Below are 115,343 nucleotides of genomic sequence, written 5' to 3'. Positions count from 1 at the left end.
CGGCCCAAATAGAAAGCAATTGTTGCCGGATTTTTGCCTGGGCTCGCCGTTTGTGGTACTTATTCATGATGAGATGGGTTGCTTGCTCCAAGTAATCTTCCCACATACAATCACCTCCTATGCGTATCATATGGATTCGTCCAGTGTTTATAACTTGGTGATTATAGCACCGGGGAAGCTCTCCTCGCAAGACTGCCAGAAATTTCCCGTCCGGTGACATGCTTCGTTAAAACAGCATATAGACGCAGTCGCCGTGGTCTTGGGGAAAGATGAGTGAGAAGTTTTTCTCTCGTTCCCGATTCCCCGCAACCTAGGTGGAGCGCGGGCTGACCGTCAGTCTCATGCCGGGGGGAGGAAGTAAACTGAGTCGGGGCACTGGGCGCCATGATGTCCCAGAAATTGGGTGAAGGGTTAGCGCCTGGACGAAGGATGCAATGACGAGCTGCATTTCAAGTAGCGCAAAATCACGTCCGATGCAACTACGCGGCCCCTTCCCAAAAGGAAGAAATGCCAACGCATAAGCCTCTTGGTCCCCCTGAAGCCACCTTTCGGGGTCAAAATCGTTCGGATTGGGAAATTCAGAAGACAAATGATGGGTCACATAGGGACTCACGAGAAAAAACGTCCGAGGAGCAAATGTTTCGCCCTCTAAAGTCAATGGGTGCGGATTTGAACGACTTAATAGCCAAACGGGCGGGAACAAGCGCAAAGACTCCAAGATTACCGCCTTTAGATAGGGCAAACGGTCAAGCGATGATATTTGCGGGCATTGACCCCGAAGCTGGTCATCCACTTCCTGCTGCAACCGCGCTTGCACCGCGGGATTAGCGGCTAGCAACAGCAAAGTCCAAAACAGCGCATGACCGGTGGTTTCATGGCCCGCCATAATTAGGGTTAACGCCGTCTGCAAGACCGCATCGGGATCGTCCCGCAAGGCCTGATGTAATCGCTCCGCTACCAAACTCTTTCTCGGCCCTTGAAGAAATTCAGCCATCCACGGTTGCAAACGGTCTGCAGCTCGGTGATAGGGCAAGGTGCCAGGAACTCGCCACGTATATGGCCAGCGCAACACACTGCGTGAGCGTTGATAGAAGTAGGTCATCACCGTTTGCACCGCTTGCGCCATTTCCTGCAAGGCGGAAACAGAAGCGTCTCCCTCAAACAGCGTACCTAGGACAACGCGCATGGTCAACACGAGCATGTCGTGGTCGCTCGTCGTGGCCTTAGTGCGGATAACCTGATGACAGTAGTCTCGCGTCGCCTGCGTGATCCATGTGCCATAGTCCGCAAAACGTCCATGGTCAAAAGCCGGCTGTATCGCCAGCCGCTCCATTTTCCAAAGATCCCCTTCCGCGACCAACGGTCCTCGTCCAATCAGCGGATTGTTTGCATCCATCCCCGGTCCCTTGATAAGGTGTTTGCCGTGGGTATTCAATAAGGTGTGAACTTGAGCTCCCCCACTGACCAAAACAAAAGCCCAAGGGCCCATATGAAAGGACGCAAGAGGCCCTTGGGCTCGCGCAATTTGGCTTAACGTCTTCAGTGGATCCCGATGAAATGACCATAACCGACGAAAATCTTGGCCCAAGTGTTGGTGTACCATGCTGTGTTCCGCCCCTTTCCTCTATGGTAGCATGTCGAGATACCAGGTAACGCTAAGAAACACCCCGCCATATTTCTTTACAATTTTTCCAGCAAAAAAAGGAATTTCATGAAACTTTTTGCTCCGCACGGCGTTTACATCATAAAATGGAGTTGTGAGATGGTGCATGGAGGGATCCACGGAATGCATGTGAGACTGGGGTTGATACTCGGCAGCGCAATCATAAGCGCTTCTTTAAGCGGTTGCGGCACAGTCGCGACCAGTACCCCCGCGGCGTCTCTTCCGCAACAATCCGCCCAGCACGGTCCTGCCACATTTCAAGGATTAGCCCCGTTGCGTCCGGGCTTTAAGCCCGTAAACATCTTCTCCACCGTCGTTGCAATCCCCAAAACCTGGACGACCGAACGCATCACGGCTGACAGCATCACTTTAGGAGGACAAACCGGATCCTGCTCGGTGACAAATTTAACGCCCAGCTTGTCTTTGGCTACACGGTGGTTGCCGCTCTCCACCTCACCGACAGCCCCTTATAAAGACGTCATTCCCGTATCGCCCTCGACAGGCAGTGGCAGTACGACAATTCTTACCCAAACAGGGCAATTACTGGAGCTCAGCGTTCATGTTCCACCGTCTCATCAACGTCTTGGCACCACCATCTTGCACACATGGCAGCATCCACTCATCGCCACAACAACGCAAGCGGTAACACACCTTGAACAGGCTCAAAACGCCGTTTTGGCCAACGCTGGCTCTAGGGAATGGGTCCTCGCAGCAGGCAACGCCGCCACAGCGCAAGAAAGCTTCTATCTATTTCAGTCCCAAAACGGTGGTAAACAATGGACATTGGAAAATGCATCGCAATGGAGTGCCAATGCGCCAGTGTTTCCCAACGCCTCGGGGCAGGCCACCATCAATTTCCCAACAACATCGGAAGGGTTCATTGCGGAGCTTAGTGCCATGCAACCGATCTTGCTGATTTATCGCACAGAAAGCAGTGGAAAAACATGGGCCAAGCAAATCATCCATTTACCGTCATCATTTTGGCCAGGCAACAAAGCGCCCGTGATTCATTTTTCCTCTCCTACCGACGGTCAAATTCTCGCGCCGCTATCCCAAACTAATCTCGATGCGCTCTACAACACTAATAATGGAGGCGCGACGTGGCACTTTGTGCAAATGGAAACGGTGAGCGCGTGCCAACCGTCTCACACAATTATTAAGGAAGCTCTGCACCATGACGCGACCCAAATCGCTTTGCCGTTATTTGGGCCCACACGCATTCCCCATGCGCGTAATCAAAGCCTATCGGCCACCGCCAGTGCGAGTCCCTCGCTCAACCAATACAGTGTACGGATCTGGAAAACGCAGCAATGCTACCCCGTGAATAGCCCAGAAATAACGCACGACCTTAGCGATCTGGCACCCTTTGCATCATGGCGGGTGACAGCGGTCAGCCCTCAAGCACCTACTACCGCGTTGCTGGAATCCGGTAATCTTTACTGGCGCGCACCGTCTGGTCATCCACACACGGTCACTTTAGCCACAGGCCTCATCGGCCAAGCCTATCCAGCCAGTACCCTCTTTTCAAGTCAGGCACTGTCCCATGGCCCCGTGCTCATTTGGCATGAAGGTGAATGGACCATGGAGATAAAAGGCGGCACCGCCGTGTCAGAACAAACCGTATCTTCGCCTCTTATCCGTTATTTACACACGCATTTCCTACCCGGGTACCAAGGCTTATTAGTCGTTAACATTACGGGTACGAACCGCATGCAAACACGCCTCGATTGGGATCAAGGACCGCTGTTCATGCAGGTAGCGAGTGACGAACCGTCTGCAGACAATCCCGTGACAACCGCGCGGTTGGCCGTCTTGTGGCAGCAATATTCTTAACTGACGTTGGGAAAATTAATGATCTCGATGCCCGCCGCATCTTATACAATATGTAATAATAATGAATTCCAGACGACTCTACGCGGGAGGCACACCGTGGCTGTTTTCTTATCGACAAATACTCATGCAAGTTTTTGGTATGACGAAACCGTTATTGAAACCATCGTCAAACTACGCTTAGCCGACCAATGCTATTTGGAAATCATTACCCCGTTATCCGGCCTGCGTTTGCCTCCTCCTGGCACAGTGATTCAAGTGCGTTGGCAATGGAATCAGACGTTATGGCAACAAAACGCCTACGTCGAACGCACGGATTTATCCGCACAGCCCGTCTTATCTGTCGTACTTGAGGGCGATCCTCAAGCTCAAGAAAACCGGCGCACAAGACGTCACGCCTTGTCCTTGCCGGTCACTTTTTCCACTGGCCCTTTAGGACTCAAAAAAATTTCCTCCGAGACCGAAGATATCTCGGTACAAGGCCTGCGCTGTCAATTAGAGAAACCGTTCCCGGAGCAATCCCCGGTCGCAATGACATTGACCCTGCGTGGCGCACCGCTTCATCTTCAAGGCCGCGTCCTACGTTGTGTGGCCACACAGTCGGGTATGACACAAGTCGCCATTCGCTTTACCCAAACCGATAACGCAGATTTTAAGCTATTAAAGTCCTATCTCGAATCGCTTCCGTGAGCATCAACTATGCCCTTCTTGGCTATTCTCCGCGATCGATCAAAATAGCCACGAATTCGCCGGATTGCAGTACGTTACAAAGGTCTGATATCCCTTGACGGAGCTGGCGATAATAGGTGGGGCGGCTCAAATGTAGCGCCATGGCAATGCGGTCGGCATTGCCAATGTGATCGATAAAGGTCATCCGCAAGACTCTTTGCGTGACATCGGTCAGAGGTGGCACTGGGCTCTCTGAAAGGAGAACCGCCAGAATACGGCGGGCTTCATGCCCCTCACACCCTAACATTTCTGGCAAGCCTGTCCGGTTAAAATCATCGACGCTATGGTACGCCTTGAGAGCCCGACGGAGCGTCTCCTCATCCACGCCGTAGCGATTTTTCACCACCGGGCGGTTGAACGCGCGTATCACCGACCCCACCCAAATAAGAAAGTCCCGGTGCCGCATATCGAGCACGAAGGCTTCCACGCCTTCTTCTAATCCAAGCGGATGCGAGTCGAAGCCTAAAAGTCCCAACAATGCTTTAAGTCTGGGCTCCCCACTTCCCACAACCCCCCGAAGTCCACTGCCTAAAAATGACAGTCCATCCCGAATAATAATGCCGAGGATGTCTCTGGGGTGATATAAAGGATGGTGCGCATCGACACCCACTAAAGTGCCCAAATACGTATCCGCCTGATCGGGATCTTGAGGGAACGTTTCGTCTGGAAAATAGCGCGCTACAGTTCCTGGGGCATATAATTCGATTAACGCCGCCGTGGTATGATGCATCGGCAACGACACGAAAAACCCGATGGGGGCGCCATCAGGAGCCCTAATCACGCGGATGGCCTGAGGAAATTGGGCAAGAACCGCATCGAAAAGAGCGTGTGCTGCCTTCGGTGTCGGCAGGACTAAGCTTTGCCTTCCCCACTCATCAATCATACGATGAATTGCTTGGGCATCTGTGGCGTCAACCTGGCGATCGCGTGAGATCGCTGTAAGCGCCCCGACATCGGCGTAAGAGCTTTCGCGCGGCAAAGACGCGGCACTAATCTCCATAAGCTGGTAGGCCAAGTGACTGCGCTCGCGAAGCGTTGTGGCTTCTCGGTACAAACGACTAAGATAATCGACCGCTTTAATGCGGAGACGTTTTAACCCCGTCGGGTTATATTCCTGCATGAAATTGAAAAGTTGGGCCCGGACGACATCGTGCAATGTGATGCCCCCTTGCACAGTCCGCACAAAAGACAAATGACTGATGCCTTTGAATTGATCTAGCGTAACCTCAACAGGGGCCATCAAACTCTGGAACGCAGCATGATTGGCGACAGGCAACACGGTAAGAATGTCGAGTAACGGATGAAGGGAGGGGTCCGTCACTTCCCGCAGTAATTCGGCGGTTATCTGCTCTAACAAAGAAAGGTCCCATGCTTCCTTTACGTGATTGCGTGTGGCAAAATAATCGCCCACGACGGCAACCCCTAAAGGATATCCGTGCAAACGCTGAATCACTGCTTGAAGTTCATGGCTATCTTCGACGCCCATGCGCAGAAAATATGCTTGCACCTCTTCATAGGGCAACGCGTTTAAAGGGAACGACCTTACACGCTGGTCCCAGCCCAAATGCGTGTACCACACACGATCTAGACCCCGGCGGCTGGATAAGACCACCAGAGCGCCTTGATCAGGCAAACGACTCAGCCAATCTTCACGTAGCCAGCCTTCAAGCACGCCCACTTCATTAAAGTTATCAAATATCCATAGGACACGCTCAGGCCACTGGTTCGCCATGCCTGCAGATTCCAATGCATCTTGAAAATACTGAAGAAACGAGGCGGGCTGTTTGGGACAGGACCGTCCGTCCATCCATAAGACGGCCATGTGCTGTGCTTGCGCCATCCCCATCCATTCCCACAACAAGGACGATTTGCCCATACCGGCAATTCCATGAACGTCCCAAATCTGCGTCCGTGGCTGGTTGTCCGTCAGCCATTGCTGAAAGGCCGCAATCTCTTCTTGTCGACCGACAAAACGGTCTGAACGGTCTTGATGGACGATATCCTGAAGCCAATTCATGCCGTGCCCCCCTAATCGGATAATCATTCGTCATGCATTAAAAGAATTCCTGCCTTGTCACATCCATTAACTGGAATAGGGGGACGCTGCGCTGCTCTGAACATCCCCTTGCTCTCCTTTACTTGTTATTATATAGTATCACAGGGGCTTTAAATTTTTCCCCATTTTCGTCCATCACCGCGAAGATGCCCGACACCCCTGAACAGGAGGATTATACATGGCAAAAATTGCATTCTGGATTACTGCTGGCCCAGGCTTGGAGGAAAAGGTTCTGGCCAACTTAGTGCTAGCCGGTCGCCTCAAGGCCAATCGCAATCAAGATATCGAAGTCTATTTCTTTGGCCCTGGCGTTAAATTGGCTGGTCAGGCCGAAGGCCATCTGGCTGAAGCCTTAAAAACCCTCTCCTCCGGACAAGTCCCCATGGGCGCGTGTCCTTTTAACGCCGACCAATATGGCGTCACGACCACTGTGACTGAACAGGGCATTCATATGGAGCCTGCCGGCGAGGCCCTTGTCCGTCTGACCGAGCAAGGTTACCAAATTGTCGGTGTCTGAGCATTAAGTTCTTCAGCTCACCAATCCTTGGGGCATCCGCGTCTCGCCCCAAGGATTTTTTTGACCTCTTTTAATTAATGATCAGGTCACAACTGCTATTGAAGACGTTCGGGCTTGGCCATAGCCATTACCCACTTTCGGCATAAACCGTCAAACTTTGTGCAGCGCCTGCAAATCCTCGCAACATAAAATGAAAGGCCTGACGAAATTCTTAAGGTTTTGCGATCGATTTTCTAGCGTAAAACCAAAAATTGGAAAGAAAAAACTAGACGCATTGTCTGGGGTGCGCCATAATAAACCGTGGTTTTTGACAAGCCCATTTTCCGATACGACAGTGCCCTTCATAATTCGGGTTTCCTCACCACCATATGGAGCCCCCAATAAAAATGACGATTGGAGAGAAAAAATGTTTAAGCATGTTGTCTATGCCCTTCGGCACCTTATGATCCGCGCCGCTTTAGAATACTGGCGTTGGCGCATGGTGCGCGCTGAACATGACGTTATGCGGCTTACTTATAGTCAGCAGTGCGATCTTTGGATTGTCAGGTATCACCGTCTTTTAAACTCCCGGCCTACTTCTGCAAGACCTTTAGAACGCGTACGCACTGAACGCGTTAGCAACCAGTACTGAATCACCAAGGCAATCATGCCGAGCCGAATGGCAATGTCCCCTAAATTGAAGACAAAAGGGTATCCCGGAACCCGCCAAAAGTCGACGATACCGCCCCATAAAAGACGTTCCGTCCAATTAGCCAACGCACCCGCAAAAATGATGGCCAAGACCGTCTGGTATTCTCGCCACCGCCACCATGCGGCAACCAGGGCCGCCATGGCCAGCGCTGAGACAACGGCTAGGCTCCATGACGGGGCGTAAGCTAACAGGCCAAACGCCATGCCGCGATTAAAAATCACGCCCTGTCTTCCAATGTTTGCACGGTTAACAATCCCGAGGCCCAAGGCCGCAATATAGACGATCAACATGATGAGCCCCGTACTCCATCCTCTTAACTTCTTGTCCACGTCCGTGCCTTTTCCCCCTATGCTACAATCTCTATATAATGTAGGCTTATTAACCACCATAGGAAATGGGTGAGAACCATGCCACTAACAACACGCAACCACCTTCGCAATCAAATTTTGAACATTATTCGTGGGCAAGGCCAAGCCACCGTGAAATCGGTCTATGAAGAAATCTTGAAGAAACGCGCCGTATCCATCAACACCGTGGCCACTGTCATGAACCGTTTAGTCATCCAAGGGCTCCTTGTACGCCAAGGCGGGGTGCGCCATTACTCGTATCAGCTTACCCCTGAAGACGGCGTCGCCAAAGCTCGGGCGCTACAATCTGTGGAAAATCTCTTATCCGAATTCGGTGAAACCGGTCTTGTTCACTTTGTTGACGCCGTAGACGAAATTGAACCCGGCGCTCTAGAAAAACTCGAAGAAATTTTACACAGCCGCAAAAAGGAGAAAGGCCATGACTAAGACCGTCAGTTCCTGGATTTGGCTTGGAGGGTTGGCTTCGGTATTAGCACTTCCTGTGTTGCTATTGGGAGCGCTTGATGCAACCCTCACTCACCATCTCGCTTGGGCCCTCATGAAATCCCCCATGCATCCGGGGCCTATGACGGTCCCCTTATGGCTTGTTGTTTTAGGTCTTCTCGTGTCTGCCTTGTTAGGTGGATATCTTTATCGCCTCATTGCTATCAGCACCCGCCATATCAGAGAACAATCGACCATCGCCGCAAAGCTCGAATCTCGCTTGTCCCCACTACCGGAGGAACTCATTCCCCCTAACTTGGCCCCATCAAACCAGGTGCGTTTCGTCAGTCTAACGGAAAGCACACCCCATGCCTTTACCTACGGCTTTCGTACCCCCACCATCGTCATCGCGCATTCCATGCAACATTTGCTCGACCGCCAAGCTTTAGCTGCCATCATCGCCCATGAATATAGTCATGTCCGTTCGCAAGATTATGCGATTCAACAGCTTTTCATAATATTGATTCACACACTGCCTGGGTTTGGTTTCGGCACACTATATCGCCAATACTTAACCATTCGGGAAATTCAGGCCGACCAATTTGCCACCTCGTGGCAGCAAACTCCCGATCATTTAATTCATGCGATGGTGGCTACCGTGCGTGCCCTGAAAAACCAACCTGCCGCCCCCTTTCCAAGCGAACCCGCTTGGAATAGCGGCTGGCAGGCACGTATTGACGCCCTAGCATCCTCTGATGGAGGGAACTCCCATCATCCCGTTGGCATTCTCTGGCCATTTCTGACCTTTCCCGCCATCAGTTCGAGCCTTTTTGTTGCAGCATGTATCGCGGTGGCGTGTCACTAAAGTCGACCCATCACATACTTATTGAGCCATCAGATCAGCGTTTAGACCACCCGCGATGCGGCCCATACCCTGGGACACCACAATGCGGACGGGTAACGCCGTCATCGATGCCCCCGCTTTTGCGGTATATGAGACTTGCCCTTGACTATTGGTGGTTAGATGCGTGCCACCCGAGGAGCTCATCGAGGATCCCCCCATAGACGAGGAAGCTCCGGGCGTTTTCGGCGTGACACTGACACTCGCTCCAGACACCGGGCCTGAAGGACTCATGACCGTAATCGTAAGCGGCTGAGATGATCGTGCGGCAACCACCCGGGCAAACGGTTGAACCACAACGTAGTCGCCGACTGGAGCCGTCGGATTTGTCGTGGACGTTGTCCACCAAGCATCCATGAGCCCCGCTCCTTTCATGGAAGACGGATTAAACGTACTTAAAGAACCCACTTTGATGCCAATCATCTCCATCGTCTTGGTGGGCTGGCCACGGAGCACAATGGTAGCTTGTCCCATACTGTTCGTTGTTTTCGAATAGCTTGCCACGTAAGGCGAAGCCGTTTGGGCGCTGGTCGAATACCACTGGCTCACCCCGGCACCTAACGGCACCATGGGCCCAATATAGACGATCACGGGTTGATTAGCCGCCGGTTGTCCGCTGGCCGTTGTGGCCGTTACGACGAATGTGGCTTCTTGCCCGGCTTGGACCATTTGAGCCGTTTTATTGGTATTGAGTTCTGCCACCGTCACGGAAGATGCGACGGAACTTTTGCTAGCGGGTGTGCTGCTCATGGTGCTAGAGCCAGACGTCTGAGGCTTGGCGGCTTGCGATGTGGTCCCACATCCGGCCAACACGGCCGTCAAAGACACAGCAACCCCGATCACTCGTTTGGTCATAAACTTGCTAACCTCCCCCAAGAAGCTTCTATAAACTACATTTTGTAGTTTACACTGCATTAGAATCTCCTGGCAAGGCATGACCGTCTATGACATGGGAGCAAACTGGCTTGCAATCAATTCGTTAGAACCCGCTGAAGCCGGAATATAGATGCGAAACAACTGTAAGCGGACGTACGTTCCATCTTGTTGAAAATCTAACCGGTAAGCAGGTCCTCCCACGCCATAAATCAACATCCATTGGGCTGCAACCCCATCAGCCAACATCACATTGGCCACACTGGCCGGTTGATACGCCGGATCGATGGGTGTGTTTGATTCGATAGCCAACATGTTGTTGAATTCCAGGTCTAAGTCCGGTCCATCAACATAACTTTCTTCTAATGCCGTATCCGGATAAGCATGCGTCGGCAATAGAAGATGCAAATGCAGGGAACGGGCCCGTGCTAAGGCGTTAGTCCACACGCTACCCGAATAAGCCATCTTGGCCAACCCGTTAGGTCCTACCGGCGCGCTACCTGGCGATGACGGCAACACGCTTTGGCGATGCACATGGCGTGCATGATGCGCCCGCACGGTCGCAATAGCTTGGGATTGTACCGGATGCGTTACGGGAATAACAGGCGGCAACAACAAAGAAACCCCTCGGTAAAAGACCACCACCGCGGCTAGGCCGCCAACCACGGCCCCGATTCCCTTGACCCATGCCCTCACTCGCCCACCTCCTGATGCTGTATCCCTATCGTTATTGTACTGGACAATGCCGATCTATGGGCGGGCATACGGGATTTTAAGCCATACTGGCCGGAACTCGCATGACGGTTTGCACAAAACGCTCGCCAATTCGCGTCATCGCATCACGATGATAGACCAATGAAAACGTTCGGTATAGACTCAACCCCGCGACTTGCACCGAGGCAAATAAATCGCGCTCTCTTGGCTCAATCGTGAGCGGAGACAAAACACTAACCCCCAGTCCTTTAAGCATCATCTGCTTAATCGCATGTGTTGTCCCTAAAACCAAACGAATATTTAACTGCTTGAGATCAATCCCTTCATAGCCTAAAGCATTTTCTAAAGCCATGCGGGTCCCTGAACCTGGTTCACGTAAAATTAATGGCTCTTCCATGAATTCTTCTAACGTGACTTCCTGGCGTTCAGCCCAAGGATGCGTGCGTGCCACCATCACCACCGGCTGATCATCAAAAAATGGCCGGACCACCACCTGTGCATCGACCATAGGCGCTTCAATAAGACCTATATCCAAGGTATGATTGAGCACTTGCTCGAAAACTGTACGTGAATTGGCCATGGTAACGGACCACCGAGCATTAAGCATATCCCGGCAATACTCAGCCAATATACCTGGCAACAGATATTCGGCAATGGTCAAACTCGCCCCAATAGCGAGTACTTGGGGACGGCTATCCGTTAACTCCTGCACCGCGTCTTGCGATTCATGGATTAGCCGCAGCAAAGCAGTGACATAGCGATATAGCACTTCACCCATTTCCGTCAGGTGAACCCCTTGGCTAGTACGTACAAAAAGGTGTGTCGCATAAGATTGCTCAAGCATTTGAATTTGTTGACTGACAGCTGATTGGGATAAGTTAAGAGCTCGCGCCGCTTGAGAAATCGAGCCCACTTCTGCTACCATCTTAAAAGTCGTCCAGACTTGTTCGTTCACGGCGCTCTCCTTCCCATTTCACGACAGCGGACTTCCCATCCACCGCGAGTTCTTGTATTATTAATAGCAAACAATAAGCTGAATTTTATAGACTATTGTCACTAGTTATTTTACACTATTGTACTGCATTCTTGATAGGTGGGCGAAGGTTCTACGCTGTAAATCCACGGTTTGAAACAGGGTATCCACCGCCACATTTAGATCATAACTTTAAAGAAAGTGAGGAGAAGACGTGATGCGTTCCGATGCCCAGTCACTGACCTTGTCGGCCCTACAAGGCATCTCGACAGGACTCCTAATTCCTGTTGCCATGGCCACGGCTCTGCCCATATCGTCAACAGGCCGCGTGCAGATGTGGCACGCGGAAATTTTGAGCGCAGCCCTAGCACTCGCTAGCCTCTCCATTTGGAGACAACTCGCACGCCAGTCCAGGCGCTCCTCACCGAAATCCGTCGCCAGCAACCTATACGTTCTCGCTCTAGGGATTCTCGGGTGGGCAGATACCTGGGGCGCAGATGGAGGCCAAAGCCTCGTCGCAATTTTAGCATCCGCCTCGGCCACCGGGTTAGTTGCGCATTTTCGCGCAGTCTCTTGGACATTGCGCGTTATTGCTCCCCATTGGCCGAAAAGTGCATCGGCTGCTTTGGCCATGATGAGCCCCAGTCTCATTGCAGGGTTTGTTCTCGGTTTGGCAGCAGTCGGCACCGCCAACCTTCATCACGCGATCTTTGCTGGATTATCCGTCCTGTTTGGTGCCTTCATCGGGGTGTCATTGTTATTTGCATGGCTTCTTCGCCCCGTTTTTAGCCCTGTGGCACGTGCTGTCATTGCCGTAGGCACGTACATTATGCCTGGCGTTGGCGTGATCTACAGTCTCATCACCCAAACCCCATGGGGTACCTTATCTGCAGCCGCTATCGCAGCCGCAACACTAATTTGGTACAACCGGGCGGCCGCCAAAACTCTCCCCTCTAGTCAATTCCCTGATGTCTTGCCGGACCACTCGCATTTTCCTATTACCTAACACGGGGAATTGTGATGATCTCCATAGTCTTCTCACAAGTTCTACGCTATGATATCTGAGATGCGGGCGCAAGGAAGACCAAAATAGGTTATTTAAGGAACTTGTCGTCAGAACCGTTCCGCTTCCGTCGCCGCTTCGCTTTCTCGTTTTTACTGTTGGCAGAATGTCTTTGGCAGAGAGGAGCTACTCCCCATGAGCGACGTCATTACATTGATGGAATTCAAGTGTTTTGACTGTGACCAAGTCTTTTTGCTTCCCCAAGGCAGCCGCGCGACGGTCTGTCCCCGTTGCAGTTCAGACCGCATCCAGCATGCGGGTCAAATGCAAGTTTCCATTGTGGCCTCCGAGAAGAAAAACTGAAAAACATTGCCATGGCACGGCCCAGAGGTCTGAATGGCTCGCGAGACCTCTGGTTTTTTTCGCCCCTGTTGGCAAGCAAGATTCGACGAACCATCTGGTGCCATATTTTGTATGATGGAGAACAGCAGGCAAGTCTGTACTGTTTGCCCAAACCCAGTGCCCTCGCGTTGATGGGGGCTCCACCCGGTCAAGCCAACAGCGTGGTATACCCGTCGTCTTGGTCAACCCGCTGGGCAGGACACAAGACCCTGCGTTTAAGAACGTCCCCCCTTGTCATGCTGGACGATTCGAGCAAGACCTTGCAAACTTTGTGGGCAGACTTGTTGAGACCGTTCACCGAGAGCGGACGACCGGGAGTTCCCATGGTTTCACAAAAAGAACGAGTAGAAGCGAATTGATACAAAACACTAAGGTAGGAGGCCTTGATCTAGCATGTCCTTACATACAGGCGCCGTTTCCAAGCATCGTTCAGCTCCTTGGCCAGTATGGCCCGTCATCATCTTTGTCATCCTCGGCGTAAGTCTCGTCTATATCGCCAAATGGAATCCCTATTACCACAAAGTCTTCAGCGTGGCGGCTCATCACACACTGGGTGCCAGCGTTATCACGGGGTCAGCGCCCTTTGCTCCCGCCCCTTCATGGCATGCGGCATGGGATTATACATGGAGCTATTTTAAAGATATTTGGATCGCGCTCATTGCCGGCCTGGTCATTGGATCAGGAGTTGATGCGTTATTGCCCCCGGATTGGCTAGCCGTTACCTTAGGCCGAATCGGCTGGAAAAGTCGCACCTTAGCAGGACTCGCTGCCATTCCCTCAATGATGTGCACCTGCTGTTCCGCTCCCATTGTGGTCAATTTAAAAAGACAAAAAGTTTCGACCGGGGCTGTCCTGGCCTATTGGATCGGAAACCCCATCCTCAATCCTGCCACCATTATTTTTATGGGGTTTGTCCTGGGCTGGAACTGGGCTCTTTTGCGCATAGGGCTCGGTATCGTCTTAGTGGCGCTTGTTGCAAAGCTGGGCGATATGTGGCAGCCAGCGGGCTTAGATGAAACCACCTTGCCGGTCCCTCCACGCCCTTCTGACAGCCCCGTCCATATTGTTGCCCGCTTTTTTCGCTCCTTGTGGAAACTCATGACACGGCTCTTGCCGGAATATATTGTGCTCGTCATGGCCTTGGGTGCTGCGCGTGCCTGGCTGTTTCCTGCCATGACCGCAAATCTCTCCCACGCCTGGTGGCTATGGATCCTCTATGCCATCGTCGGCACGCTATTTGTCATTCCTACCGCAGGAGAAGTTCCCATTGTCAGTGTGCTCATGCGATATGGTTTAGGCGTCGGCCCCGCTGCGGTATTGATGATGACCTTGCCGGCCATCAGTCTCCCCTCCATGGCCATGGTGAGCACGGCGCTCCCCAAGTCCTTATTGGCGAAACTGGCCGCTACCGTTGCCATATTTGGCCTTATTACCGGTCTTGTTGGCCATTTTCTCCTATAACGGCATGACTTTTGTAAAACATTCTAGGTCAAAAGCCGGCCAAGCCAGCTTTTGACCTTTTGTCATAGACAAATTCCTAGAAATCATACAATGGCTCTAGTCGCAGTCGTGGTGGGTGATTGCATTAGCGTAAAACAAGGGTAAACTTATTACCAAGGAGACAGTTCAGGGTGATATGACACACGAGAAGGAGGGGCTATGCGGCCGTTATATTGGATCGTCGCATTAGGATTTGGCCTTCTGACGATTAATGCCAATCCGGTCATTAGCTGGCCTGGGCTCAGTCCCCAGTCTGATCCTGTCTCGATTCCAGCACCTCAACCCTTCTCGTTGCAACCGCCCTCACAAGGCGAGCCCTTGGAAATGAGCCGGAACTGGGCCGGATATGTCAATTCCAGCGCCACCTACACCGCTGTTCAGGCCACGTGGCGTGTTCCAACCCTTATCTCCAATGGGTCATTAGCCATCTGGGTCGGTGTCGGCGGCGCCCCTCAAAGGCGGTTGCTGCAAGCTGGCACATTGACGAAAAAGACCGCTTACGGTACCAAAACCATATTGTGGATTGAAGGGTTACCGCAACCATTAAAACCCATTGCCCGCAATTTGCCAGACGGCGCGCCAGTGCATATTGCCATTACCCATGTCAAAGCAGCTCGGTGGAATTTGACACTGCAAGCCGGTAACTACCGGCAAATTTTTCATGTCCGCTATCCCCTCACCGCCAAGAGTGCCGAGTGGATCGTCGAAGACCCTCTGATTAATAATAAGTTCGCCCACTTTCCCACCTTCCATCCTATCGAGCTGTTCTACGCTAAAGCCCAAACGAGCACAGGTGTGACCGTCACCGCCAAACAATCCATGCCCATCGATTTGCGCATTCATGGCGCCATTGATGCCGCTCCCATTTTAGTCAGCAACACCACGTTTGCGGTGAGCCTGCCCGCCTTTCGTCCCTAGCCAGGCTCCCTTACCTGCGGCTGCGGCATCCATCTTCACCCCCGTATGTACCGGCTTAAAACCAGCAACCGAACGGTCCCTTACGAGACCGCCCGGCGCCTAAAATAGATGAGACTCTAAGAAATCCTTAGACCGTCAACACGGTATCGACCCCATCAAAATACACCGTGAAAGTTCCCGCATCGGTCGCGGTATAGGGGATGGTAAAGGTTTGACTACCTGTCGAGGCACTGGTCACCGCCGTATACACCGCCCCGGGGGCGAGATTCCCGACCGTATCAAGATCACTAGAAGGCACGATGACCACCGATTGCTCAGAGGATACACCCGTTCCGTCGTTGACTGTCACTACAAGGCTACTACCCGATACCGCTGCAACGACGGTGGGCGATGACGGGGTGACTAGCGTCACAGGTCCAATTTGAGACGGACGCTGGTAGTTGTCGGTGACGGCCGTGGTGATGCCCGCTTGTGTCAATGCATTGACACTCACCGCAATCACATCCCCTGAGGGAAGTTCGGGATTTTGACCCGACAATGTCAACACCACTTGAGACCCGCTTACCTGCGCTGACGCTATCTGATATTGTACGTTGGTGGTCAGATCTGTCACCGTAAACTGGGACCCGTTGGGTAGCACAGAATCTGGATTCAGGGTTCGCGAGAAGCTGACGGTCAATTGGTTAGGCAGATTATCGGCGCTCAAGCTGAGCGATACGGGGGTTAGGGTAGTGGGACCCGGCGGCTGTGTCCAGGTCACATGGCTGATCAGCCACTGGGAACTTCCGACCATTTGTGCCATAACCGTATCGCTTTCTCCAAGACTGCCCGAGGACAATCCGACTTGGGCGAAACCACTGGCGTTTGTCGTCGCTTGGGAGTTCGTTAGGACCGCTGTTTGTTGACCGGATACAGAAAATGCAATCGGAACGTTAGCCTCAGGGCTGCCATTTGGACCCAGCACTTGCACCGTCAGGTCTGCGGTTTGCCCAATGGCCGCCAATGCTAAGGGAGTTGGTGCCCATTTAAGCACCGGTGCATCATTGGACGTTTGCCACTGAACAGGAATGGTCAAGTGCGCATAGGCCGATGTGGGCCCTTGACCCACGTCGGGCCCGCCATCAATCCATATGGCCTCTGGCAATGCGGAATCTACCGCCAGCGTGATGGCTTGCGACCCCGGTTGCGAAGAGGCATCTTCAAAGGTAGCCTGCCCCTGGGCATTTGAGATCACATCCACCTTATTCAGCGTCCCTGTCCCCGTTCCCGTGATGGAGATCTCCATTCCCTCTAATGGCATCTGACCGGCCAATAAAGTCATCCCGAACTGCGTGGAGCCTAGTGTCAACGTCACCAAAGGCGCTTGAGTAAAAGCATTAGACACATCTAAATCCTGGCCTCCTTGGGGTGTATAAAGTAAGCTGACAGGAAGCCACTGCACCATAACGGTAGGGGATGGGGCCATCGCTTGATCACTGACCATGGTCTCAAATCCTTGACTAAACGCCGACACAATGGCTTTGACATTCCCCGCTCCGGTCAATACCACAGACGCCGTGCCGTTAGCACCTGTCTCGCTTTGTTTCGTCAAGACCTGAACGCCGGCCCCACTAATTTGCCATGTCACAGGCGTACCCGCGCCCACCAGATTACCATTGTCATCCGTAACAGTCGCGGTGACTTGCACCGTTTGTCCCGCCAAAGCATTCCCCCACGGTTCACTTGCTGCTTGTGAGGCGGGAACAAATGATACGGCCGTATATAATCCCGGCAAAGGAAAGGCAACGCCAGGAATTTGCGGTACTCCGTAGAGTTCGGCAATTCCTGATTGCCGTGCCCTCACACTCCCCGTAGAGTCCCATGTCAGCTGAGGTGCCGCCAGCGCTTCAGAAGGCGTCACAGGGAGTACGCTTTGACCTGATACCAGGACATTTTGGCCTTGTCCATTGTTTTGCGATGGAATCCAATAGGCCGCGGTAACCGCGCCTCCGCCAAGCGCTTCAACGACGCCGTCTCCCACTTCGGGATATACCGGCACTGCGGCTTGATACGTGGTGCCTTCTTGATATTGCGTTCCTAAATCAGCTGCGGCCTGACTTGCACTTAAAGGGCTAAAAGCGGTGAAACTAACCGGATTCGCCGTCCACGTCACGTCGCTCGCCGGAACCCGAAGACTTGTGACACTTTGGGCAAGGGGATAATAGGTCACAGACTGCACCCCCACCCCTGTAGCTTGTACACTCGTCACGGTCGACGGCGCGGTAAGCGTAAACGTTAATTGGCCGCCATCAGACTGAGCCGGAAGTTGCACACCAAAATTATTGGCGGCTAAGGGCCCCATCAACACCCGCACGTAAGGAGTGGAACCATCTTGAGGTGTGTACGTGACCGTTAAGGCACTACCCGCTGACAACCCTAAACTTGAAATGTTTACGCTAGCGCTCGAAAAAGCTTGCGGTACTACAATAGGCACAGAATGCCATACACTATCGGCTCCATAAGAACCCGATGTTTGGTTCACCGCAATGGTCTGTGGCGCGGTCGAGGTTTGTGGCAGCAAAAATTGCGCAGAAAGCATCGGCTCAAGGGGCGTGCCGGTGTTCTGGCTCACCGCATAGGCTTGCGTTTGCATCGATGTCCCAAGCCGCTGGCTCGTCATGACGGAGCCCGTCGCAGATCCGATGGTGGTTCCAGTCTCATTCAGCGCTACAAAAAGGACTTGCCCTTGAACGGGCTGCAAGGCGGGGGCCGATGGCACTGAGACTTGATAACCGACGGCGGTCACAGCAGAGGCGTCTAAGGCTAGGGCTGAAGAAGAATTGTCGTTGGGATTGGTCACGGTCATTGTTGTAGTGGCAATGCCCTGGGCATTGGTGACAGCATTGCCATTTAATCCTTGGGGAAAGGTCACATGGTCGGCTGGATTCGAATCATTCGTCGCCGTAAACACCACCGGAACATCCGCCAAGGGTTGACCATTAGCTCCTGTCACCACCGCCTGCACTTGGGCGGTTTGCCCCAAGAGCAGGGCATTAGGATTACTTAGCACAGACAATGGATTCATGAGAGACGTCGTTAGGGAATCCGCTGCCACGGTCTTTGGTGCAGCGGTAAACGTATGGGTCTGACTCCACACGGCATCTTGATTGGTATTAGGGGCTGCCGGATCCTTAGCATAAGCAATGATATGATACGTGCCTGCTTCGGGTGGCGTGTACGTAAAAGAACTGCTGCTTTGATATCCGCCACTGGCCGTCCATTGCCCTTGGGGATTTTCCACCCAAAATTGATAAACCGGTGAAATAAGGTTGCGTGCTTGAGCTACGACTGTCATTCCCTGATTCTGCGTAGCGGTCGGTCCCACACTGAGGTGCACAGCACTCCCGACATTCACAATGTCCGTCGCCACCAATGCTTGATTCCATAAGCCCGAATGGACAGAAGAGGCACTAAGCGCGTAGACCGCCACCACATAGCTTCCATCTGCGAGAGCCAATTGAAACCTCGGATTGGGGGAATAATTGCGCGCCATGGACCATCCTTTCTGGGTTTGGACCCAAAATTGATAGTCGGCCGATTCCCCAGTGGCGGCTGCCTGAAATGTCACGGTGTGGCCCGCTTGTGCTATTCCATAGCGGTTCAGCGAGAGCTGTGTGAGATTTTGTGGCGTAGAGGAAGCCTGCACTAAAGGGGTATTGAGAACACAGGCCGCGAGTCCCGCCACTAAGAAACTCCGACCCATACGTTTCATGAACAGAGATAAAACCTCCATTTCTATTTATTCAAACACTGTATTACAATCGACACTATTCGACATAGTTCGACACATTCCTCTATTCCATGAAGGACATTTTAGTGGGGTGTACAACCCTCGTAAGACAAGCTGATACCCCTTAAACTAATCGAGACACTGCTTGAGACAACATTCGCTACTGTCCTCGCACCTATGGACTTCTATAGTAAGGGCGTCATCATGCCCTCTTTATAAACAGAGGCCATGGTGATCGGTAATCGGCACGGGTTTCAATAAGAAGGGAACGATGAAGCAATGACTTCACCACTATGGCGTTTGTCTGGCATCTTGGGCATCGCAGCCACCATGGTTTTGGCACTTGGCAGCATGACCATGGCAGCAAGTAACTCAAACTCTACGCAAGAAGGCTATGTTAGCATTACCAATGTTAAGGGCAACACAGCAACGGCGACATGGTACTGGTCTGGATTAACAGACGGAGAATATGTGGCCGTGGAAGCGATCTACAATGGCACCACCACGCCATTACCAGCGTCTGACGGAACAGTCACAACAGCAGGTACTTACTCGACCACTGTGACGCTCCCTCCAGGTGATACATCGTGGTCGAACACGACCATTGAAATGGCCGAAGCAAACTTTGCCGAGGGGCAACTACCCGAAGTTCCGTGGGCTGCAGGCCTTCCGTTGATTTTAGTGTTGCCATGGGCCGTTTCGGCATGGCGTCGTCGTATTCCGGGGTAACCTTTCGTGATTTTGGCATCTTTGCTCGCCGTCATGCGCAGCTGCGGGCAAAGATGCCAATTTAATCGTTGTAGCAATAAACCCTTTGAGACGGCATCTGCGACCCCCATTAGCACTGTTTTTGGCACGAACTCCCGCTATGCTTACTTAAACAACACGGTAACCTGCGTTGGGCCCGAAAGAGGGCACCATGGTTCTCACGAGATACAAGGAGGCGTGCACCAATGCCCAACCATTCCAACACCGATTCGTATTACGATCAAGCCTTGAAACTGATGGCCCAAGGTGCCTCAATTGACGACATGATTACCGCGTTAAATATTTCACGCGGCGAAATTTATCATACCGTGCGTGTCATTTTTACGGATATGCTGCGCCGCTATGGGGCGATTGCTGCAGCGACCTCATCCGTACCCGAGATTGCGGAATGGGACGCCTTAACCGGGGCGCTGACGCGCCGCACCGGAGAAATTGCGTTGCTGCAGATGTTACAAAAAACCCACGAGGACCAGCCATTTTCGATTATTTTTATCGATCTCGATAACCTAAAACAAATGAATGATGCCTATGGTCACAAGGCTGGTGACCATCTGCTCTGTCAACTCGTCCACACAGTCCTGTCTAATATTCGGCGCTCCGACCAGTTAATTCGCTGGGCCGGGGATGAATTTATCCTGGTATTGCCACATACGCCCAAAGCTATCGCGTGTGAAACGCTCAAACGTTTGCGCCGTGCCGATCCCACGCTTCAATTTTCGGCCGGGGTAGCCCAGTGGGAACCCGGTGACTCCTTGAGCTCCCTTATCGACCGCGCTGACCGTGCCATGTATCAAGACAAGCGTCAGCGCAAGACCCAAACGCCCTCGTCTTCAAAGCAGATCCGTCATTTCGTTCGGGAACACCGGGCCATTAAACCCCCGCTTAAGGTTCGCAGCCTTTCAGATTCCTAAGGGCAGTGTGAGACACGATTTGAGACTTTTATCGGCACTGTCAAAGGCTATTAATTCACGATATTTTTTACACATTGAATGATCCGTCGAGCCTTGTGACAAGACTCTTATATCAGTTCGATAGAAAGGGATGAAAGCCAATGCCTTCACCGACCGTCCTTCGTTTCAGCGCTGCCTTGGGAATGGCTGGTAGTCTTCTTATTGGATTTAGCCACGTCACGATGGCCGCATCCGATGTCGGTACCCTCACCATCACATCGCAAGGCGCAAGCCAGCTAAAGGCCACATGGACAATTCCCCAAGGAACCTCTCTACCGCCAGGCACCCTCACATTATACGGATGGCCCAATCAGACAACGCCCGGTTCATACACGTCGAACTACGTGATAAAGACACAAAATGGCTCATTAATGCCAGATGTGACCACTCAGCCCGGCACACCCCTACCCAGCCAACCACCAACACAGTTAAGCTTGTTTTTTCCCGCACCCCATGGGTGGCCGAATATTCACGAAACCTTTCAAATGACCTATAGTTCCAATGCACAAGGTCCTGCCGCAAATTCGCCGGTTGTATCCTATAATTCGTTGCCATTTAGCCAACTTCCAGAAGTGCCTTGGGCCGCAGCGTTACCGCTATTGATGGTATCGCCTTGGCTCTTTTACGCGGTTAGAAAGCGCCGCGTGGTCCGGCCATGACGAAAAATAGCGCCATATCGAGAACTCCAAGGCATAGCCTGACGGGGTTTTGGATTCTCTGGGTTGGCCTTTGCACAGCTCCTCTGTTAGCCTATGCGTCTCCGTTATGGCAAAACATTTTAGCGGACACTCCTATTGCCGATTTGATTTGGATTCCCATCTTGGCCATAGGATGGGCCTCATGGAATTTGCTGGCCGTCCCTTTTGAAGGACCTGATGATAGTGAACTCGATGCGATTTTAGGCATCAGTCTTGCCGCTATTACAGGGCTGGCTCTCGTCGTTGGACCTGCGCGCTGGCCTACGGCGTTTGTCTTTGATCATGCTGGACTCCTCCTCTGGCCGCTTTGGATCTTAGCGATGACGTGGCTTTTTTGGGGTATTGGCGCGTCTTAATTGGGTTAATGAGGCCTTTCGCAAAGTGCTAGGTCCGCTCGTCTATCTGGCCTGGTGTTCTATTTGCTCACCCCTTTGTTTTCCCTAGCGAAAGGGAGTTTCGGCAAGCCCCAGCCCATCTCCCACAACGCCCTTGCCTGCCAACTACGTGGGAGGACCGAGATCCACGTATGTTGATATTGAGTGGACAGATTCGGTCAAGCAGCCTGATGGCGTGCGGTACTTGCGGTGGTCGCTTGCGGCTTTTCCGGCCAGTGCGCCATCACTTGCGTCATCCAGCCCTATTCGGTTAGAACCGCTCACGGTATCTGAAGCCATGGTTGCACCCCGCACGCACGGAACGTGGACGGGAGCCATCGCGACAACCAAAACCAATCTCATCACCATGGCTGAACGCATTCTTCACCAAAGTTTGCAGCCTAAAGCTTAGTTCACCCCACGCCTTTTGGGAATCTGATAGGTTTCTCAAAGGGGTATCGTAAAAAGAAGCATCGACGGAGCTCTATATCTTTTCACGTTTAGCGGTCTTCATGGAAGGCGGACCTACGCCACAGCTCTTGGTGCTTGCATGCGCAAGGAGGCATCTCATGCATTATTTACGTTTATTATTCGCGAGCGCCCTGGCGTTAACTTTGGCAGGGTGTGGCCAAAAAGCTGCCGTTCAGCCCGTTGCCACACACCCACCCCACAAGGTGCACGTCATCGCCAAGCCTTTATTAGCTCCCCCTTGGCCCACAGTTCAATCAGGCATCAATGTCGAGGTATGGAATACCCCGACCCCTTCTCAAATTGATGGCGTGATAAATGCTGTGGCTGCCTTGCACGTTCGCACCGTTGCCATTGTTATTCCTTTCGGACAAAGCAATTGGCAAGCCAATAATGTTGGCCCTGTGCATTTTACGCCGTCGCCCCGTGTCATTCGCCAGGTCATTTTGCAAGCGTACCACGATCATCTCAGCGTCATGCTTCGTCCCATGTTAGACGAGGGCACGTTAACGCCTTCAGGTCATTGGCGTGGTGATATTGCACCGCAGTCATTGAACAGCTGGTTTAAGCACTATGCCCAGGCTCTCATCCCTTACGCTGCATTAGGACAACAAGAGCATGTCGGGGCTTTTGATATCGGCACAGAGCTCTCGTCAATAGAAAGCGATAACCAAGGCTGGGATACGGTTATACATGCGGTGAAACAGGCATATCAAGGCCCGCTCTTGTACTCGTTTAATTGGAATAGCCCAAGCTTAGCTGCCCTGCCACCATGGACCAAACAATTGACGTGGATTGGTCTTGATGCCTATTATCCACTCAATACGCCTTCCGGTACCGAGTCGGCTTTGGTGCAGGCCTGGCAGCCTTGGATATCACAAACCGCTAAAATCCCTAACCTCGTCATCACGGAACTCGGCGTTATGCCCAAGCCTCGTGCTTGGCAAGCCCCATGGGTCTGGGATCCTCCGGGACCAACGAACTGGTCCGTGCAAGCCCAATATGATGCAGCTGCCATTAAAGCGTGGCAGGGCCATGCCCAGGGTCTCTATTGGTGGGGCGTCATGCTGCCACGCTCAGGCCAAGGCGCCTCATTTGACCCCATCGGGCACCCGAGTGCGGCCGTGATTCAGACGGCATGGTAAAAGGACCACCGCGTCGTGCGGATCTTGTCAGATAACGACACCCATTGGCGGAAAGTCGGGAAGATCATTAATGCATTATCCCCCCACCGTGTTGGGGGGATAATCCGCATAGGCGCTAACCTAAGGCTGCCGAATCGAGTGCGAGGCACCGTTTACGTGGTCGCTCATGGAGTGCTTTGGTCCATGTTCGCGCTGAAGGGCGCCAATCGTCCAGATTGACGAAGCCCCGGACGATGATCTGAAGATCCTGCCAAATCATTTGGGAAATACGCCACACGGCGCTGGATGTCCGTCTGGACGGGAAATCCGTGGGGGAAAAATCCGGACCGTGGGTCCGGAGGGCGTCCACCAGCACGGCGCCCCCCAGCAGTTTCGCTAGCAGATACGTTTGGGCGAGGTCCGGGTCGAAGGCCCGGAGTTCATCAATATGGATTAAACTTTTTAATCGTTTGAAGGCGATTTCGATTTGCCATCGGAGACGATAGAGTTCAAGAATCTCGGCCGCGTCCGCTTCTGCGGCGGACAAGGTCGTTAAAATCAACACATAATCGGCGGCGTCCAAGGTCGCCTGGGAGACCGTATGTCCGTGATTGCGCGCCTCTTTGCGGGCGGTCCGGCGCGCTTTTTCCGCCGCGGATGCTGATTTCCGCATCGCCACAATCCGCACCCGCAGGGCGGGGTGGTCCTTCGTTCCGGCGATTTGCACCGTCCATTCCCCCGGAGTGGCATCAGGGAGCGTGCGGACGGCTTCCAGCACAGACCACGGAGTGCCGTCCAATTCTTGGAGCCGCAAAGCCTTCCACCCGAACCGGACGAGCACCTCCGCGTGCTGACTCTGCACCCACGCCACGGCTGCGGGTTTGGCGTAGTTGCGGTCGGCCAAGACGACGTCGCGGGGCCGCAAGTGCAGCCGCGTCAGGGACTCGCCGCCATGGGCGTCCATGAGTTCCACGTGTTCCCACCGTCCTGTGCCCAGATTCCACTGGGCATGGAGACGCCACGTGGTCCCCGAGCTGCCGGGTCGTTGAATCGTGCTCCCATCTGTCAGCACGAGCCGAAACCGGCTCTTCACGGCGGTGCCGATGCCTTGGGATCGGAACCATTGATCCAGGAGTGCCCCAGCCACGCTGGCGCGTGGCGTAAGCGTTTTAAGACGGCCACATCCGAAAGATCTGCCAACCCGATGCGGCTGGCCCATGCCGCCGTCGTACGCAAGGACCAATCATTCCAGGCATACGCGAAAATGATGCGGAGCAACGCTTCGGCAGATTGAATCACGCGCAAGCGCGCGATGGCTCCACAAGTCCCAGCCTTGGGGGAGAAAGCAATCCTGCCAGCCTTTTTTGGGGGACCGTGTGTGAAAGTGCAATACTTCGCCATGGACCGCTTTCAATATATCTTACAAAGTTAGCGCGTATGGGGAACTACCCATAGCCTCCTCGGTTCGGTTGTTGAAGTTATTGCTAAACGAACCGACATGCGATTTGACCTCGATAGTCGCGACGAGTCGCTTCACTCCAGACGGGTGATGTCTGACCACCACTAAATCCCATTGTTTGGCGGGACGATAAAACCCGGGCAGTTCCAATTTTCCGGACGTAAAAATTTCCGATGCCTTCACACCGTTGGCCAGGCTTCCCGCTATCCTTCACAATATGATTAGCGGCTTTCACATCGGGGATCAACAATTTGGGCTGTCCCCTCAGGACCGGATAGATCCGGTCAATTGTCCGGTACCAGTTTGCTCCAGATTTCTTCGCGATGGCGCGCTGCTTAATGGTATCAGCGTGCTTGTCAAAATACGCGCGGAGTCTCGGCAATTGGTCCAAGTTGATCAACGAGCCGTCCAGTTCGAACGGGTTAATGACATATTTTCCTCCCCAGTGGATGTCGCCCTGCGCAATGTCTCTCGTCATCACCAGAGGGAGCAACACCTGCGTTTCCACGTCAAGTTTTTGACGGACGGGATCAATAATGAATACATGATCAGCCCCTGTGGCGACCCCAATGCCCACGCGAATGCCGTGCACGGGATCGGTTAAGTTCGGATGTTGTTGCTCTAGTTTACGCAAAACGTTGTGGTAATCTGTGGACTCCAAGATCCATGGCGCATCGCCACTGACCCACGTCTCGAATCGGTGCCATTGAACAGCCACGTCACGGGATTCCTCACCATGCAGTAGGGCCTGACGCGCCAAGTTGCATGTGGTTTCGTTGACGCGCTCCATGCGCACCACATGCACGGGGCCCCTGGTTTCTTCGGTATTTTCAATGACAATCACCGCAGGATAGGCCGAAACCTCGTCGGCAAAGGGACTAGTTTTATGCATGTCAATCACATGTTTCAACCGATAACGGGATACGATCAATTCTCTCAAACGTTTCCCGTAACGATTGCGCATAAAACGGTCAGCCACAATAAACCCCAGCGTGCCCCCATGGTTCAGCAGGTCAAGACCATGTTCAATGAAAGGTACATAGAGGTCGGCTCGATCATAAATCGTGGCATACTGTTGGCGATATAACAATATCTTGTCTGGTGCGATCAATTCTTGCCGGACGTAGGGAGGATTCCCCACGACAAAGTCAAAGCGTTCCCTAAGACCGTCGTCCGTAGACGACCGGTCGTGGTTCCACAATAAGAAATCCCCATCAATGAGCCACCGGTCTAATAGAGCATCGGTGGTACGGTGTGAGCGGCCATACGCTACCATGGCGGCATAGAGATTCGCCCGGCAGACTTCTCTGGTGTCCTCATGAATTTCTATCCCCCGAACACTATCAGCCAATTGAGTTGAGGCATATTCCAGCATCCCGCCATGACTCTGGTAGGATCTTAAGAGACGCTTGACGCCCTCGGTGAGAAAAGCCCCTTCTCCCACCGCTGGATCGAGTAGCCGGAACTGATGTAGCCGCTTATCGGGGCTATAGCCCACGAGGTCCAGAATGAGATTGACCACTTCGGGATTAGTATAAATCGCGCCATAAGTCTTTCGCAATGTGCTATCTGAAATATCTATCAATGGCTGATCCTCCTGTGCTCTGCAGCTCCATCAATACATGTCACCACAAGAATCTCGCCAAACCTCTGCCGGCGGCGTCGGACTATCCATTTGCCGCCTGCGATAAGGGGTCAGTCAGGTTGTTGACGGGGTTTTCCCTGCAGGGAAAGAGCGCTCATATACGGAATCTCAACATAGCCTGCGATCATTCGTGTAACTTCTCCCTTAGGCCGATTGCCACTGTTGTATCTCGCGTTGTAATTCGGTGACGACCGCATGGATATCGACGATAAAGGCCCAAGCTCCTTGACCCGGCTGCCGCAAGACCGACATCAATTCGTCTCCTTGCTTTTCGAACACGTCGTGTCCGTTCGTCACCAAAAATCTTTCCTCCAATGGCTGATCTAACCCATGCATGGCGTGCAGAACGGTCACGACTTTACGTAACGATTGAAGGCTAATGCCCGCATCCCGCAGTTGGGCGGCCACCCGCAAGGCGACTAAATCCCGGAAACTATAAATGCGGCGACTCCCTGTTCCATGCGCTTGAACGACGCTCGGCGACAAAAATCCGCTACGATCCCAAAAGTGTAGCGTTTGCGCCCCAATGCGGGTCAGCCGCTCGACTTGTGCGGTGGTAAATCCCTCAAGTTCCACAATAAGATGATCCCCCCTTGCTTCTAAAAAACAAAGTCTTTATAATCTAATTAAGTCACTTATATTATAGTCGACAGCCGACCACGTAGCAAGAAGGGAGCGTGAAATGGCGACAATCAGTTTTAACCGATCACCAAATCTATCTTGACAATCACGGCCATCGACTCAGTGGATGGTTAGGCGAATTACGGGAGTATGTACCCATGACATAATACCGCGGTTAATTCCGCGGGATCAGCATTCTATTGGTTTGCTACTAGGTTTTTGCTGGGATCGCGTGATCCCCTTCGAAGATTCCCGGCTGCGTGCGCTGGATCATGGGGTGTTAGGGTCAGCAACTACCAGCGCTGTCGAGTTTTTTGGCCTAGTTCGCTTCCGCCTGCTTACGTATAGTCTGTATGGATAATCGCCAAGGATAGCATAATAGGATATCTATGGCGGCATCTTAATCCTTGGTAAATAGAAGAGGGAGGAAGAGGTATGGCAAAAAGATATAATTTATTTATAAGCCATTCATGGACATATAGCGATGCCTACGACAAGATGATTGCTCTTCTTAAAAAAGATCCGGCATTTCATTACCACAATTTCTCGGTACCAAAAGATGACCCAGTTCATGACGCGAAAAACGATAAAGAATTATACGAAGCGATCAAAGCTCAGATAAGACCAAGTAGCGTCGTGCTAATTCTCGCCGGTGTATATTCAACTTATAGCAAATGGATTAACAATGAAATTCTTATTTGTCAGACAGAATTTACTATTGAAAAGCCTATTGTCGCAATTCAACCCTGGGGTTCCGAAAAAACATCGACCATTGTCAAAAACGCCGCGGATAAACTCGTCAAATGGCAATCAAAATCGATTATTGACGCCATTAAAGAGCTTTGTGATTGAAAGGAGATGCTATATGAGAAAAGCTCTCATAGTGGGTATTAATGATTACCCTGGGGTCCCGTTGGATGGATGTGTCAACGATGCCGTACAGATGGCCAACACATTGGAACGCGACGGTGATGGGACACTTAACTTTTCTGTGAAACGATTGACCTCCCCGGCAGACACGATTACCAAAGCATCGCTTCGGCACGCCATTCAACAGCTCTTTACGGGGAACAGTGATGTAGCTTTATTATATTTTTCAGGTCATGGATTGATTAATTCAGCTGGCGGATGGATCGTGACTCCGGACTTTCAACGTTACGATGAGGGAATATCCATGGACGAAATTCTGAATACAGCCAACCAGTCCATGGCAAAAGATAAAGTAATTATATTGGATTGCTGTTTCTCTGGGACATTTGGTTCCCCTGCATTACAGGGTGGCACTCTCGCGCAACTATCAGATGGACTAACCGTTTTGACGGCATCGAACAGAGGAACTGGAAAAACGGCATTGCTTTTGGACTTATTGGGAAAAAATCGTCATGACGACACCATTGTTTGCTTCATTGAAGATATTAAGTGAATTTACTTGTTACTCAAGTTTGGCGTTTTACGCACAATTCGACACGGCTCTAACTAGCATGCGTTAAGATGCGCTGCAGATTACCCAGAATTTGGCTCTTCCGCACTTTTGGTGGAAGACTTTCCAGCGTTTGTCAAACCCTGGCGAACTTTGTCACGCGGTGCCCGCCACGTGACGGTGCTCGTCTGTGGTCATCTCGCTGCCGCCGTATTCGGCGGCGGGTCCGACGGCGACCGTAAAAACGGCCAGGCCATACCAGCCCTCCGACATTTGATCCGACGCAGGAGGGGGTGATACGCTATGACGCCGCGTTCGTGTGGAGGATGCGTTTGCGCAAGGGATCGAACCCGCCCCGTCCATACATCAGCCGTTTCAATCGCTTAATTTTGTTGTTAAAGCCTTCGGAGGAGCCTCCGCGTCGCCGGACGGCGACGGCCTTTTCGCAAAAGGGGACAGCCGTCGCAAAAAATGCTCGATACTCTCTCCTAAGTTTTTCAGCAGATGCCACCGATCGGCCACTTGTTCCGCCTGGGGGGCTCCCTCGCGCGCCGCGTTCGCATACCCGATGGCCCGATCGCGGCCCACGACCTCAATAGACGGGTGCTCCCGCAACCACGCGGCGACGGTCTCGGCCGTGCGGTCCGGCAAGATATCGAGGATGCCGTGGTGTTCTAAATCCACCACCACGGTCGCATAGGAGCCTTCTCATTTAATCCAAACCCGCACGTCGCGGGGGTTTTGGGGCTTGATTGGTGCCATTTTCCCACACTAGAATCTACCAAATTCCCCAATTCGGACTAAATTCTTGACAAACAGGATCACCTCCCAAAAATCGTGTGACTGGCATTTGTTGCCAGATCCTACGATGGGGAGGTGATCCCGTGCTTGCTCGGCACGGGCATCATACGACATTTCAGCATCAACTCCAAACCGATGTGGCGCAATGGCCGCCACACTGGGGCGATCCGCGGGCGTGGCAGGACGCCCTCACCTGGAGTCTGGCGGCCGATCTGGATGGGCTCCGGCCCATCTTGGCCGCGGCGTACCACCCGACCCGCGGTCGTCCACCCATTGATCCGGTTACGCTACTACGGGCCATGGGTCTTCAAATCATCTTCGGGGAGTCCTCGATCTCACGGTGGGTTCAGCGGTTACAACAAACCCCGTTCTTGGCGCGGTTGTGCGGCTGGTCGGGTAAGGTTCCCGCCGTCGGCACCTTCTACAACTTTCTGTACCGACTGTATCCCGACCCTGATCGACGCCGAGGGGCGCTGCGGCGCCCCTCGGGGCGGAAGCTGAAGCTCAGACCGGGCGAGAAGATTCCGCCAAAGCGGCCCGGCGTCACCGGTCGGGTGGCGCGGCGGGTCCTGCGGGAAGCCGCGCGGCCGGCCCGGCCGCGGGTCACCGACCGCTGGGATGCGCTCTTGGCGGCGGTCGTGCAGGCCAGCGTCCGCCGAGGCGTGTTGCCGCCCACCTGGGATCTCGCGGTCGATGGCTCGCCGATCGAGAGTGGGGCCCACTCGTTTGGTCGGAAAGTCTGTGACTGTCCGGGCAAGCGCTGCGGTTGTCTGCGCTATTTCGGGGACGCGCACGCCTTGTTGGGATGGGACAGTTATCGCAATCGCTATTACTTTGGCTACAACGTGGTGAGTTTGGCCGTCACCAATGCCGTCCCCGGGCGCCCAGCGCATCCCTTGGTGGTGAGCCTGGGGCTGCACCCGGCCAACCGGTCCGACGGCGTCGCGTACCCGGCCCTCCTGGTCAAAACCCAACGCCGCTTCGCCGGCACGGGGGCGACCATCCGGCGGGTCATTGGGGATTCGGCGTTTGACGTCGATGACCTGTGGACCTTTACCCAAGCCCGCGATGTCACGCCCGTCTTTGCGCCCCATAGCCCCCCGAAGCCGCCGCAGGTGAGTCCCGCCGCGGCCGCGGCGGGCATCCGGCTCAATGGTCAGCATCAACCCGTGTGTGCAGCCGAGCGTCCTTTGGTCCCCCGCGGGTGGGCGCGTCGTGGCGTGCGTCACTGGGCCTGTCCCCTGGTCAACAAAACAGCCCCGGCTTGCCCAACCCCGTGTGCAAAAGCGCATAAACTGGTAAGCATCAACTTTCGCGGCACCCGCTATGACCAGCTGGGGTTGCCCTATCGGTCCCCCGAATGGGATGCGGTCTATGCACAACGGACGAGTGTCGAGCGGGCCCACAGTCTCTGGGAAACCGGCGGCGTCAAGGCCGCGCGCCATCGCCGGCGCTACGTCTGGTACGGGCGATTGGTCATCGGGGCCATTGCCCAACACGTTCAAGCCTGGGTGCGTGAGGCGGCTTCCTAACCCCGCTAGGGTGGAAAGGGCGGTGAGGGATTTCCTATCCGACAACTGACTCGCTCAAAACAGCGGCGACACCGCCGCCGAGCATCCTATTGCTATCGGGCACTCCACGGTATGGTACTCCCCGAGTACCAGCTATGGCCGACAGCCCACGGAGCCTTCCGCGTCATTTTCTGAGAAGGCTCATAGCAATGCCCTTTGGCGATCGCCCAGTCATCAATGCCCACAATCCGCGGAGGCGGAAACGTGGGGTCCACTTTACCCCTCATTGACGGCCGCGACACTCTCCCTTGCGGGTACCTCATCCTTAAGCTGCCTTCCGCGGTCGAGCTGGATGGTTAGATCATACCTCGTGTCATTGTTAATGGATACCTCAGATGGCGGGATGATGAACACCCATCTGTAATCGCGGCTCGTCTTCGGAGGAATGATGTCGCTTGCTACTGGATTACCCTTAATATCATAGACCAAAGCCCATGATCTGCCTACGTATAGGCTCGGATGACCAAAAGATAATCGAACTTTAAGTCTCCCCTCGGTCGCGCATCCCACGCGTCGTAGACCTTGCTCAAAACGAACCCGACCACAACACCGACGTACGGTCTTACTTGTACCCAGCAACTACTTCCATGAATAGCTGATTGTATATGATGGCTCATTTATGTTATGACCTGTGCGCTCAATGGCAAAATCGCTCTATATTGACCTGATGGTTGCTTCGCATGCAGCACCCTCGCCGGATGCACGCGCGCGGTCTTTATCGATCGGCGACGTCCGCAAACTCCACCCGTGTCCCACACAGGTCCTCCTTTCCTTGCCCTTTGTTCAGATTGAGTGTGAAAGAACGGCAAACACCCATCCAGAAATAAGACCATCCCTGTTAACTGAATGCGGTGCATGGAGGCATTCAGTTGCCAATTAAAGTATATCCTAACTCGACGTCAGGATCTCCGCCATTGGTCATGAAGTGTCCCATAACATGACATCTGTGCCGTATACTGGAGACAATGAAGAAGATGAGACGTCAGTTGAGCTCTCTCAAGAAAGTCAGCAACTGCTGGGGTGCACCGCAGCTCTTCGACAGCAGTTGATGAATACTGTAGCACTGACAGCCACATTGACGGATTCCCAAGTGGTGGCTTTCCCTTGCACTGAACTGAGCTATTTGGAGTGGTATCTTGAACACTCTTGTTCAGTTAGGTTTACATAGTTGTCCCCCACGGCGTGACTGAATGCGAAAGCAAGCATTTAACACAAAGTAGCTATCGCGCTTTCCATTAAAAATACAGGCGCCGCAACTGTTGCAGACTATATTGCTATGCTTGTTTTACAATCGTGGGTTTTCATGGTCCGGCGAATCACTGCCGGGAGAATACTGTCAGATTCCGAAAGATATGAGTCAGTTCGGGTATGCTGCATAGGTCGCAGAATCTCGTTCCATTAGACAAGTTATTCGAGAGAGACCGAGATCATACGCGTTTGAGAGCAAGATGCAGGGAGATTGCGTGTAATTTTTCTCTAGAATAAGTTATGACGGAAAGGACCATTGGATATGAAAAGTCGAAAGTTGAGTTGCGGAAGATCGACGACGACAAGAGATGCGCGCGATAACGAATCATCCGTAGATAGATCGTTGGGGAAACATTTCTTATATGTTTCGGGAGGATTGTTGATTTTACCGTTTTTGGCACTCCTAATCAAATCACCTGAGACGAATGCCTTGATCTTAGTGACCCATTATCAATCCCTCGTATTGGCTGTGCTAGCTTTGGCCATCTCAGTTGTCGCATTAACTACATACTTGACTTTGGAAGAACGTGTACGGGAGACAATGGCCAGCGAAATAGGCAAATTGAAAGAGGACAATAAGGTCCGGGTACGGTTGCTATTGGATCTTGAGAAGAGTCGCGCAGATTCACTCCAACTTGAAAAGACCGTAGAGCGTATCCTGACAAGTGTGGATTTGTACGAGTTTTTCCAGAACGATATTCGAGAAGTGTACTGCAGTTATACCAAACCGGGCCAAATTACCACAGCTACTGCGGTGTCTTTAAGAGATTTCTTTCGTAAGCACACGCAGTATGATATCGATCCGGTGTGGAGATTTCTTATAGACATTTCCACCCAAACTGAACAAGGGTTTGACGAAGCCAAACAACTTTGGCCTTTAGTTGAGAAGAAGGTTAACAGAGTACAGATGTTCTTGACGATAATCTGGCTTTTTGGTCTATGGGATTCCTTACAGGAGGCAAGTTGGTGTAAATCTTTAAGTAGTCTTCTGCTCGACGCATCAAACCACCTGCATCTTCGCGATAGGGTTATACCGATTATTCAATCTCGATGCGAATCTGTGTATCGGGATCATGAACCGAACTGGACAACAACAACAGGAGCCGTAGGTCAATTAACCTTGTATGTTCGGCATGGGGACACGACCCATCTCGAACGATGGACTCTCTACTATGCTGATCTATTTGGTAATCAGCCTATTCCCAACGAAACCATGTCTGGCCAAAGATCCCAACAATATGACGGAAAATGAGAAGATCGCTGATGCCCTCTAGATTAAGTAGTGGATGGAAATCGTCGTTTGTGGCACGGGGTGCATAATCCGACCGATGGTAGGCCAGCCAGCACGCCATAGTGTTTGTGCTGAACTTAAATAACCGAAAGCTGATGGTCTTGCCCGTCCACCGTCCGACGGCTATACTGACCGTAATTCAATTACAGCCTCTAACCCCGAGCAATGCAGTTTTCAGTGTTACAATGATTAAACTATCTGAACATATTTCATCGGCGCGTTATCATTCCCGCCGCGTGAAAACTTCTCAAGGAAGTAACCGGTAAGTATTTAGGATAGAACAAGGAGGATTGGCTGCCATGACGACTCACTATTTTCCAGATCAAGTACATTTTCGGTGGGACCAACACTTAGCTCCCGTGCTGACGATTGCTTCCGGGGATACGGTGGTGTATGACCTCCGTGATGTAACAGATGGGCAGATTAATCCCCAATCTTCGGATGCGATCCTTACCGAGTTGGATTGGGATCGTGTTTATGCGTTAGCTGGCCCCTTGGGTATCGAAGGTGCTGAACCGGGCGATACCCTGGAGATAGAAATGCTCGATTTGCATACACGTGGATGGGGATGGACCGGGACTATTCCGGGATTCGGGTTATTACCGCAAGACTTTCCTGACGCTCATCTGCATATTTGGGATATCAGCAATGGGCGTGTCGCGCGCTTTCAGGACGTGGCCAGTATTCCACTTCGGCCATTTTGTGGAACGATGGGTGTCACGCCTGCAACGTCTGAACCTACCCTGATTATGCCTCCAGGACATTTTGGGGGCAATGTGGATTGCCGGGATTTAATCACCGGAACGCGTCTCTATTTACCCGTACAAGTGCCGAAGGCGCTATTTAGTGTCGGAGATCCTCATGCCGCTCAGGGGGATGGAGAAGTATGCGTGAGTGCATTAGAATGTCCTATGACGACGGCATTTCGCTTTATCTTGCATAAGGGGTATTCGATTCCCGGACCCCAATTCCAAACCAGTGGGCCTTTACGCTCTGGAATAGAGGACCAAGGCTATTACGCGACGATGGGCGTGGGACCCGATCTGATGGCGGCCGCACAAGATGCGGTACGGGCCATGGTGGACTATATCAGCCATAATTATCGTCTCGATCCGCTAGACGCTTACATTTTGTCGTCGGTGGTGGTGGACTTGAAAATCTCGGAGGTTGTCGACCAGCCCAATTGGGTGGTTTCGGCCTATTTACCCCTGAGTATTTTTCATTAACTGACACATCACCCTGATATCGACAGTTTCCTACTTTATGTTTTTCCAAGGAGTGTGCTCCCTATGCCAAAAACCGCACCATCTGCCAGTCCCGAAGATATTGCCCAGCAGATCCGCAGGACCGTCCACGGCGAGAGCGCCACGATTCAAGGATCGGTGCTGACCGCGCCAGCCGCCGAGAGCCGCACCACGGTATCGCAGGATATTTTGGTGAAAGACATCGATCCCCGCGGCACCAATGTGCGGTCGCGGATGGACCCCGGGATAATCCGTCTGTCAAATACAATATTACCAATACTGATTATTTCTTGACCAACCTATCAATGGAGAAGCCGTACCTCTTCACATGAAAAATGTCAAAGCCGTGATCAAATCCAATATCCAAACGTAGTAGCAACAGCGTGCGACTGTGGGTTAGCAGAAGAGTTGGCCTCTTCATACGTATTCGAATCGATGACGGAAGCATAGTAACCGGCTTTGTAAAGGCGAATGCCTAGGTCCGCATCTTCAGTAACATTGTAGGGATCCCATCCTCCTAACTCGCGCAAGCGGTCAATGCGAAAATGGTTCGATGTCCCCCCTAAAGGAATGGGCAGCTTAGCGCGATATAACGCCGGTAAAAAGAGGTCAAACCACGATGCATACTCCGCGGTGAACCACCGCGTTAATAGGTTTTGTTCCGCATTAAAATAGGAGAGCTTGGCCTGGACACACGCCAGTTTATCGTCATGCTGACGAAATGCCACGATGGCTTTTTTGAGTTGCAAAGGTTCAGGCAGATCTTCCGCATCAAAAATGGTTACGTACTCCCCTCTGGCCAGTTGCAGTCCGTAATTGCAGGCTTTGGGCTTAGTGCGTGGCTCGCTTGGGGGGACAATCACGATATCGATGAAGTGCGGTAAGTTAGCGGCCTTTGCGGCCGCAATCGTGTCCTCGTCGTCAGCTTCAAGCAGTAACTTGACGTCGAGTCGGTCCTTTGGATAGTCAAGAGCATTTAGTGCCCGTGTTAGAGTTGGCAAGACGGCCGCTTCTTCACGGGCTGGTACTAAAATCGTATAAATCGGTAAATCGCGCTCGTCTAATGCCGCGACCATATCCTGACTCCCTAAGGCGGAATCAGGAATATCCGTGCCTTGGCGAATCATCCACAGACGATAGGCGATGGTCACAGAGTACATAATGATAAGCAAGCTACTAAGGACCGATGTGGCCACACTAGGATGCCACACTAAGAGCGCGACGACACAAGCTAAGGTGACAGCAACACTAACCCATTGTCCTCGTGTCATAGTCTTTCGGGCAGAATCTTCAGGCCGAACGGTAGCCAGGTGGTCACGGCTCATAGCCATATCAACAACGTGAAATCGGGCCGTTAACACGGCCTCAATATCACGCTTGCCAGACACCATAACTTGAGGAGCAGAGGGCAAAAGACGCTCTAATTCCTCCACCGCTTGTTGTGACTGCCACGGATCTTCGACAGCCAGCACAGCCGCCGACCCACTCCATCCAATGGGTACCATCCGGGCTTGGCGCCAAAACTGTTCCTCCCTTAGAGCCCAGACATGGCTCAGATTGGGTTCGTGGGCAATTTTTTCTGGATCTTGTGCTAACAAGTTCACTTCAGGAAGGTTGAGTTGCGACGCTACAACCCGGGCCACCCCCCAATAAGTGAGGACCCGGTGCTGAACCAAAATTTGGCCGAGTTTTCCACCGCGCCGTGCCTGTTCTGCCAACGCGCTGTCAACATCGCGCGAGGAAATGAGCCCTAAACGTCTCGCGGTTTCTCCGAAATAAGATGATGGCCGCACATCATGGTGTTCACCCAAGACGCGTCGGTACGCGTGAGCAATGCTCCGCGCACTCGCACGGTAAAGTTTTACCGGCACGACAATACGTCCTAATAAAGCTCGTGCGTCATCACTTAAGGGAAACACCGCAGCCACACAGACCCTGCCCGAATCAAACCGAAAGGCTAGCAATCCAGCCTTTTGCGCACTGGCCGCATCTAACATCAGTGCTGCACTCGGGTCAACGGGGTCATGGATTTGTCCCTGAGAATTCCTTGTGGGAAAGAGGTCGATGCTCTCGATGGCCTCTTGAGGCATCGCGGGCGCGGAATCTACAAAATGACTTGGACCGACTATCATGAGATATTTCCTTTCTGGGAATTCTCGACTGGCTGAGGCGGATGCAAAACGGGTTTCCTTTTGTGATTCTGCTGGGAGGACAAGGAGGCATAAACAATAATCATTCCCCCAAAGAGCACAAGCGGAAGAATATCAATAGTCCAAAACATCAACAACATGGCCACGAGAAATATTGCTACGCTACCTGCAGTCCAAACACTGCGTCTCAAAGTCTTCATCGTCCACCTCATCCTCTCGCCATCCTAAAGCGTTAATCACATCGTAGATGGTTTCCTGTGCTCATTGTAAAGAATAGGGTCTCGCGATACCGTACCAGCTAGCGTCTCAGACTGCGTCTTACAATCCCATCGTTACCGGCGCAAACTGGTAAATATTTTGCGGTTTTGACCTGTTAAAATCTTGAACATTCTTTGCATCTAGGATTACTATGAGATTAGAAAAACTTGGAAGAACCAAGTCAAGCATTGAAACGGCCGATAAGGGCAAACCTGATTGAAAAACAGGGACGCAAAACTAAAGGGGCTTCTTACCATTACGGTAAATGCCAGCCAGTTGCCGAAACGGGACATTGGATTTGAGACCGTCCCGCTTTCCGGGAGGTCTCGTTTCATGTCGGAGGACATGAAAGGAAGAAAATCCAATGACGCCGATGGTTAAATTGATGGCGCTTAGTGCGCTGGCGCTCCCATTAACTTTTCTTTCCGTGAACCATTCCGTTTCCACGGTGGCAAGTAACGCGGTTCTTGCTGCGCCCCCCCTTACCACCTCGATAAGCCGCAATGATTTCGGCATTGACGTGTTTTCCTATGATAGTCAGTTAAATCTCCCCTCCACCATACCAACCCTGCAAACACTGGGCATGGGAATGCAGCAATTTCCTAACGACAACCAGTGGAGTTGGGTCAGCAATACATTTCGCAACGGGGGGACCGGTGCGGTGTCACTTAATGACTGGTCCCATATCTTACAGGCTACGGATAATAGCGGCTTATTTATCTTTAATTATGATGAGAACCCAACGTTCACCGGCGGAGGAGATGCCCAAGACGCTACTCTTCTCACGCAATATATCGTGAGTCATCATCTTCCCATTTCCGCTATTGTCATTGGTAGCGAGGAATATGGTCCCTGGGATTTTGCCGCCAACATGAATACCTCGCACTCTGCCGCCTATTATGCGCAAAGCGCGGCCCAGATTGCCCAAGCGATCCATGCGGTTGACCCCGAAATGAAAGTCGGCATTTCTTTCTCTTTAGGAATGGGCTCGTATAGCCGCAACTGGAATCAAACGGTATTACGCACTGATGCTCCCTATATCAATTTTGTCAGCATCCATGACTATCCCCTTGCATCAAACCTCTCGAACACCGAATTGCTCACGCAAATTCCCCAATACATCTCCCAAGCCATGAATTACGTGCACGAGGAGATTGCGGCTAATGTGCCCCTCTCTTTAGCTGGGCATATCCAAACATGGGTGACCGAATACAATCCGTGTGGGGAACCGGGCCCACAATCCATCAGCCCAGTTTATGGAGCTGCGATGGTAGAGAGTGCGATGCTGTGGCGTGCGGAAGGCGCCTCTAAACTTTTCGTTTGGAGCTATGATGGGCAGGCCCATGTGGCAACACCGTCTTGGCCCGTGGCGACCAATGCTAACGCGCCATTTGGTCTCTTCGCCCTTGCTGGAGATGGACAGTCTCCTGAACTCCCAGCCAATACTTTATACCCCTCTGGTCAAGCCCTGTCCCAGCTAATGAACGCTATTGGCCAAGGGGGCGTTTTAAGCACATGGACCAACAGTTCCTTCGTTGTCGGAGCGATTAAGAGCAATGTGGGCCAAAGCCTATTTCTCATTAATGAAACGGCGAGGCCCCAGTCCGTAACAGTCAATGACCAAACTTACGAAGTACCTGGCGCCTCTTTGCTCAGTACCACCACGACGGCCCCCATCTTCTCCCTGTCTCTAAGCCAAAATACCGAAGGCAGCACGCTGCCGAAGATTACCTATCACAAACATACTCCTGTTATTCAAAGCCCAGGAACCGTGTATGATGGCGAAGTGGTGACACTCCAAGGTTTGCATTTGGGATCTGCCATGAAAGCTCCGGCGTACGTACAGATCTCCCAGAACAACGTCAATTACGGGGGACCAGGGGATGACTACCATATTGCTATTAGTCAGTGGACTCCAACTTCTGTTACCTTTAAAGTGCCAAATGGCTATTCGGGACCAGGCCTAGCCAATGGTCCGGCACCCCCCCCCCCCCCCCCCCCCCCCCCCCCCCCCCCCCCCCCCCCCCCCCCCCCCCCCCCCCCCCCCCCCCCCCCCCGGCACTATCGAGTTGGCAACTGACAACGGCGTAGTATCCAACATCGCCCCGGTTATGGTAACACCGCCCCCCCAATTAGGGGTTTCGCTAAGCCCTGATAGTGCTTTGCAGCCCGGAACCATCCTAACGATTACGGGTACGAACTTGGGCGCTACCCAAGGGTCTGGATATGTGCTAATCAGTCAAAACGGGATTAATTATGGGGCCCCCAGTGATTGGTACAAAATTCATATTCTGCAATGGACCAATTCCCACGTCGTCTTAGTTATTCCCAACGGCTCGTCGGGTCCTGCTCTATTGCCGGGTACTGCTACGCTTCAAGTTACAAACTCTACAGGCGAACAGTCTCCTCTGATGTCGTTGACGATTCGGCAATAGACCCGTACTACTCATGTTTACTCCCCCGGCTCCGACAGATGCGGGGGAGTATTTACGTTAAGGCGCAGATGGCAAAATCGCGTAGAGCCGGAATTTGTCAGGTCCGGGAAAACTTTTAATCAGCCGTGTCCACGGCACGGAACCCGCCCATAACCCGGGCCATTGGCGATTGATCGCGTCGAGTTTAGCGGTAAACAGCGGACGCGGCACCAAAAACGCATCGACCCGGCCTCGTGGATTATGCAAAATGGCAGCAAAATCATAATCTGACGTAATGGTTAGCTGATTTAGGTGATGGATGCGAACGGCTATTGGCCAATCAATAAAGGTATCCGCTAAAATTGTAAGGTGGGGATGGTCATTGATATACTGCACCACGTTCGCTGTTGACGTAAAAGGATTATCAGCATACCGCAATGACTGCCCGCGAAAAGCCGCATCGATAATCGGACCATTCGGATGACTCAAGAGGGGAATTTGCACTGCCAAAACCGTTCCGACATCTCCTGATATCAATATCAATGACAAGCCTGCCCACAAAAAGCTGCGGGATAACAGACTTTTAGGTATTCGAATTTTTGAGGCCGCATAAAGCATCAGCAACAGCCCATTGGGAATAAAGGTGATAAAATACCGATCCCAATCGGCTAAATGTCCTGAATAGACGAAAGCCAGCTCGAGCGCCACCGCCCCAATGGTACCCGCAATTAACACAATAGCCCGGGCGTCTTTACGCTTACCAAAACAAAAGAACAACGTAAAAATTCCTCCGAGATGCCCCCAGCCATCAGTCGGCGTAACGATCCATGTTGCAGATAGTCAAAGAGTCCATCGTAGCTGCCCAACATACAGCTTACCCAAAGCAAGTCGGTCATTCCATTAGCACCATAGAGAATAATAAAGGGATTGAGCGCAAAGATGAGGGTTGCCGTAATTCGCACCCCCTTCGGAACCGTAAAGCCTTGGATAATGTGGTTGAAATGATAGACCCCAATGGCCCCAAAGACTGCCGTCACCACATTGCCCGCAATACCGCGGGACACAACGGCGGGAAACCAAGGATGTAGGGCCACGATGGGTAATTCTAAGAGGCTCGGCAGAGGGTTCCATATGAGCCCAATAGCTCCCAAATGTGGGTCGCGACTAAATAAGACGTAATAAGCATTGCTGACCCGAGAGGCTGCGTCGCCCGCATAATAGTGCAGATCGTAAATAAAATAGACACTGACCGCCGCATAAACGAAAAAGGCCAATACGGCAATTCCTTGACCTTCCGACAGCATCCAGGATTTGCGCCTATTCCGAATAGCTAGAGTAGGAGTGTTTCGCGTCAGTGGTGGATTAACAAGGGACGACGTTGTGTTGGTCATTAAGGTCCTCCATTGGACTCGCAAGATATTGAAAAGGTGCTAATACCGTCACTATTACTGTAGGCCATGAGCGCCATTTCGTCTGTCCCACAGTGCGTCTCAATAAGAGTATCGGCGCAGATCATCCGGGGTGCCGTCTGTGAAAAACTCTAAGCATCGTCACGAAGCGTGATTGATTAAGTGCGGGTTCTTATTACGTTCGACTGTGAAGGGGTTGTTCCACTCCTAAAAGACTGTGAGAACGGCGAGCGAGAATGTGATAGCCTGTATAGGTCACCATTGATGCCACAGCGATTCCTGCTACTTTGCCCAATAAAGCTCCAGTATTTCCCAAGACGTGCGACGACAATCCACTGAGTGTCATCTGCACGGCCACTCCAAGACTTGTCACCACATAGAATCCGAAGGCCGGTAAGGGGGTGCGAAAACTAACACGAGAATGCAGAATATAGCCACATATACTCGCCACAATCCATGCGCCTAACGATTCCAAAGCAGCGAGAAATCCGTTGTGAAATGGTGGCCAAATCGACATAAACATCCAGAAGACCGCAATATCGACCACTGTGTTGAGTGAACCCACCACCCCAAACCGCAAAAGCTGCCATCTATCCTCCCACACGCGGTGGAATACGTGTGACCAATGAGCCCATGCCATCTTCCCCAAAGACGGCACACAAGCCACCATATGATTCAGTCCGGCTCGTCGTGGACGCACACTGCGCTGATTGACGGGAACCTCGATAATCCGCAAATTATGACGCCTTGCCTTCATTAACGCTTCAATATCATAGAGCCATCCCGGTTCCCTGGCTTTCGTTAAGACATCTCGCGCAAACCACCCTGGGAAGACTTTCATGCCCGCTTGTGTATCCTTGACGGGGAGCTGCAACACCTTAGATGCTAGCCAATGCGCTAAGCGGGAGGTGTGGCGTTCAAACCACGGACGTTCATCATGTTCCCGGCAAGCAATGACGCATTGGTCATAATCTTTGCCAATGAGTTCTACCATTGCAGGCAATAGTTCCGCGGGGTATTCCAAATCGGCATCAATAAAGGCGACAACGTCGCCTCTACTGGCCTGAAATCCACACATAATGGCATGGCCTTTTCCGGTCGAGGTATGGGTTTTCAACACGTGAACCGGAGACTGCACAACATCCGCCGCTCTTCGTGCCTCGGTACTGGTGTCATCGGAAGACGCGTCATCAACGACAATGATTTCTACCGCCATGTCAGCCGCTTGAAAGATCGCGTCTATTGTGTATATGGCCTCACCAATGCGTCCCGCCTCATTCTTGGCGGGAATCACCACTGACACTAATTGCTGCTGGGCTACCCATGCCGTAGTTGGTGCCATATCTGCCAAAATGGTTCGCTTCCCTTCCTACCCGTGATGTTCTCACTCATACGCTAACAGGGCAGGAAACAAGGAACAGTACCAGTCGCAGTCGCAATTTTGGTCTCTTATCGACCGAGTATTGGTGCAAAGCGCCTTATAGCCCATAAAGGGGATGAAGACATCTGATCTTGTCTGGGGAAGTGGGTTGAGACAAAGCCTGAGACTGTTTACGGTTTTTTAACCCATTACACTCAAAGGGCCAACATAATGGATGGTTGTATATAAAGAAAGGACGAATTCGGATATGGCCCGAAAGGCATACCAAAATAAATCGGCCGCAATTCCTGCCTTGACGCAAACCGAAATAGACGCGCTAAAGCTCGCAGCCCAAGGCCATACAGCAGAACAAATCGCCCAGACCATGGAGATTGCACCACGCACCGCCACGCGCCATATTCACCGGGCGCTGAAAAAGCTTCTCACGCGTTGGCCCGCAGCGCTAATCGAAGGATCGCCGAAAGTAACAAAGACCAGTTCGTCTGACCAGTGGAATAGGATTTTGACACGCAAGGCGGGAGAATCCCGCATCAAGGCGTATATTAAGCGCGCTCAGTTGCAACCCCATTCGTCATGGGCTTATATTTATATTCTCCTCATGAATAGTACATCCCAGCCCTATAGACAGCCCACAGTATTAGAGGGTATTCCCCACCATGTCCGCGAATCGGATACAGTCATCCAGTGGGATGACCATGAATGGGTAATTTTTCTCCCCGCGGCAACAAGGGGAGAAGCCGAAGCGGTGACACGCCGGATGACTGGCGAGCGCTCGGTTCACTTTCCCTTTGGCATTGGATGGAGTGTGTCAGGGCTTCACGACGATGTGGCAGATGCCATTCAAACCGCTCGTCGTTTAGCCCTTGAAGATTATGCCCAGGTGGTCTTTTATTCGACCTCCCATAACCGAATGCCTCCCCATTAGGGGGAGGTGCCTCGCTCCTATTCCGGCGCGTTTTTAACTTGAACGCTTGGTACACAGGTCATTCAAATAGGGCCTGAGCCAAGCGTTCAAGCGCCGCCCGGTGGTTGCGAAAGTATGTGGCACGGGAGAGGTGCAGACGTTCCGCCAATTCTTCATGGGTCCCCTGCTTATCCAAATAATACAGCGCCAGCAACGTTTTCCCGCCAATATGCGCTCCTAAATCGGCCGACGTCAAGGCATCGAGGAACCATGCCCGTAATTGGTCCGGAACCCCAACCTGACGCCAATACTCGGCCAGGACGGTTCGTTCTAAATCTGGTTCGGAAGATAACAACTGAAGCGCTTCTTGAATCGCAGGAATTGGGTGCTCAGGCGGCGGGGCAACCGGGGCTCGCAGAATATCAGCCAGCCAGGCATGATATCCCATTGTCGCCAAATCGAGCATCCTAGATGGTGTCGCATTCTTTGGATTCATCGGCAATCCAAATCCTAAATGATTCAACACCTGGCTCATGGCTGGCGATGTCTCCCGTACGGTCCACAGCACTTTGCCTTGGGGCGGAAAGATGCGAAGGAGCGCCCCGAAGACCGTCTGTTCCATGAGTCCATCATGGTCTGGCACCTGCAAATCATGAATAATAAGCAATTGATCGTGACTGCGGCGGTCGATGACCACATATCCGGCCGCGGTGCCATCTTGATGAAATGCCGTCAGCACTTCAGCCTGCGTATAAGAGACCTGTGCAGAATCATAAGACGCTGGGGGCAAATCCGCTAGCCGACCCCAACTCCACGTAAACTCATCACTACGGTCGAATAATGGCTTCCCGACTTTCATCCGTATAAGGGGCATGATGCGGTCCCAAAACTCCTCGCTTGTTGTCGCCTGCTTATGGAGCGCTTGATGAAGATGATAAGCGGCTAGTTTTCGTGTCCATTGTTCCCACATCCAAGGCCGTGAGGCTTGCGCTGCGCGCCTTACCCGCTCCCGTACCATAGCCGGCATTCCGTAATATCCGCCTTGATAGGCATCCACGAAAGGCATTGCCGTTAATGCATCCCACGATGCCGCCACTGCCTGATGTCCTAGCACTTCGGCGAGCAAGTGGCGGTTAAAGATCGGGGTCATTGAAGAGACGGCGATTAAGGCATCGACATCTTTATCGTTGCCCTGTCCCGCTCGCCAAGCCATACGCTGAGAGCCCGGATGGCACACTTGCTCTAAGAGAAATGACGTCATTCCTCCTGTCATCACTCCGCACGCCACCGCACTATCACCCGGCCATGCCTCGGCCACTAATTTGATGCTATCCATCATCATACACAACAACCTCGGCCGCCCCCTGGAGATAGCAATGGCTTCCTCCACCACGGCAGGATCATGGACGTCTAACTGAGCACATAACTGACGAGCTGTATCCATATCAAAATCCGTCAGCCGGTGCGACACAATTTGTCCTGACTGCTCGCCAGGCCACAAGCGGCGTGGCGACTGACGTCCGGCTAAGATAACACAGCCACCAGCTCGGCGGACTCCAGAAATGACGGGCCACAAATCTTGGACAGCATCATAGTTATCCACAATCCATAAGAGACGCTCTTTGTCTTTCACTGCCTCCACTTGCATCATGATCCGCGGCCATCCATGTTGACCGTGCCTTGAGCCGGACATCTCATACTGGTTATCCATGAGGCCGTCGGTAAAGATCACCTCGCCCTCCCAATCCATCATCGACTCAAAGAACCGTTGTAAAAGATACGATTTACCGCAGCCAGCTGGTCCCCAAAGATATAGAATGTGACGCGTGCCTACAGGACGTTGTGGCGTGTGCTGTAGTGCCTGCCATACGGCATCGCGTCCAATAATGGTCTCCCGGTACTCCGTATTGTACGATCCCACCTCTTCAATCACTTGTGGTGCCCCCCCGTTCTTCGTATCGTCTTTTTGTGGTTCGGCAACATTTGTGCTCATCCTGAGCGCGCTAGCTCCTTTTGGTACCGTATTTGTACTGTAATTCAAAACGTCTCATGAAACGTCTCACATTTGTCTCAGGTTTTTTCGGCCATACAGTGCCCCTTCACAGTGCCAGTACGTTTTTGACAGCGAGAGACAGCCTCAAGTGGCGTTCTAATCGTCCGTAGCCATTATTATTGAAGAAATAAAATCGAAATCCGACGCGTTCTTTAGGACTAGGACGCTACATTAATAGGAGGGATGGTCATTCAAAGCCAACCGTCTTGAGATTGTATTTGAAACTGTGGGCCATGGAAACATGCGCCTATAATACAAGGGAGTGAATGCACATGGGAGGCGTAACATGCTCATCTGCGATTGCTGTGGACAGGCCACTTCGGGGCTAGGACAGTCTTTTTCTTGGTGTAGTCATTTCCCCAATCTGTCGCGGTGGAAGACGGTTAAGATCTCGTCAGTCAATGGACACTGGCGCTTAGATGCGTTGTTATGCCGCCGGTGTGTGCGCCGTATCCGCGCTGAAATTGTGCATAGCGATTCATCGTGGCATACACCCGCAGTAGCTAACCATCCGTTATAAATAGGCGTAGAAAAAGGCCGCCAACACTCCTAGCAGGAATGCTGGCGGCCTTTTATCTTGACTCCCTATTTATCACAACAAGTTTATCCCGGAATCGACGGGGGCTGGTCCGAACTCGCGCCCGGCCGACGCCCACTGGCGGACGTCTTCGCCGCCTTGTCGCTTTTGTCGACACTGAGCGCCACGCGCCGGAGCGTCAACAACAATATCGTCATGACCACAATCTGAAAAATCCACCACGCCGGGTCCCACCAATGCGGCACCCCTTCGCTATAGGGAATCTTCAAAGGTAAGGTTGGCCAAAATCCTCCGCTCATATCCTCAGGCCTCCATTTCTCGCGTCTTGGCGCTTACAGTAAAAACACGACCACCCAGCTCGCAATCCACGCCAACGCCACATACACCCAAAAGTACACGCTGGCTTCCGCCGTCCAAAACCGTTCCGGGGCCATGTCTTGGCGGGCGTTGCGTAAGATGGCGATGCCCACCATAATCAGCCCAACCACCGCGTAGACCATGTCCGCGCCCGAAATCACGTAATACATTTCCCCAAAGCGTCCTTGCGGCGACGCATACCGCAGGCCCCACTGGTAAATCACCGTCAACATCGCCAGCAAGCCAAGCCCCGCGGCGACTTTCAAGCGGGTGGCCACCCGCTCGCGGGCGTCCGGCTCCGTCCGGGCCCGCAGCGCTTGCCACGCGACCCACGCGCTCAGCGCCATCAGCACCGCCCCCGCCACGCCAAAGCCTTGGTCGGCTTGGGGTGAGACATACGATCCGTCGTACAGATACTTCGCTTCAAACAGCACCACAAAGGGCACGATTTGCGTCGCGATGAAAAACAACATGCTAAAGCGGACCGCCCGGTAGTTCGCCGGGGTCAGCGCCGCACTGCGGCGCTGTTCCGGTGCATTCGTCATGACGTAACCCCTCCTCCGTCGGGCGCGTAATCGTGCCAGTCAAACTGCGGATCCTGCGTCGCCCGACTGGTCGCGGCCAGTTCCCCGAGCGCCGTCGTCACCACCGGCACTTTGGTGCCCTCGCCATACAGATACAAGCTCCCCACAATTTCCGGTTGGACTGGGAAGTTATACCGCGGCGCCGGCGAACTCGTAAACCATTCCGGCGTCTTCGCGCCCCACGGGTTCTCCCCCGCCTGCGCGCCGTTCCGCCAGCAGTAGCCAATGTACAAAATATTGCCCAAGAACGCCGCGCCCAAGATAAACGCGAAGATCGAGACCTCGAAGTTCATCGGCTGCAGATACGCGGGGTACGCCGGCACCCACCGGTTCATCCCGTGCAAGCCCAGCAGGAAAAACTGGCTAAAGGTCAGGTTGAACGCTAAGAACGTGATAATGGCCAAGGTCTTCCCCCACGTCTCGTTAAACGTCCGCCCCGACAGTTTCGGCAACCAGTAGTAGATCGCCCCAAAGCCGCTAAACACCATCGACCCAATAATCGTGTAGTGGAAGTGCCCCACCACCCAGAACGTGTCGTGCAGCTGCAAGTTCACGATCGGGTCGGCCAAAAACACCCCCGTTAACCCCCCAATCAGGAAGTTAAACATACTCATCAAAATCCACAGCATCGGGGTATTGAGCCGCACTTTCGATTTCCAGAGCGTTCCAATTGCCGACATGTAGGCAAAGCCCGTGGGAATCGAAATCATTTCCGTAAAGAACGAGAACGGCAGAATCTCACTGTTCCGCAGGTTGGTAAACATGTGATGCGCCCACACCAACCCCGACAACATCATCACGAACACCAAGCCAATCACGGCCCATTGCCGCCCAAACAGCGATTTCTGCGCCATGACCGGAATAATTTCGTTCCAGATGGCAAACGCCGGCACGGCGATAATGTACACTTCCGGATGGCCAAACAGCCAGAACAACATCAGGTACGTGAGCGGACTGCCCGTCGCCGTGAAAAAGTTCAACGGCACCACTTTATCCAGCAAGGCCATCACAAAGGTGGTCTGGATTTCCGGAAACCAAATCAACATCAGCAGGTTGACGGTCACTTGCCCCCACACAAACAGCGGCAACCGCCCCCACGTCAGCCCCGGCGCCCGCCGGAACATCACCGTCGCGACCAAGTTCAACGCCACAATCAGCGAGGACATGGTCAGCGCCAGCACGCCCAGATAGTAGAACAAAATCCCGTTCGCATCTTGCCCCGCCAGCGGCTCATACCCCCGCCAGCCAGTGGACCATTCCCCCAGCAAGGGGCTGAAGAGGACCGTCAAAATCCCCACCGGCACCAACCACACGCCAATCCCGGAGAGTTTCGATAAGACGGTTTCGCGCGCCCCGATCATCAATGGCACAAAGTAGTTCCCCAAGCCGCCGATCATAAACACCGTTGCGAAGGAGAACATCATCAACGTCCCGTGGATGCCCACCGCCGTCAGGTAGTTGGACGGGTAGTGGAAAATCGTCAAATACGGGGTCATCAACTCATAGCGCATCAGCATCGCAATGCCTCCGGCGATTAGAAACCCGCCGACGGCAAACATCATGTACTGCAATCCAATCACTTTATGGTCGGTCGCAAATTCCCAGTACCGGCGCCAGCCCTGCTGCCGCTCCTGCCAGCGCGTGGGAAAGCCCATTAACGGCAATAAGACCGCATCATACAGCCCAATGCCCAACAGCCACCCAATCGCCGCACCGACCCAGCCAAACACCACCGACGGCCCCGTCACAAAGGGATGGCCACGAAATGGATCCACGGCAATCACAAAGGTGTTCAGCAACAAAAACCCAATCGCCGCCCACAAAAACGCCCGCAAGACGGGGGGCATGGGGGCCTTCCGCGGTCGCGGCGCGTGCCCGGATTCCGGCACGGTCATAGCATGTGCCACACTGTTCCCTCCTTCGTTATCCCACCGAGCGCCTCGGCGGGGGACCCTTAGCCGTTGGCTAAGGCTTTCTGGGCTTTCACCCACTGCGCAAACTGCTGATCCGACACCACCGCTAACGGCGATTCCATCCACGGGTGGCCCGGGCCGCACACTTCGGCGCACTGCACGCGCACCATCGGATTCACGGCATACGACGTAATCGCGGTCGGCGTCAGGTACTCATAGCGGGTTTCGCCTGGAATCACATCTTCTTTAATCCCAAAGGCCGGCACCCAAAAGCTGTGAATCACATCCGCATATTGGTCATAGGTGTGATACGGGTCATACGACCGCAACACGAACTTCACGGGCACATTCACGGGCAACTCCAGCAGATTTTGGCCGTTGGGCGTCAGTGTTTGGGTGAGCCCATACTGCGGGTAGCTGAAAATCCATTGCCATTGCCGCGCCGTCACATCCACGACGAGGTCGTGGGTATTCGCGGCGGGCTGATCCAAGGCAAACATCTGCTCCATCGCTGATGTCGTCGGATGCAGGAAAAATAGCAGATTTAACGCAATCGAGCCGCCCACCCAGACCAAGACGAACGCTTTGTTGTCAATCGCAAAGCGCTTATTGGCCGGCGGCATTTCGCCCCGCTTGGTGGTGAACCGGACCATCGTAAAGACCAAAAAGAGGACCACAAACACAAAAATCGGGGTCAGCACCACCAACAGAAAGTTAAACGCTTGCAGCGCCAACTGCCCTTGGTTGGACACAATGTAGTACATCGGATTGTGCCGAATGATCACGCGGTCGCCGATCTCCCCCAGCACGCTGAAGACAACCCACAGCACCGCAAAGACGACATTTTCTCCCATGCGGGCACTTCCTCCTTTCCCTCGCCGCGCTTAGGCCGGCAGGATCATCACTTGGCCCCGCATCCCGGTGCGGTAGTGAATGTATTGCTGCACAAAACAGCCGAAATCCCACAATCCGGGCTTGTTCGGCACCGTAAACGACAAATGCAGGCTGCCCCCGGGCTTCAACGTCGGGCTAAAATCGCCCCCCGATTGAATGTTGTACGCCGCTTTGGGCCCCACATAGGTCACAATCGCTTGATTGGGCACAAAGTTGTCGATGCCGTAGGGATCACTTAACGTCACCGGCACCCCATCCCAGAAGTCTTCTTGCCACGCATCGGCTGGTAGATTGCCGAACGCTTGAAAATAAGCCTCATTGACATGCCGGCCCATCGTCCATTCATGCCAGTGGGTATGGCTTTGGTTTTGGAAGATGACTTCCATGCGGTCGCCCACCCGCCAGGTCATGTAATTCGGAATGTAGTAGTAGTCATAGGCATACAAATGCACGGTCCCCGAACTCACCGGCGACCCAAATACGCTCCGCGCCGCATTCACGAGACTCTGGCGCCCAAACAACGTCACCGCGCCGGCCACGCCAATCGCCGCCGTGCCCACGAGAAATTGCCGCCGGCTCCACTCTGGCTGTTGAGGCTCTGGAGACTCGATCGGCGGTTCATTTGGTACTTTGCTCACGTGGAACCCTCCTCCCCAATATGACTCCAATAATAATCTGAATATTGCGATATAAAGTCCCGTAGGCCGAATTTGTTTCACAACATACTGTGTGGGCGGCTTCTGTTTAAACCACCGGATGCATCGCGAGTTTAGCTAACCTCTTGACGCAGGCGACGTAGAAACCGCCCCTGCACCGGTATGTTGTCCAGCCAAACCCCAGGACCTTAATCTTTGTTGCTCAACGCGTGAAAGCGACTTCCTCGCCGCGTCGTTAACTGCTCATGGACGGGTTGCCCGAGGGAACAACCTTGACAATATCCCATACACCACTGGTCGGCGTATTATTGGGATCCCCATTCAACATATCCGCTAGGGTATAAGTGCCAACCTGACTTGCTGTAAATGAATAAGACTGCGACTGTCCAGGCAATAATCCCGCCGTCGGGAACGTTACGACTTGGCGATAGGATTGGCCGGCACCAGGAAACGCAAGATGATGGTTTTTATAAATTCCGATGGATTCGGGAATCGGTCCTTTATTAATGAAATCCATGTTCACATGATATCCAACCGGAATAGTCACCACGAGCTGGCCATCAGTAAATCCGTCAAAAGTATTGCTCTGTTGCGCACTACTATAAATTCCTTCGATCTTCAAATCGACGGTGTGTGTTCCCGGATGGTTAACCATCCATTGGGAAGCATCGATAGTAGGTTGTGAACCGCAACCCGCAAGAGCCATTGCTAAAATCCCCATGGTCGCTGCGGCTGCCAATTTCTTGACATGAGTCACTCCAAAGCCCTCCTCTCAGTACGAATTAACACATATACCTTATCACAAAGAGATAGGAATGAATGAACTAATTTTTATAACGCGGTAAAAAATATTCAACAAGCCCACACCAAAGAACTGCTTCTAAGTCAAGCGCAACCGAAAATCACGCTACCCAATGGGCTGTTGCAAAAAGCGCCGTCAGTAAAGCGCCCAGATACAAGCAAACGCTCCAATACGCAAAACGCCACCAGGGGCGTCTTGCAAGCGCTATGGCAAGCACCAATAAAATGGGGAAATTTTCGAAGATAAGACGAGGAAAGGACATCAGCGGTTGATTATAGGCTGGAAAGAACAACGTCACGGCCAGTGCTGGGGCTAAATAAGCCCAGAGGTAAAGCGGCAATCGCCAACCGTACACGACTAGAACTATCAGACTACCTACCATAAAAATCAGGTTATAAAAATTAATAACGGGTCCTTGAGCGGGGCCCGGACTAAACAAGTAGGGATAGTTCCACACCACTTGACGATTGGCCCACGCTGCGTGAAAAGCCGTCACTAAGGTAACCCATGGCCAAGCAAAATGTCTGCCCCAATCGGACTGCACCGATTGAAACATCAACGGATCGTGAAAACGCCACGTCAAAAACGCCATGTATACCAAAAGACCTAACGCCGACCCGATACTAAATCCCACAGCGCGCCAAAACCGGCGTTCTTGCTTCCACACGAGAACAAACAGCGAAAGCGATAGCAAAATCCCATAAATACTTGTCAAAGTGGCTAATGCCGCCAGCACAAAAGCCCACCAATACCGACGCTTTTGGGCAGCGTAGAGGGTGGAAAAGGCCAAAGCCGTGTACAGCGCTTCCGTATAGACAGCATTTAAATAAAATCCCGTAGGAAAAAACGCATAGACTAATACCGCCAGCCAAGCAACGGCCGGACCCCATTGGTCTGAAACCCACAAATATAGCACGACGACGGAGACGGTAAATGCAACCAAACTAATTCCCAAACCGGCCCAAATGCTTGAACCCAGCAGATGCATCAACCAAGGATACAAGGGGAAAAAAGCGCTCGACGCGGTACGCCCTTGATAGCCAAACTGCGCAATCGATAAATACCAATAGCCATCCCAATGCGCCCAGATCCCAAACAAACTTTGAAACCATAGTCCACCATGGGGAGGAATCTCGCCTTGGGGCGCATCGACCCAGGCATGCGGCAGATAGATATAGGCTAAGGTTCCTATTTCTTCAAAGAATAAGCGGGACAAGAGAACTAAGAAGGCCAAAAGAGCTCCATGAGCAATCGCCCTTGCCGGCTTTTTGGGGGATTCGGGCAAGGGTTCACGCGTTGACGGCAAATCTTGACCCACTCTTTGGACCTCCCTATAGTATGGCATGATAGACCATACCTATGATACACGATGACTCGTCGTCAATCCTTGAGATCTGAAATCGCACAATTCGTGTTCTCGTATGTTTTATCCCCAAATTCTTAGAAATAGATGAAAAATCCGCGTCCCAAGGCCCCTACCTGTTATTTGCGAGGCTTAAGAGCCCGCCGTTCTGGCATCTCATCTCCTAAAGCATGCAACCTTTGCTCCCACTGGGGCCATAGGAAAAAAATCCTACGCATATGGGGGCGATCAAAGAGAATTCCCTGCCCCCATCTTTTCCCCCCGTGCAAAATTTCCGAAGGTAACAACGCAGACGCTGTCGCTGAATAGCAAAACAAGCAGACTGTGCAGTCGGTCACGATGTACCATACGCTAGGCCGAATGCGAAAGCGGCATCGGACCACACCCATGGGCGTAACGTCTCCCTCATTGACTACCAACGCAGAGCCTCCTATCGTCACCCTTATCTGGTATAACGATGTAATGAGGTCTGACGTCACTTGACGCCCTATTAGTCTTTGTTGCAGCCCACAAGAAACTCGCCCACCGCAACCATGGAATCTTTGCAAACAGGAGGCTTAGACAGAGGCCCGTACCAAGGCCTATGATAGCGGCGTAGCCAAATCGCTTTGAGCCCCGCAGACACAGCCCCCGCGATATCTGTTGCCGGATTGTCGCCGACAAACCAGCTTTGATGGGCTACTACACCCAACTGACGCAAAGCTTCCATGAAAATTGCTGGATCAGGCTTCTTCACTCCATACTCGCCCGAAATCACCACAGCGTCCAAATAATTTCCGATACCCAAGGTATCAATCTTCTGTCTTTGCCCCGGCCCCGGGCCATTCGTGACAATCCCTATTTTCCACCCAAGTTGGGATAATGAGCGCAACAGTTGGTCCAGTTCCGGCGTCCAATGACTGCAATACGGAAAATAAGCTTGCCAATGTGCCAACAACTCCTGCCAAGAAGGCATCTTGCCCGGAAGCCACGGCAACGCCCGTTGCAACGCTTGCATCGCTTCGCGCCCTCCGCGCAGAGGGCCACCGTCCGCTGTTATTAGCGCCTGGGCCAGCCATTCTTGATCGATCGTGCTAAGCTGCGGCCCAAAATCTTTGTAAAAATAGTGTTGGGCGTAAGTGCGAATAGCCGGATACCGGTCATACAACGTATCATCCAAATCAAAGAGAACGGCCTTCACAGGTCATTCCTCCCTATGCCTGTAATGCCGATGTAAAACATCGGGGGGTCAGCGTATAGCGATGAGGACAATATGCCATCCTGAAAATTATGAACACTCATTTCCTATCAGCAAGCTTAATCATCATCAATGCGGCAACCTTTAGCCCTCATTTCAGCGCTTATCAGCCGGCGCCTTTAACACCGCCTGAACAAGCCGTGAAAAGCGCCTTGCAGCACTTGGTGACCCAAGAGGACCACGCCATCTTGACCCACAATCGCCAAGCCCTAGAGCAGGTCTTTACTCCCCAAGCGCATGCGGCCCTTCATGAGGCGACAAAGCGCGAAGCCTATTTGTCGGCGTGGGCCAAATCTCGGCAAATAGCCTTTAAGCGCGTCACGGTGAGTCTTCGGACGCCCGGTATCCAGTTCCGAACAAATGGCTTGGTTCACGTTTTTGCGATTGTCAGTGAACGCTACCAAGTACAAAAAGGGACCTTGTCGGATGCGTTTGGGCTGGGTATCCGCCATGATTATGTATTGCAGTCACTACACGGACAATGGCGAATTGCATCCGACGATTTTACCGACCCTCTGAATCAAGATACGCACATCCCTGGCCCTGTGCGGCCGGCCGACGATTTCACACCGCATTACCAGGCGCCTTCTGTGCGTTCTCACAACCTAGCCGTTGACTATGCCAATCGCTATTGCGGAGCAGCGCCCGGTTGCGGAAATGGCGGTCGTTACAATTCGCATTATATCGACTACAACGGGGACGGAGGCGATTGCACTAATTTCATTTCCCAAGCGTTAGCAGCTGCAGGATTTCGGCAAACACCCGTCTGGGAATATAGCGCGAGGCTTGGTGAAGGAAGTCCGGCTTGGGCCAATGCCGCACGATTCAAATACTTTCTAGAATCCACAGGGCGAGCCACCTTGATGGCCCAGGGCCGTTATAGCCAACTCACCCAGCCGACAAAGCGCTTTCCGCACGGCGCGGTCAATAATCTCGTGTCGGGCGATCTCATCAGTTATATTGAACATGGGCGTACGGTCCACACCGCCATTGTGGTCGGCACCGACCGCTTGGGCTATCTTGTGGTCGACACCCATACGGCTGACCGCTACCACGTTCCTTGGGATTTGGGATGGGACAGGCATACCGTCTATGACTTTTGGCATGTCCACTATCCGTCGCCTAATCCTCATGCCTCATCATAAACCATAAATGCGTCATCATCCCAGGCCCCAACGGATAATAATCCCCGGCCACATACGCGCCCATAAGATTGTCATAGTGCGAAGACAGGGGGTGCCCGGACTGCCCCGTGAGATGCACAGCTAACGATTCCACCGGTGTCTTAACATCCATGATTTGGCGGTAACTGGGCATAAAAGAGACCCAGCGCGGCCACGGCAAGCGCGGGTCAAGCGGGAAAGCAGCCTGCAGCGGCGAATACAAGTCGCCCGGCATGCGCATGGATTGCCGACCAAATAATGGAGCCAATATTTTGACTTCCGCTAACGGATGATAAAGACGCGCCTGATGAACATTGCCCCACGCCCAATGGTCAACGTCACCCAGCGTTTGCGACAACGCCTTTTGTGTTCTTTCTACTGCCAAGGCAAGGTCGATTTGGCTCCAATGCGCCAATAGCGCTGGAATTAACCGTTCCCCTAACAGTTCCCACAGCGTTTCGGGAAAAGGATGACTGCCTGGAACCCGGGGTTTTTGGTTCGGAAAAAAGGGTTGGTTTAAACGCTCCCGGATCAAGGGAGGCACAGCACTTAACGCAAAGAAATACAGAAGCGTGGGCGCAGGGCTAGAGGCTCTGGCGTGACCGTCGAAATCCTCCAGAATTGTCCTCCACTCCTGTGGCACATCTTCTCTCAACAATTTCTGGGCCAATGCTAAAAGTGGACCGGAGTAAATATCTTGTTGAATCGCCTTGAAGCTTTCCGCGTTATGGCGCGGTTGGCGCTGAATCAACTCCTGAATACGATTAGCCCTGGCACCGAGCGAATAGCGGCCAAATAGCACCGTCGCCGCATCTTGGCCTGTGACCGGATTGTTGGCGGTCACAATAAAGCCTTGAGGCGGATCAAACAAACGCGGCATCTCCGTCCATTCCACCCAGCCCGTCCAGCGAAACCGTCCATCATGCCCATCCACAATGCCTCGCCACGGTCCACCAGAGCGCGTAGGAATTCGGCCTGCAGCGATATAGCCAATATGTCCCGCACGATCGGCATACACAAAATTTTGAGCGGGCACCCACCACTCCGCAAGCGCCGTATTAAAGGTTTCCCAATCGTGGGCGCGGTCTAAGCGCAAGACGGCTTGCACCATCGGCAAGGGTTGAAATGCTGTCCAGGCTAAGGCAATGGCTTGATCCGACTCCTTATAGATGACAGGCCCCCAAACGCTGTCATAACACGACAGTGTTTCATCAGCCCCTCCTCGCACATGCAAAGTCTCCACGCGCTCGGTCAACGACAATGTTTCCCCATCGACCACGTAGCGGGTGGTTCCCGGTTCCAGATGCAGCCGATATAAATCCTGAACGTCCGGGTCTACATTAGTGACACCCCACGCAATATCCTGGTTCTGACCAATGATAATGCCCGGCGCTCCAGGCAAAGACGCCCCAAAAACATGCAGAGCCCCACCTTCCACAAACATCTCATACCAGATAGACGGCAATTGAGGCATTAAATGGGGATCATTAGCTAATAAGGGCCCGCCGCTCTCCGTACGGGTACCGTCTACGACCCAGTTGTTTGATCCTGCCCCGGTTGCTGGAATCCACGGTTCATAAGAACCGGTTCCTGGCACAATCGTCGGAATCTCAACCCCCAAGGCCCCAAACAGCCATTCCTTGACATCATCGTCATCATCCAAAGCGTCATACACCCATTTGCTATGCCAAATCGAGTTCAAGGTCCACGCCAATTGATAGATAATCGCATTGGTATCATGCACCGTCCATGGTCTGAGCGGCACTTGCAAAAAACGGTATTCGGGCGGCAAAGGTTGGCTCTTAAAGGCATAGTTCACGCCATCCACATAGGCCGCAACATATTCACGCGTATTGTCTGACCACGTGGACGGAGCCTGCTCGGCCCAATGGCTGACATTCAGAGAACGCATAAAACGGTCATACGATAACGCTTGAGGTCCTAAAATTTCGGCAAGCTGCCCTAAGGGCAGGCGCCTGGATATGTCCATTTGGAAAGCCCGTTCACGACCATGAATAAAGCCCTGGACAAATAATGCGTCCTTCATGGTCGCGGCTTGGATGTGCGGCACGCCGACATCGTCACGGACAATCTCCACGGGGGCGTCTAATTGATCCGTAAAAAGTTCCTGGGGCAATTTGAAAACAGGTCGAATTTTTCCAAGAAGACGGAACAGCTGTCCGGCTCGCCGGAAACCTCGCAGCCGAAACGCCGCCTCTTTGTCAGTGTCACCAGTGCTGCGCATCATTCACCTCAATTATTGTCTCATTACCATATGCTGTTCGTGACCTCTTGTCCGTAGTGTACAATTCCTGCTTCCAAAATGCTATTGTGGGGACGGACCTGCACACTTCTCATTCTTCTTTCATACAAAGACGTTTTACTGAAGCAGAGCTACACAGATTTAATTACCACACAATGTTAAATAAACCGTTGTTCCAAGGAGGTTATTATGCATTTCATCACAGGTCTTTGGTCCGCATTTTTGACGACATGGATTCATATTGGCATTCATCTTTTCCCTCACACCATTCATCCCATGGTTGTGCATTTTCCCATTGCCTTGCTCTATTTAGCCTTGGCGCTTGATATCGCAGGACGCTTCATTCAAACGCCAGACCATTTTTTGGATCGCAGCAGCTTTTGGCTCACCATCTTAGGCTTTTTGGCCGGTGCCGTTGCCGCAGCCATGGGTGTGATTTCCGAGCAATTTGTCCACTGGACCCCTACAACCACGGTTCTTCTAGGAGCTCACCAACGTGATGCCGTGCTCACAGGAATTTTTGCCCTACTCGCCATAGCCGTTCGGTTTTACGCCCGTTATCCGCAATCATCTCCAGCAGGGCGCACGCAAGGATGGTCATTTTGGAACACCGGCCGCGGTCGATCGACCCCCTTGTCCACCCTCTTTTTGCTGCTAGCCGTGGTTATGATTACATGGACAGGGTCCTTAGGAGGCACCATGGTGTATCACTATGGGGTCGGCATTCGCCATGTGAGCTACGTCAATATTCTTAAACACTAAAGCTCCCCAGCTAAAAGCTTTCGGTAACGACTTTAATGAGCACATCCATGACAGAGCACATTGTCTCAATCTCCTATGAGACGCCAAGCGATATTGTCATAGGCTCCTACGGGCTATACCATCTAAGGCGAACGTACGCTTATGGGTTGCCTCCTAGCGGTCTCGCGCGGCTTCCCATAGGAGATCTGACGCCAAAGGAGACATTGTTGACTTGCATAAAACTGTGCTCTCGATAACCCTGGCCACAAGCCTTGTCACTCTAACAGGATGTGGTCTTAACAGCCCATCGATTGTGCCTCGTCATTTGCCGTCTAAAAGGCCCCCTTTATCCGCAAACTTAGCCAGAACCGTCCAGCATCTATCCAGTACAAACATAACCATAATGGCTCCTATGCACGTAGCGGTGCAAAGCATTGGTCCAATCTCCTCAGGAAATGGCCATTATGACGTCCATATTGTCACCCCTCAAAGCGTAAGCGTCTCATTTGGTGGCCAAAATGACGGAAGCAATGCCAACGCGCAGACCCTCTTACAACAGCTCCTCATCATTTCCCCAAGTCTTGGGTCGCCCTTACCCTTAGGTTTTGGCATCACCGCCCACGCCTATAGCCGTCAAGCCCTTATCACATGGACTGAAAAGAATTGGACTGTCCAAGTCTCAGGACCACCTCGCACACCCATCTCCCTATTGAAACCGGCTGCCGAAGCCATTGCCTCACAGCTTCATCGGGTACAACTTCCGCATACGACCATGGGGGTCTTGACCTGGGCTCACAAGCATCATGGCCAAAATGCATTGGATTTGTCATGGCAATCCGGAAGCACGGTGTACTGGGTCAATGAACCCTATGGCCATGCCATTGCGGTCCCGATTGACATGGCATCGTCAATGCACATTCTAAACGCCCCTTGACGCCCCCTCCGCTCCGCCATCTTGGCGATCTTGCCCTGTCAAGATATGTTTATGGGCTATGCATCATAGAAATATGATAAGCCTCAGGGCATACTGAAAGCAGGAGGATACTATGGCGGAACATGATCCATGGACTGTACTGGGAATTGCACCGACCAATGATCTCACGGTAGTCCGGCAAGCCTATCTTCGCCAAGCACGGAAGAATCATCCCGACTTGTTTCAAGAAAATCCCGACCGTTCGGCCCTGCAAGAAGAACGCATGAAGGCCATCAATTCGGCTTATAACCAAATTACCCAGCATCTGGCCAAAATCCCCCTCACGCCCGAGCCTCCTCCCCCGGAGCGGGAGCGGTCCAAAACGCCGCCGGTCCCAACTTGTCCACGCCACCGTACGACAGCACCTAAATCATGCCGGCTCTGTGCTGAGCCTCTTTGCCCGCAGTGCCCAGGATATCATGACGGCTTATGTACTAGGCACCAGCAAAAGCGCGCCGTAAAAAAAGCCCAAACGCGTGCCTTGCGAGAATGGGCTATCCTATTAGCGCTTATCGCACTCGGCAAATTTTTAGCCTATCCCACGGCGACCCTCTTATGGGCCATTTTAGGTTACCTTGCCCTTTTAGGGATCATGGAACTCCGTCGCCTGCGCTATTTCGGATGCATGGCATGGTTGTTCATGCCGTATAGTTTCGTCCTAGCAGGCCTTTACAGTCTCTATGAAGGGCTTAGTTTGTGGAACAAACACTCAACAAGGGGACGTGATTCATTCTAATATGATATCTTAAAAAAGAAGGGGTCCCATGACAAAATTGGAAGGAAGGGTTGCATGACACCCGTCGTTACGGTGATTATTCCGACGATCCATGACACGACAGTCTTTCGAGCCTTAGATTCGGTGGCAACGCAGTCCTACCCAGGCCCCTTAGACGTCATCGTCATCTACGATGGAAGTCGTGCGCCCTTTCCGCAAAGTGCGTTTGCGGCGTATCCGTTTGTGGTCCATTCTCTGAGCTTAAAGCCGCGGCAAGGCGCTGCCATTGCGCGCAACGTGGGAGTCCACATGGCCGAAGGGCAGTATATTGCATTTTTAGATGATGACGACGAATGGTGGCCCAACCATCTTGCCGCGACACTCTCGGCTTTAAATCACGAAGAAGGTGCGGTCTTTACCGATGCTGAACTCTACCATATGGAAGAAGGGTGGCATGACGCTTTTCGCTTTGCCTATCATCCTAGCATGTTGACCAAAACCAGCCCCGTCATTCCTTCCACACTGGTGGTCTCACGAACCATTTTCGAGACAGTCGGCTATTTTGACCCTGACATTCCCGCGTACAGCGACTGGGATTGGGTACTTCGCGCCACGCGCCAAGGCGTTCCGCTGAAAAGGCTGCCCCTCATCACCGCCAATTATTATTTCTCCGGGCTCTCTACCTCGTCGCGCCCCGAAACGATGGCGCCCGAGCTCTATCGCTTTCGCCAAAAGCATCATTTGCCTCCGCTACCTGTAGCGAGCTTCGCTCAAATGATGACAGATCCGTGGTTCGCGCGCTGGCGTTTGCCGCATTGAATGGTTTTTCCTTCATAAAAGAGGAATCTTATCATTTGTAGCGAAATTCTTCTCATGAAAGAAACAAAAGCACAACAATCGTGGTGGATCCGGCGATATGAGCGTGATCCGAGAAAATTTGGCGATGACGCCCGCTGGCTGTTTTTAGGCCTCGTCATCGCGATGACAGCCGTCTATTGGCCGCATCATGCCATGCGTGCCAATATGCTCTCTTCCGCGGTGTTATGGGCGGTGTATCTGCCTATCCGCACCTATATTCGCATCCATTACCGAACTCCCAGCAGTTTAGTGTGGACTGATGCCCTTAGCATGGTCGTAAACATGTACTGGTGGAAGTGGCTGCCAGTCAGCGCTCCTCTGTTAAGTGTGGCCGTTGTGTGGGAAGCTGCATGGTCCCTGCCGGTGGCCCAAGCGTTTTGGGTCAGCATATTGCTAGGCGTAGGCTATGCCGGAGCCGTTCTCTGGCCTCCGGCGTTGCCCCATGCTTGGGACTCCATTGTGTTTGTGGCGCCCTTCTACACCCTATTCGCTGTGCTGTTGTATCTCTTGCGGCGTCAACTCGGATACTTTGAGACGTTAGCCGGCACCGATTACCTCACCGGTCTCCCCAACCGTCGCCAACTGCTTGAGTCCTATCAAAAGTCGCCCCAAGCTGCCCTCCGGTCGTGGGTGGTCATCTTTGACATGGATAACTTTAAGCAAATTAACGACCGTTTCGGGCACATTGTGGGGGACATGGTCCTGCGTGACTTTGGGCGCATCCTTCGCCAACTGTTCCGCACCGGTGAATTAACCGCGCGCTACGGAGGGGAAGAGTTTTTAGTGGTCTTGCCGCTAAGCGTCAGCTCGGCCGCCCTGAAAGAACGTCTAGCCCGCATCAACTATCATTTGCAAGACCTCTCGTTACACTACCCCACACCCGTGACGGTATCCGCCGGCGTCGCCCAGTCATGGCACGATGGGGAACCATTGATGGCCCTCATCGCGCGAGCTGATGAAGCCCTTTATCAAGCCAAAGCGCGGGGTAAAAATCAAGCCGTGTGGTCCGCCTCCACCTCAACACCTTAAGAAGCTGGCGTCAGTCCCGAGGACGCCGTAGGCGAGGGCGACGTTGACGGCGAAGACGGTAATGACGGTGCGGGTGGAAACACCGTCGGCCCATGCGTCCACCAATACCACCCTACCGGAATATAGGCTTGTTGTCCCTTGTCCGAAACTTGGTAGGTTAAACCTAGCACCGACGCAGGCCCTTGTTGTATCAAGATTTTCGGGGCACCCGGATGCAGCACCTCCGCACTGTTAAAGTCCCGAGGCAATAGGGCTAGCGCTCCAGCTTGGCTCAAAGTCGCTGAATAGGGTTGTTGCATCGTGTATTGGGTTAACGCCCTAATTTCAGGCTCTGACAGTAAAACACTTTGCGCCTGCCCATCTTGAGCCACCCGCACATGATACCGTAGCGTCATCCCTGTTGTTGTCGCCGTGACGATACGCGGGACAAAGAGCGTGTGGCGCAAAACAAACGTGACAGATTGCCAACGCCCAGGATCCAGGCGACTTAAGACCGCCTCTGTTCCTTGCTGAGTCCAAACCACTTGGCTCGGCAACACGGCGGAATTCAATAGGATATTCGCCTCTGCTAAACATTGGGTCTCTGCACTCTGGGCTGACTCGGGATTCTTAGGCGTTATAGCATGGCTTCTCGGTTCCGGAACAATAACGGGCACAGGCCATGTAGTCTCCAGTCCGGCAATACTGGAAGTCGTCACGGCTTCAAGCGGCATACTGGGGAAGAACTGCAGCGCTCCGGTTAGGAGATTATAGCTCGCCCACTGTGTCACATCTTTTGTTTGGACCGACAAATAAGCACTGTCCTGACTGAAATTCGTCAGAGTAAGCGTGCCATCGACCAAAGCCGTCCCTTGCACTTGGCCGCCATAGGAGGACGCCATCAGCACGTGGCCAGGACCCTTGAAAATTTGTAACACAACGGGTTGACCATTGAGCATAGCGCTTAACTGAAACGAAAGCGTATAATGACGCGGCACATAAGACGCTAGAGGATTCAAGCGCAAGGGGTAATAGGGAGGCAAAATGCTCGGGGTATTCGGATTGGTGGCAATCTGCACCTGGGTACCCGCAAAAATCGGGACCGTCGTCGTTGTCACAGTATGCCACGTCAGCGTTGGCGCTGGGTCAAGGTGAAAAGGCCGTACGTGGACAGCCCTTCCCAAGTGAGGCCTCACGCGCTGAGACACGGTACTATGCACCACAACCGCATTGGGCATCGCCTCTAAATGGTGGTCACGGTGCCAAAGACCTATCGCGGCCAGTCCACCAACAACAAGCATACTTCCTCCGATAACACCCACCCAGTATTTCCTCATGGTGCTCCCCCATGGTTTAAAATCCTATTTACTACCCTGAACGCTGTGTTCGCTCTTTAGGTTACAGGTTACGCGGGTGTGTCCATAGAGTCCATGGCAAACGCTCCCACCATCGGTTTTGAACTCATGCATAATTCCTATCATCGCAGTAGGCAAGGACCAAAATCCTTCCCCATTCCCTTTGGGCCCATGGCAGGATTCGCACGCGCGCACATAAAGCCGTGCCCCCAATACAACGGACGGCGCTGGCGGTTTGGCAGGCACATGCGGCTTGGGAGTGGGCGAACGCCGAAAGAAGTGTTGGAATGGTTGCGCCAAAGCCACATGCGCGCGAGGACCCACAAAGGCCCAAGTGAGGGCGACCACGCCTAAAACCCACAAAACTTTTCTCATGAGCTCGCCTCCTCACTCCTCTCATCCGAGAGTAGCACGGTGTTTACGGCCATATCTCCTGACGCTCCCACATCAATGACCCGCAAGCCTAGTCCCATCAGAGGATCGGAGGCACTTTGCGGCCACTTCTCCAACTTTTCCAATCCGACAGGTTCCGGCAATGGCCATGCCGTTGACAGCCCCGCCGCTTGAATCACATGAGGCTGGCGCCGACTCATCAACTGGTGAATATGGCCAAAGAGAACCGTCACACTGCGAAAGTGCTGAAATAATGCTAAAACTTGCTGCGCATCATAGGTATACCAATTCCAAGGAACAAAGAGGTCGTATAACGGCGCATGCGCTAAAATGATGGTGGGCGCATTGGGATCCACCTTATGAATTTCTTGGGCCAACCACTGCCGCTGCTCGTCGCCAACAAAGAATCCCCGCGAGACATTGTCGAGCGCAAAAAACTGCACCCCGCCACGCTCAAAACGATAATGTAAAGGGCCTATCGCTTTTTGATAGAGCTCACCGCGATCCATCAAAGCATCGTGCTCCCCTGGAACACAATAAAACGGAATCCCGGTTCCCTCCATTTTGGACCGAAACGCAACAAACCTTGCCTTGCGTACCGTGGTGGTCTCGGCTGCCTGCGTTAAGTCACCCGTGACCACGATAAATTGGGGCGCCGGATTCAATGCCGCAATGGCCTTCAGCGCGCGGTCCAGTGTTCCAGCAACGTCCCGGTTGGCGTCGCCTTCGTAGCCTATGTGGGTATCTGATAGATGCACAAAGCGAAATGGCGTAATCCCTGACGATTTTTGGGCAAATACGCCTCGAGGAAGATCCCCTAGCACCGCCGCCACAGCCGACAACCCCGCAGCGCCGCGCAAAAATTTTCTCCGTGATAACATATCGAGCCTTGGCGTGCTCGCTCGGTCGTCCATAGTCTGGTTGCACCACCCTTTTTCATCATCTCTTCCTCACTTTTCCCCCGCCCCAGCAGCACTATGCACGCAAACCCACGGTCTTGTGGCCCCTTTTCGCGGAAAAAAGCCGGGAGACTGGTCAAATACCAGTCCCCCGGCTTGAAGAGCCCTCACACGAGGGCTGCGCTAGACGCGGTAAAGGGGCGGAGCGCCGCCTCGCGAACTGTCACGGTAAAACAGGGCCGATTCAGTGGCAATCAGGGCAATCACCAAAGCATACAGCACCAAAGCAAAAAATTCTCCAATAATCGGCACCAAGCTGAAGAGCCCAAAAAACAAGGTTGCCACTATGACCAACAACGCGTTCAAGAGCATGAGACGAATACTCTCTCCCAAGTGACGGGATACCCAAGACACCGCTTCGCGAAACCCGCGGAACACCGGTTGTTTGCCATAGAATACAGCCCCCAGCCAATACAAAACAATTGACATCCAATAGAAAATAATGACCAGGGTCAAAATGGTCACAATCACATTTCCAATCAACCCAATGACCCCCCCGTTATGGGCTAACAGGGAAAACAAGAGATTGAGCAGCAGCATCACAGCGACCGCAATGCCGGACCCGATGAAAATCCCCACCATCGTTCCTAGGCTCTCCCAAAAATTGCGAAGGCCATATCGGAAAAACGTAAAGAGGCCAGCAAGGGTTTGCTGCCCTTTGAGGCCGTCGGCCACACCGCCATACAATGCTCCAATCACAAAAGGAAAAATGATGAGGAACATCGTGAGGTAAACCAAAATCAATTTCGGCAACAACCCATGGGGCAATGGCGGGAACTGAGCCATTGTACTCATCTTGGCGGGATTAAAGGCTTTAAGCCACGTTTCAAATCCGCTTCCGAGTCCTTTGACGACTAAGAGCTGGAACAAGAAAATAATAAACAGATACCAAAAAGCCAGCACCAAGCTGCCAGGCTTCCGCCAAATTTGCTGCCATGCCTGTCGTAGAATGTTTGTGGCTGACAAGACGTTCCCTCTTCTCTGTTTGATAACGGCTCGACGCTCGCCGTTTTTTGGAGTCCCGTACGGAGTCCATTACTCTTTCGTCAGGTCTTGTATTCTACGCTCGCTCTGCGATAATAAATGCGCAGCACTAGACGGTTGAAGAAAGGTTAATGGAATGCCCACGATACTCATTATCGACGATGAAGCTGGAATACGCTATATTAGCCGGACGGTTTTCGCACAGCATCACTTCATGGTACTTGAAGCAGAATCGGGCCATCAAGGGTTGACCCTCTTAGCGTCTCATCAGCCTGACGTGGTTTTGCTCGACTATCGCCTTCCTGATATGTTGGGCACCGAGTGGATCTCTCGCGCCCAAGCGATTGCGATCTGCCCTGTGGTGCTCATGTCGGCATCTTCCGAGCTCGCTGCCCTCTCTCGCGATCCGCTCGTCGCCGCCACCGTGGCCAAGCCCTTTCGTTTGGAAAAGCTCTGGCAAACGGTTCAAAGGGTCTTGGCCGAAATATCCAACGGCAACGTCACCGAAAATACAGAGCCCCCGCCAGGCCTCGGCACGTAAGCAACATTGCCCCCCATTTTGGCCACAAACATGCCGGTGAGATACAAACCCAGGCCCATGCCCCCTGACGCAGGCCGACGCGACGGGTCGGGAATACGCATAAAGATGTCCTGCTTAACCGCTTCGTCAACGCCAGGACCCCGGTCCATCACGCTTAAGGTCACCGTATCGTGCGCTACTGTAACATCCACCTCGATCGCTTCGCCAGCTGGGCTGAACCGACCGGCATTCCCCAACAACGCTTGAAGCACCGTCACCAACATCTCGTAATTTAACTGGGCCCGTAAGGTATCAGGGCCATGATAAATCCAGGTGCGCTCTGGCCACATCCGTTGAGCAATCTCCACTTCCGCACGAGCCATCGCAGCAAAATCCAAGGGTTCTTTGCCTTCCGCACTCACGTCGCGGTCCGCTTCGGCTGCTCCCCAAATTTCGCGAATCGTCCGGCCCAGACGCATCGATTCACGCCATATAATGCGTGCCGATTCAGCGACCTCCGGCGCCTCTGCGCCGGGCAATGCCTGCATCAGTTCCGAGACCCCTTGAATAATGGTGACGGGCGTGCGAAACTCATGAGCCGCCAACGAGAGAAACGATTCATGGTGGCGCTCCGCCATGACCTGGGCCGTCACATCCATAAACACCGCGACCCGTCCTTGATAAGCTCCCGCGCCATACACTGGGCGAGACAGCCACCGCAAATAATGGGCAGGCACGCCCTTCAATTCTAGAATCTCATCAACCCACATCTCCCGGTTATCGGTAATATGCCTCACCGTCTTTAAAAAATCGCCGGGCGATGAAAACCGCGGACGCATGGCCTGAATAACACGAGACAAATCGACCTCCCCCGCATCGGGAGTCAGGCCAAACAATTCGGCAAATTGGTGGTTATAGCACACCACTTTCCCTTGATAAAGGTGCACCGTCGCCACGCCTGTCATACGAATCACGGCGCGGCTCACCACCTCGCCTTGCGTAGTGCCCTGCCACAAGTCAGCCCATTGCCATCCAAGACTTAGTGTGCGCCCCACATTAGTCCACCGCGTAAAAAATGCTTGGTCTTGAACAGGAGCCTCCTCCCACATGACGGTAAGTACGCCCATCACATGATTTTGGATCCCAAACAAAGGAAAGCTGGCTATGCTGCGAACGCCTGACAATTGAGATTTAATGTCAATCCCGGTTGCGGCCGCAAGCGTCCACTCTCCTGGGCCATGGGTCAGCCACAAGGTCAAAGCACGGGCCTTATAAGACGACGCGACTTGTTCAAGAATCCACTGGGCCCCTTGTTCTTTGGTACGCACGACGTCGGCATGCGTCTTTAGATGCTGCTGCAAATCGGCGATAAACGCAAACGCCTTATCGGCCCAAGATGCCTCGTGTTGAAACCCATCCATAGTGTGCCCCCGCCACTTAGAGGCGGCCAAACCCCTGACAAGCACCTTCCCTGTATATTCGGGGATTCTCTCCTCACTTTGCCAACATATTTCTTCGTCAAGAAGAGTGCGGCGGAAAGGGCTTGATCTCACCGCTGCCGCGCACACAAATCGCCACGCGCCAGCTATGGGACGGTCAGGAGTATGCCACTTAGGGCGCGTCGTGGACGACTAGCGTAATCACAAACTCCGTGCCAGGACTTAGGTCCTTCACCTGAATTGAGCCGTGATGGCTCTCAACCACGCGCTTGCAAAACGCCAACCCCAACCCATGCCCCTCTATTTTAGAAGTATAATACGGCTGGAACAAAAATGGGCGGATGTCGTTATTAATTCCTTGCCCATCATCACGAACCGCAATGGTCAGCACATGGCCATCTTGTTGCACCGATACCGTGATTTGACCATGTTCGCCAATGGCATCCGCCCCATTATGAATCAGATTTCTAAGGACCTGCCGCAGTAGACGTTTGTCGCCGTAGTAACGCACCGGCACTCCGTGAAGCACCACAGCAATATCATGGTGTGCCAACATCGCCGCATAATCGTCGACCACTTGCTGCACCAAGCCCATCATGTCGAACGCTTCATGCGGATACCCCTCCACAAAACCCGCCATCACGTCTTCTAGTTGACCCGTAATACGCCACATCAGATCATCGATTTTCTGAAGCAACGGGTGAGGCTGTTCCCTCGCCAAGAGTTCAATATATCCTGCTAGCACGGTAAAGGGATTGCGAATTTCATGAATCGCCGTCGATACCATCACACTGGACGCATCATAATGTATCCGTTGAGCAAAATGCATGGCCAAAACGTCTACCCAAACAGGTAAAACGGGATCTGCAAATCCCATGGTTATAGGCCCCACACTACTGTTGACATGATAGACGGATAACGAGGGGGTCAACATCCCAAGAGTGTCATCTTGCCACGTCAAATATTCCAAGTCCACGTTAAGATGGCGCAAAGTATTCCAAAAGTCGAGAACTGTATCCTCCATAACATCACCTGGAGCCGTCTATATCAGTGCAGGAAGTGCTCTTTTACCTGCCGACCGCAACCACTGGCGCACACCTTTGTTGAATCCGGCCTCACACCACATATACAACGTGAGTTTCACGGTTAATCCTTTAGGGGAGATCATTCATACGACTCAAAAAGTCAATCTCGTCCCGACGCAAGAAGATGTTCTCGATTTAAGCCCAGGCGGTATTGAACAAGCCTTGAAGACGTATGACATTGGCGGAATTCCCTGTGCGACCGCCATTTGCTACGACGCTTTTCGGATTCCGCACACCGAGAATGAGCCGGGATTTTCGCCCATTTTACCTCGCCTCGACGCCATGGGCGCGCAAATTGTAGCCCAACCCTCCGCTAACCCGTGGCCTTGGGACGAACCCTTCCCTTTTCAGCCAGGTCACCTTCGCCGCGACCAATGGCGGCAAGAAGGCGCTTACAGCATGTTGTCGACTTTTCATAATATCTCTGTCGTCGTCAATCCGCAGTTGTTGTTCTCAGCGCTTGATATACACTTTGATGGCCAAAGTACCATTTACGGCCGTACAATAAACGGCCCCACTATATTAGCCCAAAGCCCCCATTATCACGCGCAGCCATCGTCCGAAGACATCATCCATACACGCTGGATAACGGAGTAAGAGAATCGTCCAGACCCACGCGAACAGGCGATGGCAAAGAGCCGCCACCGCCTTGTTGTGTCTTACTTGGGATCTTTTTGCAGTCATCGCCGTTATGCGGTCTCAAATCGTTGATAAGAAAAATCGGGGGGCAATGGGGCGTTAGACACCATCCAATCGCGGACAATACGTGCGGTAATAGGAGCTAACAGAAATCCGTGCCGATAGTGGCCGCCCACCGCTAATACTCTTTCATAGCGAGGAACACGCGCTATTAATGGCAATTCTCCTGGAAGCACCGGCCGAAGTCCAGCCCACGGTTCGATGACACTGGCATGGCGTAGTTCCGGAAATAGCCCCACAGCTGCCGTTCCTAAGTCCATTAGGGCCTCAAGGGTAGGATTCTGATCATAGCCTGCCTCAGGCTCGGTTGTTGCTCCTAAAAAATACTGGCCACTCGCTTTGGGAACCACGTATATGTTGTCTCCAAAAATCGGGACTCTCGCCAGTAATTGCGGCAATGCGACCAAAAGACGTTGTCCTTTTACGGGCTTTAACGGCACATCCACTAAATGAGGAAGCCAGGCCCCGGTTGCGACAATCACCATCTGAGCACAAAGACGCCCCGCTGTCGTCATGACACAACCATCCTCGATTCCTGTGACCATCACGCCTGAACGGATTAACGCGTTATGGCTAACAGCCGCTTGGGCCATCATACGCGTTGCACGGTAAGCATCCACTTGCCCGCCTACAACCCAAATGCCTGACGTAATCGCGGGATGGATTTGGGGTGCCCATTCACGTATTGTGGATGCATCCAACCGCTTGACCACGTAACCCATCTGCGTGTGACGACGTATGAAAGGATCCGACGGTCCCCATGCATTTGGTGTGTTCGTCACCCGCACGATTCCTGATAAGTCCAAGTCCAGCCCGAATCCTATGCGCTGCCGGATAGCCTCGTCCCACTCTTGGTATAGGGTCAAAGAGCGCATGCCCCATTCTAAACCGGGTCCTCCTTGGGCAAATTCTATTTGTGGAGCCAACATGCCCCCAGCCCCATAAGAAACGCCCGCACCGACGCGCTCTTGCTCTAACACCGTCACATCAAGACCCGACGCGGCTAAGTCATAGGCTAATGCACAGCCAATCACACCCCCACCTACGATCAGGACGTCTGGTGCATCACCCATAAATTCCCTCCCCCTTAAGAATTCAGCGCCGTTACATCCCATGACCGCAGAAGGGACAATCGTCTCGCGCCGGGATCGTCATAACCCGTGTCGTGGTAGAAAACCCATCCCACTGCCATAGCCGACCCACCAGCGAGCGGCCTGCCTGTAAGACCCATTTCAGCGTTTCTTGGGCTTGCACAAGCCCCGCCATCGCGACCACGGGGCCCAATACCCCCGTTACGGCGCAATCATCGGCTACGTCCCGCACCGACCCAAACAAGCACGTTAAGCAAGGCTTTCCACCCCTCATTCCAAACACCAACGCTTCATAACCTGTCGCCCCGGCAAAGAACATGGGTTTCCCCGAATAGATGCCATAGCGATTCAATGCCTCGCGCGCCAAGCCGTTATCAACCCCATCCAAAACAATGTCCGCCTCGTTCAGCAACTGGTCAGCATTGTCTTCCGTCAGATTCACGCAATGTTTCTCAACCTCCACCGTTAAAGAGAGTTCTTGCAAGCGACTCGCCACAGCATCCACTTTAAATTGTCCGATACTTTGCGGAGTGAGGAGAGTTTGTCGCGAGAGATTGTGGCCCTCGACCCGATCTGGGTCAATTAATATGACCCGGCCGATGCCCTGAGCGACCAGATATTGAAGGGCCGCTTGGCCAATGCCCCCTACGCCCACCACAGCAATGACAGACTTCCTGAGCTGGGCTACCCGGTCTGGTTTAATGCCTGGTAAGGCAATCAGCCGCCTCACCCGCTCTTTGTCCGTGATAACAGAACTAGGATGGGACATGCGCGCGCACCTGTCCTTGCGCAGGAGACGAGGCGGAAGCACGCCACTGTTTAGTCATTCGCCCGGCAAGAAAACCTTGCCGCCCTGCCATCACTGCCCACTTCATCGCCTGCGCCATCGCGACGGGATCTTGGGCCAAAGCAATCGCCGTGTTGATTAAGACTGCATCCGCTCCCAATTCCATGGCCATCGCGGCATCAGCAGCCGCCCCAATGCCTGCGTCCACCACAATCGGCACCCGCGTCACCCGTTCTTTGATTCGCCCGATTACCTCCGTATTGACAATGCCTTGGCCTGAACCAATAGGAGAACCTAAGGGCATCACGGCCGCCGCCCCTTCGTCTTCCAAATGCTTGGCTAACACCGGATCGGGGCTGGTATAGACCATGACGGCAAATCCTTTTTGAACTAACCGCTTCGTCGCCTCAAGCGTCAGGATGGGATCTGGCCACAGCCATTCGTTGTCCCCTATCATTTCTAATTTGATTAAGTCCCCAATACCCGCCGCACGAGCGATGTCCGCTACAAGCAGCGCATCCTGGACGGTGTGACAGCCTGCGGTGTTAGGCAAAATCTTAACCGATGAGGGCAATGCCTCTAGCAGCGACGGTTTTTTGGGCTGGGACAAATCGACCCGGCGCAGTGCCACGGTGACTAATTCGGTTCCAGATGCCGTTATGGCCTCTTGCATAATGGCATCACTCATGTATTTGCCGGTTCCAACAAAGAGGCGGGAATGAAACGCATAAGGGCCGATTTTAACCGGCCCATCTGGACAAATCGACATTAATATCCTCCTCCAACGAAACGAATGATTTCGACCGATTGCCCGGGCTGCAATGTGACATGACCAAATTGCTCACGCGACACGATCGCGCCTTCCACCATGACAGCGACGGCTTGATGCGTGACGCCAAGGGAATTCAGCAGACCACTGACGGTCATGCCGTGTTCAATGGTGCTAGACTCCCCGTTAATCGTAATCACCACCGGATGATATCCCCCTTTCGTTGAGTCCACACCTGCTTAATCGCGGCCGCCGCGTGCTCTGGCTGGGACTGTTGCCAAATGCCGTCTCCAACCACCACACCCGCAACTCCCCAACTCACAACGTCGCACACGGTGTGGGCATTGATGCCTCCAATCGCGAGGACAGGTTTGGCAGTCCTCTTTAAAATTTCCTCAAGGCTAGCGCGTGATCGTGGCATTAACCCCGGTTTCGACCGACTGGCAAAGGCATGCCCCCACACATAACCGTCTGCTTCCTGACGCTCTTCGAACTCGGACAATGAATGGATCGATGCCACAACCGGACCACGCCACTTTGTGGTCCCGCGTTTGATCCATGCATAGCGCGCAGGCCACTGCAGCCCAGAGGCCTGCAGTGCCTGGGCCGCTCTGATATGGCCTCCAATCCACAAAGGCACCGAGGGAACAAGCTCGCGAATGGTGGTGCCCCATGTGAGCCATTCGTCATAGGTGAGCATGGGGCCTCTAAGCCACAGCGCATCTAAGGATTCCCCGACTGCAGGAAGATGGCGGAGATGGGCCGGATCAAACCGGCCGACGTCAATCAGCCCGCATAGCATCGGCTTACGACGGCTCGACCTGGAGTTTCGATCCGCGTTGTCGGAATTCCTCGGCCTTTTCTTGAAGTCCTCGAGCCACTGCGTCGTCTAACGACACTTCATGCTCCTGGGCCCAGTCGCGAAGATCCTGGGTAATTCGCATTGCACAAAACTTGGGCCCGCACATGGAACAAAAATGGGCCGTTTTAGCGGGTTCTGCGGGTAACGTTTCATCATGGAAGGCTAAGGCGGTAGGGGGGTCAATGCTTAAATGAAATTGGTCTGCCCACCGGAACTCAAAGCGCGCCTGAGACAACGCATCGTCCCATGCCTGAGCTGCCGGATGCCCTTTGGCAACGTCTGCGGCATGCGCCGCAATTTTATAGGCGATCACGCCGTCTTTGACGTCATTTCGGTTCGGGAGACCAAGATGCTCCTTCGGTGTCACATAGCACAGCATCGCCGTGCCGTACCATCCAATCATCGCGGCTCCTATGGCCGAGGTGATATGATCATAGCCCGGTGCAATATCTGTTGTCAGGGGGCCCAACGTGTAAAACGGGGCATCATGGCAAATCGCGCGCTCTCTCTCAACATTTTCTTGAATTTTGTGCAAAGGCACGTGTCCTGGCCCCTCGATCATGACCTGCACGTCGTGGCGCCATGCCATCTGAGTCAGATCGCCCAAGGTCTCAAGCTCTGCAAATTGCGCATCATCGTTCGCATCGGCAATAGATCCGGGACGCAGACCATCTCCCAAAGACACCGCAATATCATAGGACTGCAATATCTGGCAAATCTCTTCGAAATGGGTATAAAGAAAATTCTCTTGATGGTGGGCTAAACACCATACCGCCATGATCGATCCCCCACGGGATACAATTCCCGTCACACGGCGCGCAGTTAAAGGGATATACGCTAAGCGCACCCCGGCATGAATGGTGAAGTAGTCGACGCCCTGTTCCGCTTGTTCGATGAGGGTGTCCCGGTAGATTTCCCAAGTAAGTGCTTCGGGGCGTCCTCCCACTTTCTCTAGCGCCTGATAAATGGGGACGGTACCGACCGGCACAGGCGCATTGCGAAGAATCCATTGCCGGGTCGCATGAATGTTTTTCCCTGTGGACAAATCCATCACCGTGTCTGCGCCCCATAACGTAGCCCAGCGCATCTTCTCCACTTCCTCATCAATGGATGAGGCGACGGCCGAATTGCCGATATTGGCATTGATCTTGACGTGAAATCGCCGGCCGATAATCATCGGTTCCGATTCAGGATGATTGATATTGCTGGGAATAATCGCCCGGCCACTGGCTACCTCTTCCCGCACCACTTCCGGATCAAAGCCTTCGCGCAGGGCTACAAACTCCATTTCGGGGGTCACGATGCCTTGTCGTGCGTAGTGCATTTGCGTCACAATTTTTCCCGCTTGAGCCCGAAGCGGTTTTCTATCCAATGATGGCATGACAGGCGCCTGGCCCCGGCCATTATCCTCCGGCTTAACGGGGCGAGCCGGATATTCTTCAACATCTTCGCGTGCCATAATCCACGGGCGCCTTAAGGGAGGAAGTCCCTGCCGAATATCCACAGATACCCGCTCGTCCGTATAAGGACCACTCGTGTCATAGACACGGAGCGTATTGGGCCCCTCCCCCGCATTGAGAACAATCTCACGCATGGGCACCTGGATATCGGCGCGACTGCCGGCAATGTAGACTTTGTGACTTGCAGGAAATACCTCATAGGCATTGGATATAGGGGGTTTAGACGTCATCAAGCATCCTCCTCAGCACAGAATGAACAAGAGGACCGAATCCCTGATGAGGGGACAAAACCCCGGGGTGAAGTTGTCGAATACGTGGTAAAAACACATGTCCCTCCGCTGGCATTACCCAGATCAGGTCTTACGGTCGGTGGAGTACTCCACCCTCTCAGCCCGGTTCCGCGAGCTCCCGTTGTCACCACTATGCCTGGTGATACCCTTTTTGGCAAGAGGTATTTGCCGATTCATGCGTAATTTTCTAAAAAATTGCACCTCCTTCACACGGTGCCGAGGCAAAACAAAGCAAATCGTGAGGCTTGGCAAAGACACCACAAGATAGCCTGTGGTATAAATAAAGGCATGTCAACGACCACGTTATGGATACAAATTGATTTCCCCGCCACCCAGCAGAAGTCTTGGATCTTTCAAGATCCTGACGCTATTGTTGCAGCATATCAGGTGAGTGACGTCGCAGCATGTCTCAATCAGCTCCAAGCCGCGACCCAAAGTGGAAAATGGGTAGCAGGCTACATCGCGTATGACGCAGCACCGGGGATTGACCCACAGATGGTGGTCCAATCCTCCCCCTCTGACGTGCCCTTACTGCTCTTTGGCATCTTTTCTCAACCGCCCCTTGTGAAAGATCAGGACGTTCTCACCACAGTGCCCCCCGCAAAATGGACCCCTGACGAAGACGCCAAGACACATGCCCAAAAAATCTCACGCATTCATGACGCCATCCGGGAGGGCCTGACCTACCAAACCAATTACACCTTTCGGCTTCGCAGCACGCTATCCGAGTCACCTTTTTCCTATTATCAAACGCTACGTATGGCCCAGCAAGCATCGTATAGTATGTATATCGAAACCGAATCGCTTGCGGTCCTTTCCTTGTCGCCCGAACTCTTCTTTTCCTTTGATCACGGACATGTTGTGACGCGTCCGATGAAAGGCACCGCGCCCCGGGGCCGCTATCGCGACGAAGATCAAAAGATGGCAGATGACTTGCAGCATTCGGACAAAAACCGGGCCGAAAACGTCATGATTACCGACCTCCTGCGCAATGATTTAGGTCGCATTGCGATAACAGGCAGTGTCCAGACCACTGCCCTATGGGATATTGAAGCCTATCCCACGGTGTGGCAAATGACGTCAACGGTTGAAGCCGATATTCCCGAATATCGGGGATGGATACATGTCATGCAAAGCTTATTTCCCAGTGGTTCCATTACGGGCGCCCCTAAACTTAGCACGATGAAACTGATTGCAACGCTCGAGTCCTCTCCACGTGGGATATATTGCGGCACCCTCGGATATGCAACGCCTGAAGGTTCTGCCACCTTCAATGTGGCCATTCGCACCATTGTCGTCGATACAAGGACGCATCACGCCGAATTTGGAACCGGTGGCGGCATCACTTGGGATTCCAAGGCCTCTGATGAATATGAGGAATTGTTGACAAAAAGTCAGTTTCTCACGCACCAGCCTCCACGCTTTGATCTGTTGGAAACGATGCGCCTTGATGATGGTGTCTACTGGCTATTGTCCCATCATATGCAAAGGCTCTTGGCATCTGCGCAATTTTACGGATACACCATACCTCTTCCCGAGATTTACAAAGCTCTTCAAGCCATTGCTGACACACATCCTCAAGGTTCTTGGAAAGTGCGGCTCACGCTCGCTCTTAGCGGGTCTATCTCCACCACCATCAGCCCCTTGGTGCCGATTCTCTCCCCCCAAAAGGCCGCGTGGGCCGCTTCTCCTGTCGACGCCCGCAAACCATGGCTATTTCACAAAACAACGGAGCGGACGCTTTATGATCACCATCATCCCCATACGTCTAAGGTATTCGACCATTTGCTATGGAATGAACAGGGCGAAGTCACAGAGTTTACGCGGGGCAATCTTGTGATTTGGCGAGACGGCCAGCTCGTAACGCCCGCACGAGAGTCCGGCTTATTGGCGGGAACCTTTCGGGCCTTTTTACTCGAGCAAGGCGAGATCCAAGAAGGCCGGATCACGCGCGATGATCTGCGCCGCTGCCCGCGGGCGTGGTTCATTAATAGCCTGCACGGCTGGATTCCCATTGATCTGCCGATTTTAGATTAACATCCTAATTTTGCATAAGACTTATCCTGGCTCGAAGCTCGGTTGCCAAATTTTGTAATTTAAGGTAAACTTACCCTAACATCAAGGGAGGGATACCGGATGTCTATACCCCGCATTGCGGTTTGCCAGCTCGCATACCAGCGGGATCTTGATAAAGCGCTGGCGCGAGCGGTCGAGTCCGTCCGTCAGGCGGCCAGCCGCGGTGCGGATATTGCCGTCTTACCCGAATGGTTTTTAGGTTTAAATCCGGTAGAAGTTATCCCCAATCGTTTAACACAGGCGCTGAGCCGCGTGGCCAGTGAATTGGGTCTGATTGTCGTGACGGGCTCGGTTCGGGTCTTAGATGGCGTGACCATTAAAAAGCAACAACGCGGACTCGTTGTCGAGAAAGATGGCACCATTGTCGGTACCCAGTCGAAAGTCAATTTCCAACCCACGGAACGGCCATGGTTTGAACCCGGATCAGGCATCACCGCCATCCACACCCGCTGGGGGCGCATCGTCATTTTGTTAGGGCTCGATGCATGGGATCAAGATTTATGGCATCAAGCTCAAGCCCTTCAACCCGAACTGGTGGTGATGGCAGCCAGCCCTCGCACCGTGACCGAGCGGAACCACATGCAAGAACTCGCCGTCAGTCACAGCTTGGAAATCCAAGCGACCGTGGTTGTCGCACCCATTATCGGACGATTTTCTGGACAAAATTACCTAGGCGGCGCCCTCATTGCGCACCAAGGCCGCCTGTTAAGCATGGCTGGTGAAGAACCTGTCCTCTTAATGGCCGACGATCCCCAGGCACCGTTGATCCAACTCGGCGTGACTGATGTCTCCAGTTATATCCCGCAGTGCCCACCGCCTGTCGGCATGACGACCTTTGCTCGCAAAGCGATTGAACCGGAAGCCGAAAAAAAAGTCCTCTGTGACTGGGGGGCGCTTCTCGCAGATGATGTGCGAGACGCTGGAAGACAGCTCTTAGCCATGGCCCAAGAGAATCCACGGTGGCTGGCTTTGGCGCCGGCCCGAGCTCACCAGGCTGAGGCTTTAAACGACTTGCTCGAGAGCGGCGCTGCCGGCTGTTTCCTGTATCCAGCGCTCGACCGCTTGATGCCCTATGACGCTGGTATTATGGCGTTGACATCGGTCATGGCCCGGTTTCGGCGCCCGGTTGTCATTCACACCGGTCCCGGGCCTAATCCGCTGCGGTATGAATCACCTTTGCTCTGGGATGAGTTTCTATCAGCTATTCCGCAATGCCCCGTGATTTTCATCCATTCCGGGCAAATGCGCCCTTTCTGGGACGAAGTCCTGTTGCTAGCCCACCGCCATGCGCATTGTTATCTCGAAACCTCGTTAGTGCCCTTGGACCTGTTACAAGAAGCTTTGCGCCAACTTGGTGCGGCCCGATTAGTCTTTGGCAGTGGCGGTGCAGAAAGCCTTTTTATGGACGAATGGCAGAAGCTTGAAGCGCTGAAACCACTGTTGTCGCCTGCCGAATGGAATGACATTACGGGGCAGACCGCTCGCAACATCTTTTTTGAATCACACATGGTGCCATGGACCAGGATCCACATTAGAGCATGTATTACCTATTTCTTGGGGCGGCCGCACCACAATGGACAACTGTGTCATTGCGTGCCGAGCCTGTAATCATTCCCGTAACAATGCGCTGCCTTCGCAATTTATCGCTTGGACGGGATTTAAGCCTACTCATCCTGTGATTTTGCGCATTTTGCATAACGAAGAACAGGAGTTACGCAAAGCGAGACGATCCTTGCGCAACCGTCCCATTGAATCTTGCGCGAGTAAAGAAGAAGCCCAGATCTGGGTTGCCTTTCATCAAGGCGCGTTTGATACCTCAAGACCCGCCCCGCCGGATCAACCAAGCAGTCGCTTCCGTCCGGATTCGCGGCCTTTTTTGCAGTTTTTTGTCCCCTAAGATTACGAAGGTTGCCAACTCCCCAAAACCGTTTGTCCCAAAGTTTCTTGAGACTTAGGCACGCGAATCCGAATCGCTTTCGTGCCACCGTGATCCGTCCATACCGCGTAATACGTCACTTGCTTATGTCGTACGATTTTCCATTCGTGTATGTGCGGCGAGACCCGCGTAATGGGTTTTGCCATCCGTGGAAGCTTGTTCAAGGAAAATCGCGCTAAAAAGCGTAGCCCCTCGCCATGATGTCCAGACTCCACATAAGCCTGTCCGTGGTCTAATGCGTGCCATGAGGCAGGAATCGTCACGCTTTCATGATGTACGTGCACCACATGCCAGTGACCACTTTGCGAGCCGAGCCAAATACCACCTACTACGATTGCAGCTACCGCCGCTGCTCCTGAAATCCAAGCCACCGTTTTCATAACTCTATGATAACACCTTTGCTTTCGGCAGGGAGACAGAATCTTGTTCTCATCAATAATGACCACAGTCACTGACTAAAGCCATTGACTATGGTCATTATGCCTTCTTATAATCGGCTGCAGAAAGGAGCATCCCCTATGTCGACTCGCACTGTGCAAAAACACGCAACGCACCAGAAAATTTTCTCAACCGCCCTACACCTGTTCCGCACCCAAGGATTTGAGCAAACGTCTGTCGACCAGATTGTGCGCGCTGCCGGCGTCTCCAAAGGCTCATTTTTTGTGCATTTTCCTACTAAAAAAGCCATCTTCACCACATATGTGGACCACCTCACCGACACTTTTTTGCCATCTTTGCCAAAGTGGCTGGCATTGCCTCCTATCGACGGCTTACATCAGGCGACAAAAGCCTTAACACAGGTCGCCGAACAAGACTATGCCCTTCTGCCCTACATTATTGAAGCCGAGTTGCTCGCAGAGCCGTGGGATGATGGACGCCTTAGCAGCCTTCATCACATCTTCGACCCGTTAATAACACACGCGCAATCAGCTGGCGTGGTGCGCTCTGACCTGTCAGCAGCACAGTTGGCGGACCACTGGTTATCGACCTTTATCTTTTTAGGCTTAGGCGTCGGCGTGGTCATTATGACAACCTTAACGATGGTGCAATTGGCCATTGCGCCGGACTCTTTAGGGCGTGCCACAGGCTTTTATAATTTAGCCCGCAATATTGGCAACACCCTAGGGCCTGGGCTCTTGGCGGTCTAGTCTTTTTGATGTGGCAACCCCTTAAACGCTCCTCTTTAGCTATCAAAGCTCTGCGCTTAACCACCGCTGTGCATGACGTGAATGCCGCTCTCATTTTGCTCATTGCAGCGTTGACACTGCTGTCTCTCAAAACCACAACGAACCCCCATCTTGCAAAGTAAAAGGCTCCCCCCAACAATCTTGGGGGGAGCCTTGAGCTTCCCAGCGGTCTTCATAGCCGTTTAGTCAGCTACGGCGACCTGGTCATTGGGCACATCATCCGTCGCCGGCTGCAACGGAGCTTGACGAAAATACGGCTGTCCCTGCGCCCAATAGATGCCTAGGGGAATAAGCCCCAGCACCATCGAGCCCATCCCGATCAGCACTGTGGTAGCCCCTAAGCTTTCCAGAGACTGGAAAAGAATCCAAAACATAAACAAGGCTCCGATCAAAGGCCAAAGCCCGATAAACAGCAAATTGCTAAAGGATTTGAAGAGCCATTCGCGGTACGCCACCACCACAGCTAGCCCCGCTAAGCCATAATAAATCGCAATTTGCAAGCCAATCGCATTAATGGCATCGGTCATAATCGTGCTCACAGAGCCAATAAAGTTCGAAGCCACAAATAAGACCAAAGAAAGAATTCCGACGACAATGCTGGCAATCCATGGCGTCCGCCACCGCGGATGGACCGCGGCAAAGACCCGCGGCAACGTGTGGTCCCGTCCCATCGCAAATAACGAGCGTGTCACCTGAATCAGCGTGGTTTCTAACGTCGCAATCGTCGAAAGCATCACCGCAAAGGACAATATAGTGCCGCCGACCCCTGGCCAAATCTTCTGGCCTAGCACGGCCAACACATCCGCACTGTTTGCATTAATCACAGAAGCCGATAGCGTCATATTGGTCGCCACCGTAAAAATCTCAAACAAGAGAAACACAATCACCACGCCGTACAGGCCCCCCTGTCCGGGTAATGTCTTGGCGTTTTTCGTCTCTTCGTTCAGGTTTGCGCTGACGTCCCAGCCCCAATAGTAAAACGCGGCGACTAACGCGCCCGCTGCAAATCCGCTCACCCCTTTGAATTTTGTCAACGCAAACCATGACCAGGAAAAATGCATGCGCGCATCTGTGCTGGCATGGATAATCGCCAACACCGCAAAAACAAGCAAAATAGCGACTTCCACCGCCGACATCATCCACTGCACCCGGGTCGTGATCCGTATCCCAATCATCACCATGATAGCCATGGCAATAAACCATAAACTCCCGACAATCGTCACCAATAGAACATTGTTGGCCCAATGCGGATTAAAGAGCGCTAACGTCACCGATCCCGCGGGCAACGATCCCGCCACCATAAACAAGGTTGCCGATACCAAGAGCGCCCATCCCGCGATATAGCCCAAAATAGGATGCAACGATCGTCCCACCCACGCGTAGCTCGCCCCCGCATTGGTCTGCATCTTCCCTAAATACATAAAAGCCCACGCAATACCAAACATCGGAATGCCGCAATAGAGCAATGCTGCAGGCCCTTGCATGGCCACAGCCCCAATTAACACGGCAGTCGACGCCGCGATGGAATACGCCGGAGCACTGCCCGCTATCGCCATGATAATGGCGTCAAACCGTCCTAACACATTGGCGTCAAGACCCACTCTCTGTGGTTGATTCACCCACTCGTCCTCCTTATCAATCCCCTTTGTCATGTCGTCCTGAAGACCACCACGGAGAATGCGCATTCCATCGTCTTGCCGTATCGTTCTCACCGCAGCAAAGCGCGCAGCGCCGACCTCTCCTTGGACCTTCCCTAAAACGCAAAACCGCCAGGGGCAACTGAGACCAAGGACCACAAGCTGAATTTTTCATCATTCACGTAGGAAGCCAGTCCGAACAAGATGCTGGGCAGCATCTTCGGCCATCAACTGACCGACACCTGCAATATTCGCGCTCTCACCCTAAATTCCCTTGTTCATCATGCCCACTTCACACAGAAAATTTTTCCCAACTGCCCAATGCGGTAAAGTATGTGAAACTTACTAGCTCGCCATAATTTCCTGGTGTGCGTCTCTATTGACACAACTCCCCCATTATAGCCAAGATCAGCAGGGGTAAGTCGCCCGGGATTTCATGACCGCCCGTCCTAAAGAGTGATGTCGTTATCACTACGCAGGGGGATAAAGCCTACATATTACGTCTGACAAAGCCATTTATTTTTCGCATACGAAAGGTGGATATTATGTCATCATCCATGGCATTGGCCTGGAGCGAGCAACTAAACGCTGTCATCCATGCCTATGAGAACCTAGTTGAAGCGTGGTGGGATCTGCAAGCAGCTAGTCATGAACTTGAAGGCATCGCGACAACCACAAAAGAAGTAACGGCAGCCGTAGAGACGGTAGCAGGTCATGCACAGCAGGTCCAAGATGGTTTAACCATCATCCGCAAGCACGTAGCTTTGGCAGATGATGTCCCCGCCCACCTTCAAGCCGCTGCAAGTCAAGTCTCTTCAGCAGTCTCTGGCGTAGTGCGTGAAGTTACCCTACTCACCTCGCAGGTGCATGAAGTGGGACAACTGGTCTCAGTGGTGACAGAAGTTGCCGACTCTACAAACCTTTTAGCGCTCAATGCGGCCATTGAAGCCGCGCGCGCTGGTGACGCTGGGCGTGGATTTGCGGTCGTCGCTGATGAGGTTCGGGCGCTTGCCCAACGCACGAAAAGCTCCACCAATAATGCACTAAAAGTGCTCGATACGGTACACAGGCAGCAGACCGTACCCAAGGCGTCTCGACTGCTGTCCAAAGTGATGCGGATGCTATGGGCCACACGGTAGAGCAAACCCAGACGGCTCTCGGTGGCATCGTCGAATCGCTTGAAACCATCTTGCCTTTGTTAACGACCACATTGCTTGCCGTGCAGGAACAAAAGTCTTCGTTAGAGGCGGTCGCGGGGCGTCTGGCGGCTCAGCAACAAGCTGTGCATGCAACCGTCGGAGCCTTTGGGCAATCCACTCGGTTTCTCGCCGACGCCGTACAGCAGGCCGAGCAGAACCGGCACAACGCAATTGAAGCCGCAGGCAGCTTAGCCGTAGCCGATCAATTGCGCTTGGCCATAACCGATCACTACCTGTGGCGGTACCGGTTGTATCAAGCGGCTCTGAAATCCGGCCCAGTACCAGACATCAAGCGCGCAGGCGACTTCCATGGTTGCCGTGTGGGCCAACTTCTCGACACGTTGCGCACAGAGGGCGAGCATCAACAAATCGCCCGGGATCATGAAGTGTTTCACCACCAAACCGTTTCCCTCATCCAAGCGTTACAGCGCTCAGGTTCATGGGACCGAACCCTCTGGCATCAATGGCTAGAACGTGGACAGCAATTGGCCCAATTGCTGGAAGCATGGGCTCAAGACATCCTCCAAAACCCTATGGCATATCAAAAATCTTGACGGACAATGAGAAGATTTCACGCCTTTATTAGAGCTCGGTGGTTTCTATTAGCTGCCTATGTTCCTGTGACATGTCTGACCCAAGCCACGCAAAGGCTTGGGCTTATTTTCTGATGTGTTGGGTTGTGGTGTGTTTAAAGGCACAAACCACGTTGCGAAGTTCGCTGATCCAGCCGCGACCGACTCGGTAAAATTGCTTTGAATGCCAGGACCATGGGCTGCAGGATTACCGGTGATTGCCCTAGGCTTACGCCATTGGTCTATGGCGGTCCCGCCGGGTTGTTCACGCAGCAGGTTGATCTCGCTTAGTTTCTCCCCTGAAGCCGCACGACGCCCTCTTGTATTGTGCGGCTTCCCATACCCATGGCTACGCTTTAGCGCCTTTCATCTTGAGAGAATTCCTTGCTACTATCGCTAACTTTTTTCAGCAACCCTAGCAGTTGCTGCTGATCATCAGGCGACAAAGCTTTTAAATGTTGCTGCCACATCGCGTGCCTCGCAGTCCGCACCGATTCCACCATCGACCGCCCTAACGCGGTGACGGTAAGAAAGTGGCGCCGACGGTCTTGGGAATCGGGTTCTTGTCCTACATACCCTAAATCCCTTAGGCGTCGCAAGACCGATGACGTGGCAGGGCGCCCGACTCCCATCTTGTCTGCTAAGGCGGAGGCGCTAATCGCATGATGCCGATAGAGTATCATCAGCGCTCGAATCTCTGCGCCATTTAGCGCAGGCGTATCGGTTTTAGCACGCCAGCGCCAGCCCAGGCGGACAAACCGCTCCACCTCCATGACAAGTTCCTCGAGTACATCTGAATCGGACACCCCATATCCCCCTTGATTGTGTACATATGCTGTTCATTATGCCATACGCGACAAACGACTAATGGTCACGGAGAGAAAGAAAATACGGCTGCTTTTCGCCGTGATTCATCACGCCAGCGAAAACCAGCCGTACCACACGCGCTTTTTCATCACATGTGTTCAGGAACACTAATGCCTAAAAGGCCCAATCCCAAACTCAGTACCGAAAGTGTCGCTTCGCAAAGGGCAACACGGGCCATCGTGACAGCTGGCGCCTCGTCTAATATGCGGTGTTGGCGATAGAAAGAATGAAAGGCTTGGGCCAACTCCGTCAGATACTTGGGCAGATATTGCGGAGCGCGGTCTAATGCTGCTCGCCTCACAATATCCGGATAGCGCGCCAAGACAAACAGCAATCGACGCTCCAAGGGCTGGGATAATAACGCCGGCTCCCAAATTAATTCGGCATGGACACTCTCTCGCCACTGGCGTAAGACACTATGAATCCGCGCCGCGGCATATTGAATGTAAAACACCGGATTATCGTTGCTCTTCAACTCAGCTAAACCCAAGTCAAAATCCATCGGTGTATTGGGAGCCCGCTCTAAGAAAAAGAACCGCGCGGCATCCACGCCTACTTCCTCAATCAGGTCGGCAAGCGCCACAAATTGCCCACCCCGTTTGGACATGCGCACGAGCTCGCCATCACGCACAAGCCTAACCAATTGAATGATCATCACATCAAAGTGATCGGGGGCATAGCCCAAAGCCGTAACCAAGGCGCGCATACGGCCAATATAGCCATGATGATCCGGGCCTAATAAATCAATCACCCAATCATAGCCACGCTCAAATTTCTGGGCATGATAGGCTGCATCGGGGACAAAATACGTGTACGTGCCATCAGATTTCACTAACACGCGGTCCTTGTCGTCCCCAAACCGCGTGGACATAAACCATTTCGCGCCCTCTGCTTCTTGCACCACACCCAAATCCTCGAGACGCTGCACAATGTGCTCCGGAGCCTGCTGGTCCCGCAGGTCCTTTTCAAACGTCCAGTGCTCAAATGTTACGCCAAACGTTTTCAACACCTGCTCTTGCTCAGAACGAAGGACTTCGGCCCCATATTGTCCAAGCATCCACAACGTATCAGGGGTTGGCTGCTCGGCCACAAATGCGGGATGCTGCTTAAGGTATTGCCGCGCAACCTCGATCACATACTCTCCTGGGTAAACCCCTTCCGGCCACTCCTCTATGATGTGGCCCTGGAGTTCTTGAATGCGCAAGAATATCGCATGGCCCAGCTTCCCAATCTGGTTGCCGGCATTGTTCACATAAAATTCGCGATCCGCATGGTATCCACTAACATTCATGATGCGCGCCATGGCATCACCCACGGCAGCCGCGCGTCCGCTCACAATGACTAAAGGTCCCGTCGGGTTGGCCGATACAAATTCAATCAGCACTCGTTGCCCTTGACCCGCATCATTGTGCCCATATTGGGGCCCTTGCACACGAATATCATTGACGACTTGGGCAAGCCAAGGTGTCTGCAAGGTGAAGTTAAGAAAGCCCGGGCCCGCCGCTTCAACCGACGCTAACATTGGTATGCTCTGACGCAAAAATTCGGCCAAAGGTTGGGCCAAGGCTTGCGGAGCCGTTCGCATCGGCTTAGCGGCGCGCAAGCAGACACTGGTGGTCAAATCCCCATGCCCCGTCTCCGTGGGAACGTCCACGTCCGCAAGGTCTGCCAATTCTGGGTGGCCTTGACGCGCAAACCACTGAGCAATCCCTTCTTGTATGGCGAAGCGCGCGTCATCTAATCGTGCCATGGAAATTCCTCCTGCCCTCTTACCCCATTGCTACGAGGGCTTCCCGGACCAATTTAGCTGCCAACACTGCTGAACGCTGCGACAAATCATGAGCGGGCATGGTTTCCACTAAATCCATGCTCACCACATTCAAGTCCTTCAACAGGCTCACAGCTTCGAGGGCCTCGCGGGACGAAATTCCCCCGGGCTCGGGTGTCCCCGTCCCCGGCATAAATGCCGGATCAATGACGTCAATATCCATGGTGACATACACGGGACGCCCTCGCAACTCACCCATCATTTGTTTTAATGGCTGAACCACTTCATGTGGGAAAAAGTGACCAAACTCCCGGGCATATCGCACCTCTTCCCGGGTCGCGGAACGAATCCCAAACTGGTAGAGGTGTCCGGGTTGAATCCATTCGCTGACCCGGCGCAAAACCGTGGCGTGCGAAAGTTTTTCGCCCATATAGTCTTCCCGCAAATCTGCGTGCGCGTCAAAATGGATGACCACCACATCAGGATAGCGCTTGACCACAGCCTGAATCAGGGGCAAAGTCACTAAGTGCTCGCCTCCGAGAGCAAAAAACTTCTTGTCCTGCGACAATACAGTCTCAGCGGCCAAGTTAATGCGAGCAAGACTTTCTTCGACGTTGCCAAATGGCAACTCGATTTCACCTGCATCATGAATCTGAAGATCTTCCAAATCCCGATCTTGCGCTAACGAATAGGTTTCAATAGCGTAAGACGCCTCGCGAACCCGGGCCGGACCAAACCGTGAGCCCGGCTGAAACGACACGGTAAAATCCATCGGAATCCCAAAATACACCCATTGGGCTTGCTCAAAATCGGCATTCATGCCTAAGAAGCGATCGGTGCGGCTAAAGACGTCCCTCATCGAATGAGATCCTCCACAAACCGAGGCAAGGCAAAGCAACTGCGCTGAATTTCCGGCGTCCAATACCGCGTCGGGAAGGAAACAGAACGGGGCGTCCCCAGTGTCTCTTTAGACCCTAGCGTAAAGCTCCATAACCCCGAGGGGTAGGTAGGAATAGCAGCCAGATACAAGCGGGTCACGGGAAAAGACTGCGAGACCCCCGTCATCACGCGTTGGATAATATGGGGCTGCAAAAAGGGGGACTCCGATTGCGCGACCATTATCCCATTCTCACTTAAGGCGTCATAGATGCTACGGTAAAACTCGGGGACAAACAAGCCTTCCGCCGGTCCTACCGGATCCGTGGAATCCACAATAATCAGGTCAAAATCGCGCGCTTCTTGCACCCAACGAATGCCATCGGTAAAGTGCACATGGGCCCTTTCATCGTCAAGGGCCTCCGAAATTTCCGGAAGAAACCGCTTGCTTGCCTCGACAACCTTTTCGTCAATCTCAATCAGGTGAGCCTCTTCCACACTTGGGTGTTTCAGGATTTCCCGAATGGCCCCCCCATCTCCGCCCCCAATGACGGCCACTTTGCGTGGTTGGGGATGTAAAGTCAAAGGCACATGGGTAATCATCTCGTGATAGACGAACTCATCTTGAATGGTCGTCTGAATGGCCCCGTCCAATACCAACATGCGCCCGAACGGCACCGTGTCCAACACCGCCAATTCTTGATATGGCGTCTGTTCGTGCCACAGCACCCGTGACACTTTCAACCCCAGACTCACTGCCTGCGTCTGTAATTCTGTAAACCAGGTATTCATCGCTGTTCATCCGCCTTTCTGCCGTGATTCCGGCTTAATACCACAACGCGACTGCAGCAAATGCGCAGCCGATGGACTCTACCTGGTGTTCCGCAGATTGCACCAACACGGTTTTCAGCGTCCGTTTGCGCTGGGCAAAGGCAGCACGAGCCATTTCGGCGACCGTCTCCTCCGCCTCTTCGCGTCCACAGCGTCCGGAGAACTCCATAATCACGCCATATTCGTCCTCTTCGCCAATGCCGACTGCGACCGCCGCAGCAATCTTCTCCCCGGCCAAGTCTGAGGTAATGGTTCCGTACGCCGTAGGCAGCAGTTGGCCTGGAATAATCTCCAAATGCGGCACCAAAATGGCTTTAGGGGGAAGAATCGAACTGACACGCAGAAGATTGACATTGCCAATCCCAGCCGCCAACAGCGCATTGTCAAATGCATTAAGCCGGCTCGGGCCTTCTGCTGAACCAGACACGAGCGTAAATTTCTTTGGGGTTTCGAGCAACGGTGTGCCTCCTTATTCGGACAAATTTCCTTGCAAATTATAGCAAACGTCCAGAGGAATACAATCTTTAATTGATGGACAGTCGTCATATTCCGACACAAAGGAATTGTGACCATTGCCGCCAGCTTTCATACTGCAAGCACCAAACCCGACAGATTTGAGCAATTGTGGAAGACAATGGTGCAATGATTGCCTTGACGATACGCCATACTAACCCAAACAAGGGACGAAAGGGGTTCTGTCATGGAAAGTCGCCGGCAGCGCAAAAACCGCAAACGCTCAAGTCTGACCGCATGGATTAGGCGGCTAACCGACCGCATTGGCAATACCGCCGCGACCATCAGTTTACCGGCTGTGGTCATTGGCGCGACCGTATTGCTCTTACCCACCGCGTGGTTGGCTCTGCCCGTACCACAATTGCCTGCTGATACGAGAATTTATGACCAACATGGCCATTTGGTCAGCGTGCTCACCGGGGCTGAAAACCGCATCCCCGTTAGTTATCAGGATGTCCCTGCGTCGATGCAAAATGCCCTAGTGGCTATTGAAGACGATACCTATTGGATTGAACCGGCGATTGATCCCCTAGGCATTACTCGCGCGGCTCTGGTCGACATTACAAGTCACCAGATTTTGCAAGGCGGAAGCACGATTACCCAACAATTGGCCAAAAATCTCTATTTAAGTGATAGGCGGACATTTTCTCGCAAATTCAAAGAACTATTCATTACCCTAAAACTCTCCACCATGTTCAATAAACGCCAAATCTTGTCCATGTACCTCAACGACGTCTATTTTGGGGAAGGAGCCTATGGAGTTGAGGCGGCTTCTGAAACCTATTTCGGTCATTCCGTCCGCTACTTAACCTTGCCGGAGGCCGCGCTACTCGCGGGCATCGTGAATGCCCCTTCTTATGACGACCCCTATATTCATCCGGAAATTGCCCGTCAACGCCGCAATGTCGTCCTTGCGCGCATGGAAAGCCTGCATTATATTACGAAAAGCCAAGAACTAGCCGCCCAAAGCGCGCCGCTAAATCTCGCGAACAATCCCCCACTGGGCGACCGTGCCCCCTATTTCACCAAATTTATCGCCAACGAATTGACGCGATTAGATCCGAAGATTGGAAAAAATCTCTATGATGGAGGTTATGCTGTCACCACGACCATGAATTGGACTATGCAGCAAGCCGCCCAAAATGCGGTGTCGTGGTATCTTCCTTCTACCACCGATGTGCATGGCGTGCCCGAGCCGGAAGTAGGTCTTTGTGCCATCAACCCGAGCAACGGCTACATCGAAGCGCTGGTAGGTGGGGACAATTATGCTAAAACGCAGCTCGACCGCGCAACCCAAGCTTTGCGGCAGCCCGGTTCGACCATGAAATATTTCTTATATACCACCGTTATTCACGACGGCTATCCGACGTCAAGTGTCAAAGATTCCGCGCCTGTACGGTTTCCTGCGGGACATGGCAAATGGTATGTGCCCCACAATTATGGTCATGTGTATAATGGCCCATTGACCATTCGCCGCGCCATTGCGGAATCTGACAATATTGTTGCCGTAAAGTGGATGGATACCGTAGGACCGCCGGCCATGATCCACATGGCGCATGAAATGGGTATTACGAGCCCGCTAGCAGATAATTTGACAACGGCTCTCGGATCGTCGGATGTGACCCCTTACGAAATGGCCCGGGGTGTTTCCACCCTCGCCAATGGCGGCTACCGCATTCGGCCCTTTGGCGTGCTGAAAGTCGTCGATCAAAATGGGCGAACCATCTTTCAAGATGCTCCCCATAAAACCCGCGTCTTAAGTCCGCAAGTGGCATACGTCACCACGAATCTGTTCACCGCGCCCTTATTAAGCTCCGTCGGGACTGCCCATGACCTCGAGCCCATCATCAACCGTCCCGCCGCAGCCAAAACCGGCACCTCGTCTAAACAGCGCGACGCTTGGCTTGTCGGATTTACGCCGCAGCTGGCTGCAGCCGTCTGGGTCGGCAACGACAATGATAGCCCATTGGGCTTGACCGGTGACCGGGGCGCTGGTCCCATTTGGGCCCATTTTATGAAAATGGCCCTAGCCGGCCAGCCGAAAAAGAATTTTCGCCAACCTCCTGGTTTAGTCTGGAAATCCGTCTGCTTTAAAACCGGTTTGTTATCGAATGGATGCTGCAATGCTTACCGAGAGGTGTTCATTAAAGGCCATGCCCCCACCAAAGTCAGTCCGGGCTGCGGCTCAACAGGAAGCGGAAGTGCAGGATCCGGCGGCAGCACATCCTCCGCCGGAACTTCAAACCAGAGTCTTCTCAAAGCGATCTTGAAGGCGTTAACGCCCTAGCGAAACAGCACCTCGAACTGAAGCCACCACGTGTCCGCCAATCTCTAAAGATCCTGGCCTTTGCGTATTGAGCCTCACATGGACTTCAGAAAAACGTTCATCGGTCGTGGTGACCACAAAACGACGGGCTTGGGTTTCGCCTGCGCAATATAAAAGGTAGCTGCCTAAGGCCATGGCTGCGGCCGCCGGGGCAACAAGGTAATGTTCACTAAAATAACGAGCCGTAAAGGCACCTGCGCCACTCAACGCTAATGCATAAAGCCCCTTGGCACCCCACTCTTGGTCCATTGTCAACAGATGTTCCCGACTGACATGGATCTTCGCCAAATCTTGAACACTATTCACAAACACTAAGATCTGCGGCAACTCGCTTGGCACCCAAGCCGGTGGCATCATCCCATTAATCGCGGTGTGCCCAAGGCCACACTGGTTAAGCCACTCGCCGACAGCTGTTGCAAGCCCTTTCACCATCAACGGTGCGGTGGCCATCCAAATCCATTGCTGGTCGTCCTCATGACACACTACACTCTCTTTGGCAGCCGCCAGATGAATCGAGCCTTCTTGTGTTTTCCCTTGCTGCTGCAGCACGTAATAGGCGCCAAGGGCCGCATGGCCCAAGGACGATAACTCGCGTTCGGGTGTAAACAGCCGCGCAAGGCACACCCTGCTGCCATCACTACACTCCGTGACAAAAAGCGTTTCGGGCCCATGCATTTCACGGGCTAACGCTTGCAGCGCCTCTTTCTCCATCTGTGCGGGCACATCATAAAATACGGTCACCGGATTCCCTTGCCATACCTCATGGGCAAAGACATCGACTTGTACAAAGGGCCATTGTTCAGTATTCACACGGTTCCCCTCATTTAGGATTTGACATAGCTGTTGAACATTCGCAGATGTTTTCTTAAGACATCTATTGACATCCTAAAACAAAAAGGACGAAACCAGCAAATTTTTCCAAGAAATTTTTGGTGGGCATAAAAAACAGGCGGTTTCCCGCCCGTCTGAACTACAACGGTCGACACTGTGCCATCCAAACTCTTCGCAGACCCGGGCTCATGCCTTGGATTGTCGGCAGCCATAGCATCTGCCACAGCACATAAAACGCCCAGGCCGCTTCAGGGTCAAACCATACGCCTCCGGCTTCTTCCTCTTCATCCAGCAAGTCGGCTAATGCCTGTCGATATAGGGCGTCTGGCGTCATGCGAGCAAGTCCGCCAACCCATGGCCGGCAAAAATTCCGACGGCGATAGCGATGGCCGTCACCAACAAAAATTGCGCCCCGCCTTTTAGCCACGACGTTTTCCCCACGACCGCTTTGAGGACCCCCAAACCAAATGCCGTGGTGACCGCCAACGCCATCGCCCAAATAAGGGCCGTGTGCGGATTGGCAATGATGACATAAGGCAATACGGGCGGTAGCGATCCTAAGATGACGGCACCGGCCATAATCAACGCCGACCGCCACGGGTGATCCATACTTTCCAACATAATCCCCAATTCTTCTTTCATCATAAAGTCTACCCAACGATCCTTATCCGATGTAATGTGTTTCGTCAACATCTCCACTTGTTCCTGAGTAAAGCCTTGCGCTTTATAAATCCCTTCCACTTCGGCAATTTCTTCATGCGGGACCTCATGCACCTCGCGCATTTCACGTGACCGTTCCGCCAAGAAATACTCATTTTGGGCGACTGTGGCCAAATATTGACCTAGAGCCATGGCGACTGTGGCGGCTACGACCGCTGCGATGGCGGCGATAAGAATTTGGTGCGATGACATGTTGGACGCCGTGACCCCTACAACCAGTCCCGTTATCGAGACTAAGCCATCATTCACGCCGAAAACGACTTCTCGGATTGACCGCGCAGCTGGCGAATGTCTGACGACCTCCGTACGCGCGTGCGGCACTGCATTCTCCGTCATGTTGCCACCCCTTTCAGCGCCATTATACGTAGCCTTCAACTGAGAATCGCCTTAAAGCGAATGAGAATCATTGCTTCTGAAAATGCGTTATGATGAGAACAAGTGCATGACGGATAAAGAAAGAAGGGCAAACCTATGATTCCGATTGTCAACACCTCACATGACCCGCACTTCAATTTGGCTCTAGAAGAGTACGCCGTGCGCTATCTCGATCCCGCGCACAACTACCTGATTTTGTGGCAAAATTCACCCGCCGTCATCATTGGGCGCTATCAAAACACCGCAGAAGAAGTGCATCAGCTGTACTTAGCCGAACATCAGATTGCGGTGGTCAGACGGCTATCGGGCGGTGGCGCCGTCTATCACGACATGGGCAACCTCAATTTCAGTTTGATTGTCTCCACCCAGGGGCAGTCCTTTAATGACTTCCGCTCTTTTACGCTGCCGGTAATTGAAACGCTGGCCCATTACGGCGTAAAAGCTGAACTCTCAAGTCGCAATGATATCACAATAGAAGGTCAAAAGTTTTCAGGTAATGCCCAGTACCGCACAGCTCACCATTTATTGCACCATGGCACGATTCTCTTTGACTCAGATCTCGATGTGGTCGCAAAAGTTCTTAACGTCCGTCAAGATAAAATCGCAAGCAAAGGCATCAAATCGGTACGGAGCCGGGTCACCAATATCAAGCCCTATTTGCCCAAAGACGTAACACTCGAGGCATTTAGCGCCACGTTGGCCACCATCATCGGCAGTCACAACCAAGGCCTGGAACCCGCCTATGCGTGGAGTCCTCAAGATCAAGCCGCCGTCATGGACCTTGTCGCACGCCGGTACGGCACATGGGACTGGAACTGGGGCAAGTCCCCGGCATTCAATCTCACCGCCCACGAAAAATTTGCCCAAGGCAGTATTGACGTGCGGTTGTTTGTAGAAGATGGCATCATTCACGCCTGCCGCATTTACGGAGACTTTTTAGGACAACGCGACATCCACGAGTTCGAAGCGGCCCTTATCCAACAGCGTTATCAATTAGACACGGTTGCACCGATATTAGAAGCGCTGCCTATTGAAGAATACTTTGGCGCCATATCCCGCCAAGAAGTGCTGCAAGTCCTCTTTGACACAAGCCCAGCGCAATAAGAGGCCATCTCTCAAGAGACAGCCTTCTTTAGTAGGAGGCATAGAAAGGCCCCTCCGGATCATCCTTGGAGGGGGTCTTTTCTTAGGCGATCATGGGCGATACAAAGGTTCCGCTGGGCCGGCTTTCTAGGCGGCGATCGCACCCCCAAGGCAGTCTAGTTCCAAGCGCTTAAGCGCTGCGCCAGACGGTCGTGCAATATCATCACATTGCCGTTCCCACCTGCTTGAATAGCTAGACGTTCTATTGCTGCTAACAGGTTTGAGAGCAGTCTCCTCGGATTCAAATCGCTCTGCAAACTGTGTTCGAAATGCCACAGCGCAAAAATCTTTATTACAGATTACAGATCGGTTGATGAGCATAGGCTTTTTACGAGGTCAACGATTTGAATAATCACAGAGACTTTCGAATGGTGTAAGTAAGAACCGTTCCTGTTGTGAGCAGGAGCGGCGATGTGAGGGTTTAGCGACGTTTCTTGCGTCGTGTAATGCAGCACAGAACATACAGTGCTATGGCTCGCAAAGGCAGAGACACTGTGATCGTGACATGCATCGTGCCTCACCATCATTTATAGACCGTCTCTTTATAAGGCAAGCTCTTGTTCGTCTCCATGCAGGTCTGCTGTCCCCATGAGCCCGTCTCGCGACGGTTCTCCCTCCTGCTTCTCTTAGACGCGGCCTGCTGGGATAAGATTACAAAAAAACCGCCGCTTCCGGCGGTTTTTATTACGCGGATTGGAAAAAGCGAGAACCACATGGGAGATGTTGAGTATCTCCCACAATCACTAAAAAAGGCCCCCTCCAAGAATGACCGGAGGGGGCCTGTATGTTTCCTTTGCCCCCTGCACAAAAAGGCCGCCTCTTTTTTGGAACAGCCCCCTCGGTCCTTGTGACTGTTACTTCTTGGCAAAGACTTCATCAAAGAAGGCCAGCGTTTTCGCCCACGTGTCACGCGCCGCATCGGGTGCATAAGAGGCTCTTGTGTCATTGAAGAATGCGTGGCCAGCCCCTGGATAAATTGTGTAGTCATACTCTTTACCCAAAGCTGCCATGGTTTTGGCCACCTCGGGAACCTGATCGGTGATCCGGTGATCTTCGCCTCCGTAAAATCCTTTTACAGGGCACTGAATGTGAGCCATCGCTTGCGGATCTGGTGCAACCCCATAATTGCAAACCGCTCCTTTGAGATCGGGCACCAAGGTGGCCAGTTGAAAAGCGAGAGCGCCACCCATGCAATATCCGACACTGGCGACGTCATGCCCTTGCGATTTGAGGTAGTCAACCCAAAGGGCTAGATCCTTGGCCATTTGGTCAGGATCGCGACGACTAAACAACATCGTATAGGTTTCTTTAAGATCCCTGGCCTCATCATCGGGATAGGCATTCAAATACTGTTGGCGCAGATTTTCATCCATCCATGCCTGCTGCGGCAAAGTATCAAAAAACCGCTTGACAGCCTCGATACGGTCAAACGCGAGCGCAGCGGGACGCCCTCCTTTAGAATACAAATCTGGAGCTAGTGCCAAATATCCCGCCTCAGCATAACGATTGGCCATATCCTGAATGTGTTCATCCGGCCCCCAAATTTCTTGGATTACCAAGATAGCTGGTGCGCCCTCCGATTGACGCTCCCCTTTTGCCTGATAGGCAGACATCGGAAGCCCTTGGTCTTCTATCGTGATCCACTGAGTCTGTAGTTTCATGCCACCACTCCTAATATTGTTACGCGACTTTTATCTTGCTCTTAAACCTTTGTGGATTTGAATCCCATTTAATTTTAACGTAAATCTTGCACCAGAAAAGCAACGCTCGACAATAACCTCAAGGCGTATGTGTCAGGCCGTCACCAAGGGGCTGACATTAGGCTACTTGACCTAAATTAAACGTCTTTCTGAATTCGCACAGGGTGGACTAAGAACGCGCGCATTGTTACCATGGGTTTTATACCAACACACCAATTAGCCCGGAGAACACCTATGCAACCGATAAATCGAGCCCTATGGGTTATAAACCTTGCGCATGGTCTAAGAACTATGGGAACTAGTTTTATGGCTATTATATTTCCGCTATTTGCAGCAAGACTAGGACTACATGCTCTAGGTCTAGGACTCTTTATTGGTGTGGCGGTCTTGTTTGGGTCGATTTATACAGCCTTGTTTACTCGATTAGCCCCAAAACACGGGATCGGACCATTACTCTTCATTTCTTCAATAATGATGGTGATCTCCGGGCTTATATACGTCAATTCCCATTCCCTCCTAGAGCTATTCCCGGTAACTCTCTTGGGTTATGTCCCCCCTAACTCTGGATTGTTTGCCAACTCTCTCGAAGAAGGCTTGTTAGCCCATACCCCCGCAACACAAAGAACTCGCATTTATTCGATCTATGGGATGGTAGGGACCGGAGCTGGAGCCTTGGGTGCACTCTCGGCAGCAGCTCCACATAGTCTTGGGTTTTCAACCTATCAAGGCGAACGGATACTTTTTTGGACATACCTAACTCTAGGGCTGATCGTAAGTATCCTATCTTCACTTCTAATTGTCCGTTACCGTCCCTATTTAACAGCGCTCGGCCCCACACCTCCCTCAACAATTAAAGAGGTACGCTCAGATAAATCTCGAAAATTAATATATCGACTGGCTGGACTTTTTGTTGCAGATAGTATGGGTAGTGGAATGGTTACCACGCCCTTAATAGTTTATTGGCTCCATGTACGGTTTCATATGTCAATGACACATCTGGCAATACTATTTTTCGGAATCGACCTAATGGCGGCCGTATCATTTCCCCTAGCGGCGCGAATTGCACGCTATATTGGGTTATTAAATACAGCCGTATTTACCCACATCCCCTCCTCCATTTTATGGGTATCCGGATTCTGTGATTGATTTTCGGGATTCGACCGCACATGACAATTCGAAGCAAAATCAGATTCTATGATTGATCTGGGTGGCGTTGACACGATACCCTGTTCTAAGCCGGTCAACAGATCGCGGCGGACGGAAAGGGTGACATCGTGGAGATCCCCAACTTCTTGAACCTCCCTCGGTACACCATAACCGCCTTTGAGGAAACCGATGATGCCTACCACGTTGCAGCCGAAATTCCGGAACGGCCGGCTGCCTGTCCCCATTGCGCCCATGGTGGGTTCGTTCGATTTGGCCATCGGGAACAGTGGATTCGGGATCTCCCGATGCACGGCAAACGGGTACGACTATACCTGCGCACCCGTCGATTTCGCTGCAAGTCGTGCCATCGGACATTCTACGAGACCTTGCCCGACGTGAATGACAAGCGGTTGATGACGCAGCGCCTCGTGACCTGGTTGGGACCCCAAGCGATGCGGCGCCCCTTTGTTCATGTCGCAGAGGAGGTGGGAATCGACGAAGCCACGGTGCGCGATGTGTTCAGTGAGTACGTGACTCAATGGGAAGCCTGGCGACGGGTAGAAACCCCGACCTGGCTGGGACTGGATGAAATCCACCTGACCAAACCGCGCGGCGTGGTCACTAATGTGCGGGAACGCACGCTCGTCGACATCCTCGTGGATCGCCGCAAAGACACGGTCGCGCGATACTTAGGGCAGCTCCCGAATCGCTCGCGGATTCAACTGGTGGCCATGGACATGTGGCGGCCGTACAAGGAAGCCGTCGAGGCCGTCTTGCCCCAGACCATCATTGTCATTGACAAGTTCCACGTGCTCAAGATGGCCAATGCCGCGGTCGAACGGGTCCGCAAGCAACTCCGGCAGTCGCTCACGCCGGCCCAGCGCCGCGGACTCATGCACGACCGGTTTGTCCTGTTGAAGCGGGAAGCCGACCTGGCCGACCGGGAGCAATTGCTGTTGTCCATGTGGACAAAAAACTTCCCGGGTCTGGGGGAAGTGCACCGTCGAAAAGAAGACTTTTTCCGTCTCTTCGAATGCCGGAGCCACGAAGAGGTAAGCGTCAAAGAATCCCCACCAAAAGGAAGGTGGGGATTCTTTGACGCTTACACAGGTATTGATTGGTACGATGCGTGGGCCTATGCGCGCTGGTCTGGCAAGGACTTGCCGACCGCCGAGCAATGGGAAAAGGCCGCGCGCGGAACCGATGGGCGTTTGTACCCTTGGGGCGATGAGTTCGACGCGTCGGCACTGACTTGGATCGGAACGGTCTTTGACCAGCCGCAGCTCGATTCCGTTCCGGTCTGGCGTGAAATCCTGACTCAAATCAATGACACCGTTCCCAGTCGCACAACCGTTCGCGTTGGCATCAACGCGAAAAACGTAAGTCCTTATGGAATCCACGACATGGCCGGCAACTGCTGGGAGTACACCAAGACAAACTACTTTTCGCATAAGGACATGAACTGGCCGACGTTTTTTGCTGTATCGTTCGCTGGATGTCGGGTTTCGATGCGTTGTTGAGGACGCCTGATGGCGAGCCAGTTGTTCGGCCGAGTCGAGGCCCACTGTAAGACGGATAGCGCGTATGAGGGACCGAAAGACCGGGCAGATTTTTCGCCCCCGGGCATACGCCTAAGGTCTTATGGTGGTCTCGAGGCCCCTCTGCTAGGATCGATGTATGCAAGTGTCGCCGCACATCGTAATTCCGACCGAAAATGGGGTGGCCCGAACGAGCACGTATCGCACACTCATTCATAGCAAGTTTTTCGTCATCTACTGGACCGGTTCTACCCTGGTTTTGCTCGCCTTACAATTTGTCTCGATTTCGCTGGCATGGTTCGTGCTGAAGACAACCGGGTCGTCGGTCCGGGTCCATCATCTTAGCAGTCATCCCGATTGCCCGTATGGCCACCAGCCCGTTCATCGGCCGATTACTCGACCGACTACCACGTCGACGTTTGATGGTGATCGATAATGTGGGTCAGGCGATTCTCTACCTGTCCATTCCCATCATGACGTGGATGCACATCCTCACGTTTCCAATTTTGGTTGGAGTGGTGACGGCGGCCGCCGCCCTGTCACCGCTATCCATGATTGGGCGCGGCGTGCTCTTGCCTAACCTCGTGAGCGCTAATGACCTCGAAGTGGCGAATGGATTTTCCCAATTCCGCAGCGGTCTCGTGACCCTCTTGGGTCCGGCCGTGGGAGGCATTCTAGTGGCGGCGATCGGAGCTCCCTTGACTTTGCTTGTGACCGCCGCGTGTTACGCGGCGTACGTCTTGTCCCTAATGGGTATTCCCGCCACGCGGTACCGCACACGCTTCCCTCGCGACCCGTCAACCACGTCAGATCCCGCGCCAAACCCATGGCGCTTCTTATGGAACAGTCCGGCCCTGTTGATCATCGGCATGGTCACCCTATTTTTCAATCTCACGTACGGGCCGTTGGAGCCGGCTTTGCCCGTGATGGTAGATCGGGTCTACCATTCGGGAGCCGGGACTCTCGGTCTCGTCTGGAGTAGTTTCGCCGTCGGTTCGCTCCTGGGTACACTTCTCTGGAGCCGCTTTAGGCCCCAGTGGAGCCTACGATGGTTCATAACCGGCGTCATCATCGGGTGGGGACTGTTCAGTGGGTTAACGGGGTTCACGACCCATCCGTGGGAGGCTATGCTCACCTTGTTCGGCGGCGGCCTGGTGTACTCTCCATACAATATTGTGGCGGCCACATGGCAACAGCGACTCATCCCGGATCACCTGCGGGGGAGTGTCTTTGGGGTGTTTCAGTCCGTGACGAGTTCCGGCCTGCCGGTGGGGCAATTGATTGGGGGGGTGGTAGTCAGCGTCTGGGGCGCCGGTGCCACGATCACCATTGGAGGCGCTGCCACGATGCTTCTCGGACTTGTCGTCGCCTCGCTTCGCGCTCCTTGGAGTCGGGTGCCTGACACATCCGTGTCTCAATAGCAAAGCGTTCCAGCGTTCGGCATCCAGTTTCCAACGGAATAGTCAGGCATGTGGCTGAGAAGAGGGATAAAAGGGACGGCCGGATGGGGTCGACGACGTTCGGCTCGTTCGGAAGATCCGGTGACGGATTGGCGTTGCACACTGCGACACATTTAGTTGCTCAGAAATGCTCGCCGTATTTGCAACAGTAAGTACATTCCATCGTGCCGAAATCTCTGGATGAAAAATCACCGCCCGTGTTATCCGACGATGTCGAGCGCGCCCGCCAAACGAACCGACAATGTATTGAATAGTGAATAGGTGCACAACGAGACTGGGGGAATGTCTCGGAGGGCCTTTTCTCAAAGCGCTCAAGATGGGGGCGTTAGCGCAGAAGTGTTTGCCCTCAGTTTTTGACCAACCGTGGTTTGCCTATCCCATAGCCCGATCAACAGAAATGCCCCGACGTCGGCCAGACGCATAACCGCAGAGGTCAATCAAGAAATCCGAATACCCCATTTTATTAATGGTGGTTCCGTTTTCCCCGACGGCTACGATAGCTTCCCTCTTGTTGCTCGTTCGCGGACTTCTTGTAGAGATGGACGTGCCCACCCGACAGTCCTATATTGCTGCTGTTGTTTTGCCAGAGGAGCGGGTTCAAGCAACCGGAATCTGAAGGCCGGCGCATTCTCGCTCAATACGTGGCCGGCCGCGTGCCGGTCCCCTTCGCCCGGCAGGCATGGAACGATTCTTCGACGGGACCTAGCAGTTTGGCACGACGCATCTCGTCCACCGCCATAGCCGGTGGTCCTCCATGTGCCGACGACATAATCGGGATAAGCGCCGACACCACCCGATTGGCGCTATGACCTGCACCTTCAGGGAATCGAGTAACCGGTGGGGAGTCGCAAGCTCCGCCCTTTAGTTATCTTAGGCGAAGCTGAAAATTGTTGCTACAAGCCGCCCCATTCCTCGTAGACGTTTCTATGACGAAGATTCTTGTGCCAAAATAGCGTGGCGTGATGTTTTGCAAACATTGATCAGCTAGCGTTACCGCATTCCTGTACAATGAGCACCATCCGTTGAATCTCCGATGGCAGGTCGTCCAGGTGGCGGTTCAGTTGTTGAATCACGTCTTCCGGAATATAGCGCGAGGCTGGTTCGACTGGACGGGGGATATCCTCGGAATAGATCAGGCGCTGTGCAGGCACGGAAGCCCATCCTTCCGGGCCGCCACCTCCAAAAAGGTTCGGAGACCAATCAGCCGCTTTTTTCGAGAGTCATGGAATAGTGAGCTCCCCTGCAAATAGCCCAAATACTCAAGAATCAGAGGGCGGTCGATCTCTTGTGGCGCGATAGGCTGTGTACGACTCCGCAAAAACCGTCCAAACCACGTTAATGCCATGAGGCGATTCTGACATTCTGGAACCGAATTGGTGGCCAGGCTATAGCGAATGAAGCATTTGCCCGCAGTTTGCAACCACTCGGGGGCCAGATGGGTAAAATTCAATGTATAATCCGAACGCGATCCGTTGACGGATACCCCCAACTTTTTGACGTTCCAAACCGATTTCTCGTATTCTTCACGCCCATCATACGCGTCCTCGAGGATTCGGTACAACTGACGCAAAATAGAGAGTGTCGGATCGTCTTTATGATAGACCCGTACGGTCTGGCTCCCATCCAACCGTTTCTCGACGAGTTTTTGTGCGATTCCCTTCGTCGTGAGATACGTCCGAAACGACACCAGATGTTTCGCCACGTCTTGTTCCACCAGCGACGTTGTACAGATGGCCGACGTGTTCAGCCAGTCCATCAGCACCTGTAACTGGTGCGCTCGCGACTCAGGCGGGCAAACAGATCGAAGACGGCCGGATACGTGAGCGGTTGGCCGGGCCCCACCCCACAGATTGACAAAGACATAGTCGCTGTCAATGCCATCCAATTCGTGGACCAGGTAATCGGCATGGCGGAGATTTAAGGCTTGTCCAATCCGCATCCCGGTTTCATACAGCAACGCGACCAAAAACCGATCCCGACGATGTCGGCAGTGCGCCAAAATCTGCTGAACTTGGTCTACCGTTAAGGTTTTCGGGACCTTGCGTGGCGCTTTCAGCTTAATGATGCGTACCTGAGACGGCCGGGTTTTCGTGGATGGTGCAAAAATCCTTTGTACCGCCGTGCCCCATAGTGCTCCTTCATCCCAGGAATTTCTTCGATATGCCCCACACGGGCGTGGAAATCATAAAACGCCGACACGGCCGAGAGGACGGCGTTGATGGTCGCTTGGGTGCGTTGGGCTTCCGTGCTCTGCATCGGCAGTGTGCCCGGCTGGGGATTGCGCAACCATGCCACAAATTGAGCCAACGTCTCCAAGCCTGCCGTTCGCCAATCTTGATGGGTATCCCTCAAAAACTCCCAAAAGAGTTTGAGGTGATGCGCATACGCATGAATGGTGTTGGGCGATGCCTCGATATTCTTCAAAAAGGCCATGTAATCTTCAATTTCAGGGACGGGAAGAAAATCCTCTCCCACGACGGTCCATGAGATGTGATCGCCATCCTTCCTCCGAGGATAACGAACCTTCTGTACCTTCATCGCACACACCTTCATGTTTTACACGTAATAGAATTCCTCTAGTTAAATTATTCGGGTATCCGGATTCTGTGATTGATTTTCGGGATTCGACCGCACATGACAATTCGAAGCAAAATCAGATTCTATGATTGATCTGGGTGGCGTTGACACGATACCCTGTTCTAAGCCGGTCAACAGATCGCGGCGGACGGAAAGGGTGACATCGTGGAGATCCCCAACTTCTTGAACCTCCCTCGGTACACCATAACCGCCTTTGAGGAAACCGATGATGCCTACCACGTTGCAGCCGAAATTCCGGAACGGCCGGCTGCCTGTCCCCATTGCGCCCATGGTGGGTTCGTTCGATTTGGCCATCGGGAACAGTGGATTCGGGATCTCCCGATGCACGGCAAACGGGTACGACTATACCTGCGCACCCGTCGATTTCGCTGCAAGTCGTGCCATCGGACATTCTACGAGACCTTGCCCGACGTGAATGACAAGCGGTTGATGACGCAGCGCCTCGTGACCTGGTTGGGACCCCAAGCGATGCGGCGCCCCTTTGTTCATGTCGCAGAGGAGGTGGGAATCGACGAAGCCACGGTGCGCGATGTGTTCAGTGAGTACGTGACTCAATGGGAAGCCTGGCGACGGGTAGAAACCCCGACCTGGCTGGGACTGGATGAAATCCACCTGACCAAACCGCGCGGCGTGGTCACTAATGTGCGGGAACGCACGCTCGTCGACATCCTCGTGGATCGCCGCAAAGACACGGTCGCGCGATACTTAGGGCAGCTCCCGAATCGCTCGCGGATTCAACTGGTGGCCATGGACATGTGGCGGCCGTACAAGGAAGCCGTCGAGGCCGTCTTGCCCCAGACCATCATTGTCATTGACAAGTTCCACGTGCTCAAGATGGCCAATGCCGCGGTCGAACGGGTCCGCAAGCAACTCCGGCAGTCGCTCACGCCGGCCCAGCGCCGCGGACTCATGCACGACCGGTTTGTCCTGTTGAAGCGGGAAGCCGACCTGGCCGACCGGGAGCAATTGCTGTTGTCCATGTGGACAAAAAACTTCCCGGGTCTGGGGGAAGTGCACCGTCGAAAAGAAGACTTTTTCCGTCTCTTCGAATGCCGGAGCCACGAAGAGGTAAGCGTCAAAGAATCCCCACCAAAAGGAAGGTGGGGATTCTTTGACGCTTACACAGGTATTGATTGGTACGATGCGTGGGCCTATGCGCGCTGGTCTGGCAAGGACTTGCCGACCGCCGAGCAATGGGAAAAGGCCGCGCGCGGAACCGATGGGCGTTTGTACCCTTGGGGCGATGAGTTCGACGCGTCGGCACTGACTTGGATCGGAACGGTCTTTGACCAGCCGCAGCTCGATTCCGTTCCGGTCTGGCGTGAAATCCTGACTCAAATCAATGACACCGTTCCCAGTCGCACAACCGTTCGCGTTGGCATCAACGCGAAAAACGTAAGTCCTTATGGAATCCACGACATGGCCGGCAACTGCTGGGAGTACACCAAGACAAACTACTTTTCGCATAAGGACATGAACTGGCCGACGTTTTTTGCTGTATCGTTCGCTGGATGTCGGGTTTCGATGCGTTGTTGAGGACGCCTGATGGCGAGCCAGTTGTTCGGCCGAGTCGAGGCCCACTGTAAGACGGATAGCGCGTATGAGGGACCGAAAGACCGGGCAGATTTTTCGCCCCCGGGCATACGCCTAAGGTCTTATGGTGGTCTCGAGGCCCCTCTGCTAGGATCGATGTATGCAAGTGTCGCCGCACATCGTAATTCCGACCGAAAATGGGGTGGCCCGAACGAGCACGTATCGCACACTCATTCATAGCAAGTTTTTCGTCATCTACTGGACCGGTTCTACCCTGGTTTTGCTCGCCTTACAATTTGTCTCGATTTCGCTGGCATGGTTCGTGCTGAAGACAACCGGGTCGTCGGTCCGGGTCGCCATCATCTTAGCAGTCATCCCGATTGCCCGTATGGCCACCAGCCCGTTCATCGGCCGATTACTCGACCGACTACCACGTCGACGTTTGATGGTGATCGATAATGTGGGTCAGGCGATTCTCTACCTGTCCATTCCCATCATGACGTGGATGCACATCCTCACGTTTCCAATTTTGGTTGGAGTGGTGACGGCGGCCGCCGCCCTGTCACCGCTATCCATGATTGGGCGCGGCGTGCTCTTGCCTAACCTCGTGAGCGCTAATGACCTCGAAGTGGCGAATGGATTTTCCCAATTCCGCAGCGGTCTCGTGACCCTCTTGGGTCCGGCCGTGGGAGGCATTCTAGTGGCGGCGATCGGAGCTCCCTTGACTTTGCTTGTGACCGCCGCGTGTTACGCGGCGTACGTCTTGTCCCTAATGGGTATTCCCGCCACGCGGTACCGCACACGCTTCCCTCGCGACCCGTCAACCACGTCAGATCCCGCGCCAAACCCATGGCGCTTCTTATGGAACAGTCCGGCCCTGTTGATCATCGGCATGGTCACCCTATTTTTCAATCTCACGTACGGGCCGTTGGAGCCGGCTTTGCCCGTGATGGTAGATCGGGTCTACCATTCGGGAGCCGGGACTCTCGGTCTCGTCTGGAGTAGTTTCGCCGTCGGTTCGCTCCTGGGTACACTTCTCTGGAGCCGCTTTAGGCCCCAGTGGAGCCTACGATGGTTCATAACCGGCGTCATCATCGGGTGGGGACTGTTCAGTGGGTTAACGGGGTTCACGACCCATCCGTGGGAGGCTATGCTCACCTTGTTCGGCGGCGGCCTGGTGTACTCTCCATACAATATTGTGGCGGCCACATGGCAACAGCGACTCATCCCGGATCACCTGCGGGGGAGTGTCTTTGGGGTGTTTCAGTCCGTGACGAGTTCCGGCCTGCCGGTGGGGCAATTGATTGGGGGGGTGGTAGTCAGCGTCTGGGGCGCCGGTGCCACGATCACCATTGGAGGCGCTGCCACGATGCTTCTCGGACTTGTCGTCGCCTCGCTTCGCGCTCCTTGGAGTCGGGTGCCTGACACATCCGTGTCTCAATAGCAAAGCGTTCCAGCGTTCGGCATCCAGTTTCCAACGGAATAGTCAGGCATGTGGCTGAGAAGAGGGATAAAAGGGACGGCCGGATGGGGTCGACGACGTTCGGCTCGTTCGGAAGATCCGGTGACGGATTGGCGTTGCACACTGCGACACATTTAGTTGCTCAGAAATGCTCGCCGTATTTGCAACAGTAAGTACATTCCATCGTGCCGAAATCTCTGGATGAAAAATCACCGCCCGTGTTATCCGACGATGTCGAGCGCGCCCGCCAAACGAACCGACAATGTATTGAATAGTGAATAGGTGCACAACGAGACTGGGGGAATGTCTCGGAGGGCCTTTTCTCAAAGCGCTCAAGATGGGGGCGTTAGCGCAGAAGTGTTTGCCCTCAGTTTTTGACCAACCGTGGTTTGCCTATCCCATAGCCCGATCAACAGAAATGCCCCGACGTCGGCCAGACGCATAACCGCAGAGGTCAATCAAGAAATCCGAATACCCAATTATTCTATTAGGAATCAATCTGATCGGAAAGATCTTCATGATATACATTGTAGACAAAAAATTAGAAACTTAAGATAACTTTAGGGCGGGGTCGTTGACTGGCGATCTTCAACTCGCCCAGCGACCGACACCACAAAATACCTTTGCGTAAATACAAAAACAATGAAAATGGGAGTTAACGTCAAAAGTGATGCGGCAGCTAATTCGCGCCAATGAGTCCCATCGAATCCCTGGAAATAGGACAGTGCCACTTCGATAGGCCGGGCCCGATTCCCCTGGGTGATGATCAAAGGCCACTGAAACTGGCTCCATTGTGACGCAAAGGTTAGAAGAGACACGGTTGCCACCGCAGGTTTCGCCATTGGCAAGGCAATATACCAAAGATAGTGCCACCACGAGGCCCCGTCTAATTGGCTAGCATCCATCAACTCTTTGGGCAAAGTTTTGAAAAACTGCCGAAAAATAAATATGGCAAAGACGTTGGCCCCAAACGGTAGGACTTGACCTGTAAGAGTGTTCAGCAAGTGGAGATGATAAGTCACGAGGTAATCTGGAATAAGAATTGCTTCGGGAGGCACCATCAAACCCGCCAACAGAATACCAAAAACAATTTCCCGGCCGCGGAATAGCGGAAGACTGAGAGCGTAGCCGGCCACGACACTGCTGACCAGCACCAACACAATCGTCGCCCCCGTAATGATCGTCGAGTGCAACAAGTATAATCCCCATGGCGCCGCGCGAAAAACCTTTTCCCACGGATGAAAATCCCACCCAGGCACCAAGTCCGGAGGTAACGTAAAAACGCGATTCTTCGGAGCCACACTCAACACAATCGCCCAATAAAAGGGAAACAAAAAGCTTAAGGCAATTAGAGCCTGCAAAAGGAACCGCATCCAGGTTCTTCGTTGATAAACCGCTGTGCGCATTTTAGCATTTTCCTTTCGGACGAGGATTTTGCTTCCGATCGAGGGGCGCTACTGATAAAATGTAAACTGTTCTCCAATCTTTCTTTGCAAAAGGGTCAGAACCAAAATAAGAAAAAATAGAACCACAGACACCGCTGCCCCGTAGCCATAATGAAAATAAATAAAAGCAGATTTATAAAGGTAAATCGCGGTGGTTGTTGTCGAATTCAACGGCCCTCCTCCTCCCCCAAACTGGCCTCCAGTCATCGCATAGATTGATCCAAACGTTTGCATTGCTTGAATCGTCGTCAATATCACCACCATTAACGTGACTGGCGACAAATACGGTAAGATCACGTAGCGAAAGGTCTGCCATCCATTCGCGCCATCGAGCCATGCCGCTTCGACCGCTTCCGACGGAATATTCGACAACCCGGCCAGAAATAAGACGGTTGTAAATCCCAAGTTGTGCCAGAGATTATTAATCATCACAGCTGGCAAGGCCCACGTCGAACTTACGAGCCACCCCAGTGCTGGCAAGTGGAGGGCCTTGAGCACGGCATTCGCTAACCCAAACTGCGGGTTGAAGATAAACACCCAGATTATAGACGTGGCGATAGCTGGGGTAATAAAGGGCAAGAAGACCGCAGCCCGCGTAAAAGTGACCCACGAAGAGGGTTTGCGACCAGTTCCCCGAAAGATCCAGGCAATGCTCAACCCCAAAACAATCGTAAATGGCACCATTAATCCTACATAGTAGAAAGTTACCGTCAATGACTGTAAAAACCCTGAAATAGGATTGAGCAATTGTTGGTAATGCAAGGTTCCCACCCATTGGGAGTCAGAAAACCCACCCAAACTCCAATGAAAAAAACTAATAATCATCACAAGGAACGCAGGGCCATAAGTAAATAATGTTAAGAGGCCTAGGGCAGGCAATACCAACAACCACCCCAGGCGGCTCTGTGCCACCTGGGAAAAAGAATGTCGTCGCAAAGATTGTGGAGGGCTAATGCGGCGCCCCAGCAGTGTGTCTAACTCGTCTTGCATTGAAAGTCCTCCTCATTGAACAGCTGCTCCTGACAAAAAGGCGGTGCCTTGTTTTTGCATGGCGGTCAGGGCCTCACTGACAGATTCCTTGTGTTGGATCACACTTTGGATTTGATTCTGGATAACCGTATCAATCTCTGTTTGCTCCGGTCCGATAATTTTATGGATCACATGTCCGGATTGCAGTTCCTGGATCGCTACCGCTGTGCCCGCATACGGCCCTGGGTTGACACCGAATTGATTGCCCGCTTTTTGTCGAACAGCAGCGATGTCCTCTTGGCTGACGGGCGGCTCCCCGCCTATTGTCGACCAAACCGCTTGTCCTGAAGGCGAATCAAAATATTGAATGAAGGACCATGCGGCCTGCTGCTGAGGTTTGGTAGCATGTTGGAAAATCACGAAACTCAAACCTTGATATAGAGCCTCGGAATGGCCGGTTGTTCCCGGGGGAGGAGCAAACACGCCGACCGGAAATTTTCCTGCCACCTCCTCCCGCACCATTTCATATCCATCTGCTGTATTTTCCAAAATGCCTAGTTTGCCTGAGGCAAAATCCTCAAAGCTGGTATCGTAGGATAAAATCTTCACATAGGGAGAATTGTCCCGGGCAACCACTTCCCGAATCGTCGTGGCCATGGCGGGGGAATTCAGATCGAGTTGATGAGGATTTCCTCGCTTAAAATAGTGCCCGCCGTTGGAATAAAACAATGGTAACCAGTCATTATGATCCAAACGCGCGCCCAAACCTATGGCCCCTGTCTTCTCTTGAATCATTTGAGCATCATGCATAAGTTGGGCCCACGTGGTGGGTGTTTGCGTTAAGCCGGCTTGTTTCCAAAGCGTCGCATTGTAGAAGAATTCTGCGACCTTGATATCCGCAGGAAATAAATATTGCTGGTGTTGGGGTGTAAATTCGGCTTGCCAAACGGCTGGCCATGCGCCTACCAGATGACTATGAGGCAAACTGCTCAAATTAACCAAAGCCCCTGCTTGTTCGTAGCCATATTGGGGCAAATGTCCAATTTCCGCCATGACGGGAGGGTCGCCCGCTTGGACGGCCGCCAGTGCTTTCGCAGACGCCGGTGTAACATGCACCACCACTTGGATGGAAGGATGTGTTTGGTTGAACTGCTTGACAATTTGAGCTATCGCCTCTCCTTGCTGATTCGTAGCACTATGCGATTCCCAAAAGGTGACGACCGTCTTTGTATGGCTAGATGGTGTTGTATTATTTGAGGAGGCCGCTGAGGTTGCTCCACACCCCGCTAATATTAACCCACCACTCACTCCGAGCGCGCACACTCTCATTGCGGTTAGAATCCTCATGAGGCACATCAGCTCCTTCGGACAAAACCCCTACCCCCACATGTCGGTCTATAACAATATGAGTTTTGGCCTCGAGGCTCAAAGGACGCCCAAGAACACGATAGCTCAGCGTATTCAGCAAGTGGCTGCGTTGCTGGAAATTGATCAGCTACTCTCCAAACGACCTAGCGAGCTGTCTGGAGGGCAAAAACAGCGAGTAGCCCTCGGGAGAGCGTTGGTACGAAATCCACGAGTTTTTTTAATGGACGAACCCTTGTCAAATCTCGACGCACAACTTAGGGATCATATGCGCACAGAAATCCGTTTGCTCCATGACCGCCTAAAAATCACCACGATTTATGTAACGCATGACCAAACCGAGGCGATGACCATGGCGGATCGCATCATGGTGATGGATCAAGGACGCATTCAACAGATTGGGACGCCTACTGAGATTTATGCGCATCCTTCCACCACCTTCGTGGCTAAGTTTTTTGGTTCCCCGTCCATGAACATCGTTCCGGGACGCATTGGCGTGGATAAAAACATGGCATGGTTCAAACCCACACATTGTCCAGAAATACCACTGTCTCTTCCAACAACAGTCAGTTCTCTCTTTCCAAAACATTCCATATCGGACACAGTCTATATGGGATTTAGACCAGAAGACATCGTGCTCAAGCCACTCGCCAATGCGTTAACCTTTCCTTTTGAGCCCACCACGATAGAATCGTTAGGATCACATTGCCAAACACATGGTCATTGGCACCATCATCCTATTAGCCTGACGGCTGGCCAATGTGGTGTTACACTTTTTTCACATTCCTCCATCGAATTGGCTCGAAAGCGTGCATTGGGCGTTGCCCTCCGTGATGATTTATACGTTGTGGCACTCGGTAGGCTTATACACCGTTTTGTTTTTAGCCGGATTGGCCTCGATTCCCCGATCCGTGTTAGAAGCCGCCGCCACCGACGGAGCCAGAGGATGGCGCGTCTTTAGGCGAATCTTATGGCCTCTTTTAGGGCCCATCACGTTCTTTGTGATTGTGCTCGCAACCATTAATACCATGCAAACATTTTCGCAAATCTACACCCTCACGGGAGGCCCCCATGGGGGCGCGGGAGGGCCCGCCTTTTCAACCACCACGGATTCACTTCTCATTTACCAAACCGCCTTCTTGTACTTGCACTTTTCACTGGCGTCAGCGATGAGCCTGATTCTATTTGTTCTCATCTTAGGGCTCACTCTGATACAAAAATGGCTTGCGGATCGTTTTGTATTCTACCGCTAGCGGAAAGAGAGGATAAAATTCATGCGAGCTTCAAGTTTGTGGCTGGTGGTGCGATTCGTTGTGGCACTGTTGTTTATCGTTCCTGTGTACTGGATTCTCGTAGTGGCTACCGGGTATCACGGAGCCGTCTATCATCTCCCGCCTGTCTGGGCTCCTCTGTTTCACTGGGCACCCATGGTATATGTTCTGACCCATACTCATTGGATGCGCTATGTACTGAATAGTGTGGGAATCACCACAGCCACCATTGTATTGGTCGTAGCCACCAGCGCCCTCGCCGGATATGCCCTTGCCGAAATCCCTTTTAAAGGGCAATCAGCGTATTTCTTTCTCATTTTGGGCGTCATGATGTTGCCGCAACAAGCCTTACTCGTTCCCCAATACGTCGTTCTATTCCACCTTCACATGCTCAATACCTATGCCGCAATGGTGGTACCTTTTGCGGCAAACACCTCGGGCATTTTCCTGTTCCGCCAATTCTTCAAGAAGATCCCTGTGAGCTTTGGGGAAATTGCCCGTATCGAAGGCGTGAGCACGCTCACCTATATCCGGCGCGTTGCGGTACCTTTGGCCAAGCCGGCCGTAGCCACAACCGTGCTCTTAACCTTTATTGCCTCATGGAATCAATTTCAGTGGCCGTTGATTATGACTAACAGCCCACAAATTCAACCCATTGAATTAGCTTTAAGCCACTATATGCAAGCGTACGAGGCAAATTGGCGAGAGCTGGCCTCTGCCGCTCTCATTGCACTCTCTCCCATCCTGCTAGTGTTTGCCTTTACTCAGCGGTACATTGTGCAAGCAGTAGCCGGGGGTGATCTGAACGCCAAAGACTAAATCCGCAATAGCGCGTTAAGCGAAAGATTTATCCCATATAATAAAAAGGACGGCGATATGCTATGACGCAACCATCCAAATTCTCAAAACGAACACATTTTTCCCGGACTGCGGCGACGACGGGCGTTATTGCTATGGGTTTAATAACGTTAGCCGGGTGCGGTACAACTTCGGCCTCCGCCCCCACTAAATCTTCATCCGCTGTACAAGACATTACCCTATGGGAATCCCACTCGTCCGGGGGACCCGCCGGGCAAACTATGACGGCTTTGGTCAATCAATTCAATGCCAGTCATCATTCTGTCCATGTTCAGCTGGTCGTCACCAAGGCAAGTCACAAAGCCTTAGGCGCTCTCGCTGCAGGAGATGCTCCCGTCCTTGCAGAAATCAGTCATTACGATGGGAATTTTCTCACCGCCCACGCACTCGTATCATGGAATTCGCTGCTCTCCACGTTGCCCTCCTCGGAAACATCCGCTGTTTTTCCTGTGGTGTGGCACAATGGAGAAGTCAATGGCCAACATTACCGGATCGAAGCTGATGCAAAGGTTAGTCAAATCACCTATAATAAAACACTCTTTGCTCAGGCCGGCATCACTAAGCCTCCAACTACGTGGACCCAACTCGCTCAAGATGCCGCATTAATCAAAGCGAAGGATCCGGGTATCATCCCTATCGCATGGAAGGATTCATCGGCTCACATTCTGCCTCCGTTTTTAAGTAACGGCGGAAACATTTTCGAACCAGGATCGCATGACAAACGCGCCGACTTTCAAACAACGGCGGCCACGGCAACCTTTAACTTCTTTCGGTCCTTATATCAAAAAAATGAACTAATTTTTGCCCATGGCACCGAAATTCGCGCAGACTTCGGTTCAGGTAAACTCGCGATGGCCGATGGAACTTCGGCCGGATACCAAAAGATTTTGGACGCAGCAGGAGGGAAATTTCCGGTCGGCGTATTTGCTTATCCGTCCGGGTCTACAGGCCATTCTGCCAATCTCGTCCAAGGACTAGGCTTTGTCCTCATGACGGGTCATACTCACGCTCAAGACCTGGCTGCAGCACAATTCCTCGACTGGTGGTTGAAACCGTCGACCCAGGCATACTGGGGCGAGCACTCAGGCTATCCGCCTGTCACCACTACAGGGGAGGCCCAAATCCCTTCAAGCTTTTTGGCCAGCCATCCGGGCTTAACGGTGGCCAATCAGATCTTGACCTCACCCTACACAATCTCCCGACCTATACCGACAGCTTATAAAGAGGTGCAAGCTGTGCTGGATACCGCCTTCTTCAATGCTGTCACGGGTAGGCAATCCGTAGCCCAGGCCCTCGCTACCCTTCAAAAACAAGCCGACAGCTATTTATCTGGGCAGTCAGCTCTTTAGAATCCAGCATCATCTAAGTGACATGATGTTGGGCAGCTAACGTCCCACCATAATGCGGAACATCGGTTGAATAATACGACCAGGGCAGCCAGCGGTTTAGAGTTGTTCAATCTGTTCAATCTGTTCAATCTGTTCAATCCGCACACACGCTCTTGACCGCTGCTGTCTCCCAAGAAAGTACTCTGCGAAGTTGTTTACTGAGAAAATTCTTTCGCATACTCGAACACCAACCCCATAACGTAAAATGCAACAATTATCCCTAAGGAGTTGTAACCATGTTGATAGAAGACGCGATATTAGGACGACAAAGTATCAAGGTGTTTGACCCAAGGCCAGTCCCCACAGACTTAATTGAACGATGTTTAGCGCTCGCCGTTTGGGCACCCAATCATCATTTGACCGAGCCATGGCGTTTCACAGTGGTATCAGGTGCCGCGCGCACATCCCTTGCCAATGCCGTACATGACGATCTCACTCGCGGAACGTCGTCCCTTGATGCTCTAAACACTGAGGCAAAAGCATTGAAAGAACGACGGAAACTGCATAGCGCGCCGGTGTTGATTGCGGTGTATTCGACACTCGGTAGCAAGGCCCAGCAAACACAAGAAAACTACGCGGCGACAGCAGCCGCTATACAAAATCTGTTATTGGCTGCGCACGGGTTCGGACTCGGCGCAATTTGGCGCACCGGTTCCATTTATGATGGACCTGCCGTGCGCTCTTTTCTTCAAAGTCCCGAAGGCAGCGTGTTCGTCGGTACGGTATTCGTCGGATATTCTGCCCAACGCGCTATCCAACGTCACCGTTCTCCCATCGACCGCCACATTGTATGGCTGGGAGACGAAACTACAACACATCCCAAATCGCAATCGATGGGAGGTAAACCGCTCTAATGGCCCAGACTCCGTGGGAGCATCCGCAAGAATATCAAGACGAAACATGGCATAGCGCCCAAACCGCTACGGTGCGGCAATGGGTGTTCGGTATGAACGACGGTCTGGTGGCCACTGTGGGACTGGTCGCAGGCCTTACATTCGCCCATTCTTCTCAGGGCATTGTGTTAGGGGCTACGACAGCAGCCATTCTGGCTGCGATCGTTTCCATGGCTCTAGGTTCTTTTTTGGCAACGCATACGACCGTGCGCTATCAAACAGCCGAAATTGAACGAGAGAAAAGGGAAATACAGGAGTGTCCCGATGAAGAATTAGATGAAATGCGTCGAATTTACCTCCGGTATGGATTTTCTGCAGAAGAAACAGCGATGATCCTGTACCGTTTTGAAAAAGATCATTCCCTTTGGTTGCAAATGATGCTACGCGATGAACTTGGCATCATTCCAGAAACATTTGAGAATCCATGGCACAACGCCGGGTCAATGGCCCTCGCGGTATTAGTAGGATCACTTCCGCCGCTATTGCCCAACCTTTTGGTCTCGCTGCCGTTGCAAGCCTTTCCCTGGGTCATCGTTCTCTCAGCCTTAACCGCTTTTCTACTGGGAGCTGTAACCACCCGAGGCACGTCAGAGACATGGTGGCGCTCTGGGTTGTTATTCCTCGTTATTGCCAGCGCCGCTGCCGCTATCGGCATGGGAGCTGGCCAATTAATTACGCCGCTTTTAGGGCTGTGAACGTAATTCTATGCTGTCGAAATGGCAAAAAATCGACAAGGAGGCACAAGTCACCTGCATGGGAACATTGACGCATTCGTCATCGTCTTCTCATATCCTTCGACATGTTGACTCCATACGATTCTTGCGTATAATCTTACAAGAGACCTGCTCATATGGCACAGTTCTGACGCTCTGGGTGGGACGATTTCAACGAGTTCCCTGGTACATTACTCGCCATCACTGGGCAATCCCCTCTCTCAATGACTCCGCGACGGTCCCCGTGTCCTGCCTCACAGCGTCTAAGGACATTCGGTGGGCCAAACATCTAGGCACATCGCTCTCATTACCATGGACCGCCTTAAAACTAGCCATAGAAGTAGCACGCCACCCCTACCTATTGTTGACCCGGGAAGTCGTTAATCGTAGTCTGAAGCCAACCGAACAGTGGTCCCCTTCGGCGTGGCAGACGGCAGTTCATGACCTCCAAAAATCCCTTCCAGCGCATTTCCACCGAGTGCGAGGGCTGGGATATACTTTTCAAAGTTGTATGGCCCTTCCATCCTTGCCTATGACACCGATCCAACGATTCTCCGGAGCATCGCTTCCTCTGGGATGGGTGAAGCGCCCGAACGACCTGACTTGGACGGTCTTGCTTTCGGTCCACCATGCTCTGGATCTCATACCCACGGCCGAGGTGCTCATTTTCAACCTTATAGCATGGACAGATGATCGGGATTGGTTAGACGCCCTCCTCGAGCAAGCTTGGCTATCAACGGCCCACGTGTGGCTCTGGGACGAACGCAGATACGAATTAAGCCGAACGCAACACGATCTGTCGGCCGAATCAATTGAACAGTTACACTGCCTCGAAATCGATTGGATCCGCCACCAAATGTGGCATAGGGGACAACTCATAGGTCTGCCTTGGCGTGGAGTACAGCTTCTCGCCTAAACAGCTCGCCACAAGAGGCACTCATTAACACTGGAGGACTGTGACCGCTATGCCACGGAATTAGGATGGCCACAATGGAGTCATGATATATTACGTGTAATGGTGCACCGTATTCGTCAAAATATCGGATACTCGCATATTCAAACGGTTGCTGGTCATGGCTACCGCTTTGTCCCATGCTCCACGAGGAAATCTTAATTCTAGTGTGCTTTTGGCAATCCCCTTATCACACAATGCCTATAGATTCTACAACGGGAAATGCCTAGAGTGACGAGCTTTACCGTATGATGTCTTGTACGCAAAATCCCATTCGGCTTCCAGCAGATTGACCTTCTGCTATGACGAAGACCGAATGGGATAACTAAATCTTTGAAACGTCGCGGCCCAAAATACCTCACTCATCAGAACACGATATCTCAGGCCGCATGGTTTACGTACTCCACAACGACTCCTTACGCTTCGATGCTCTTGGTAATGGGGACCGTTTGGATCTTAACGGGAATCACCTTTTTGGGTTGCAAAGGAATCGTTACCGTCAGCAACCCATTGTGCAACTCCGCCGCAATCTGGTCAGCTTGAGCGCCCTCAGGTAATTCGACCCGGTACCGGAAAGGCAGTTGGCGAATTTCCCGCCGCAAGTACATGTCGGTGTCCTGCCCCTCTTTGGCATCTGCCAGCTGGTCTTCTGTGTATCCGGGAACCGCTAAATCCACTTCAAACGCATTGTCTTTACGCACAATATTGGTTAGCGGTACAAACCCTACTCCGTTCACGCCATACCATTCCTCAAACCGCATCGCAATCACCTCGTATTTGTGACTTTGTCTTTCTTTGTCTTTATAATATCACGCTTTCCTTCGATGTCAACATTTCCCGTAAAAATTTTTTCGGA

General features: G+C 52.8%; 110 protein-coding genes, 4 pseudogenes and 2 riboswitches (1 of these 116 running past the window's edge). Of the genes and pseudogenes, 54 read left to right on the top strand and 60 right to left on the bottom strand.

Features of this window, described 5'->3' with window-relative positions; translation table 11 throughout:
- Together ORD20_RS01300 and ORD20_RS01295 are read right to left on the bottom strand one after the other, a co-directional pair.
- A protein-coding gene (locus tag ORD20_RS01300) for a hypothetical protein (RefSeq protein ID WP_103375647.1) crosses the window boundary here: on the bottom strand, positions 1-106 show its beginning. The gene continues 767 nt to the left of window position 1, outside the view; the window shows 106 of its 873 coding nt (coding positions 1-106); its start codon is at positions 104-106; its stop codon lies beyond the left edge, outside the window.
- Between the two features lie 204 nt (positions 107-310).
- Complete coding sequence (locus ORD20_RS01295; protein ID WP_103375646.1) at positions 311-1,603, bottom strand: cytochrome P450; 1,293 nt, start codon at positions 1,601-1,603, stop codon at positions 311-313.
- Between the two features lie 183 nt (positions 1,604-1,786).
- Here ORD20_RS01295 and ORD20_RS01290 point away from each other — a divergent pair, with 183 nt between their 5' ends.
- Positions 1,787-3,496, top strand: coding sequence for a hypothetical protein (locus ORD20_RS01290; RefSeq protein ID WP_103375645.1), 1,710 nt, complete (start codon positions 1,787-1,789; stop codon positions 3,494-3,496).
- Between the two features lie 96 nt (positions 3,497-3,592).
- On the top strand, positions 3,593-4,183 hold the full coding sequence (locus ORD20_RS01285) for a PilZ domain-containing protein (RefSeq protein WP_158246279.1): 591 nt from the start codon (positions 3,593-3,595) through the stop codon (positions 4,181-4,183).
- Positions 4,184-4,205: 22 nt separating this feature from the next.
- On the opposite strand, the gene ORD20_RS01280 is transcribed toward ORD20_RS01285, so the two are convergent.
- Positions 4,206-6,239 carry a hypothetical protein gene (locus tag ORD20_RS01280; RefSeq protein WP_103375643.1) on the bottom strand — a complete coding sequence of 678 codons (2,034 nt, stop codon included), beginning with the start codon at positions 6,237-6,239 and terminating at the stop codon, positions 4,206-4,208.
- Between the two features lie 217 nt (positions 6,240-6,456).
- Between ORD20_RS01280 and ORD20_RS01275 the strand changes: the two genes are divergently transcribed.
- Positions 6,457-6,795, top strand: a complete 339-nt coding sequence (locus ORD20_RS01275; RefSeq protein WP_103375642.1) for a DsrE family protein — start codon at positions 6,457-6,459, stop codon at positions 6,793-6,795.
- Between the two features lie 549 nt (positions 6,796-7,344).
- Here ORD20_RS01275 and ORD20_RS01270 read toward each other — a convergent pair.
- On the bottom strand, positions 7,345-7,815 hold the full coding sequence (locus tag ORD20_RS01270; protein ID WP_158246278.1) for a signal peptidase II: 471 nt from the start codon (positions 7,813-7,815) through the stop codon (positions 7,345-7,347).
- A 78-nt stretch (positions 7,816-7,893) separates the two neighbouring features.
- On the opposite strand from ORD20_RS01270, the gene ORD20_RS01265 reads away from it, so the two are divergent.
- Positions 7,894-8,280 (top strand): BlaI/MecI/CopY family transcriptional regulator, encoded by a 387-nt coding sequence (locus tag ORD20_RS01265; protein WP_103375639.1) that lies wholly within the window; start codon positions 7,894-7,896, stop codon positions 8,278-8,280.
- Positions 8,273-9,142: a M48 family metalloprotease gene (locus tag ORD20_RS01260; RefSeq protein WP_103375638.1), complete on the top strand. Its 870-nt coding sequence runs from the start codon at positions 8,273-8,275 to the stop codon at positions 9,140-9,142. Before ORD20_RS01265 ends, ORD20_RS01260 begins: the two co-directional genes overlap by 8 nt.
- An 18-nt stretch (positions 9,143-9,160) precedes the next feature.
- Here ORD20_RS01260 and ORD20_RS01255 read toward each other — a convergent pair whose 3' ends face one another.
- The 3 genes from ORD20_RS01255 to ORD20_RS01245 all read right to left on the bottom strand — a co-directional run bounded on the left by ORD20_RS01255 (position 9,161) and on the right by ORD20_RS01245 (position 11,720).
- Positions 9,161-10,033: a hypothetical protein gene (locus ORD20_RS01255; protein WP_103375637.1), complete on the bottom strand. Its 873-nt coding sequence runs from the start codon at positions 10,031-10,033 to the stop codon at positions 9,161-9,163.
- A gap of 87 nt (positions 10,034-10,120) precedes the next feature.
- Complete coding sequence (locus tag ORD20_RS01250) at positions 10,121-10,747, bottom strand: hypothetical protein (protein ID WP_103375636.1); 627 nt, start codon at positions 10,745-10,747, stop codon at positions 10,121-10,123.
- A gap of 76 nt (positions 10,748-10,823) precedes the next feature.
- On the bottom strand, positions 10,824-11,720 hold the full coding sequence (locus ORD20_RS01245; RefSeq protein ID WP_103375635.1) for a LysR family transcriptional regulator: 897 nt from the start codon (positions 11,718-11,720) through the stop codon (positions 10,824-10,826).
- 235 nt (positions 11,721-11,955) lie between these two features.
- Here ORD20_RS01245 and ORD20_RS01240 point away from each other — a divergent pair, with 235 nt between their 5' ends.
- The 4 genes from ORD20_RS01240 to ORD20_RS01225 all read left to right on the top strand — a co-directional run bounded on the left by ORD20_RS01240 (position 11,956) and on the right by ORD20_RS01225 (position 15,561).
- Complete coding sequence (locus ORD20_RS01240; protein WP_103375634.1) at positions 11,956-12,744, top strand: hypothetical protein; 789 nt, start codon at positions 11,956-11,958, stop codon at positions 12,742-12,744.
- Positions 12,745-12,936: 192 nt separating this feature from the next.
- Positions 12,937-13,104, top strand: a complete 168-nt coding sequence (locus ORD20_RS01235) for a hypothetical protein (protein WP_158246277.1) — start codon at positions 12,937-12,939, stop codon at positions 13,102-13,104.
- 432 nt (positions 13,105-13,536) lie between these two features.
- Positions 13,537-14,604, top strand: coding sequence for a permease (locus tag ORD20_RS01230; RefSeq protein ID WP_103375633.1), 1,068 nt, complete (start codon positions 13,537-13,539; stop codon positions 14,602-14,604).
- A 198-nt stretch (positions 14,605-14,802) separates the two neighbouring features.
- Positions 14,803-15,561 carry a G1 family glutamic endopeptidase gene (locus ORD20_RS01225; protein ID WP_103375632.1) on the top strand — a complete coding sequence of 253 codons (759 nt, stop codon included), beginning with the start codon at positions 14,803-14,805 and terminating at the stop codon, positions 15,559-15,561.
- A 127-nt stretch (positions 15,562-15,688) separates the two neighbouring features.
- On the opposite strand, the gene ORD20_RS01220 is transcribed toward ORD20_RS01225, so the two are convergent.
- Positions 15,689-19,312, bottom strand: a complete 3,624-nt coding sequence (locus tag ORD20_RS01220) for an Ig-like domain-containing protein (RefSeq protein WP_103375631.1) — start codon at positions 19,310-19,312, stop codon at positions 15,689-15,691.
- 297 nt (positions 19,313-19,609) lie between these two features.
- Between ORD20_RS01220 and ORD20_RS01215 the strand changes: the two genes are divergently transcribed.
- The 6 genes from ORD20_RS01215 (at position 19,610) to ORD20_RS01190 (ending at position 23,733) form a co-directional block, all read left to right on the top strand.
- On the top strand, positions 19,610-20,059 hold the full coding sequence (locus ORD20_RS01215) for a hypothetical protein (RefSeq protein ID WP_103375630.1): 450 nt from the start codon (positions 19,610-19,612) through the stop codon (positions 20,057-20,059).
- A 224-nt stretch (positions 20,060-20,283) separates the two neighbouring features.
- Positions 20,284-21,009 carry a diguanylate cyclase domain-containing protein gene (locus ORD20_RS01210; protein ID WP_103375629.1) on the top strand — a complete coding sequence of 242 codons (726 nt, stop codon included), beginning with the start codon at positions 20,284-20,286 and terminating at the stop codon, positions 21,007-21,009.
- A gap of 140 nt (positions 21,010-21,149) precedes the next feature.
- Positions 21,150-21,707, top strand: coding sequence for a hypothetical protein (locus tag ORD20_RS01205; RefSeq protein WP_103375628.1), 558 nt, complete (start codon positions 21,150-21,152; stop codon positions 21,705-21,707).
- Positions 21,704-22,102 carry a hypothetical protein gene (locus ORD20_RS01200; protein ID WP_430626430.1) on the top strand — a complete coding sequence of 133 codons (399 nt, stop codon included), beginning with the start codon at positions 21,704-21,706 and terminating at the stop codon, positions 22,100-22,102. The genes ORD20_RS01205 and ORD20_RS01200 overlap by 4 nt, the downstream gene beginning before the upstream one ends.
- Before the next feature lie 148 nt (positions 22,103-22,250).
- Positions 22,251-22,532, top strand: coding sequence for a hypothetical protein (locus tag ORD20_RS01195; RefSeq protein ID WP_430626429.1), 282 nt, complete (start codon positions 22,251-22,253; stop codon positions 22,530-22,532).
- A gap of 157 nt (positions 22,533-22,689) precedes the next feature.
- Positions 22,690-23,733 (top strand): glycoside hydrolase family 113, encoded by a 1,044-nt coding sequence (locus tag ORD20_RS01190; protein WP_103375626.1) that lies wholly within the window; start codon positions 22,690-22,692, stop codon positions 23,731-23,733.
- A 115-nt stretch (positions 23,734-23,848) separates the two neighbouring features.
- Here the strand turns inward: ORD20_RS01190 and ORD20_RS01185 are convergent, their stop codons facing one another.
- The 5 genes and pseudogenes from ORD20_RS01185 to ORD20_RS01165 form a co-directional block, all read right to left on the bottom strand.
- The gene (locus ORD20_RS01185; protein WP_430626428.1) at positions 23,849-24,805 is read right to left on the bottom strand and encodes a transposase; all 957 of its coding nucleotides are present in this window, start codon (positions 24,803-24,805) and stop codon (positions 23,849-23,851) included.
- Entirely contained in the window at positions 24,802-25,017 is a 216-nt protein-coding gene (locus ORD20_RS01180) for a hypothetical protein (RefSeq protein ID WP_430626427.1), read from the bottom strand. Before ORD20_RS01180 ends, ORD20_RS01185 begins: the two co-directional genes overlap by 4 nt.
- A gap of 115 nt (positions 25,018-25,132) precedes the next feature.
- The gene (locus ORD20_RS01175; protein WP_430626426.1) at positions 25,133-25,354 is read right to left on the bottom strand and encodes a PaeR7I family type II restriction endonuclease; all 222 of its coding nucleotides are present in this window, start codon (positions 25,352-25,354) and stop codon (positions 25,133-25,135) included.
- 610 nt (positions 25,355-25,964) lie between these two features.
- Positions 25,965-26,732, bottom strand: a pseudogene (locus ORD20_RS01170) (HsdM family class I SAM-dependent methyltransferase); the annotation flags it as partial.
- A 228-nt stretch (positions 26,733-26,960) separates the two neighbouring features.
- Positions 26,961-27,392 carry a helix-turn-helix domain-containing protein gene (locus tag ORD20_RS01165; protein WP_242968520.1) on the bottom strand — a complete coding sequence of 144 codons (432 nt, stop codon included), beginning with the start codon at positions 27,390-27,392 and terminating at the stop codon, positions 26,961-26,963.
- Positions 27,393-27,872: 480 nt separating this feature from the next.
- On the opposite strand from ORD20_RS01165, the gene ORD20_RS01160 reads away from it, so the two are divergent.
- The gene (locus ORD20_RS01160; RefSeq protein ID WP_103375622.1) at positions 27,873-28,289 is read left to right on the top strand and encodes a TIR domain-containing protein; all 417 of its coding nucleotides are present in this window, start codon (positions 27,873-27,875) and stop codon (positions 28,287-28,289) included.
- 13 nt (positions 28,290-28,302) lie between these two features.
- Entirely contained in the window at positions 28,303-28,860 is a 558-nt protein-coding gene (locus ORD20_RS01155) for a caspase family protein (RefSeq protein ID WP_430626425.1), read from the top strand.
- 372 nt (positions 28,861-29,232) lie between these two features.
- Here the strand turns inward: ORD20_RS01155 and ORD20_RS01150 are convergent.
- A pseudogene (locus ORD20_RS01150) lies at positions 29,233-29,559 on the bottom strand (ISL3 family transposase); the annotation flags it as partial.
- A 137-nt stretch (positions 29,560-29,696) separates the two neighbouring features.
- Between ORD20_RS01150 and ORD20_RS01145 the strand changes: the two are divergent.
- Complete coding sequence (locus ORD20_RS01145; RefSeq protein ID WP_369825253.1) at positions 29,697-31,190, top strand: transposase; 1,494 nt, start codon at positions 29,697-29,699, stop codon at positions 31,188-31,190.
- 92 nt (positions 31,191-31,282) lie between these two features.
- Here ORD20_RS01145 and ORD20_RS01140 read toward each other — a convergent pair whose 3' ends face one another.
- Positions 31,283-31,444, bottom strand: coding sequence for a hypothetical protein (locus ORD20_RS01140; RefSeq protein WP_158246273.1), 162 nt, complete (start codon positions 31,442-31,444; stop codon positions 31,283-31,285).
- Between the two features lie 1,412 nt (positions 31,445-32,856).
- On the opposite strand from ORD20_RS01140, the gene ORD20_RS01135 reads away from it, so the two are divergent.
- From ORD20_RS01135 to ORD20_RS01125, 3 genes are all read left to right on the top strand, one after another.
- On the top strand, positions 32,857-33,729 hold the full coding sequence (locus ORD20_RS01135; RefSeq protein ID WP_430626424.1) for a hypothetical protein: 873 nt from the start codon (positions 32,857-32,859) through the stop codon (positions 33,727-33,729).
- A gap of 338 nt (positions 33,730-34,067) precedes the next feature.
- Entirely contained in the window at positions 34,068-34,994 is a 927-nt protein-coding gene (locus ORD20_RS01130) for an acetamidase/formamidase family protein (protein ID WP_103375615.1), read from the top strand.
- Positions 34,995-35,057: 63 nt separating this feature from the next.
- Complete coding sequence (locus ORD20_RS01125) at positions 35,058-35,306, top strand: hypothetical protein (protein ID WP_103375614.1); 249 nt, start codon at positions 35,058-35,060, stop codon at positions 35,304-35,306.
- 56 nt (positions 35,307-35,362) lie between these two features.
- Here ORD20_RS01125 and ORD20_RS01120 read toward each other — a convergent pair whose 3' ends face one another.
- Together ORD20_RS01120 and ORD20_RS01115 are read right to left on the bottom strand one after the other, a co-directional pair.
- Positions 35,363-37,144 (bottom strand): glycosyltransferase, encoded by a 1,782-nt coding sequence (locus ORD20_RS01120; RefSeq protein WP_430626423.1) that lies wholly within the window; start codon positions 37,142-37,144, stop codon positions 35,363-35,365.
- Positions 37,141-37,362 carry a hypothetical protein gene (locus tag ORD20_RS01115; RefSeq protein WP_146039049.1) on the bottom strand — a complete coding sequence of 74 codons (222 nt, stop codon included), beginning with the start codon at positions 37,360-37,362 and terminating at the stop codon, positions 37,141-37,143. Before ORD20_RS01115 ends, ORD20_RS01120 begins: the two co-directional genes overlap by 4 nt.
- A gap of 253 nt (positions 37,363-37,615) precedes the next feature.
- Positions 37,616-37,704, top strand: a riboswitch (cyclic di-GMP riboswitch).
- An 80-nt stretch (positions 37,705-37,784) separates the two neighbouring features.
- On the opposite strand from ORD20_RS01115, the gene ORD20_RS01110 reads away from it, so the two are divergent.
- Complete coding sequence (locus tag ORD20_RS01110) at positions 37,785-39,500, top strand: hypothetical protein (RefSeq protein WP_430626422.1); 1,716 nt, start codon at positions 37,785-37,787, stop codon at positions 39,498-39,500.
- The gene (locus ORD20_RS01105) at positions 39,490-39,855 is read left to right on the top strand and encodes an IPT/TIG domain-containing protein (protein WP_430626421.1); all 366 of its coding nucleotides are present in this window, start codon (positions 39,490-39,492) and stop codon (positions 39,853-39,855) included. Before ORD20_RS01110 ends, ORD20_RS01105 begins: the two co-directional genes overlap by 11 nt.
- A gap of 57 nt (positions 39,856-39,912) precedes the next feature.
- On the opposite strand, the gene ORD20_RS01100 is transcribed toward ORD20_RS01105, so the two are convergent.
- The 3 genes from ORD20_RS01100 to ORD20_RS01090 all read right to left on the bottom strand — a co-directional run bounded on the left by ORD20_RS01100 (position 39,913) and on the right by ORD20_RS01090 (position 42,585).
- Positions 39,913-40,611, bottom strand: a complete 699-nt coding sequence (locus ORD20_RS01100) for a hypothetical protein (RefSeq protein ID WP_430626420.1) — start codon at positions 40,609-40,611, stop codon at positions 39,913-39,915.
- Positions 40,563-41,138 carry a hypothetical protein gene (locus tag ORD20_RS01095; RefSeq protein WP_430626419.1) on the bottom strand — a complete coding sequence of 192 codons (576 nt, stop codon included), beginning with the start codon at positions 41,136-41,138 and terminating at the stop codon, positions 40,563-40,565. The genes ORD20_RS01100 and ORD20_RS01095 overlap by 49 nt, the downstream gene beginning before the upstream one ends.
- A 280-nt stretch (positions 41,139-41,418) precedes the next feature.
- Positions 41,419-42,585: a bifunctional glycosyltransferase family 2/GtrA family protein gene (locus tag ORD20_RS01090; protein WP_103375609.1), complete on the bottom strand. Its 1,167-nt coding sequence runs from the start codon at positions 42,583-42,585 to the stop codon at positions 41,419-41,421.
- Between the two features lie 286 nt (positions 42,586-42,871).
- Here ORD20_RS01090 and ORD20_RS01085 point away from each other — a divergent pair, with 286 nt between their 5' ends.
- Positions 42,872-43,549, top strand: coding sequence for a helix-turn-helix domain-containing protein (locus ORD20_RS01085; RefSeq protein WP_158246271.1), 678 nt, complete (start codon positions 42,872-42,874; stop codon positions 43,547-43,549).
- Between the two features lie 58 nt (positions 43,550-43,607).
- On the opposite strand, the gene ORD20_RS01080 is transcribed toward ORD20_RS01085, so the two are convergent.
- Positions 43,608-45,521, bottom strand: a complete 1,914-nt coding sequence (locus tag ORD20_RS01080) for a cell division protein ZapE (protein ID WP_103375607.1) — start codon at positions 45,519-45,521, stop codon at positions 43,608-43,610.
- 346 nt (positions 45,522-45,867) lie between these two features.
- On the opposite strand from ORD20_RS01080, the gene ORD20_RS01075 reads away from it, so the two are divergent.
- The gene (locus ORD20_RS01075) at positions 45,868-46,101 is read left to right on the top strand and encodes a hypothetical protein (RefSeq protein WP_146039047.1); all 234 of its coding nucleotides are present in this window, start codon (positions 45,868-45,870) and stop codon (positions 46,099-46,101) included.
- An 83-nt stretch (positions 46,102-46,184) separates the two neighbouring features.
- Here the strand turns inward: ORD20_RS01075 and ORD20_RS01070 are convergent, their stop codons facing one another.
- From ORD20_RS01070 to ORD20_RS01030, 9 genes are all read right to left on the bottom strand, one after another.
- Positions 46,185-46,418: a hypothetical protein gene (locus tag ORD20_RS01070; protein ID WP_430626233.1), complete on the bottom strand. Its 234-nt coding sequence runs from the start codon at positions 46,416-46,418 to the stop codon at positions 46,185-46,187.
- 33 nt (positions 46,419-46,451) lie between these two features.
- The gene (locus ORD20_RS01065; protein WP_430626232.1) at positions 46,452-47,021 is read right to left on the bottom strand and encodes a cytochrome c oxidase subunit 3; all 570 of its coding nucleotides are present in this window, start codon (positions 47,019-47,021) and stop codon (positions 46,452-46,454) included.
- Entirely contained in the window at positions 47,018-48,955 is a 1,938-nt protein-coding gene (locus tag ORD20_RS01060; RefSeq protein WP_430626667.1) for a cytochrome c oxidase subunit I, read from the bottom strand. The genes ORD20_RS01065 and ORD20_RS01060 overlap by 4 nt, the downstream gene beginning before the upstream one ends.
- 59 nt (positions 48,956-49,014) lie before the next feature.
- The gene (locus ORD20_RS01055; protein WP_430626418.1) at positions 49,015-49,827 is read right to left on the bottom strand and encodes a cytochrome c oxidase subunit II; all 813 of its coding nucleotides are present in this window, start codon (positions 49,825-49,827) and stop codon (positions 49,015-49,017) included.
- Between the two features lie 30 nt (positions 49,828-49,857).
- Positions 49,858-50,505: a twin-arginine translocation signal domain-containing protein gene (locus tag ORD20_RS01050; protein WP_430626417.1), complete on the bottom strand. Its 648-nt coding sequence runs from the start codon at positions 50,503-50,505 to the stop codon at positions 49,858-49,860.
- Between the two features lie 253 nt (positions 50,506-50,758).
- The gene (locus ORD20_RS01045) at positions 50,759-51,280 is read right to left on the bottom strand and encodes a sulfocyanin-like copper-binding protein (RefSeq protein ID WP_242968566.1); all 522 of its coding nucleotides are present in this window, start codon (positions 51,278-51,280) and stop codon (positions 50,759-50,761) included.
- 145 nt (positions 51,281-51,425) lie between these two features.
- The gene (locus ORD20_RS01040; RefSeq protein ID WP_158246310.1) at positions 51,426-52,643 is read right to left on the bottom strand and encodes a glycosyltransferase family 39 protein; all 1,218 of its coding nucleotides are present in this window, start codon (positions 52,641-52,643) and stop codon (positions 51,426-51,428) included.
- A gap of 164 nt (positions 52,644-52,807) precedes the next feature.
- Positions 52,808-53,107, bottom strand: a complete 300-nt coding sequence (locus ORD20_RS01035; RefSeq protein ID WP_103375955.1) for a hypothetical protein — start codon at positions 53,105-53,107, stop codon at positions 52,808-52,810.
- 71 nt (positions 53,108-53,178) lie between these two features.
- Positions 53,179-53,868, bottom strand: coding sequence for an HAD family hydrolase (locus tag ORD20_RS01030; protein WP_103375954.1), 690 nt, complete (start codon positions 53,866-53,868; stop codon positions 53,179-53,181).
- Positions 53,869-53,957: 89 nt separating this feature from the next.
- Here ORD20_RS01030 and ORD20_RS01025 point away from each other — a divergent pair, with 89 nt between their 5' ends.
- The gene (locus ORD20_RS01025; protein ID WP_103375953.1) at positions 53,958-55,070 is read left to right on the top strand and encodes an amidase domain-containing protein; all 1,113 of its coding nucleotides are present in this window, start codon (positions 53,958-53,960) and stop codon (positions 55,068-55,070) included.
- Here the strand turns inward: ORD20_RS01025 and ORD20_RS01020 are convergent.
- Complete coding sequence (locus ORD20_RS01020) at positions 55,048-57,336, bottom strand: penicillin acylase family protein (protein ID WP_103375952.1); 2,289 nt, start codon at positions 57,334-57,336, stop codon at positions 55,048-55,050. The genes ORD20_RS01025 and ORD20_RS01020 overlap by 23 nt on opposite strands.
- Before the next feature lie 204 nt (positions 57,337-57,540).
- Here ORD20_RS01020 and ORD20_RS01015 point away from each other — a divergent pair, with 204 nt between their 5' ends.
- The 5 genes from ORD20_RS01015 (at position 57,541) to ORD20_RS00995 (ending at position 61,667) form a co-directional block, all read left to right on the top strand.
- Positions 57,541-58,113, top strand: coding sequence for a DUF2231 domain-containing protein (locus tag ORD20_RS01015; protein WP_103375951.1), 573 nt, complete (start codon positions 57,541-57,543; stop codon positions 58,111-58,113).
- A 211-nt stretch (positions 58,114-58,324) separates the two neighbouring features.
- Positions 58,325-59,026, top strand: a complete 702-nt coding sequence (locus ORD20_RS01010) for a hypothetical protein (RefSeq protein ID WP_146039066.1) — start codon at positions 58,325-58,327, stop codon at positions 59,024-59,026.
- Positions 59,027-59,138: 112 nt separating this feature from the next.
- Positions 59,139-59,801 (top strand): J domain-containing protein, encoded by a 663-nt coding sequence (locus ORD20_RS01005; protein WP_103375949.1) that lies wholly within the window; start codon positions 59,139-59,141, stop codon positions 59,799-59,801.
- Between the two features lie 54 nt (positions 59,802-59,855).
- On the top strand, positions 59,856-60,599 hold the full coding sequence (locus tag ORD20_RS01000) for a glycosyltransferase family 2 protein (RefSeq protein WP_103375948.1): 744 nt from the start codon (positions 59,856-59,858) through the stop codon (positions 60,597-60,599).
- A 54-nt stretch (positions 60,600-60,653) separates the two neighbouring features.
- Complete coding sequence (locus ORD20_RS00995; protein ID WP_103375947.1) at positions 60,654-61,667, top strand: GGDEF domain-containing protein; 1,014 nt, start codon at positions 60,654-60,656, stop codon at positions 61,665-61,667.
- Here ORD20_RS00995 and ORD20_RS00990 read toward each other — a convergent pair.
- The 4 genes from ORD20_RS00990 to ORD20_RS00975 all read right to left on the bottom strand — a co-directional run bounded on the left by ORD20_RS00990 (position 61,664) and on the right by ORD20_RS00975 (position 65,319).
- Entirely contained in the window at positions 61,664-62,983 is a 1,320-nt protein-coding gene (locus tag ORD20_RS00990) for a hypothetical protein (protein WP_146039065.1), read from the bottom strand. The genes ORD20_RS00995 and ORD20_RS00990 overlap by 4 nt on opposite strands.
- 24 nt (positions 62,984-63,007) lie before the next feature.
- Positions 63,008-63,376, bottom strand: coding sequence for a hypothetical protein (locus ORD20_RS00985; RefSeq protein WP_430626416.1), 369 nt, complete (start codon positions 63,374-63,376; stop codon positions 63,008-63,010).
- Complete coding sequence (locus tag ORD20_RS00980; protein ID WP_103375943.1) at positions 63,373-64,308, bottom strand: metallophosphoesterase family protein; 936 nt, start codon at positions 64,306-64,308, stop codon at positions 63,373-63,375. Before ORD20_RS00980 ends, ORD20_RS00985 begins: the two co-directional genes overlap by 4 nt.
- A gap of 168 nt (positions 64,309-64,476) precedes the next feature.
- On the bottom strand, positions 64,477-65,319 hold the full coding sequence (locus ORD20_RS00975) for a hypothetical protein (protein WP_103375942.1): 843 nt from the start codon (positions 65,317-65,319) through the stop codon (positions 64,477-64,479).
- A 154-nt stretch (positions 65,320-65,473) separates the two neighbouring features.
- On the opposite strand from ORD20_RS00975, the gene ORD20_RS00970 reads away from it, so the two are divergent.
- Positions 65,474-65,878, top strand: a complete 405-nt coding sequence (locus tag ORD20_RS00970) for a response regulator (protein WP_103375941.1) — start codon at positions 65,474-65,476, stop codon at positions 65,876-65,878.
- Here ORD20_RS00970 and ORD20_RS00965 read toward each other — a convergent pair.
- A complete protein-coding gene (locus ORD20_RS00965) occupies positions 65,803-67,278 on the bottom strand; it encodes an ATP-binding protein (protein ID WP_430626415.1) in 1,476 nt (491 codons plus the stop codon). The two genes, ORD20_RS00970 and ORD20_RS00965, sit on opposite strands and share 76 nt — an antisense overlap.
- A 190-nt stretch (positions 67,279-67,468) precedes the next feature.
- Complete coding sequence (locus ORD20_RS00960; RefSeq protein WP_430626414.1) at positions 67,469-68,320, bottom strand: sensor histidine kinase; 852 nt, start codon at positions 68,318-68,320, stop codon at positions 67,469-67,471.
- A gap of 109 nt (positions 68,321-68,429) precedes the next feature.
- Here ORD20_RS00960 and ORD20_RS00955 point away from each other — a divergent pair, with 109 nt between their 5' ends.
- Positions 68,430-68,978 (top strand): hypothetical protein, encoded by a 549-nt coding sequence (locus ORD20_RS00955; protein WP_430626413.1) that lies wholly within the window; start codon positions 68,430-68,432, stop codon positions 68,976-68,978.
- Between the two features lie 92 nt (positions 68,979-69,070).
- On the opposite strand, the gene ORD20_RS00950 is transcribed toward ORD20_RS00955, so the two are convergent.
- The 6 genes from ORD20_RS00950 to thiC are packed head-to-tail and all read right to left on the bottom strand — an operon-like array spanning position 69,071 to position 74,279.
- Complete coding sequence (locus ORD20_RS00950; protein ID WP_158246309.1) at positions 69,071-70,153, bottom strand: NAD(P)/FAD-dependent oxidoreductase; 1,083 nt, start codon at positions 70,151-70,153, stop codon at positions 69,071-69,073.
- A 31-nt stretch (positions 70,154-70,184) separates the two neighbouring features.
- Positions 70,185-70,940: a HesA/MoeB/ThiF family protein gene (locus ORD20_RS00945; RefSeq protein WP_103375936.1), complete on the bottom strand. Its 756-nt coding sequence runs from the start codon at positions 70,938-70,940 to the stop codon at positions 70,185-70,187.
- Entirely contained in the window at positions 70,927-71,727 is an 801-nt protein-coding gene (locus ORD20_RS00940) for a thiazole synthase (protein ID WP_103375935.1), read from the bottom strand. The genes ORD20_RS00945 and ORD20_RS00940 overlap by 14 nt, the downstream gene beginning before the upstream one ends.
- Positions 71,727-71,927: a sulfur carrier protein ThiS gene (gene thiS / locus ORD20_RS00935; RefSeq protein ID WP_242968565.1), complete on the bottom strand. Its 201-nt coding sequence runs from the start codon at positions 71,925-71,927 to the stop codon at positions 71,727-71,729. The genes ORD20_RS00940 and thiS overlap by 1 nt, the downstream gene beginning before the upstream one ends.
- A complete protein-coding gene (locus ORD20_RS00930; protein WP_103375933.1) occupies positions 71,924-72,529 on the bottom strand; it encodes a thiamine phosphate synthase in 606 nt (201 codons plus the stop codon). The genes thiS and ORD20_RS00930 overlap by 4 nt, the downstream gene beginning before the upstream one ends.
- Positions 72,530-72,533: 4 nt before the next feature.
- Positions 72,534-74,279: a phosphomethylpyrimidine synthase ThiC gene (thiC, locus tag ORD20_RS00925; protein ID WP_103375932.1), complete on the bottom strand. Its 1,746-nt coding sequence runs from the start codon at positions 74,277-74,279 to the stop codon at positions 72,534-72,536.
- A gap of 81 nt (positions 74,280-74,360) precedes the next feature.
- Positions 74,361-74,471: riboswitch (TPP riboswitch) on the bottom strand.
- A gap of 156 nt (positions 74,472-74,627) precedes the next feature.
- On the opposite strand from thiC, the gene pabB reads away from it, so the two are divergent.
- From pabB to ORD20_RS00910, 3 genes are all read left to right on the top strand, one after another.
- Positions 74,628-76,376 carry an aminodeoxychorismate synthase component I gene (gene pabB / locus ORD20_RS00920; RefSeq protein WP_103375931.1) on the top strand — a complete coding sequence of 583 codons (1,749 nt, stop codon included), beginning with the start codon at positions 74,628-74,630 and terminating at the stop codon, positions 76,374-76,376.
- Between the two features lie 99 nt (positions 76,377-76,475).
- Complete coding sequence (locus ORD20_RS00915; RefSeq protein WP_430626412.1) at positions 76,476-78,023, top strand: nitrilase-related carbon-nitrogen hydrolase; 1,548 nt, start codon at positions 76,476-76,478, stop codon at positions 78,021-78,023.
- On the top strand, positions 77,911-78,312 hold the full coding sequence (locus ORD20_RS00910; protein WP_430626411.1) for an HNH endonuclease: 402 nt from the start codon (positions 77,911-77,913) through the stop codon (positions 78,310-78,312). Before ORD20_RS00915 ends, ORD20_RS00910 begins: the two co-directional genes overlap by 113 nt.
- A gap of 2 nt (positions 78,313-78,314) precedes the next feature.
- Here ORD20_RS00910 and ORD20_RS00905 read toward each other — a convergent pair whose 3' ends face one another.
- The gene (locus tag ORD20_RS00905; protein ID WP_103375928.1) at positions 78,315-78,731 is read right to left on the bottom strand and encodes a hypothetical protein; all 417 of its coding nucleotides are present in this window, start codon (positions 78,729-78,731) and stop codon (positions 78,315-78,317) included.
- 138 nt (positions 78,732-78,869) lie between these two features.
- Between ORD20_RS00905 and ORD20_RS00900 the strand changes: the two genes are divergently transcribed.
- Together ORD20_RS00900 and ORD20_RS00895 are read left to right on the top strand one after the other, a co-directional pair.
- A complete protein-coding gene (locus ORD20_RS00900) occupies positions 78,870-79,499 on the top strand; it encodes a TetR family transcriptional regulator (RefSeq protein ID WP_430626410.1) in 630 nt (209 codons plus the stop codon).
- Between the two features lie 5 nt (positions 79,500-79,504).
- On the top strand, positions 79,505-79,660 hold the full coding sequence (locus ORD20_RS00895) for a hypothetical protein (RefSeq protein WP_430626409.1): 156 nt from the start codon (positions 79,505-79,507) through the stop codon (positions 79,658-79,660).
- Between the two features lie 60 nt (positions 79,661-79,720).
- Here the strand turns inward: ORD20_RS00895 and ORD20_RS00890 are convergent, their stop codons facing one another.
- Positions 79,721-81,157: an APC family permease gene (locus ORD20_RS00890; RefSeq protein ID WP_242968564.1), complete on the bottom strand. Its 1,437-nt coding sequence runs from the start codon at positions 81,155-81,157 to the stop codon at positions 79,721-79,723.
- 563 nt (positions 81,158-81,720) lie between these two features.
- On the opposite strand from ORD20_RS00890, the pseudogene ORD20_RS00885 reads away from it, so the two are divergent.
- Positions 81,721-82,207, top strand: a pseudogene (locus ORD20_RS00885) (methyl-accepting chemotaxis protein); the annotation flags it as partial.
- Between the two features lie 91 nt (positions 82,208-82,298).
- Positions 82,299-82,928, top strand: coding sequence for a hypothetical protein (locus tag ORD20_RS00880; RefSeq protein ID WP_103375924.1), 630 nt, complete (start codon positions 82,299-82,301; stop codon positions 82,926-82,928).
- A 374-nt stretch (positions 82,929-83,302) separates the two neighbouring features.
- Here ORD20_RS00880 and ORD20_RS00875 read toward each other — a convergent pair whose 3' ends face one another.
- From ORD20_RS00875 to ORD20_RS00855, 5 genes are all read right to left on the bottom strand, one after another.
- Positions 83,303-83,752 (bottom strand): MarR family winged helix-turn-helix transcriptional regulator, encoded by a 450-nt coding sequence (locus ORD20_RS00875; RefSeq protein ID WP_103375923.1) that lies wholly within the window; start codon positions 83,750-83,752, stop codon positions 83,303-83,305.
- Positions 83,753-83,901: 149 nt separating this feature from the next.
- The gene (gene argS, locus ORD20_RS00870) at positions 83,902-85,563 is read right to left on the bottom strand and encodes an arginine--tRNA ligase (protein ID WP_103375922.1); all 1,662 of its coding nucleotides are present in this window, start codon (positions 85,561-85,563) and stop codon (positions 83,902-83,904) included.
- A gap of 19 nt (positions 85,564-85,582) precedes the next feature.
- Entirely contained in the window at positions 85,583-86,440 is an 858-nt protein-coding gene (gene speB / locus ORD20_RS00865; protein WP_103375921.1) for an agmatinase, read from the bottom strand.
- Entirely contained in the window at positions 86,437-87,249 is an 813-nt protein-coding gene (gene speE, locus ORD20_RS00860) for a polyamine aminopropyltransferase (RefSeq protein WP_103375920.1), read from the bottom strand. The genes speB and speE overlap by 4 nt, the downstream gene beginning before the upstream one ends.
- Positions 87,250-87,283: 34 nt before the next feature.
- Positions 87,284-87,745, bottom strand: coding sequence for a pyruvoyl-dependent arginine decarboxylase (locus ORD20_RS00855; protein WP_103375919.1), 462 nt, complete (start codon positions 87,743-87,745; stop codon positions 87,284-87,286).
- A gap of 243 nt (positions 87,746-87,988) precedes the next feature.
- Between ORD20_RS00855 and ORD20_RS00850 the strand changes: the two genes are divergently transcribed.
- Complete coding sequence (locus tag ORD20_RS00850) at positions 87,989-90,088, top strand: transglycosylase domain-containing protein (protein WP_103375918.1); 2,100 nt, start codon at positions 87,989-87,991, stop codon at positions 90,086-90,088.
- Here the strand turns inward: ORD20_RS00850 and ORD20_RS00845 are convergent.
- The 3 genes from ORD20_RS00845 to ORD20_RS00835 form a co-directional block, all read right to left on the bottom strand.
- Positions 90,077-90,937 (bottom strand): PhzF family phenazine biosynthesis protein, encoded by an 861-nt coding sequence (locus tag ORD20_RS00845; protein WP_158246306.1) that lies wholly within the window; start codon positions 90,935-90,937, stop codon positions 90,077-90,079. The genes ORD20_RS00850 and ORD20_RS00845 overlap by 12 nt on opposite strands.
- A gap of 160 nt (positions 90,938-91,097) precedes the next feature.
- On the bottom strand, positions 91,098-91,292 hold the full coding sequence (locus ORD20_RS00840) for a hypothetical protein (protein WP_103375916.1): 195 nt from the start codon (positions 91,290-91,292) through the stop codon (positions 91,098-91,100).
- Positions 91,289-92,014 carry a VIT1/CCC1 transporter family protein gene (locus ORD20_RS00835; RefSeq protein WP_103375915.1) on the bottom strand — a complete coding sequence of 242 codons (726 nt, stop codon included), beginning with the start codon at positions 92,012-92,014 and terminating at the stop codon, positions 91,289-91,291. The genes ORD20_RS00840 and ORD20_RS00835 overlap by 4 nt, the downstream gene beginning before the upstream one ends.
- A 135-nt stretch (positions 92,015-92,149) precedes the next feature.
- On the opposite strand from ORD20_RS00835, the gene ORD20_RS00830 reads away from it, so the two are divergent.
- Positions 92,150-93,157, top strand: coding sequence for a lipoate--protein ligase (locus ORD20_RS00830; protein WP_103375914.1), 1,008 nt, complete (start codon positions 92,150-92,152; stop codon positions 93,155-93,157).
- Between the two features lie 893 nt (positions 93,158-94,050).
- Here the strand turns inward: ORD20_RS00830 and ORD20_RS00825 are convergent.
- A complete protein-coding gene (locus ORD20_RS00825) occupies positions 94,051-94,857 on the bottom strand; it encodes a dienelactone hydrolase family protein (RefSeq protein WP_103375912.1) in 807 nt (268 codons plus the stop codon).
- 1,313 nt (positions 94,858-96,170) lie between these two features.
- Between ORD20_RS00825 and ORD20_RS00820 the strand changes: the two genes are divergently transcribed.
- From ORD20_RS00820 to ORD20_RS00810, 3 genes are all read left to right on the top strand, one after another.
- The gene (locus ORD20_RS00820) at positions 96,171-97,562 is read left to right on the top strand and encodes an ISL3 family transposase (protein ID WP_103373778.1); all 1,392 of its coding nucleotides are present in this window, start codon (positions 96,171-96,173) and stop codon (positions 97,560-97,562) included.
- A 157-nt stretch (positions 97,563-97,719) separates the two neighbouring features.
- The gene (locus ORD20_RS00815) at positions 97,720-98,016 is read left to right on the top strand and encodes a hypothetical protein (RefSeq protein ID WP_430626742.1); all 297 of its coding nucleotides are present in this window, start codon (positions 97,720-97,722) and stop codon (positions 98,014-98,016) included.
- Complete coding sequence (locus ORD20_RS00810) at positions 97,946-99,001, top strand: MFS transporter (RefSeq protein WP_430626408.1); 1,056 nt, start codon at positions 97,946-97,948, stop codon at positions 98,999-99,001. The genes ORD20_RS00815 and ORD20_RS00810 overlap by 71 nt, the downstream gene beginning before the upstream one ends.
- 1,171 nt (positions 99,002-100,172) lie before the next feature.
- On the opposite strand, the gene ORD20_RS00805 is transcribed toward ORD20_RS00810, so the two are convergent.
- Positions 100,173-101,096 carry a tyrosine-type recombinase/integrase gene (locus ORD20_RS00805; RefSeq protein ID WP_255398078.1) on the bottom strand — a complete coding sequence of 308 codons (924 nt, stop codon included), beginning with the start codon at positions 101,094-101,096 and terminating at the stop codon, positions 100,173-100,175.
- Positions 101,093-101,578 (bottom strand): site-specific integrase, encoded by a 486-nt coding sequence (locus tag ORD20_RS00800; RefSeq protein WP_158246085.1) that lies wholly within the window; start codon positions 101,576-101,578, stop codon positions 101,093-101,095. Before ORD20_RS00800 ends, ORD20_RS00805 begins: the two co-directional genes overlap by 4 nt.
- Positions 101,579-101,782: 204 nt before the next feature.
- On the opposite strand from ORD20_RS00800, the gene ORD20_RS00795 reads away from it, so the two are divergent.
- Both ORD20_RS00795 and ORD20_RS00790 read left to right on the top strand, forming a co-directional pair.
- On the top strand, positions 101,783-103,174 hold the full coding sequence (locus ORD20_RS00795; protein ID WP_103373778.1) for an ISL3 family transposase: 1,392 nt from the start codon (positions 101,783-101,785) through the stop codon (positions 103,172-103,174).
- Between the two features lie 157 nt (positions 103,175-103,331).
- Positions 103,332-104,615, top strand: coding sequence for an MFS transporter (locus ORD20_RS00790; RefSeq protein ID WP_103373779.1), 1,284 nt, complete (start codon positions 103,332-103,334; stop codon positions 104,613-104,615).
- Between the two features lie 578 nt (positions 104,616-105,193).
- Here the strand turns inward: ORD20_RS00790 and ORD20_RS00785 are convergent.
- From ORD20_RS00785 to ORD20_RS00775, 3 genes are read right to left on the bottom strand one after another with little or no spacing between them, the layout of a single operon-like run.
- The gene (locus ORD20_RS00785; RefSeq protein ID WP_103375590.1) at positions 105,194-106,039 is read right to left on the bottom strand and encodes a carbohydrate ABC transporter permease; all 846 of its coding nucleotides are present in this window, start codon (positions 106,037-106,039) and stop codon (positions 105,194-105,196) included.
- Positions 106,040-106,087: 48 nt separating this feature from the next.
- Positions 106,088-107,068, bottom strand: coding sequence for a carbohydrate ABC transporter permease (locus tag ORD20_RS00780; protein WP_103375589.1), 981 nt, complete (start codon positions 107,066-107,068; stop codon positions 106,088-106,090).
- A 12-nt stretch (positions 107,069-107,080) separates the two neighbouring features.
- Positions 107,081-108,376, bottom strand: a complete 1,296-nt coding sequence (locus ORD20_RS00775) for an extracellular solute-binding protein (RefSeq protein WP_158246266.1) — start codon at positions 108,374-108,376, stop codon at positions 107,081-107,083.
- A 16-nt stretch (positions 108,377-108,392) separates the two neighbouring features.
- Between ORD20_RS00775 and ORD20_RS00770 the strand changes: the two are divergent.
- The 7 genes and pseudogenes from ORD20_RS00770 to ORD20_RS00740 all read left to right on the top strand — a co-directional run.
- Positions 108,393-108,986 (top strand): annotated as a pseudogene (locus ORD20_RS00770) (ABC transporter ATP-binding protein); the annotation flags it as partial.
- Between the two features lie 187 nt (positions 108,987-109,173).
- Positions 109,174-109,665, top strand: a complete 492-nt coding sequence (locus tag ORD20_RS00765; protein WP_430626407.1) for a carbohydrate ABC transporter permease — start codon at positions 109,174-109,176, stop codon at positions 109,663-109,665.
- A 21-nt stretch (positions 109,666-109,686) separates the two neighbouring features.
- Positions 109,687-110,502 (top strand): carbohydrate ABC transporter permease, encoded by an 816-nt coding sequence (locus ORD20_RS00760; RefSeq protein ID WP_103375585.1) that lies wholly within the window; start codon positions 109,687-109,689, stop codon positions 110,500-110,502.
- Positions 110,503-110,636: 134 nt separating this feature from the next.
- Positions 110,637-111,890, top strand: coding sequence for an extracellular solute-binding protein (locus ORD20_RS00755; RefSeq protein ID WP_158246265.1), 1,254 nt, complete (start codon positions 110,637-110,639; stop codon positions 111,888-111,890).
- Positions 111,891-112,165: 275 nt separating this feature from the next.
- Positions 112,166-112,783 carry a nitroreductase family protein gene (locus ORD20_RS00750; RefSeq protein WP_103375583.1) on the top strand — a complete coding sequence of 206 codons (618 nt, stop codon included), beginning with the start codon at positions 112,166-112,168 and terminating at the stop codon, positions 112,781-112,783.
- On the top strand, positions 112,783-113,517 hold the full coding sequence (locus ORD20_RS00745; RefSeq protein WP_103375582.1) for a VIT1/CCC1 transporter family protein: 735 nt from the start codon (positions 112,783-112,785) through the stop codon (positions 113,515-113,517). Before ORD20_RS00750 ends, ORD20_RS00745 begins: the two co-directional genes overlap by 1 nt.
- A 58-nt stretch (positions 113,518-113,575) precedes the next feature.
- Positions 113,576-114,451, top strand: a complete 876-nt coding sequence (locus ORD20_RS00740) for a hypothetical protein (protein ID WP_103375581.1) — start codon at positions 113,576-113,578, stop codon at positions 114,449-114,451.
- A 452-nt stretch (positions 114,452-114,903) separates the two neighbouring features.
- Here the strand turns inward: ORD20_RS00740 and ORD20_RS00735 are convergent, their stop codons facing one another.
- On the bottom strand, positions 114,904-115,248 hold the full coding sequence (locus tag ORD20_RS00735) for an Hsp20/alpha crystallin family protein (RefSeq protein WP_430626406.1): 345 nt from the start codon (positions 115,246-115,248) through the stop codon (positions 114,904-114,906).
- Positions 115,249-115,343: the final 95 nt, after the last annotated feature.

This window comes from Sulfobacillus thermotolerans, assembly GCF_039623705.1.
GTDB lineage: Bacteria > Bacillota > Sulfobacillia > Sulfobacillales > Sulfobacillaceae > Sulfobacillus > Sulfobacillus thermotolerans.
Note: the sequence above shows the minus strand (reverse complement) of the source record. Positions and strands in the feature narration are given on the sequence as shown.

What these genes read in the sequence shown, in the direction of transcription:
- ORD20_RS01295 (WP_103375646.1), bottom strand. Translation starts at nt 1,603, where the DNA reads ATGGTACACCAACACTTGGGCCAAGATTTTCGTCGGTTATGGTCATTT.
- ORD20_RS01290 (WP_103375645.1), top strand. Translation starts at nt 1,787, where the DNA reads ATGCATGTGAGACTGGGGTTGATACTCGGCAGCGCAATCATAAGCGCT.
- ORD20_RS01280 (WP_103375643.1), bottom strand. Translation starts at nt 6,239, where the DNA reads ATGAATTGGCTTCAGGATATCGTCCATCAAGACCGTTCAGACCGTTTT.
- ORD20_RS01275 (WP_103375642.1), top strand. Translation starts at nt 6,457, where the DNA reads ATGGCAAAAATTGCATTCTGGATTACTGCTGGCCCAGGCTTGGAGGAA.
- ORD20_RS01265 (WP_103375639.1), top strand. Translation starts at nt 7,894, where the DNA reads ATGCCACTAACAACACGCAACCACCTTCGCAATCAAATTTTGAACATT.
- ORD20_RS01260 (WP_103375638.1), top strand. Translation starts at nt 8,273, where the DNA reads ATGACTAAGACCGTCAGTTCCTGGATTTGGCTTGGAGGGTTGGCTTCG.
- ORD20_RS01255 (WP_103375637.1), bottom strand. Translation starts at nt 10,033, where the DNA reads ATGACCAAACGAGTGATCGGGGTTGCTGTGTCTTTGACGGCCGTGTTG.
- ORD20_RS01240 (WP_103375634.1), top strand. Translation starts at nt 11,956, where the DNA reads ATGCGTTCCGATGCCCAGTCACTGACCTTGTCGGCCCTACAAGGCATC.
- ORD20_RS01235 (WP_158246277.1), top strand. Translation starts at nt 12,937, where the DNA reads ATGAGCGACGTCATTACATTGATGGAATTCAAGTGTTTTGACTGTGAC.
- ORD20_RS01230 (WP_103375633.1), top strand. Translation starts at nt 13,537, where the DNA reads ATGTCCTTACATACAGGCGCCGTTTCCAAGCATCGTTCAGCTCCTTGG.
- ORD20_RS01225 (WP_103375632.1), top strand. Translation starts at nt 14,803, where the DNA reads ATGCGGCCGTTATATTGGATCGTCGCATTAGGATTTGGCCTTCTGACG.
- ORD20_RS01220 (WP_103375631.1), bottom strand. Translation starts at nt 19,312, where the DNA reads ATGAAACGTATGGGTCGGAGTTTCTTAGTGGCGGGACTCGCGGCCTGT.
- ORD20_RS01215 (WP_103375630.1), top strand. Translation starts at nt 19,610, where the DNA reads ATGACTTCACCACTATGGCGTTTGTCTGGCATCTTGGGCATCGCAGCC.
- ORD20_RS01210 (WP_103375629.1), top strand. Translation starts at nt 20,284, where the DNA reads ATGCCCAACCATTCCAACACCGATTCGTATTACGATCAAGCCTTGAAA.
- ORD20_RS01205 (WP_103375628.1), top strand. Translation starts at nt 21,150, where the DNA reads ATGCCTTCACCGACCGTCCTTCGTTTCAGCGCTGCCTTGGGAATGGCT.
- ORD20_RS01200 (WP_430626430.1), top strand. Translation starts at nt 21,704, where the DNA reads ATGACGAAAAATAGCGCCATATCGAGAACTCCAAGGCATAGCCTGACG.
- ORD20_RS01190 (WP_103375626.1), top strand. Translation starts at nt 22,690, where the DNA reads ATGCATTATTTACGTTTATTATTCGCGAGCGCCCTGGCGTTAACTTTG.
- ORD20_RS01160 (WP_103375622.1), top strand. Translation starts at nt 27,873, where the DNA reads ATGGCAAAAAGATATAATTTATTTATAAGCCATTCATGGACATATAGC.
- ORD20_RS01155 (WP_430626425.1), top strand. Translation starts at nt 28,303, where the DNA reads ATGAGAAAAGCTCTCATAGTGGGTATTAATGATTACCCTGGGGTCCCG.
- ORD20_RS01130 (WP_103375615.1), top strand. Translation starts at nt 34,068, where the DNA reads ATGACGACTCACTATTTTCCAGATCAAGTACATTTTCGGTGGGACCAA.
- ORD20_RS01125 (WP_103375614.1), top strand. Translation starts at nt 35,058, where the DNA reads ATGCCAAAAACCGCACCATCTGCCAGTCCCGAAGATATTGCCCAGCAG.
- ORD20_RS01120 (WP_430626423.1), bottom strand. Translation starts at nt 37,144, where the DNA reads ATGATAGTCGGTCCAAGTCATTTTGTAGATTCCGCGCCCGCGATGCCT.
- ORD20_RS01115 (WP_146039049.1), bottom strand. Translation starts at nt 37,362, where the DNA reads ATGAAGACTTTGAGACGCAGTGTTTGGACTGCAGGTAGCGTAGCAATA.
- ORD20_RS01110 (WP_430626422.1), top strand. Translation starts at nt 37,785, where the DNA reads ATGACGCCGATGGTTAAATTGATGGCGCTTAGTGCGCTGGCGCTCCCA.
- ORD20_RS01095 (WP_430626419.1), bottom strand. Translation starts at nt 41,138, where the DNA reads ATGCTGTCGGAAGGTCAAGGAATTGCCGTATTGGCCTTTTTCGTTTAT.
- ORD20_RS01090 (WP_103375609.1), bottom strand. Translation starts at nt 42,585, where the DNA reads ATGGCACCAACTACGGCATGGGTAGCCCAGCAGCAATTAGTGTCAGTG.
- ORD20_RS01085 (WP_158246271.1), top strand. Translation starts at nt 42,872, where the DNA reads ATGGCCCGAAAGGCATACCAAAATAAATCGGCCGCAATTCCTGCCTTG.
- ORD20_RS01080 (WP_103375607.1), bottom strand. Translation starts at nt 45,521, where the DNA reads ATGAGCACAAATGTTGCCGAACCACAAAAAGACGATACGAAGAACGGG.
- ORD20_RS01075 (WP_146039047.1), top strand. Translation starts at nt 45,868, where the DNA reads ATGCTCATCTGCGATTGCTGTGGACAGGCCACTTCGGGGCTAGGACAG.
- ORD20_RS01070 (WP_430626233.1), bottom strand. Translation starts at nt 46,418, where the DNA reads ATGAGCGGAGGATTTTGGCCAACCTTACCTTTGAAGATTCCCTATAGC.
- ORD20_RS01065 (WP_430626232.1), bottom strand. Translation starts at nt 47,021, where the DNA reads ATGACGAATGCACCGGAACAGCGCCGCAGTGCGGCGCTGACCCCGGCG.
- ORD20_RS01060 (WP_430626667.1), bottom strand. Translation starts at nt 48,955, where the DNA reads ATGACCGTGCCGGAATCCGGGCACGCGCCGCGACCGCGGAAGGCCCCC.
- ORD20_RS01055 (WP_430626418.1), bottom strand. Translation starts at nt 49,827, where the DNA reads ATGGGAGAAAATGTCGTCTTTGCGGTGCTGTGGGTTGTCTTCAGCGTG.
- ORD20_RS01025 (WP_103375953.1), top strand. Translation starts at nt 53,958, where the DNA reads ATGAACACTCATTTCCTATCAGCAAGCTTAATCATCATCAATGCGGCA.
- ORD20_RS01020 (WP_103375952.1), bottom strand. Translation starts at nt 57,336, where the DNA reads ATGATGCGCAGCACTGGTGACACTGACAAAGAGGCGGCGTTTCGGCTG.
- ORD20_RS01015 (WP_103375951.1), top strand. Translation starts at nt 57,541, where the DNA reads ATGCATTTCATCACAGGTCTTTGGTCCGCATTTTTGACGACATGGATT.
- ORD20_RS01005 (WP_103375949.1), top strand. Translation starts at nt 59,139, where the DNA reads ATGGCGGAACATGATCCATGGACTGTACTGGGAATTGCACCGACCAAT.
- ORD20_RS01000 (WP_103375948.1), top strand. Translation starts at nt 59,856, where the DNA reads ATGACACCCGTCGTTACGGTGATTATTCCGACGATCCATGACACGACA.
- ORD20_RS00995 (WP_103375947.1), top strand. Translation starts at nt 60,654, where the DNA reads ATGAAAGAAACAAAAGCACAACAATCGTGGTGGATCCGGCGATATGAG.
- ORD20_RS00990 (WP_146039065.1), bottom strand. Translation starts at nt 62,983, where the DNA reads ATGAGGAAATACTGGGTGGGTGTTATCGGAGGAAGTATGCTTGTTGTT.
- ORD20_RS00985 (WP_430626416.1), bottom strand. Translation starts at nt 63,376, where the DNA reads ATGAGAAAAGTTTTGTGGGTTTTAGGCGTGGTCGCCCTCACTTGGGCC.
- ORD20_RS00980 (WP_103375943.1), bottom strand. Translation starts at nt 64,308, where the DNA reads ATGGACGACCGAGCGAGCACGCCAAGGCTCGATATGTTATCACGGAGA.
- ORD20_RS00970 (WP_103375941.1), top strand. Translation starts at nt 65,474, where the DNA reads ATGCCCACGATACTCATTATCGACGATGAAGCTGGAATACGCTATATT.
- ORD20_RS00965 (WP_430626415.1), bottom strand. Translation starts at nt 67,278, where the DNA reads ATGGATGGGTTTCAACACGAGGCATCTTGGGCCGATAAGGCGTTTGCG.
- ORD20_RS00960 (WP_430626414.1), bottom strand. Translation starts at nt 68,320, where the DNA reads ATGGAGGATACAGTTCTCGACTTTTGGAATACTTTGCGCCATCTTAAC.
- ORD20_RS00950 (WP_158246309.1), bottom strand. Translation starts at nt 70,153, where the DNA reads ATGGGTGATGCACCAGACGTCCTGATCGTAGGTGGGGGTGTGATTGGC.
- ORD20_RS00945 (WP_103375936.1), bottom strand. Translation starts at nt 70,940, where the DNA reads ATGTCCCATCCTAGTTCTGTTATCACGGACAAAGAGCGGGTGAGGCGG.
- ORD20_RS00940 (WP_103375935.1), bottom strand. Translation starts at nt 71,727, where the DNA reads ATGTCGATTTGTCCAGATGGGCCGGTTAAAATCGGCCCTTATGCGTTT.
- ORD20_RS00930 (WP_103375933.1), bottom strand. Translation starts at nt 72,529, where the DNA reads ATGCTATGCGGGCTGATTGACGTCGGCCGGTTTGATCCGGCCCATCTC.
- thiC (WP_103375932.1), bottom strand. Translation starts at nt 74,279, where the DNA reads ATGACGTCTAAACCCCCTATATCCAATGCCTATGAGGTATTTCCTGCA.
- pabB (WP_103375931.1), top strand. Translation starts at nt 74,628, where the DNA reads ATGTCAACGACCACGTTATGGATACAAATTGATTTCCCCGCCACCCAG.
- ORD20_RS00915 (WP_430626412.1), top strand. Translation starts at nt 76,476, where the DNA reads ATGTCTATACCCCGCATTGCGGTTTGCCAGCTCGCATACCAGCGGGAT.
- ORD20_RS00905 (WP_103375928.1), bottom strand. Translation starts at nt 78,731, where the DNA reads ATGAAAACGGTGGCTTGGATTTCAGGAGCAGCGGCGGTAGCTGCAATC.
- ORD20_RS00900 (WP_430626410.1), top strand. Translation starts at nt 78,870, where the DNA reads ATGTCGACTCGCACTGTGCAAAAACACGCAACGCACCAGAAAATTTTC.
- ORD20_RS00880 (WP_103375924.1), top strand. Translation starts at nt 82,299, where the DNA reads ATGGGCCACACGGTAGAGCAAACCCAGACGGCTCTCGGTGGCATCGTC.
- argS (WP_103375922.1), bottom strand. Translation starts at nt 85,563, where the DNA reads ATGGCACGATTAGATGACGCGCGCTTCGCCATACAAGAAGGGATTGCT.
- speB (WP_103375921.1), bottom strand. Translation starts at nt 86,440, where the DNA reads ATGAGGGACGTCTTTAGCCGCACCGATCGCTTCTTAGGCATGAATGCC.
- speE (WP_103375920.1), bottom strand. Translation starts at nt 87,249, where the DNA reads ATGAATACCTGGTTTACAGAATTACAGACGCAGGCAGTGAGTCTGGGG.
- ORD20_RS00850 (WP_103375918.1), top strand. Translation starts at nt 87,989, where the DNA reads ATGGAAAGTCGCCGGCAGCGCAAAAACCGCAAACGCTCAAGTCTGACC.
- ORD20_RS00840 (WP_103375916.1), bottom strand. Translation starts at nt 91,292, where the DNA reads ATGACGCCAGACGCCCTATATCGACAGGCATTAGCCGACTTGCTGGAT.
- ORD20_RS00835 (WP_103375915.1), bottom strand. Translation starts at nt 92,014, where the DNA reads ATGACGGAGAATGCAGTGCCGCACGCGCGTACGGAGGTCGTCAGACAT.
- ORD20_RS00830 (WP_103375914.1), top strand. Translation starts at nt 92,150, where the DNA reads ATGATTCCGATTGTCAACACCTCACATGACCCGCACTTCAATTTGGCT.
- ORD20_RS00825 (WP_103375912.1), bottom strand. Translation starts at nt 94,857, where the DNA reads ATGAAACTACAGACTCAGTGGATCACGATAGAAGACCAAGGGCTTCCG.
- ORD20_RS00815 (WP_430626742.1), top strand. Translation starts at nt 97,720, where the DNA reads ATGCAAGTGTCGCCGCACATCGTAATTCCGACCGAAAATGGGGTGGCC.
- ORD20_RS00810 (WP_430626408.1), top strand. Translation starts at nt 97,946, where the DNA reads ATGGCCACCAGCCCGTTCATCGGCCGATTACTCGACCGACTACCACGT.
- ORD20_RS00800 (WP_158246085.1), bottom strand. Translation starts at nt 101,578, where the DNA reads ATGAAGGTACAGAAGGTTCGTTATCCTCGGAGGAAGGATGGCGATCAC.
- ORD20_RS00790 (WP_103373779.1), top strand. Translation starts at nt 103,332, where the DNA reads ATGCAAGTGTCGCCGCACATCGTAATTCCGACCGAAAATGGGGTGGCC.
- ORD20_RS00785 (WP_103375590.1), bottom strand. Translation starts at nt 106,039, where the DNA reads ATGCGCACAGCGGTTTATCAACGAAGAACCTGGATGCGGTTCCTTTTG.
- ORD20_RS00780 (WP_103375589.1), bottom strand. Translation starts at nt 107,068, where the DNA reads ATGCAAGACGAGTTAGACACACTGCTGGGGCGCCGCATTAGCCCTCCA.
- ORD20_RS00775 (WP_158246266.1), bottom strand. Translation starts at nt 108,376, where the DNA reads ATGAGAGTGTGCGCGCTCGGAGTGAGTGGTGGGTTAATATTAGCGGGG.
- ORD20_RS00760 (WP_103375585.1), top strand. Translation starts at nt 109,687, where the DNA reads ATGCGAGCTTCAAGTTTGTGGCTGGTGGTGCGATTCGTTGTGGCACTG.
- ORD20_RS00755 (WP_158246265.1), top strand. Translation starts at nt 110,637, where the DNA reads ATGGGTTTAATAACGTTAGCCGGGTGCGGTACAACTTCGGCCTCCGCC.
- ORD20_RS00750 (WP_103375583.1), top strand. Translation starts at nt 112,166, where the DNA reads ATGTTGATAGAAGACGCGATATTAGGACGACAAAGTATCAAGGTGTTT.
- ORD20_RS00745 (WP_103375582.1), top strand. Translation starts at nt 112,783, where the DNA reads ATGGCCCAGACTCCGTGGGAGCATCCGCAAGAATATCAAGACGAAACA.
- ORD20_RS00740 (WP_103375581.1), top strand. Translation starts at nt 113,576, where the DNA reads ATGGGAACATTGACGCATTCGTCATCGTCTTCTCATATCCTTCGACAT.
- ORD20_RS00735 (WP_430626406.1), bottom strand. Translation starts at nt 115,248, where the DNA reads ATGCGGTTTGAGGAATGGTATGGCGTGAACGGAGTAGGGTTTGTACCG.